At 70.3% G+C, this 115,343-nt stretch carries 94 protein-coding genes and 4 pseudogenes (2 of these 98 only partly in view); 61 read left to right on the forward strand and 37 right to left on the reverse strand.

What is annotated here, in order from left to right; all coding sequences use genetic code 11:
* Positions 1-1,419, forward strand: the 3' portion of a protein-coding gene (gene ilvD, locus KIF24_RS06860) for a dihydroxy-acid dehydratase (protein WP_221083311.1). 282 nt of this gene lie to the left of the window's left edge; the window shows 1,419 of its 1,701 coding nt (coding positions 283-1,701); its start codon lies off the left edge, out of view; its stop codon occupies positions 1,417-1,419.
* Positions 1,420-1,524: 105 nt separating this feature from the next.
* Here the strand turns inward: ilvD and KIF24_RS06865 are convergent, their stop codons facing one another.
* Positions 1,525-2,508 carry a carbohydrate kinase family protein gene (locus tag KIF24_RS06865; protein WP_221083312.1) on the reverse strand — a complete coding sequence of 328 codons (984 nt, stop codon included), beginning with the start codon at positions 2,506-2,508 and terminating at the stop codon, positions 1,525-1,527.
* A gap of 16 nt (positions 2,509-2,524) precedes the next feature.
* Positions 2,525-3,718 carry a methionine adenosyltransferase gene (gene metK / locus KIF24_RS06870; RefSeq protein ID WP_221083313.1) on the reverse strand — a complete coding sequence of 398 codons (1,194 nt, stop codon included), beginning with the start codon at positions 3,716-3,718 and terminating at the stop codon, positions 2,525-2,527.
* Between the two features lie 371 nt (positions 3,719-4,089).
* Between metK and KIF24_RS06875 the strand changes: the two genes are divergently transcribed.
* The 4 genes from KIF24_RS06875 to KIF24_RS06890 are packed head-to-tail and all read left to right on the forward strand — an operon-like array spanning position 4,090 to position 7,280.
* On the forward strand, positions 4,090-5,073 hold the full coding sequence (locus KIF24_RS06875; protein ID WP_221083314.1) for an SAM-dependent methyltransferase: 984 nt from the start codon (positions 4,090-4,092) through the stop codon (positions 5,071-5,073).
* On the forward strand, positions 5,070-5,633 hold the full coding sequence (locus tag KIF24_RS06880) for a hypothetical protein (RefSeq protein WP_221083315.1): 564 nt from the start codon (positions 5,070-5,072) through the stop codon (positions 5,631-5,633). The genes KIF24_RS06875 and KIF24_RS06880 overlap by 4 nt, the downstream gene beginning before the upstream one ends.
* Positions 5,630-6,478 (forward strand): 2-keto-4-pentenoate hydratase, encoded by an 849-nt coding sequence (locus KIF24_RS06885; protein WP_221083316.1) that lies wholly within the window; start codon positions 5,630-5,632, stop codon positions 6,476-6,478. Before KIF24_RS06880 ends, KIF24_RS06885 begins: the two co-directional genes overlap by 4 nt.
* Positions 6,479-6,500: 22 nt before the next feature.
* The gene (locus KIF24_RS06890; protein WP_221087218.1) at positions 6,501-7,280 is read left to right on the forward strand and encodes an SDR family NAD(P)-dependent oxidoreductase; all 780 of its coding nucleotides are present in this window, start codon (positions 6,501-6,503) and stop codon (positions 7,278-7,280) included.
* 120 nt (positions 7,281-7,400) lie between these two features.
* Here the strand turns inward: KIF24_RS06890 and KIF24_RS32295 are convergent.
* Positions 7,401-8,270: pseudogene (locus KIF24_RS32295) on the reverse strand (HpcH/HpaI aldolase family protein); the annotation flags it as partial.
* Positions 8,271-8,290: 20 nt separating this feature from the next.
* Positions 8,291-9,730: an adenosylhomocysteinase gene (ahcY, locus tag KIF24_RS06895; protein WP_221083317.1), complete on the reverse strand. Its 1,440-nt coding sequence runs from the start codon at positions 9,728-9,730 to the stop codon at positions 8,291-8,293.
* A gap of 243 nt (positions 9,731-9,973) precedes the next feature.
* Between ahcY and mtnP the strand changes: the two genes are divergently transcribed.
* The 7 genes from mtnP to KIF24_RS06930 all read left to right on the forward strand — a co-directional run bounded on the left by mtnP (position 9,974) and on the right by KIF24_RS06930 (position 18,646).
* The gene (gene mtnP, locus KIF24_RS06900; RefSeq protein WP_221083318.1) at positions 9,974-10,867 is read left to right on the forward strand and encodes an S-methyl-5'-thioadenosine phosphorylase; all 894 of its coding nucleotides are present in this window, start codon (positions 9,974-9,976) and stop codon (positions 10,865-10,867) included.
* Between the two features lie 158 nt (positions 10,868-11,025).
* Complete coding sequence (locus KIF24_RS06905) at positions 11,026-12,021, forward strand: DMT family transporter (protein WP_221083319.1); 996 nt, start codon at positions 11,026-11,028, stop codon at positions 12,019-12,021.
* Positions 12,022-12,052: 31 nt separating this feature from the next.
* Entirely contained in the window at positions 12,053-15,283 is a 3,231-nt protein-coding gene (gene ileS, locus KIF24_RS06910) for an isoleucine--tRNA ligase (protein WP_221083320.1), read from the forward strand.
* 31 nt (positions 15,284-15,314) lie between these two features.
* Entirely contained in the window at positions 15,315-15,698 is a 384-nt protein-coding gene (locus tag KIF24_RS06915) for a cupin domain-containing protein (protein ID WP_221083321.1), read from the forward strand.
* Positions 15,695-16,645, forward strand: coding sequence for a zinc-binding dehydrogenase (locus KIF24_RS06920; RefSeq protein ID WP_221083322.1), 951 nt, complete (start codon positions 15,695-15,697; stop codon positions 16,643-16,645). The genes KIF24_RS06915 and KIF24_RS06920 overlap by 4 nt, the downstream gene beginning before the upstream one ends.
* A complete protein-coding gene (locus KIF24_RS06925; RefSeq protein ID WP_221083323.1) occupies positions 16,638-17,783 on the forward strand; it encodes an acyl-CoA dehydrogenase family protein in 1,146 nt (381 codons plus the stop codon). Before KIF24_RS06920 ends, KIF24_RS06925 begins: the two co-directional genes overlap by 8 nt.
* A 41-nt stretch (positions 17,784-17,824) precedes the next feature.
* Positions 17,825-18,646 carry an AraC family transcriptional regulator gene (locus KIF24_RS06930; protein WP_221083324.1) on the forward strand — a complete coding sequence of 274 codons (822 nt, stop codon included), beginning with the start codon at positions 17,825-17,827 and terminating at the stop codon, positions 18,644-18,646.
* A gap of 116 nt (positions 18,647-18,762) precedes the next feature.
* Here the strand turns inward: KIF24_RS06930 and KIF24_RS06935 are convergent, their stop codons facing one another.
* Positions 18,763-19,242: a thioesterase family protein gene (locus KIF24_RS06935; protein ID WP_221083325.1), complete on the reverse strand. Its 480-nt coding sequence runs from the start codon at positions 19,240-19,242 to the stop codon at positions 18,763-18,765.
* A 92-nt stretch (positions 19,243-19,334) separates the two neighbouring features.
* Here KIF24_RS06935 and KIF24_RS06940 point away from each other — a divergent pair, with 92 nt between their 5' ends.
* Complete coding sequence (locus KIF24_RS06940) at positions 19,335-19,952, forward strand: TetR/AcrR family transcriptional regulator (protein ID WP_221083326.1); 618 nt, start codon at positions 19,335-19,337, stop codon at positions 19,950-19,952.
* On the opposite strand, the gene KIF24_RS06945 is transcribed toward KIF24_RS06940, so the two are convergent.
* From KIF24_RS06945 to KIF24_RS06965, 5 genes are all read right to left on the reverse strand, one after another.
* Positions 19,946-21,298: a M20/M25/M40 family metallo-hydrolase gene (locus KIF24_RS06945; RefSeq protein ID WP_221083327.1), complete on the reverse strand. Its 1,353-nt coding sequence runs from the start codon at positions 21,296-21,298 to the stop codon at positions 19,946-19,948. The genes KIF24_RS06940 and KIF24_RS06945 overlap by 7 nt on opposite strands.
* 58 nt (positions 21,299-21,356) lie before the next feature.
* Positions 21,357-22,394, reverse strand: coding sequence for an ABC transporter substrate-binding protein (locus KIF24_RS06950; protein WP_221083328.1), 1,038 nt, complete (start codon positions 22,392-22,394; stop codon positions 21,357-21,359).
* A gap of 137 nt (positions 22,395-22,531) precedes the next feature.
* Complete coding sequence (locus tag KIF24_RS06955; protein ID WP_221083329.1) at positions 22,532-23,335, reverse strand: ABC transporter ATP-binding protein; 804 nt, start codon at positions 23,333-23,335, stop codon at positions 22,532-22,534.
* A complete protein-coding gene (locus KIF24_RS06960) occupies positions 23,319-24,281 on the reverse strand; it encodes an ABC transporter permease (RefSeq protein WP_221083330.1) in 963 nt (320 codons plus the stop codon). Before KIF24_RS06960 ends, KIF24_RS06955 begins: the two co-directional genes overlap by 17 nt.
* A 137-nt stretch (positions 24,282-24,418) precedes the next feature.
* Entirely contained in the window at positions 24,419-25,444 is a 1,026-nt protein-coding gene (locus tag KIF24_RS06965) for a LysR family transcriptional regulator (protein WP_331461024.1), read from the reverse strand.
* A gap of 105 nt (positions 25,445-25,549) precedes the next feature.
* Between KIF24_RS06965 and KIF24_RS06970 the strand changes: the two genes are divergently transcribed.
* From KIF24_RS06970 to KIF24_RS06990, 5 genes are read left to right on the forward strand one after another with little or no spacing between them, the layout of a single operon-like run.
* Positions 25,550-29,128 carry a non-ribosomal peptide synthetase gene (locus KIF24_RS06970; RefSeq protein WP_230415340.1) on the forward strand — a complete coding sequence of 1,193 codons (3,579 nt, stop codon included), beginning with the start codon at positions 25,550-25,552 and terminating at the stop codon, positions 29,126-29,128.
* A gap of 11 nt (positions 29,129-29,139) precedes the next feature.
* Positions 29,140-30,558 carry a condensation domain-containing protein gene (locus tag KIF24_RS06975; RefSeq protein WP_221083333.1) on the forward strand — a complete coding sequence of 473 codons (1,419 nt, stop codon included), beginning with the start codon at positions 29,140-29,142 and terminating at the stop codon, positions 30,556-30,558.
* Positions 30,559-30,581: 23 nt separating this feature from the next.
* Positions 30,582-32,036 carry an MFS transporter gene (locus KIF24_RS06980; protein WP_269440652.1) on the forward strand — a complete coding sequence of 485 codons (1,455 nt, stop codon included), beginning with the start codon at positions 30,582-30,584 and terminating at the stop codon, positions 32,034-32,036.
* Entirely contained in the window at positions 32,033-32,218 is a 186-nt protein-coding gene (locus KIF24_RS06985) for an MbtH family protein (protein WP_221083335.1), read from the forward strand. The genes KIF24_RS06980 and KIF24_RS06985 overlap by 4 nt, the downstream gene beginning before the upstream one ends.
* Positions 32,219-32,253: 35 nt before the next feature.
* Entirely contained in the window at positions 32,254-33,027 is a 774-nt protein-coding gene (locus KIF24_RS06990; protein ID WP_221083336.1) for a thioesterase domain-containing protein, read from the forward strand.
* A gap of 173 nt (positions 33,028-33,200) precedes the next feature.
* Here KIF24_RS06990 and KIF24_RS06995 read toward each other — a convergent pair whose 3' ends face one another.
* Positions 33,201-33,398, reverse strand: a complete 198-nt coding sequence (locus tag KIF24_RS06995; RefSeq protein ID WP_230415342.1) for a hypothetical protein — start codon at positions 33,396-33,398, stop codon at positions 33,201-33,203.
* A 536-nt stretch (positions 33,399-33,934) separates the two neighbouring features.
* On the opposite strand from KIF24_RS06995, the gene KIF24_RS07000 reads away from it, so the two are divergent.
* Entirely contained in the window at positions 33,935-34,399 is a 465-nt protein-coding gene (locus KIF24_RS07000; protein WP_221083337.1) for a hypothetical protein, read from the forward strand.
* A gap of 507 nt (positions 34,400-34,906) precedes the next feature.
* Here KIF24_RS07000 and KIF24_RS07005 read toward each other — a convergent pair.
* From KIF24_RS07005 to KIF24_RS07015, 3 genes are all read right to left on the reverse strand, one after another.
* Positions 34,907-35,254, reverse strand: a complete 348-nt coding sequence (locus tag KIF24_RS07005) for a nuclear transport factor 2 family protein (protein WP_221083338.1) — start codon at positions 35,252-35,254, stop codon at positions 34,907-34,909.
* 58 nt (positions 35,255-35,312) lie between these two features.
* The gene (locus tag KIF24_RS07010; protein WP_221083339.1) at positions 35,313-36,020 is read right to left on the reverse strand and encodes a LuxR C-terminal-related transcriptional regulator; all 708 of its coding nucleotides are present in this window, start codon (positions 36,018-36,020) and stop codon (positions 35,313-35,315) included.
* Positions 36,021-36,756: 736 nt separating this feature from the next.
* Positions 36,757-36,951 carry a hypothetical protein gene (locus tag KIF24_RS07015; RefSeq protein WP_331461025.1) on the reverse strand — a complete coding sequence of 65 codons (195 nt, stop codon included), beginning with the start codon at positions 36,949-36,951 and terminating at the stop codon, positions 36,757-36,759.
* On the opposite strand from KIF24_RS07015, the gene KIF24_RS07020 reads away from it, so the two are divergent.
* On the forward strand, positions 36,935-37,744 hold the full coding sequence (locus KIF24_RS07020) for an acyclic terpene utilization AtuA family protein (protein ID WP_221083341.1): 810 nt from the start codon (positions 36,935-36,937) through the stop codon (positions 37,742-37,744). The genes KIF24_RS07015 and KIF24_RS07020 overlap by 17 nt on opposite strands.
* Positions 37,741-38,058 (forward strand): DUF4387 family protein, encoded by a 318-nt coding sequence (locus KIF24_RS07025; protein ID WP_221083342.1) that lies wholly within the window; start codon positions 37,741-37,743, stop codon positions 38,056-38,058. The genes KIF24_RS07020 and KIF24_RS07025 overlap by 4 nt, the downstream gene beginning before the upstream one ends.
* Positions 38,059-38,233: 175 nt before the next feature.
* Here the strand turns inward: KIF24_RS07025 and KIF24_RS07030 are convergent, their stop codons facing one another.
* A complete protein-coding gene (locus KIF24_RS07030) occupies positions 38,234-39,412 on the reverse strand; it encodes an acyl-CoA dehydrogenase family protein (protein ID WP_221083343.1) in 1,179 nt (392 codons plus the stop codon).
* Positions 39,413-39,573: 161 nt separating this feature from the next.
* Here KIF24_RS07030 and KIF24_RS07035 point away from each other — a divergent pair, with 161 nt between their 5' ends.
* From KIF24_RS07035 to KIF24_RS07080, 10 genes are all read left to right on the forward strand, one after another.
* Positions 39,574-41,367, forward strand: a complete 1,794-nt coding sequence (locus KIF24_RS07035; protein ID WP_221083344.1) for a flavin-containing monooxygenase — start codon at positions 39,574-39,576, stop codon at positions 41,365-41,367.
* 112 nt (positions 41,368-41,479) lie between these two features.
* A complete protein-coding gene (locus KIF24_RS07040; RefSeq protein ID WP_221083345.1) occupies positions 41,480-42,625 on the forward strand; it encodes a substrate-binding domain-containing protein in 1,146 nt (381 codons plus the stop codon).
* A 57-nt stretch (positions 42,626-42,682) separates the two neighbouring features.
* Positions 42,683-43,489, forward strand: coding sequence for an ATP-binding cassette domain-containing protein (locus KIF24_RS07045; protein ID WP_221083346.1), 807 nt, complete (start codon positions 42,683-42,685; stop codon positions 43,487-43,489).
* Positions 43,490-43,502: 13 nt separating this feature from the next.
* Positions 43,503-44,708 (forward strand): sugar ABC transporter permease, encoded by a 1,206-nt coding sequence (locus tag KIF24_RS07050; protein ID WP_221083347.1) that lies wholly within the window; start codon positions 43,503-43,505, stop codon positions 44,706-44,708.
* Between the two features lie 48 nt (positions 44,709-44,756).
* Positions 44,757-46,730, forward strand: a complete 1,974-nt coding sequence (locus tag KIF24_RS07055; RefSeq protein ID WP_221083348.1) for an acetoacetate--CoA ligase — start codon at positions 44,757-44,759, stop codon at positions 46,728-46,730.
* Between the two features lie 59 nt (positions 46,731-46,789).
* Positions 46,790-47,419 carry a TetR/AcrR family transcriptional regulator gene (locus KIF24_RS07060; RefSeq protein ID WP_221083349.1) on the forward strand — a complete coding sequence of 210 codons (630 nt, stop codon included), beginning with the start codon at positions 46,790-46,792 and terminating at the stop codon, positions 47,417-47,419.
* A 64-nt stretch (positions 47,420-47,483) separates the two neighbouring features.
* A complete protein-coding gene (locus tag KIF24_RS07065; protein WP_221087219.1) occupies positions 47,484-48,206 on the forward strand; it encodes an SDR family NAD(P)-dependent oxidoreductase in 723 nt (240 codons plus the stop codon).
* A complete protein-coding gene (locus tag KIF24_RS07070) occupies positions 48,203-49,228 on the forward strand; it encodes a phosphotransferase family protein (protein ID WP_221083350.1) in 1,026 nt (341 codons plus the stop codon). Before KIF24_RS07065 ends, KIF24_RS07070 begins: the two co-directional genes overlap by 4 nt.
* Positions 49,229-49,253: 25 nt before the next feature.
* A complete protein-coding gene (locus KIF24_RS07075) occupies positions 49,254-50,162 on the forward strand; it encodes an aminoglycoside phosphotransferase family protein (RefSeq protein WP_221083351.1) in 909 nt (302 codons plus the stop codon).
* 162 nt (positions 50,163-50,324) lie between these two features.
* Entirely contained in the window at positions 50,325-51,446 is a 1,122-nt protein-coding gene (locus KIF24_RS07080; RefSeq protein ID WP_221083352.1) for an acyl-CoA thioesterase/bile acid-CoA:amino acid N-acyltransferase family protein, read from the forward strand.
* 77 nt (positions 51,447-51,523) lie between these two features.
* Here KIF24_RS07080 and KIF24_RS07085 read toward each other — a convergent pair whose 3' ends face one another.
* The 4 genes from KIF24_RS07085 to KIF24_RS07100 form a co-directional block, all read right to left on the reverse strand.
* The gene (locus tag KIF24_RS07085) at positions 51,524-52,450 is read right to left on the reverse strand and encodes a DUF4153 domain-containing protein (protein WP_221083353.1); all 927 of its coding nucleotides are present in this window, start codon (positions 52,448-52,450) and stop codon (positions 51,524-51,526) included.
* Between the two features lie 482 nt (positions 52,451-52,932).
* Positions 52,933-53,631, reverse strand: a complete 699-nt coding sequence (locus tag KIF24_RS07090) for a dihydrofolate reductase family protein (protein WP_221083354.1) — start codon at positions 53,629-53,631, stop codon at positions 52,933-52,935.
* Positions 53,632-53,707: 76 nt separating this feature from the next.
* On the reverse strand, positions 53,708-54,964 hold the full coding sequence (locus KIF24_RS07095) for an RNA polymerase sigma factor (RefSeq protein ID WP_221087220.1): 1,257 nt from the start codon (positions 54,962-54,964) through the stop codon (positions 53,708-53,710).
* Entirely contained in the window at positions 54,961-55,329 is a 369-nt protein-coding gene (locus tag KIF24_RS07100) for a YciI family protein (protein ID WP_331461351.1), read from the reverse strand. The genes KIF24_RS07095 and KIF24_RS07100 overlap by 4 nt, the downstream gene beginning before the upstream one ends.
* Before the next feature lie 333 nt (positions 55,330-55,662).
* Between KIF24_RS07100 and KIF24_RS07105 the strand changes: the two genes are divergently transcribed.
* From KIF24_RS07105 to KIF24_RS07140, 8 genes are all read left to right on the forward strand, one after another.
* Positions 55,663-55,932 (forward strand): hypothetical protein, encoded by a 270-nt coding sequence (locus KIF24_RS07105; RefSeq protein ID WP_221083355.1) that lies wholly within the window; start codon positions 55,663-55,665, stop codon positions 55,930-55,932.
* A complete protein-coding gene (locus tag KIF24_RS07110; protein WP_221083356.1) occupies positions 55,932-56,972 on the forward strand; it encodes a hypothetical protein in 1,041 nt (346 codons plus the stop codon). Before KIF24_RS07105 ends, KIF24_RS07110 begins: the two co-directional genes overlap by 1 nt.
* Positions 56,973-57,055: 83 nt before the next feature.
* A complete protein-coding gene (locus KIF24_RS07115) occupies positions 57,056-57,415 on the forward strand; it encodes a GntR family transcriptional regulator (protein WP_221087222.1) in 360 nt (119 codons plus the stop codon).
* Entirely contained in the window at positions 57,412-58,329 is a 918-nt protein-coding gene (locus KIF24_RS07120; protein ID WP_221083357.1) for an ABC transporter ATP-binding protein, read from the forward strand. Before KIF24_RS07115 ends, KIF24_RS07120 begins: the two co-directional genes overlap by 4 nt.
* The gene (locus KIF24_RS07125; RefSeq protein ID WP_221083358.1) at positions 58,326-59,021 is read left to right on the forward strand and encodes an ABC transporter permease; all 696 of its coding nucleotides are present in this window, start codon (positions 58,326-58,328) and stop codon (positions 59,019-59,021) included. Before KIF24_RS07120 ends, KIF24_RS07125 begins: the two co-directional genes overlap by 4 nt.
* A gap of 100 nt (positions 59,022-59,121) precedes the next feature.
* Positions 59,122-60,051, forward strand: a complete 930-nt coding sequence (locus tag KIF24_RS07130) for an LLM class F420-dependent oxidoreductase (RefSeq protein ID WP_221083359.1) — start codon at positions 59,122-59,124, stop codon at positions 60,049-60,051.
* 16 nt (positions 60,052-60,067) lie between these two features.
* Positions 60,068-60,382, forward strand: a complete 315-nt coding sequence (locus KIF24_RS07135; protein ID WP_221083360.1) for a hypothetical protein — start codon at positions 60,068-60,070, stop codon at positions 60,380-60,382.
* Positions 60,383-60,449: 67 nt separating this feature from the next.
* Positions 60,450-61,685, forward strand: coding sequence for an FAD-binding protein (locus KIF24_RS07140; RefSeq protein WP_221083361.1), 1,236 nt, complete (start codon positions 60,450-60,452; stop codon positions 61,683-61,685).
* 23 nt (positions 61,686-61,708) lie between these two features.
* On the opposite strand, the gene KIF24_RS07145 is transcribed toward KIF24_RS07140, so the two are convergent.
* Positions 61,709-62,848: a site-2 protease family protein gene (locus tag KIF24_RS07145; RefSeq protein WP_221083362.1), complete on the reverse strand. Its 1,140-nt coding sequence runs from the start codon at positions 62,846-62,848 to the stop codon at positions 61,709-61,711.
* Between the two features lie 193 nt (positions 62,849-63,041).
* Here KIF24_RS07145 and pglW point away from each other — a divergent pair, with 193 nt between their 5' ends.
* The 7 genes from pglW (at position 63,042) to pglX (ending at position 78,037) form a co-directional block, all read left to right on the forward strand.
* Positions 63,042-65,438 carry a BREX system serine/threonine kinase PglW gene (pglW, locus tag KIF24_RS32300; protein WP_230415344.1) on the forward strand — a complete coding sequence of 799 codons (2,397 nt, stop codon included), beginning with the start codon at positions 63,042-63,044 and terminating at the stop codon, positions 65,436-65,438.
* Positions 65,439-65,512: 74 nt separating this feature from the next.
* Positions 65,513-67,195 carry a hypothetical protein gene (locus tag KIF24_RS32305; protein ID WP_230415346.1) on the forward strand — a complete coding sequence of 561 codons (1,683 nt, stop codon included), beginning with the start codon at positions 65,513-65,515 and terminating at the stop codon, positions 67,193-67,195.
* A gap of 115 nt (positions 67,196-67,310) precedes the next feature.
* A complete protein-coding gene (locus tag KIF24_RS34340) occupies positions 67,311-70,577 on the forward strand; it encodes a DEAD/DEAH box helicase (protein WP_221083363.1) in 3,267 nt (1,088 codons plus the stop codon).
* 105 nt (positions 70,578-70,682) lie between these two features.
* Positions 70,683-71,936 carry a DUF3696 domain-containing protein gene (locus KIF24_RS07160; RefSeq protein WP_221083364.1) on the forward strand — a complete coding sequence of 418 codons (1,254 nt, stop codon included), beginning with the start codon at positions 70,683-70,685 and terminating at the stop codon, positions 71,934-71,936.
* Positions 71,926-72,765, forward strand: coding sequence for a hypothetical protein (locus tag KIF24_RS07165; RefSeq protein ID WP_221083365.1), 840 nt, complete (start codon positions 71,926-71,928; stop codon positions 72,763-72,765). Before KIF24_RS07160 ends, KIF24_RS07165 begins: the two co-directional genes overlap by 11 nt.
* A 12-nt stretch (positions 72,766-72,777) precedes the next feature.
* On the forward strand, positions 72,778-74,499 hold the full coding sequence (locus KIF24_RS07170) for a DUF262 domain-containing protein (protein ID WP_221083366.1): 1,722 nt from the start codon (positions 72,778-72,780) through the stop codon (positions 74,497-74,499).
* Positions 74,500-74,533: 34 nt separating this feature from the next.
* Complete coding sequence (pglX, locus tag KIF24_RS07175; RefSeq protein WP_221083367.1) at positions 74,534-78,037, forward strand: BREX-2 system adenine-specific DNA-methyltransferase PglX; 3,504 nt, start codon at positions 74,534-74,536, stop codon at positions 78,035-78,037.
* Positions 78,038-78,053: 16 nt separating this feature from the next.
* Here the strand turns inward: pglX and KIF24_RS34345 are convergent, their stop codons facing one another.
* From KIF24_RS34345 to KIF24_RS07205, 6 genes are all read right to left on the reverse strand, one after another.
* Positions 78,054-79,382, reverse strand: coding sequence for a helicase-associated domain-containing protein (locus tag KIF24_RS34345; protein ID WP_221083368.1), 1,329 nt, complete (start codon positions 79,380-79,382; stop codon positions 78,054-78,056).
* Positions 79,383-79,404: 22 nt separating this feature from the next.
* A complete protein-coding gene (locus KIF24_RS07185; protein WP_221083369.1) occupies positions 79,405-80,121 on the reverse strand; it encodes a hypothetical protein in 717 nt (238 codons plus the stop codon).
* 53 nt (positions 80,122-80,174) lie between these two features.
* Positions 80,175-80,579 (reverse strand): hypothetical protein, encoded by a 405-nt coding sequence (locus KIF24_RS07190; protein ID WP_230415347.1) that lies wholly within the window; start codon positions 80,577-80,579, stop codon positions 80,175-80,177.
* A gap of 117 nt (positions 80,580-80,696) precedes the next feature.
* Positions 80,697-81,344: a hypothetical protein gene (locus KIF24_RS07195; RefSeq protein WP_221083371.1), complete on the reverse strand. Its 648-nt coding sequence runs from the start codon at positions 81,342-81,344 to the stop codon at positions 80,697-80,699.
* Positions 81,344-81,979, reverse strand: coding sequence for a hypothetical protein (locus KIF24_RS07200; protein WP_221083372.1), 636 nt, complete (start codon positions 81,977-81,979; stop codon positions 81,344-81,346). Before KIF24_RS07200 ends, KIF24_RS07195 begins: the two co-directional genes overlap by 1 nt.
* Before the next feature lie 16 nt (positions 81,980-81,995).
* Positions 81,996-82,256 (reverse strand): hypothetical protein, encoded by a 261-nt coding sequence (locus KIF24_RS07205; RefSeq protein ID WP_221083373.1) that lies wholly within the window; start codon positions 82,254-82,256, stop codon positions 81,996-81,998.
* 261 nt (positions 82,257-82,517) lie between these two features.
* Here KIF24_RS07205 and KIF24_RS07210 point away from each other — a divergent pair, with 261 nt between their 5' ends.
* Positions 82,518-82,958 carry a DUF7718 family protein gene (locus KIF24_RS07210; protein WP_221083374.1) on the forward strand — a complete coding sequence of 147 codons (441 nt, stop codon included), beginning with the start codon at positions 82,518-82,520 and terminating at the stop codon, positions 82,956-82,958.
* A 10-nt stretch (positions 82,959-82,968) separates the two neighbouring features.
* Positions 82,969-83,388 (forward strand): hypothetical protein, encoded by a 420-nt coding sequence (locus KIF24_RS07215; RefSeq protein ID WP_221083375.1) that lies wholly within the window; start codon positions 82,969-82,971, stop codon positions 83,386-83,388.
* Between the two features lie 187 nt (positions 83,389-83,575).
* On the opposite strand, the gene KIF24_RS07220 is transcribed toward KIF24_RS07215, so the two are convergent.
* Together KIF24_RS07220 and KIF24_RS07225 are read right to left on the reverse strand one after the other, a co-directional pair.
* Positions 83,576-83,788: a DUF397 domain-containing protein gene (locus KIF24_RS07220; protein WP_221083376.1), complete on the reverse strand. Its 213-nt coding sequence runs from the start codon at positions 83,786-83,788 to the stop codon at positions 83,576-83,578.
* Positions 83,781-84,659, reverse strand: coding sequence for a helix-turn-helix domain-containing protein (locus KIF24_RS07225; RefSeq protein WP_221087223.1), 879 nt, complete (start codon positions 84,657-84,659; stop codon positions 83,781-83,783). The genes KIF24_RS07220 and KIF24_RS07225 overlap by 8 nt, the downstream gene beginning before the upstream one ends.
* 354 nt (positions 84,660-85,013) lie before the next feature.
* Between KIF24_RS07225 and KIF24_RS07230 the strand changes: the two are divergent.
* The 8 genes and pseudogenes from KIF24_RS07230 to KIF24_RS07265 all read left to right on the forward strand — a co-directional run.
* Positions 85,014-85,295: pseudogene (locus KIF24_RS07230) on the forward strand (DivIVA domain-containing protein); the annotation flags it as partial.
* A 122-nt stretch (positions 85,296-85,417) separates the two neighbouring features.
* A complete protein-coding gene (locus KIF24_RS07235) occupies positions 85,418-85,678 on the forward strand; it encodes a hypothetical protein (protein ID WP_221083378.1) in 261 nt (86 codons plus the stop codon).
* Positions 85,675-87,683, forward strand: a pseudogene (locus KIF24_RS07240) (hypothetical protein). The gene KIF24_RS07235 and the pseudogene KIF24_RS07240 overlap by 4 nt, the downstream one beginning before the upstream one ends.
* A 243-nt stretch (positions 87,684-87,926) precedes the next feature.
* Positions 87,927-88,799 carry a type IV toxin-antitoxin system AbiEi family antitoxin domain-containing protein gene (locus KIF24_RS07245; protein WP_331461026.1) on the forward strand — a complete coding sequence of 291 codons (873 nt, stop codon included), beginning with the start codon at positions 87,927-87,929 and terminating at the stop codon, positions 88,797-88,799.
* Between the two features lie 142 nt (positions 88,800-88,941).
* Entirely contained in the window at positions 88,942-92,934 is a 3,993-nt protein-coding gene (locus KIF24_RS07250) for a phage resistance protein (protein ID WP_230415349.1), read from the forward strand.
* Positions 92,934-95,633, forward strand: coding sequence for a BREX-2 system phosphatase PglZ (gene pglZ / locus KIF24_RS07255; RefSeq protein ID WP_221083379.1), 2,700 nt, complete (start codon positions 92,934-92,936; stop codon positions 95,631-95,633). Before KIF24_RS07250 ends, pglZ begins: the two co-directional genes overlap by 1 nt.
* A complete protein-coding gene (gene brxD / locus KIF24_RS07260) occupies positions 95,630-96,934 on the forward strand; it encodes a BREX system ATP-binding protein BrxD (protein ID WP_221083380.1) in 1,305 nt (434 codons plus the stop codon). The genes pglZ and brxD overlap by 4 nt, the downstream gene beginning before the upstream one ends.
* A 1-nt stretch (position 96,935) precedes the next feature.
* On the forward strand, positions 96,936-99,035 hold the full coding sequence (locus KIF24_RS07265; RefSeq protein ID WP_221083381.1) for a DEAD/DEAH box helicase: 2,100 nt from the start codon (positions 96,936-96,938) through the stop codon (positions 99,033-99,035).
* A 54-nt stretch (positions 99,036-99,089) separates the two neighbouring features.
* On the opposite strand, the gene KIF24_RS07270 is transcribed toward KIF24_RS07265, so the two are convergent.
* Complete coding sequence (locus KIF24_RS07270; RefSeq protein ID WP_331461027.1) at positions 99,090-100,007, reverse strand: L,D-transpeptidase; 918 nt, start codon at positions 100,005-100,007, stop codon at positions 99,090-99,092.
* A 204-nt stretch (positions 100,008-100,211) separates the two neighbouring features.
* Complete coding sequence (locus KIF24_RS07275) at positions 100,212-101,660, reverse strand: alpha-amylase (protein ID WP_221083382.1); 1,449 nt, start codon at positions 101,658-101,660, stop codon at positions 100,212-100,214.
* 384 nt (positions 101,661-102,044) lie between these two features.
* Here KIF24_RS07275 and KIF24_RS07280 point away from each other — a divergent pair, with 384 nt between their 5' ends.
* The 3 genes from KIF24_RS07280 to KIF24_RS07290 are packed head-to-tail and all read left to right on the forward strand — an operon-like array spanning position 102,045 to position 105,612.
* Positions 102,045-103,526, forward strand: a complete 1,482-nt coding sequence (locus KIF24_RS07280) for a hypothetical protein (protein ID WP_230415350.1) — start codon at positions 102,045-102,047, stop codon at positions 103,524-103,526.
* A 2-nt stretch (positions 103,527-103,528) separates the two neighbouring features.
* On the forward strand, positions 103,529-104,989 hold the full coding sequence (locus tag KIF24_RS07285; protein WP_221087227.1) for an NADH-quinone oxidoreductase subunit NuoF family protein: 1,461 nt from the start codon (positions 103,529-103,531) through the stop codon (positions 104,987-104,989).
* Positions 104,990-105,003: 14 nt separating this feature from the next.
* Complete coding sequence (locus KIF24_RS07290; RefSeq protein ID WP_221083383.1) at positions 105,004-105,612, forward strand: TlpA family protein disulfide reductase; 609 nt, start codon at positions 105,004-105,006, stop codon at positions 105,610-105,612.
* Here KIF24_RS07290 and serS read toward each other — a convergent pair.
* From serS to KIF24_RS07305, 3 genes are all read right to left on the reverse strand, one after another.
* A complete protein-coding gene (gene serS / locus KIF24_RS07295) occupies positions 105,598-106,878 on the reverse strand; it encodes a serine--tRNA ligase (protein ID WP_221083384.1) in 1,281 nt (426 codons plus the stop codon). The two genes, KIF24_RS07290 and serS, sit on opposite strands and share 15 nt — an antisense overlap.
* 114 nt (positions 106,879-106,992) lie before the next feature.
* Entirely contained in the window at positions 106,993-108,078 is a 1,086-nt protein-coding gene (locus KIF24_RS07300) for a DNA polymerase III subunit beta family protein (protein WP_221087228.1), read from the reverse strand.
* A gap of 45 nt (positions 108,079-108,123) precedes the next feature.
* The gene (locus KIF24_RS07305) at positions 108,124-109,311 is read right to left on the reverse strand and encodes a saccharopine dehydrogenase family protein (protein WP_221083385.1); all 1,188 of its coding nucleotides are present in this window, start codon (positions 109,309-109,311) and stop codon (positions 108,124-108,126) included.
* A 123-nt stretch (positions 109,312-109,434) separates the two neighbouring features.
* On the opposite strand from KIF24_RS07305, the pseudogene KIF24_RS07310 reads away from it, so the two are divergent.
* A pseudogene (locus KIF24_RS07310) lies at positions 109,435-112,318 on the forward strand (LuxR C-terminal-related transcriptional regulator).
* Positions 112,319-112,370: 52 nt separating this feature from the next.
* On the opposite strand, the gene KIF24_RS07315 reads toward KIF24_RS07310, so the two are convergent.
* The 4 genes from KIF24_RS07315 to KIF24_RS07330 all read right to left on the reverse strand — a co-directional run bounded on the left by KIF24_RS07315 (position 112,371) and on the right by KIF24_RS07330 (position 114,664).
* Positions 112,371-112,919, reverse strand: coding sequence for a DsbA family protein (locus KIF24_RS07315; RefSeq protein WP_221087229.1), 549 nt, complete (start codon positions 112,917-112,919; stop codon positions 112,371-112,373).
* Positions 112,920-113,009: 90 nt separating this feature from the next.
* Entirely contained in the window at positions 113,010-113,699 is a 690-nt protein-coding gene (locus KIF24_RS07320; RefSeq protein ID WP_221083386.1) for a BON domain-containing protein, read from the reverse strand.
* Between the two features lie 255 nt (positions 113,700-113,954).
* A complete protein-coding gene (locus KIF24_RS07325) occupies positions 113,955-114,368 on the reverse strand; it encodes a hypothetical protein (protein WP_221083387.1) in 414 nt (137 codons plus the stop codon).
* A gap of 149 nt (positions 114,369-114,517) precedes the next feature.
* Positions 114,518-114,664, reverse strand: coding sequence for a hypothetical protein (locus KIF24_RS07330; protein WP_221083388.1), 147 nt, complete (start codon positions 114,662-114,664; stop codon positions 114,518-114,520).
* A 335-nt stretch (positions 114,665-114,999) separates the two neighbouring features.
* On the opposite strand from KIF24_RS07330, the gene KIF24_RS07335 reads away from it, so the two are divergent.
* Positions 115,000-115,343: the 5' portion of an STAS domain-containing protein gene (locus KIF24_RS07335; protein WP_221083389.1), read on the forward strand. It continues 22 nt past the right edge of the window; 344 of the gene's 366 nt are visible here — the first part of the coding sequence; its start codon is at positions 115,000-115,002; its stop codon lies off the right edge, out of view.

The following is a 115,343-nucleotide window of genomic DNA, read 5'->3' on the forward strand; positions in this document are numbered from 1 at the left end:
TTGGTCAGCCGCGAGGTCATCGCCGATTCGATCGAACTGGTCGCCCGTGGCCACATGTTCGACGCGATCGTGTCGATCGTCGGGTGCGACAAGACCATCCCGGCCGCGGCGATGGCAAACGCTCGACTTGATCTACCCAGCGTGATCGTCTACTCGGGATCCATCCAGCCGGGGTGGTTCCGTGGCACGCCGGTGACCATCGCGGACGTCTTCGAGGCGGTCGGTGCGACCGCGTCCGGCCGTATGAGCGACGCCGACCTGGCCGAGCTGGAGTCCGTCGCCTGCCCCGGTGCGGGCTCGTGCGGGGGGCAGTACACGGCCAACACGATGGCCATGATGATGGAGTTCCTCGGCCTGTCGCCGCTGGGCTCCGCCGGGCCGCCGGCGCTGAGTGACCGGCGGGCGGAGGTCTGCTTCGACGCCGGGAGACTCGTCATGCGGGCCCTGGCGGAAGGGCTGGTGCCGAGCCGAATCCTGACGCCGGCCGCCTTCGCCAACGCGATCGTCGTCGGCGCCGCCACCGCCGGCTCCACCAATCTCGTCCTGCACCTGCTGGCGATAGCCCGAGAAGCGGGAGTGCCGCTGAGCCTCGCCGACTTCGACCGGATCAGCGGGCGGGTCCCGGTGATCACCGACCTGAAGCCGTACGGGCGATTCACGGCCGTGGACCTCGACGCGGCCGGCGGCAGCAGACTGGTAGCCGACCGGTTGCTGCGGGCCGGCCTGCTCGACGGCGACGCGCTGACCGCCACCGGTCGTCGGCTCGGCGACGAGGCCGAGCTCGCCGAGGAGACACCGGGACAGGTCGTCGTGAAAACGGTGACGGAACCGCTGCAGCCGACGGGCGGACTGGTGGTCCTCCACGGCAACCTCGCCCCCGACGGTTGCGTGGTCAAAGTCACCGGCTACCAGGCTCTCGAACACACCGGCCCGGCCCGGGTCTTCGAGACCGAGGAGCAGGCGATGGCGGCCGTGCAGCAGGGCGAGGTGGTGGCGGGTGACGTGGTCGTGATCAGGTACGAGGGGCCGCGCGGTGGGCCGGGCATGCGCGAGATGTTGGGGGTCACGGCCGCGCTGGTCGGCCGCGACCTCGGTGCGAGCGTCGCGCTGGTGACCGACGGGCGGTTCTCCGGTGCGACCCGCGGGATGATGGCGGGGCACGTGGTGCCCGAGGCTGCGGTCGGCGGTCCCATCGCGGCCGTTCGCGACGGCGATCTGGTGACGCTCGACGTACCTGCCCGCACCATCACCCTGCACATCGACGACGCGGAGTTGACCGCCCGGTTGGCCGGTTGGAAGGAGCCCACCGCTCGCTACCGAACCGGGGTGCTGGCGAAGTACCGAGCGCTGGTCTCGTCCGCGGCGCATGGCGCGGTCATGGGCACCATGCCGGCACCGGGCCCGCTCGGGTTGGACTGAGACCGCTCTGGGTGGAGGATCCTGCCGTCGCCCGGCGTCACGTCCCCACACCCGTCGGGTGCCGTCCCTCCGGACGGCACCCGACGTCGGTCTTGCGTCAGCGGGTCATCTGGCCCATGGCAACCGCTGCCCGATCTCGGACGCCGCGGTCCGACCGTAGGTGCTGGCGAGCCCGTTCGCGAATGCCGTCGGGTGGATGTCGTACTCCTGTGGACCGACCGTGCGCAGCACCAGTGCGGCCAACGCGCAGCCGAGCTGTGCGGCTCTGACATCCGGCAGGCCCCAGTTCACGCCGGCGAGGAACCCGGCCCGGAACGCGTCTCCCACGCCGGTCGGTTCGATCTCGGCGTCGACCGCCACGGCGGAGACCTCCTCCGCCGGGTGGTCCAGGCTCTCGATCCGGGCACCCTTGGCGGCGAGGGTGGTTACCCAGGTGCCGACACGGGCGAGGATCTCTCGCTGGGTCCACCCCGTCTTCTGCAGCACCAGAGCGTGTTCGTACTCGTTGGTGAACAGGTAGCGGGCACCGTCGACGAGGCGACAGATGTCCGCCGGGCGCATGAAGGCCAACTGTTGGGAGGGGTCGGCGGCGAACGGGTATTCGTTGGCCCGGCACTCGTCGGTGTGCCGAAGCATCGCGGCTGGATCGTTGGGGCTGATGATCACCAGGTTTGTGCCACCCACCTGCTCGACGGTTGGGCGCAGCTCCAGCTTCTGAGCCTCGGTCATCGCACCGGGATAGAACGACGCGATCTGGTTGCCGTCCTGGTCGGTGGTGCAGAGAAAACGCGCGGTGTGCAGCTCCTCGGACACAGCGATGAACGACACGTCCAGGCCGTTGCGTTCCAGCCACGACCGGTAGTCGGCGAAGTCGACGCCGGCGGCGGCGACGATCACCGGCCGCAGGCCCAGTCGGGCCAGGCCGAGGCCGATGTTGGCGGCGACCCCACCGCGGCGTACGTCGAGCGAATCGACCAGGAACGACAGCGACACCCGGTCGAGGGAGTCCGGTACGAACTGGTCGACGAAGCGGCCTCGGAAGGACGTGAGGTGGTCGACGGCGATCGACCCGGTGACGATGATGGTCACGACAGCTCCCTATCGTTCACAGGCTGGCCGCAGCCCGCAGAGCCGGTACCCGGTCGGTCCGCTCCCACGTGAAGGTGTCTTCGGCACGGCCGAAATGGCCGTACGCGGCCGTATGCACGTAGATCGGGCGTAGCAGTTCAAGATCGCGGATGATCGCTGCGGGGCGCAGGTCGAAGACGCTGGTGAGCGCGGCGTGGATACGGTCGACGGGAATCTTCTCGGTGCCGAAGCACTCCACGAACAGACCCACCGGCTCCGCCTTGCCGATGGCGTACGCAACCTGGATCTCGCAGTGTGTCGCCATTTCGGCGGCGACCACGTGCTTGGCGAGCCACCGCATCGCATAGGCGGCGGAGCGGTCCACCTTCGACGGGTCCTTGCCGGAGAAAGCCCCTCCGCCATGCCGCGAGATGCCGCCGTACGAGTCGATGATGATTTTGCGTCCGGTCAGGCCGGTGTCGCCCATCGGCCCCCCGATCTCGAACCGACCGGTGGGGTTCACCAGTAGCCGGTACTCGTCCGCGCGCAGCGTCAGCTCGGCCAGGGCCGGCTCCACCACGTGCTTGCGGATGTCCTCGGTCAGCAGCCCCTCGACGTCGATGTCGGCCGCGTGCTGGCTGGAGACGACGATGGTCTCCACCGCGACCGGGCGCACCCCGTCGTAGGCGATGGTGACCTGGGTCTTGCCGTCTGGACGGAGATACGGCATCGCGCCCTCGCGCCGAACGGTGGACAGCCGGCGGGAGAGGCGGTGAGCCAACGTGATCGGCAGCGGCATCAACTCGGGAGTGTCGGTGCACGCGTAGCCGAACATCATGCCCTGGTCGCCGGCGCCCTGCTGGTCCACCGCGTGGGGATCATCGCCACTGCGGGACTCGTACGCCCGGGTCACGCCTTGGGCGATGTCTGGCGACTGCCGTCCGATCGCGACGTTGACACCGCAGGTACGGGCGTCGAAGCCCTTTGCCGACGAGTCATACCCGATTCGCAGTACCTGTGCCCGGGCCACCTCCGCGGCATCGACACTGGCATGTGAGGTGACCTCGCCGGCGATGTGGATTTGCCCGGTTGTGATCAGTGTTTCCACGGCCACTCGGCTGTGCGGGTCTTCGAGGAGAAAGGCATCGAGAAGTGCATCGCTGATCTGGTCGGCGATTTTGTCCGGGTGCCCTTCTGTAACCGATTCCGAGGTAAAAAGACGGTAAGGCACAATAGACCTCCACGGATGTCACAGAGGCGCCGCGGCGACGCCGTCATCGCGCTGGGCGCTGCCGTCATGAACGGGATCTCGGATGCGAGACCTGCCGTCAAGTGTTGCCTTCGCCTCGAATCGGAGCATCGGAGGGAAGTAGCAGACACGGTGGCACGTTCCTCGTAGCGGACTGTTCCCTTCGGAGGTTCACTGAGCCCTCGGTAATGCCGCAAAATTGGGCGGGACCGGGCCGCCGGACCGCAGGCGCCGTGTCACTGACGACCGTGCTCAGCCGTCACCATTCGCCCGGCTGAGGCACGACCCGGATTCGGAGTTTCCTGGAGGGGACTGTGTCGACGCACCGTATACCCGCGCCATCCTCGTCACCGTTGACCGATCGGCGGCCGGCCTTCGACCTGTTCGAGGGTTACGCGCTCAGCAACGTGCTCGCCGGGCTGGAGATCGGCGGTCTGCTCGCCACCCTGGAGCGGGACGGCCTCTCCGATGAGATCGTGCTGGATCGGGCACCCGAGGCCGCCAAACTGCTCGTAGCCAGCCTGCGGTACCTGGTGGACCGGGGCGTGGTGCACGCAGGTGAGGGCGGGTATGCCCTCACCGAGTATGGCCGGGAGATCTGTGCGGACAAGGGCTACCTGGTGTGGCTGGTGGGCGGCTACGGCCGGCCATTGTCCAAACTGGACAGGTTCGTCACCGGTGCCGCCCGGTACGGCCTCGACTACACCCGCGACGGTGAGTGGGTTGCCGGCGGTGCCGCCATGCTCGGCCGGGCCGATGTCGTGCCCTACGCGGTGGGCCTGCTCAAGGGGATCGACTTCACCCGGATGGTGGACATCGGCTGCGGCAACGCCCGGTTCCTGCTGCTCGCGTGCCAACAGTTCGGCGCCTCCGGGGTCGGTGTCGATCTGAGCCCTGAGGCGTGCCAACTCGCCGAGGTGGCGGTAGACCGGGCCGGAATGCGGGAGCGGGTGCAGATCGTCCTGGGCGACGCCGAGGACCTCGATCGCATCCCGGGACTCGCCGAGACCGACCTGGTCGTCACCTTCTTCCTGCTGCACGAGGTCCTCGGAAAGGGCCGCGAGGCGCTTGTCGGTTACCTGCGCGAGCTGTCCGACCGGCTGCCCCCCGGCGCGCACCTGCTGGTGGCCGAGGTCGAGCCGCCGGACGGCGGAGTCTCGTCTCGGCAGTGGTTCACCCCCGAGTTCGCCTATGTGCACGCCGTCATGTCGCAGATTCTCTACACAGCGCAGCAGTGGACCGAGGCGTTGACCGACGGGGGGTTCGAGGTGGCCGAGGTGTTGCGTGACGGGATGCCGGGCGGCCTGATCATCCTCGGCCGGAAGCCGGCATCGTGAAGCCCGTCGGTCTCGCGACCGAAGCCCGATCATGCCTCGGCTACCAGATGATCGCGGGCAGACCGTCCGGGGCGGCGAAGCCTGTCGGCTTCCGGTCGATCAGCCGCACCGGTCATCTCGCGGGTCCGCTCGCGGAGGCCGCCCTGCGCGGGCGGTATCTGCGGCCCCAACTCGCCGCGGTGCTGGCCGACGAGATTCGGCCCGGTGCCGGGCCCGGTGCCGTGGCCCTCGCGATCGCCGGTCGCTGCGTCGCCATCCTGGTGGTGAACGATCGGGAGGCCGCCACAGGGGTCCTGCTCGGCGATCGGCTGCTGGAACCGGAGGCCGAGGATTCCGTGTCGCTGTGGCACGGCACCTCACGATCGGTCCTGCGTCCCGCGGAACACGCCGACCTGATCGTTCAACTGCAGTGGCTCGCCGCGACGGCCGGTGGACTGCACGCCGGACAACTCCTCTTCCCAGTTCCCCGCGAACCCGGCGACCGGCTCCCGGTCGTACCCGGCACGTGGACGGCGCAAGGCCCCGACGCAGCGACCCTGATCGTGAGGATCACCCCATGAGCGAACTGCGCCGGGACGCCGGCACTGTCGGCGCCGACGATGTCCTCGACGGCGTCGCGCCGCTCAACATCGACGCGGTCGCCCGTCGGTTGGACCAGGCATGGGAGAGCGGCACGACGATCGCGCCGCTGAGCGAGAGCGAGGGGCTCACCTCGGCGCAGACCGCGTACGCGATCCAGGCCCGGTGGAGTGAGCTGCGGGTCGAGCGCGGCGACCAGATCATCGGTCGCAAGATCGGCTTGACCAGCCGCGCGATGCAGGAGCAGATGGGGGTCTCCGAGCCCGACTACGGCAGCGTCTGGTCGTCGCGGTTCTACCCGGCGCGCGACGGCCGCACCGAGATTCCTGCGGACGTGTTCATCCAACCGCTGGCCGAGGCGGAACTGGCGTTCCTGATCGGTCGCCCCGTCCGTGGTACCGAGGTGACGCCGATCGAGGTGCTGGCCGCCACCGAGGCCGTGGCTGTCTCGGTCGAGATCATCGACAGCCGGATCAACGATTGGAAAATCAAGCTGGCGGACACCATCGCCGACAACGCCTCGTATGGAGGCATGACGGTGGGGCCGTGGCAGCGGGCCCTGCGCTACGCCGATCTCGGCACGCTCGGCATGGTCGTCCACCACAACGGAGAGCCAACGATCGAGGCGGTGGGCGCCGCGGCCCTTGGGCATCCGGCCCGCTCCGTGGCGTGGTTGGTGAACAAGCTCGGCTCCTTCGGCGTGGGGCTGGCGGCGGGGGACATCGTGTTGTCCGGCTCACTGGGCCGCTCGCTGCGGGTCAGGGCCGGTGACGTCTTCCGCGTCGAGTCCTTCGGCCAGCCCGGGCTGGCCGTGACCCTGTGCTGACAGCAACGGGACGGAGCTGATGATGGTGTCTGGAGAACGCTCTGCGGCTGGCCGGTTCGCCGGCCGGTCAGTGTTGGTCACCGGCGCGGCGAAGGGTATCGGCCGGGCCGCTGTGGCGGGGTTCGCCCGCGCGGGTGCCCGTATCGTCGCGGGCGACATCGACGGTGAGGCACTGCGGGAACTGCCCGCAGTGATTCCGGTGGCGGAGATCGAACTGGTCACCGCCGACGTGTCCGACCCGGATGGTGCCCGCTCCATGGTCGAGGCGGCGGTACGCAGGTACGGCGGGTTGGATGTGGCGATCGCGAATGCGGGGATCATCCCGTTGGCGGGGATCCTGGACACCTCGGTCCAGGACTGGAACGACGTGATGGCGGTTGACGGCAGGGGAATGTTCCTGACCTGCAAGTACGCCATCGAGCAGATGAGCGGTGCCGGCGGGGGCGCGATCGTCTGCGTTTCGTCGATCTCCGGATTGGCCGGGCAGAAGGGCCAGGCGGCGTACGGCCCGGCAAAGTTCGTCGCCACCGGTCTGGTCATGCATCTGGCAGTGGAGTGGGCCGCCGCTGGCATCCGGGTCAACGGGGTCGCTCCGGGTACGATCCGCACCGACCGGGTTCAGGCGTTGGCTGACGAACCAGGCGGACCGGAGTACCTGGAGTCCATCGCGCGGATGCACCCGATGGGTCGCTTCGGTGAGCCCGACGAGGTGGCCGACGCCATGCTCTTCCTGGCCTCGGACGAGGCAGCCTTCATCACCGGCACGGTGCTGCCGGTGGACGGCGGATATCTCGCGCAGTAGCGCCCGGGGAAGAGACCGTCGAGCGGCGCCGGCGGCCCCTCTCCGAAGCGCGGCGCCGCGCTGCTCAGGGTGTGCCGCGCGGCGCACCTCGCTCAGCCCGTCCAGGATCATCCGGCTGTCGACCGCGCAGGCGACCAGCCCCAGACCGCGCTCCCACCAGTCGCGGGCCCGCAGTGCCGCTGGCGCGAACACCGCGGTGGCCATACCCACGGAGTTGGCCTTGGCCGCGACGGCGGTCAGTGTCTCCAGGACCAGGGGATGGTCCGGTTGGCCGGGGAGACCAAGCGCGTGTGAGGTGTCGACCGGGCCGAGGAAGACGGCGTCCAGTCCGTCGACCGCCATGATGTCGTCGATGCTACGGATGGCCTCGACGCCCTCGACCATCACCATGACCAGGGTCTCCTCGTTGCTGCGGGCGAGCCACCCGGGGTCGCCCCTGAACCGTGCGGCGCGAACCCAGGGGTTGCTGCCGCGGCTACCGTGCGGCGCGAACCGTGCCGCCGCGACCACCGCTTTCGTGGTCGCGGCGGAGCCCACCTGTGGCACCAGTACGCCGTCCGCACCCAGGTCGAGTACCGAAGCGATGGCCGCCGCGCTGTTGTCGGTGACGCGGACGACGGCCGGGAGTTGGTGTGCGGCGGCGGCCAGCAGCGCTTGGCGCACCAGATCCAACGTGTACGGCCCGTGCTCCATGTCCAGAATGACGAAATCGAAACCGGCGAGAGCGATGAGCTCGACGATCTCGGTGGAGGGAATCACGCTGAAGGTGCCCAGGAGTTTCTCGCCGGTCCGCACCCGGTTGCGCAGCCCGTGACGACCGACCGGCGCGGTGGCGGCCGGTCGGTCGGGGGCTGCGCCATGTCGTCCGGCGGTGGAGCCGGGCAGCTCGGCGGTGGGATCGGGATCCCGTGTCGGTTCCGGGCCCGTCATGTTGTCCCTCCGGTCGAGCGCCAACTGGAGGGCGTGGCGAACTGGTGGTTGACCGGACATCCGTGCCTCCGCCCGCTGAGTCAGTAGCGGTAGTGTTCGGGCTTGTAAGGACCCTCCTGCGGCACCCCGAGATACTCGGCCTGCGCCTTCGTCAACGTGGTCAGGTGGATGCCGAGAGCGTCCAGGTGCAGCCGGGCCACCTTCTCGTCCAGTTGCTTGGACAGGCGGTAGACGTCGACCGGGTACTGCTCGGTCTTCGTGAACAGTTCGATCTGCGCGATCACCTGGTTCGCGAAGGAGTTGGACATCACGAACGACGGGTGACCGGTGGCGTTGCCGAGGTTGAGCAGGCGGCCCTCGGACAGCACGATGATCGAGTGCCCGTCGGGGAAGACCCACTCATCGACCTGCGGCTTGATGTTGATCCGCTGGATTCCCGGCAGCTTCGTCAGACCGGCCATGTCGATCTCGTTGTCGAAGTGGCCGATGTTGCCCACGATGGCCTGATGCTTCATCCGCGCCATGTGGGCGGCGGTGATCACCCCCAGGCAGCCGGTCGCGGTGACGAAGATGTCGGCGTCCTCGACGACATCGTCGAGTGTGCTGACCTGGTAGCCGTCCATCGCGGCCTGGAGGGCACAGATCGGGTCGACCTCAGTGACGATCACCCGAGCGCCCTGACCCCGTAGTGACTCCGAACAGCCCTTGCCCACGTCGCCGTAGCCGTTCACCACCGCGACCTTGCCGCCGATCAGAACATCGGTCGCCCGGTTGATGCCGTCGATCAGCGAGTGGCGACAGCCGTACCTGTTGTCGAACTTGCTCTTCGTGACCGAGTCGTTGACGTTGATTGCGGGGAACAGCAGGGAACCACGTAGCTGCATCTCGTACAGACGGTGCACCCCGGTGGTGGTCTCCTCGGTGACGCCGCGGATCCCGTTGGCGATCCGGGTCCACCGCTGCGGCTCAGTGGCCAGCGACGCGCGAAGCAGGTCGAGAATTACCGCCTCCTCCTGACTGTCCAGTTCGGTGGTGGCGGGCACGGCGCCGGCCCGTTCGAACTCCGCGCCGCGGTGCACCAGCAACGTCGCGTCCCCGCCGTCGTCGAGGATCATGTTGGGCCCTTCGCCGTCGGGCCAGACGAGCGCACGCTCGGTGCACTGCCAGTACTCCGGCAGGGTCTCGCCCTTCCAGGCGAACACCGGTACACCCCTCGGGTCCTCGACCGTGCCGTCCGGGCCGACGGCGACCGCGGCGGCCGCGTGGTCCTGGGTCGAGAAGACATTGCAACTGGCCCACCGGACCTTGGCGCCCAGCGCGGTCAGCGTCTCGATGAGTACCGCGGTCTGTACCGTCATGTGCAGTGAGCCGGTGATCCGAGCCCCCCGTAGCGGAACGGCGTCGGCGAACTCGGATCGAAGCGCCATCAGACCGGGCATCTCGTGTTCGGCGAGGCGGATCTCCTTGCGGCCGAACTCGGCCAGGGAGATGTCGGCAACCTTGAAGTCATCGAATGGCATCGGCTCTCCCAAAAAATTTGGCATCAACGACCAGCGGGGCAACCACACGTTAGGCGATGTGGAGTGGCGCGGCCTAGGAGAATCTTTCGGTGAGGCGAATTATGCGACCCACATCGTAGTACCCGTGGCCGGAAGGTGTAGGGCCCGATACCCGCTTCGATCATCGGTTCAGGCACGCGGAGAGGTTAGTGTTCGGGATATTGCGTTCGCGTCGTGATCTTCCTCCAAGAATGGAGAAAAAGCGTGGCCGCGTCACAGGATTCAACGGCGGAGATCGGCATTATCGGGGGAAGTGGCCTCTACCAGCTGGACATGCTCGACGATCCGGAACTGATCATGCCGACCACTCCCTTCGGAGAGCCGAGTGGTCCGATCACGGTCGGTGCCCTCGCGGGTCGCCGGGTCGCCTTCCTGCCCCGGCACGGCGTCGGCCACCGGCTGATGCCGTCGGAGATTCCGGTGCTGGCCAACCTGTACGCACTGCGTGCGCTCGGCGTGCGGCAGGTCTTCGCGGTGAGCGCGGTCGGCAGCCTGTCGGAGAAATACGCGCCCGGTGATCTCGTCGTGCCCGACCAGATCGTCGACCGGACTCGGGGAAAGCGCCCGACCTCGTTCTTCGGCTCCGGGCTGGTGGCGCACGTGGCGATGGCCGATCCGTTCTGCGACCGCCTGCGCGGCGACCTGCTGGCCGCCGCGGCGGCGGTGGGCCAGGTGAATGTCGCCGACGGCGGCACCTACTGCTGCATCGAAGGACCACGCTTCTCCACCCGCGCCGAGTCGGAACTGTACCGCTCGTGGGGCATGGGCATCATCGGCATGACTGCGGTTCCCGAGGCTGGCCTGGCCCGTGAGGCGACGCTCTGCTATGCCAACCTCTGCCTGGTCACCGACTACGACTGCTGGCACGAGAGTGAGGACAGCGTCACCGCCGAATTGGTGGCCGACACCATGCGACGCAACGTGGAGGCCGCCGGCCGGGTGCTGCGCGAGGCGCTGGCGATCGTCGAAGTGGCCGCCGACTGCGACTGCCGGCACGCCTTGGCCGGTGCCGTGCTCACCGACCCCGCACAGGTGATGCCGGAGCTACGAGCGCGCCTCGGACTCCTGCTGGGCGACCACCCGGAGTTGGGGTCGTAGTCCGAGTCGCGACCGGAGCCGAGATGCGGGATCAGGACAAGGAAGTTCAAGCGGTGTCGAAGCTCCGCACCATACGCTCGTCCCGGCCGACGAGGGTGCTCCGGCGCCGGTGAGGGGACTCTCCCTCGTCGTGGGGCGGCGGGGGACGGAGGCACAGCGTGGTTGTCCTGTTCTATGTCGCGGTGGTCGTCATCTGGGGGAGTACCTGGGTTGCGATCGCGTACCAGGTGGGTGATGTGCCCGTCGCGGCGTCCATCTGCTACCGGTCGGCCGCAGCGGCCCTGCTGCTGTTCGGCTACCTGCTCGTGCGCAGAACGCCGTTGCGGTTCAGGTTCCGGCAGCACGTGCAGATGGCGCTGATCGGAACGCTCATGTTCTCCGGCAACTATCTCTTCCTCTACACGGCGGAGGAGAAGATCGCCTCGGGCCTGGTGGCGCTCTTGTTCTCCATGACGTTGCCGCTCAATGTCATAAACACCTCCATTTTCCTGCGAAAGCGGATCAGCCCGATCGTGCTGGTCGCCACCGTACTGGGTATCGCCGGCGCCACGATCATGTTCTGGCCTGATCTTGTAGGCATGCGCGCCAATGCGGAAAGCCTCTTGGGTGTGGGCATGGCGTTGGCCGGTACCATGTGTTTTTCGCTGGGTAACATGGTCTCGGTGAGTAGCCAGGAAGCGGGTGTTCCAGTGGTGCAGAGCGAAGCCTTCGGCCTGCTCTACGGCGCGCTGATCCTGGTTCCTGTTGTCCTGGTCACCGGCGGTTTCCGAGTCTCACTCGAACCCACGTACATCATCTCGCTGGCCTATCTCGTGATCTTCGGTTCGATAATCGGCTTTGCGTTCTACCTCACGCTCCTCGGTCGTGGCGGGGCGGCCCGGGCGGGTTACATCACCGTCCTGTTCCCGATCGTCGCCCTCGTCTGGTCCACGCTCCTGGAGAGCTACGTCTGGACGCTGCAGGCCCTGTGCGGAGGCGTACTGATCCTGCTCGGCAGCGCGATCGCGATCACCCCACCGGATCGGTTGCGCTGCATGACCCGGTCGGCATTTCGCCGCACTCGGCCCGAAGCCGCCCGACATGCCGCGGTCCCCGGGCCACCCGTGCTCGACGACAGGCCGGACGAAGAGTCACGAACGGCAATCCCACGCTAAATGGAGGAAGAACACTGTGCAGTATGACGCCGTGGACAAGCAACCGGACTTCCCCGCGTTGGAGCGTCGCATCATCGAGCGCTGGCGGGCACGTGACGTCGTCCGCGCCTCGATGCGGGAGAAGCCGGGTGCGCCACTGCTGAGTTGCTACGACGGGCCGCCAACGGCGAACGGACGGCCGGGCGTGCACCACGTCGAGGCCCGCGTCTTCAAGGACGTCATGCCGCGGTACTTCACCATGAAGGGCTACCACGTACCGCGCCGGGCGGGGTGGGACTGCCATGGCATCCCGGTCGAGCTTGAGGTGGAGAAGCAGCTCGGCTTCACCGGCAAACCCCAGATTGAGCAGTACGGCGTCGCTGAGTTCAACGCCCGGTGCAGGGAATCGGTGACCCGCTACGTGGAGGACTGGAAAAAGCTGACCGAGCGCATCGCCTACTGGTGCGACATGGAGGACGCTTACTGGACGATGTCTCCGGCCTATGTGGAGAGCGTCTGGTGGTCGATCAAAAACATGTACGACCGCGGTCTGCTCTACGAGGACTTCCGGGTGGTGCCGTACTGCCCGCGCTGCGGCACGACGCTCTCCGATCACGAGGTGGCGCAGGGCTACGCACAGACTGAGGACCTGAGCATCTACTTCGTGCTGCCACTGCTGACTGGCCCACTGGCCCCGGGCGGCTCAGGCGTGGGCGGCGATCCGGCGGGCGCCTCGCTGCTGGCCTGGACCACGCTGCCGTGGACCGTCGTTTTCAGCACACTCGCGGTGATCGGCAACGACATCCGGTACGTGCTCGCCCGCGGCGGCCGGGCCGGCAACCGCCTGGTCGTGCTGGCTGCCGACCTGGTGGAGGCTGTGTTGGGGGCAGAGGCGGTGGTGGTGCGCGAGGTCGACAACGGCGAACTGCTCGGCGCCCGCTACCGAGCCCCGTTCGAGTACGTCGGCCCGGGGTCACCGGACGATCCCGACGGCGATCCGGCGTCGACCCGGTTCGTGGTGGCCGGTGACTTCGTCACCACCGGTCAGGGCACCGGCATCGTGAGCACGGCCCCCGCGTACGGCGAGGACGACATGCGAGTCGCCAAGGAGAACCACCTGCCGGTGGTCAATTACGTCGACACCGCCGGCTGCTTCGACCAGCGGGTCGGGCCCTACGCCGGAATGTACGTGCGTGACGTCAACGTCCAGGTGGTCCAGGACATGGAGGCGTCCGACTATCTGCTCTTCAGTGAGCTCTACTCGCACACGTTCCCGTTCTGCTGGCGCTGCTCCACTCCGCTGCTCTACTATGCAAAGCCGTCCTGGTACATCGCCACCACCCGGTACCGCGACCGGCTGCTGGAGGAGAATGCCACGGTCGACTGGCGCCCTGAGCACATCCGCTCAGGCCGCTACGGTGACTGGCTCACCAACAACGTCGACTGGGCTCTGTCCAGGGAACGTTACTGGGGCACGCCGATGCCGCTCTGGCGATGCCAGGCGTGCCGGCACACCAAGGCGGTCGGCTCCCTGGCCGAGCTTGGCGAGCTGACCGGTGGCGACATGTCGGCCATGGACCCGCACCGGCCGTTCGTCGACGATGTGACGATCGCCTGTGCCGCCTGCGGGGACGGTGAGATGCGCCGCGTACCGGAGGTGATCGATGCCTGGTACGACTCGGGTGCGATGCCGTTCGCGCAGTTCGGATATCCGCACAAGCCGGGAAGTAGCGAGAGTTTCGAGCGGTTCTTCCCGAGCGACTACACTGCCGAGGCTATCGACCAGACGCGTGGCTGGTGGTATTCGCTGCACGCGATCTCGACCATCCTGTTTGACCGGAACAGCTACCGGCGTGCTCTGTGCCTTGGTCATATCGTCGACGTCAACGGACGTAAGATGTCCAAGTCACTGGGAAATGTCCTAGATCCGTGGAGTCTGATCGACAGTCACGGTGCCGACGGCCTGCGTTGGCTGATGCTGGTAGAGGGTAACCCGTGGCAGCCCCGCCGGATCGGTGACGAGAGCGTCCGGCAGGTCACCCGCAAGCTGTTGTTGACCATCTGGAACACCTACTACTTCTTCGTGACCCACGCGGAGCTTGCCGGCTGGAACCCGCGGACGGCTCGGCCGGTCACCGGGCCGGTGCCGGTGATGGACCGCTACGGGCTCGCCGAGGTCGCCGACGTGGTGACCGAGGTCGACCGGGCTTTCGCCGAGTTCGACATCACCCGAGCCGGGCGTCGGGTGGCTACCTTCGTCGACGATCTGTCGAACTGGTACCTCCGCCGTAACCGGGACCGGTTCTGGGACGCCAGTGCAACGGAGTTGTCCGATGATGCCAACTCGGCCTTCTCCACGCTCTACACCTGCCTGCGAACGCTTGCCGGAATGTTGGCGCCGCTGACGCCCTTCCTCGCCGACGAGATGTACGAGAACCTGGTGCGCCGATTCGACCCGGAGGCGCCGGATTCGGTACACCTGAGCCGGTTCCCGCAGGCGCGGACCGGCACCACAGACCCGGATCTACGTAAGGCGATGACACTGACCCGACGGGTGGTCGCGCTGGGCCGCGATGCCCGGGTGGGAGTCGGGGTGCCGGTGCGCTGTCCGTTGCAGCGGGCCGTGGTGACGGTGCCCGCCGACGAACGTGACTGGCTGGAACCGATGCGGGACATCATCGCCGCCGAGCTGAACCTCAAACAGGTGACGCTCGCGACGAGCGAGTCCGCCGAGATGGTGAAGTACACGACCAAACCGAACTTCCGGGTGCTGGGACCGCTGTTCGGCGCGCGTACCCCTGCGGTCGTCGCAGCGATCCAACAGGCCGACGCCGACACGGTGGTGGCCGCGCTGCGCGCCCACGGACAATTCGAGGTATGCGTCAACGACGAGACGGTCACCATCGCCGCCGAGGCAGTGCAGGTCATCGAGGAGCCGGTGACCGGTTGGCAGATCTCGACCGAGGGTGGATACAGCATCGCGATCGATCGGGCGATCACCACCGAGCTGAGGCTGGAATGGCTCGCCCGGGATCTGGTGCGAATGCTCAACGAGCTGCGCAAACGACGTGATCTGCACATCACCGACCGGGTGCGGCTCTCACTGCGGATCGAGGATGACCCGCACAAGGAGATCGATTCGGCCTTGCGTGCCCATGAGGCGGCGCTGCGCCGGGACGTCCTGGCAGTTCAGATTGACCGGACCGAGACGCCGCCGGAGACCGGGGAGCGGATCCGTCTGGGCGACGGTACCGTCGTGGTCGATCTGGAGGTAGTCCGGTGACCTGTGTGACCACCACCAGATGGAGGAACCAATGCCCGACCTTTACGAGTCGGATGCGCTCACTCCGAAGCAGGCCTGGGACGGCGTTTCCGTGCGCCTCCTCTCCGGGCAACGAATGACGATGGCGATCGCGGAACTTGGGCCCAACGTCCGGGTCCCCAGGCATCGGCACGACAACGAGCAGATCGGTACGGTGATCCAGGGCTCAGCCCGGTTCGTGACCGACACGGAGTCGTGCGAGCTGCACGCCGGTGGCACGTACCGGTTGCCGGGTGGGATCCCGCACGAAGTCACGGCGGGGACCGAGGGTGCGGTCATCGTGGAGTGCTTCAGCCCGCCGCGTGACGACTGGGACTCGCTGCCCGAGGCCCCCAGCGGTTCCCTCCGTTGGCCTACGCGACCGGATTGGCGATGAAGGCGCTGGTGTGCGTCGGCCCACCGAATCTGGTGGAGCTGCGTGAGGTGAAGCCCCCCTTCGCCGAACATGGCGACGCGGTTGTGCGGGTTGAGGCGGTCTCGGTCAACCGGGGGGAACTGCACCGGCTGATGTCGTCGTCACACTTCGGCTGGCAGCCGGGATGGGATTTCGCGGGGGTCGTGGTGCGTGCACCTGGAGGCACGATTCCCGCGGGCGGCCGGGTCTGCGGATTGGTCGTCGAGGGGAGTTGGGCGGAGCAGCTGACGGTTCCCACCGGGCAACTCGCCCGGATTCCGGACAACGTGAGCAGTGAGGCGGCGGCGGCCCTGCCCGTGGCGGGGCTGACCGCCCTCCGGGTGCTGCGCCTCCGTGGCGACCTAGCCGGACAGTCGGTGCTGGTGCAAGGGGCGGCGGGCGGCGTCGGGCGGTTCGCGGTGCAGCTCGCGCGGCGTGCCGGAGCCCACGTGATCGCCGTGGTGGGCAGCCCCGATCGCGCTCGCGGTGTCCTGCAACTCGGGGCGCACGAGGTGGTGCACAGCCTTCAGGGCCTGCGCCGGAGGTACGACCTGATCCTTGAGTCGGTCGGCGGCAGCGTCCTGTGCCAGAGCATCGATCTGCTGGCCCCCGGCGGCCTGATGGTCTGTTTCGGCAGTTCCTCCCAGGCCGAGACCACTCTGTCGATCGCCGACTTCTACTCCAAACAGGCCACCATCCGGGGTTTCTACCTGCTGTACGACATCGTGCGGGAAGCCCCGGCCGCTGACCTGGAATATCTGCTCAGGCTCAGCGCCGACGGCGAGTTGGTGACGGATGTGGCCGCCGTCGCGGACTGGACCGACGCGGCGACCGTCCTCGGTCGGCTACGAGCCCGTCAAATAGCGGGTAAGGCCGTGCTGCGCACCTGCCCGCCCAGCCCGCGGACGCCGGGGGCGACCGATGAGTGAAGGGTCCTGGTCGCCACTCTCCGCGGCCCATGAGCAGGTTCGTGCGGAGGTCCGGACGATCGTGGAGGAGGTGGTGGCACCGCAGGCCGCGGAGCTGGACCGCAGCGGCGAGTACCCCTGGGCGTCCCATCGGGCACTGGTGGATGCCGGGCTCTATGCCCCGCACGTTCCCGCCGCCTACGGCGGCCGCGGTGCTGATGCGCTCACCTCGTGCCTGATCATCGAGGAGGTGGCCCGGGCGTGTGCCTCGTCGTCGCTGACCCCCAACGTGACCCGGCTGGTCAGCCTGGTGCTGCTGGCGGCTGGCGCCGATCAGGTCAGGGAGCGCTACCTGCCAGCGGTGATCCGGGACGGTGCGATCCTCTCGTTCGCTCTCTCCGAGACTGATGCCGGCAGCGACGTCTCGGCGATCTCGACGCGCGCCGTCCGCGACGGTGACTCCTACGTGCTGACCGGTGCCAAGCGCTGGATCACGAACGGTAACGTGGCCGATTACCACCTCGTGGTCGCGGCCACGGACCCTGGGCCAGCTTCGTGCTTCATGGTGCACGCGGATGATCCAGGGGTCCGGGTCGGTACGGCCGAGGACAAGCTCGGGGTCCGCGCGTCACCGACCTGCCCGCTGTACTTCGAAGACACGCGAATTCCGGCAGACCGGTTGGTCGGACGCGAAGGGGAGGGGCTGCGCCTGGCGCTGTCCGCATTGGACCATAGCCGGATCACGATCGGTGCGCAGGCGGTCGGTGTCGCACAGGGGGCGCTGGACTATGCGGTCCGGTACATCGAGGGGCGGCGGCAGTTCGGTCGGGCCATCGCCGAGTTCCAGGGTGTCAAGTTCACGATCGCAAACATGGCGATGAAGCTGGCTGCGGCCCGTGAACTCACCTACGCGGCGGCGGCCAGGTGTGAGGCGGGCGCCGAGGACCTGCGCTTCTACGCGGCGGCAGCGAAGTGTTTCGCCTCGGACGTCGCGATGGAGGTCACCATCAGCGCCGTACAGCTTCTCGGCGGCAACGGCTACACCCGGACGCACCCCGTCGAGCGGATGATGCGCGACGCGAAGGTGACCCAGATATATGAGGGCTCGAATGAGATCCAGCGGCTCGTCATGGCTCGAACACTGTTGGCCGACGCGTGATGTCGAACCTCCCCGGTGTTGATCAGAGATAGGATGGCCCGATGCGGTCTGTGATGCGTCTGGTCGACTGTGGCGAATTTAGTGTGGACGACGTGCGGATCCGTGCCGACCGCAGGGCATGGTTTCCGCCCGAGGTGCACACGGATTACCGGTTGGTGTTCGTCCGTAGCGGTCTGTTTCGGCTGCGCGTGGGTGACTGGGATCTCGTGGCCGATCCCATGCTGGCTTACATCGCGCGACCCGGCGACGAGCAGCAGATAGCGCACCGGGTGGACGTCACCGACATGTGCACCAGCATCACCTTCTCCGCACCGTTGCTCCGCGATGTCGTTGGCACGGATGGGCTCGGTACCACTCGGCCGATGGTCACCACCGGCCGCATCGATCTGCTTCACCGACTGCTGGTCTCCCGGGCGCGGGCGGGCACGGACGAGTTCGAGCTGCACGAGCGGGTGTCCCAGTTGCTCTACGCGATGCTGGACCCGTCACGGCAGCCGAGTCCGCCAGCGACGGTGCCGAGTACGATAACCGTCCGTCGGCTGGTGGACGGCGCACGGGAACTGCTGACCGATGACCCGGTCTCGCTCAGCCTGCGGGATCTGGCGCGTGAGCTGCATTCGTCCCCGCCCTACCTCAGCAGGGTGTTCCACCGTAACGTGGGCATGTCACTGACCCGTTTCCGTAACCGCATCCGGGTGTGTCGCGTGCTTGAGCAGATCGAAGCCGGCGAGCAAGGGCTGGCCAAGATCGCCATCGAGCTAGGCTTCGCTGATCACGCCCATATGACCCGGACCGTCCGCGCCGAGTGCGGGCACCCACCCGCCGCCTTCCGTCGAATGCTGACATCGGCGGCGGCGAGTTGAACCGATCCGGCGTCGAGGCGGTGACGCGATCGCGGTTCCGCGACACGTACCAGAGCCGCCCCCCTGCACGCCGGACGCGGGCTCGTGGAGGACCCGGGACGCTGTCGAGCGGAGAGTCAGCTTGATTCGTCGTTGCCCGACGCCGCTGCCTTCGTTATCACCCGATCGTTGAACTTCGCCAGGTCAATGACGTGGCGCTCGTGATGGCCGCGGCAAATCAGATCGGTGTCGTCGTGGCAGGTGACTCGGAAGCGTAGCCGCCTTCCGGCGACCTCGATGAGCTCGACCTCGGCCGAGACGGTCATGCCGATCGGCGTTGCGGCGACATGGCTCAGGTCGACATGGGTGCCGACGCTGTGCTGGCCAGCCGGAAGGACAGGTGCGATCGCCTCGATGCAGGTCGCCTCGACGAACGCGACCAGATACGCCGTCGCGAACACCCGGGGCATGTCGGCGAAGGCGCTGAGCGCGTGGTGCACGGAGGGAACGGTGAGGCCGTCGACGATCTTCAGCCGTCCAGCCCCGGCGAGGCCGGGGCGAAGTGTCGTTTGCATGAGCCCTCCTTTCTCGCCGGTCGGGTCACTGCGAACGACCACGGACCCGTGCGCACTGCTCCGCGGATCATATTAGCGGCTGTGGGTGGCAAACTGGAATTGTGGAGTCGGATACCGAAGACAGCGACCGGGGCGTGACATCGGGCACCGACAGCGAGCGACGCGAGGAACTCATCGCCCGGGTCCTGGAATACTCGGCCACCCACGGGTTGTCCGACATGTCGCTACGGCCGCTGGCCACGGCCGTGGGTTCGAGCCCACGCGTCCTCCTCTACTATTTCGGATCCAAGGAGGGCCTGATTCGTGAGGTTTTGGCCCGATCCCGTGCCCGGCAGCTCGATGCCGTCGAGCAGGCCGCCAACTCCGGCAGCGATCCCATCGAGACACTGTGGCGCTGGCTAACCGACCCCGGACAAGCAGAAATCGAGAGGCTGTTCTTCGAAGGGTGTGTCCGTTCGTTGCACAACCAGGACGGAGCCTGGCGTGACTTCGGCGCGGCGAGCGTCCAGGAGTGGCTGACGCCGATGCGCCAGGTGGTGACTCGCACCGGTGCTGCCGGCAACACGCCCTACGCGCCGACGCTGGTACTAGCGGCAATCCGGGGTCTCCTGCTCGACCTGCTGGCCACCCGCGACCAGGAACGGATCGAGGGAGCCTTTGCGGACCTGATCCGACTCCTCCGGACCGCACCGGAGGAGTCGGCCGGGTTGCCACCCCGTCCAGGAGTCACCTCGCCGGACGCAGCTCAGTAGGCGTCGAGAAAGGCTTTCAGCACACGTGCTCCGAACCGCAACGCGTCGATCGGCACCCGTTCGTCGTCGGCGTGGAACTGTGCGCTGAAGTCGAAGTCCGGGGGCAGCCGCAGCGGTGTGAAGCCATAGCAGGCCATGCCCAGCTTGGCGAAGGACTTGGCATCGGTGCCGGCGGAGAGGGTGTACGGCGTGGACACAGCTGTCGGATCCTCGGTGCGCAACGCCCGCTCGATCGCGGTGAACACCGGATCCTTGAGCGCCCGGCTGGTGTTCGCCATGGCCACTGCCGGCAGCCATCGCTCAAATTCCCACTGGACGCCGCTGCCGTCGAGTAGCCGTTCCACCTCCTGGCGGAAGTCCTGTTCCAATCCCGGTAGGAAGCGTGCGTCTATCAGGGCATCAGCGGTGGAGGGTACGACGTTCTCCTTGAATCCGGCGTTGACGATGGTGGCGTTGTAGGTGTGGCGCAGCGAGGCGTGCAGCATGCGCGACACCGGCCCGAGTGAATCCAGCAGATGGCGTACCGCCTCGGCGTCGCGGACATCGGTGGGAGTCTCCCGCGCCTCGGCGATCACGTCCAGGAAACGTTCCGTGCCGGTGGTCAGCTGGAACCGGCCGCCGTCCTCCAGCCTGCGGATCGCGTGGGCGATCCGCGTGATCGGATTGTCGCCATGGATCATGCTGGCATGCCCACCCGCGCCGGCCGCGGTCAGTCGGATCCACGCCACACCCTTCTCCGCAGTCTCCACCAGGTAGATCCGGCGCCCGTCACCGACCGGGACGCTGAAGCCGCCCACCTCACCGATGGCGACCGTGCAGCCGCCTATGAGCGACGGGTGTGACCGCACCAGGTGGCCGGCGCCGAGATTGCCGCCCATCTCCTCGTCGGCCAGGAACGCCATGACCACGTCCCGGGCCGGGGAGTCCCCGGTACGGCCGTAATGCCGGGCGGAGGCCAGCATCATCGCGGCCATGTCCTTCATATCTACAGCACCGCGGCCCCACAGGCAGCCGTCGCGCTCCTCGCCGCCGAACGGGTCGACTGTCCACCGTCGCTCGTCCACCGGCACCACGTCGAGGTGGCAGTGCACCAGCAGCGGGTCGAGCTTGGGCTGCCGACCCGGGATGCACACCACCACGTTGGTGCGTCCCTCTTCCGCCGCGAGCACGGTCACCGGCCAGCCAGCCTCGGTCAGCAGGTCGGCCACGTACTCGGCGGCTGGACGTTCCAACCGGCCCGGATTGGAGGTGTCCATTCGTAGCAGACCTCGACAGATTCCGACTACCTCGTCGAGATCGGTCGCGTCGGGCACCGGTCCGCCCTCAGGGGTGGCCTGTCCTGACATCACTTCCTCCGCACAATGCTCGTGGCACCCACGACGACCTGGCCGGCCGGGGAGTCGGCTACCGAGAGGAAGTCGGGGCCGGCTCGGCGGATCCGGCGGGTGTGGCGCTCTGCTCCTCGAAGGCGACGGACGGCAGGGTGACGGAAAGTGCCGACAACGTCGTCTGGTTCACCTCCCAGGTTGCGCCGGTGGGTCGGATGAAGGGGATCGTCGCCGGGTCCTCACCCCGTACGGCGCGGGCCGCGGTACCGGCGGCGAGGCTGCCGAGTTGCGCGTAGTCGGGTCCGACAGAGGCCAGCACCCCGGCCGTGGACGCGTCACCGGCGGTGATGATCAGAGGCACCTTTGCCTGTATCGCTGTGCCACCGACTGCGGGCATGCCAGCGATCATCGTGGTGTCGGGTGGGATGATCCACAGGTCGCTTCGGCCCACCAACGAACGAGCCGCCGCCGTGATGTCGCCGGATGAGGCGATCGTGGCCTCCACCAGAGTGATGTCAGGCCCGCTGTGCAGCGCTTGCTTGAAGCTCTCCGTCCAGATCCGAGAGGCCTCGTTGCTGGGATCGTAGATTGTTCCGATCCGACGTGGCATCGGAGTGATCTGCACCAGTTGCGCGAGGATCTCCGGTGGCTCGATGAAGCCCAGGCTGCCGGTGACATTGCTCTGCGAGGCATCGAGACTCTTGGCGACCTTGGCCTTGACCGGGTCGGTCATGGCCAGGCCGATGATCGGCTTTGTCGTCTCCATCTGGGCCAGTGCGATGATGCCCGGGGTGCCGGCGACCGCGAACAGGTCGTTGTCGGAGGACGCGAACTGCTGGGCGATGTTCTGGATGAGGCTGTGGTCGCCCTGTGCGTTCTTGAGATCAAAAATGATCTCGCGTGGGGCGAGTTCATCGGTCAACTGGCTCCTGAACCCGCCAATGATCTCATCGAGAAGTTCGGCCTGGCTGAGCTGGAACAGGCCGACCTTGAGGGGCGGCTGCCCCTGGCGGTCTCTCGAATCGGAGTCGGAGGCACAGCCAGCCACCATCAGCAGTGCGACGACGGCAACGACAGTTGACATGCGGAAGCGGCGGCTACGGCGTCTGTGCATGGCGCGGCTCCTTTACACGGTGGTTCAGCGACTTCGTGGTCGAGTGGCTTCGGGTGGTCGGGCCGGGCTGACGGTCTGCCTGCGTGTCTCGTCGTGCGGGCGCAGCGGGCCGGCCGGGCGGCCGGGTCGTTGTCGGCTCAGCCCTGCCCCCGAACGGCGAGTGCCGACCGGTCGGAGAGCACCGCACCCTTGGCGGCGATATCCGCGATCAGGGACTGCACGCTGAGGTTGGCCTTGGCGGAGCCCACGTAATCGCAGACGATGCGCCCGCCCGACATGACGATCAGCCGGTCACCGAGGGAGATGGCGTGCTCCATGTTGTGCGTCACCATGATGGATTTGCATCCCATCGTCGCGATGAGCTGAACCGTCAGTTGGAGCACTCGCTCCTGGGTCACCGGATCGAGGGCCGAGAGGTGCTCGTCCAGCAGGAGGATCTGCGGATCACAGAGGCTGGCCATCACAAGGGTCAGGCTCTGTCGCTGGCCGGCCGAGAGCAGCCCCACCGGCTCACGCAACCGGTCTTCGAGGCCGAGTTGCACCTGTGCCAACCGATCGCGCATCGTGACCCGACGCCGGTTCGTTACGGCCCACCGCAGGCTCCGGCGCCGACCTCGGTCCATGGCCAACGCCATGTTGTCCTCGATGCTGAGTTCTGCCATGGTGCCGGCGTGCGGGTTGTCGAAGACCCGTGCTATCCGGCCGCTACGCCGATAGTCCGGCAACTCGGTTATATCCACACCATCGGTGAGGATGCGCCCTCCGGTCGGACGGATCTCCCCTGACACCACGCCGACCAGCGAGCTCTTACCCGCACCATTCGAGCCGACCACGGTGATGAACTGCCCGTCTGGCATCCGCAGTGACAGATCGTCGAGGGCGATCGTCTCGGTCGCCGTGCCCCGGTTGTACGACAGTGAAATGTCAATGAGCTCCAGCACCGGCTGTCTCCTTGGTCCGGCCGCGTCGGGTAGATCCGCTCCAACGGCGGAAGGACGACGTCGATCCCGGGCTACGCAGCACCGTGCGCAGGCCACGCTCGGCTGCGAGCGCGGCTACCAGGATGATCGCTGTGACGCCCTTCAGATCGGTCGCTGGCACACCGAGTTGGAGCGCCAGGATCAGGATGAAACGGTAGGCCAGTGCGCCGACCAGCACGGCGATCACCACGCGCAGGACCTTGGAGCCGGCCGGTCGCACGATCAGATCGCCCAGCAGCACCGCGCCGATCCCCGCGATCAGGGTGCCGGCACCCATGTTGACGTCCGCGAAGTTCTGGCCTTGCACTACCAGGGCACCGCTGAGCCCGGCCAGCGCATTGGCGAGGAATAATGATAGAGCGAGCATTGCCCGGTCGTTGACCCCGCAGCTGCGGGCCATCCGGGCATTGACTCCGGTGGCTCGTAGTGCGAGCCCGATCCGGGTACGGAGCAGGAGCCCGACGGCCGCCAGCACGAACAGGACGACACTGCCGAAAATGGCCACCTTGATGAGGTCGCTGGTTACCGGATCCGCGACGTCGGACGCAGCGAGGATGTTCGGCGCACCGACCAGGCTCACCGATGGCCGTTCTAGGCCGCGCAGAGCCACGCTGTAGAAGCCGATCGACATGATCAGACCAGCCAGAATGACCGGTATTCGTAGCGCCAGGTGCAGCGCGGTGGTGATCAGGCCGAGACAGCCTGCAGCCATTGTGGCGACCATCAGACCCGCCGGAGCCGGTAGATCTCGCAGGACGAGACCGGTCAGCACGGTGGCGCCAATGGTGAAACTCACGTCGATCGTCAGATCAAAATCCGCGCGCAGCCGAAACACGAGGTAAATGCCGAGCACCGCGGGGACAAGGGGAAGGCCGGTGACCAAGGTGCCGAACATGAGATCGGACATCTGGCTCCTCGGGTTGGCGGCAACCGCCGAGGTCTGGTCGATTGATGATCTCGTTGAAACGACTGTTTCAGTAGAAACATAGTGGCGGTGCCAGATCAATGTCAAGAAAGTTGGTGCGGGGCCCGACGATCGGCCAATCAGCTAACCGGCGGCAGGTCGTGCCGCAGTCTCTGGTCGGCAACCTTGATCAGATCTGCGCAGACGAGCCGGAGAATCTCGACCATTGCCAACGCCGCCGGCGAGCGGTACCCGGTCGCCGGTATCGCCGCTCGTACCCGACGGAACAACCCGGAGGCATCCAGCGGTCGTACGGCGATGCCCCGGCGTACCGCCGGTAGCGTGAGTCGTGGTACCAGGGCCACCCCCACGCCGGCAGCGACCAGACCTTCGAGCGTCATCCGGTCGTCGGTGCGCAGCACGACGGCGGGTTCGAAGCCGGCCAACCGGCACGCCCGGGGTAGGACGTCCAGTGTCGCGCCGTGCCACACGCCCTGGATCCACCGTGCCTCCGCCAGGTCGGCCAGGCGTACCCGGGGGTGCTTGGCCAGCGGGTGACTCTCCGGCAGACCGATGTGGAGCGGGTCGTCGATGAGATCGACCTGGTGCAGGTCGTCGCGCTCGGGCCGCTCCGGCTCGAACTCGTAGACCAGGGCCAGTTCGATCTCCCGGGTGAGCAGTTTGGGGATGCACTCGTCCGGGTCACCCTGAGAAAGTTCAAGCCGAATTCCGGGATGGCGTCGCCGGAATTCGGCGATTGCCTGCGGTACGAGATACGCCCCGGCGGTGGCGAACCAGCCGATCCGCAGCAGGCCGGAGTCGATCGCGGCCAGCGATTGCAGTGCCGCCTCGGCGATCGCCATCCGGGTAAGGATCTCCTCAGACTCCCGTACCAGCAGGCGCCCCGGCTCGGTCAGGGTAGCGCCCCGCGCCCCGCGCTCCACCAGCGTCGTGTTCACCTCGCGTTCGAGTATGGCGACCTGTTGGGAGACCGCCGAGGGGGTATAGGCCAGCGCGCGTGCGGCGCCGGTAAAGGATCCGTGGCGTGCGACCTCGCAAAGAATCCTCAAACGACGTACGTCGAGCATGAAGCGATCCTTAAAGCTACCTATAGTGAGTGGAGCTTGTCTAAATGCTAGCGAGGTGGCTAGCATCGGGCGAGCCATCCTGGTAACGGACTTTCTGTCCCCGGTGGGTGTCCATCCCCAGGGCTGCCGATCTCCGGGAGCTGGCGTCGGCGCCCTACGCTCGCCTCATGCATGGGGGATTTGATGATCAGCAACTCCGTGTCGTCTACACGGCAGCCGCCAATCACGCCGCACCCCGCGGACGACGCCGTGCCTGCCACGTCCGCGCAGGAGCAGCTCTGGCTGTTGCAGCAACTGAAGCCCAACGCGACGGTGAATCATCTTTCCCTGATGGTGGACATTCAAGGTCCACTGGAGATTGACGCCCTGCGCAGAGCTTTGCAGGCGGTGGTCACGCGGCATGATGCGCTGCGGGCCGTTTTTCGACGGTCCGCGGGAACGCTCATCCAGGAAGTTCTGGCTGACAATCCGCACTTCACGATCTGTGACCTGGAGTCGGTCAGCCCCGGCGAGCGGGATCGGCAGCTGGCGAATGTCCGGGCCGATCACCTGCGCAGACCATTCGACCTGGCGGATGGGCCGCTCATTCGATTCGTCCTGGTCGTCTTGGACTTGGACAGATACCAGCTGCTCCTGGTCGGGCACCGGATCGTCATGGACGAGGCGTCACTCGACATCCTCACCCGCGAGCTGCTGGACTGCTACCGCAGCTTCGCGCAGCGCCGCCGACCCGAACTGCCCCCGTTACCGTTCCGTTTCATCGACTTCGCCCACCAGGCTGCCCGGCGTGGACCGGGTGCGGACCTCGATTACTGGCGTCGGGCGCTGGCCGACCTGCCCGATCCTCTGGAGCTGCCGTTCACCCGGGCCCGTGGCACCGAGCTCTGTCTCGATGCCGAGGTGCTGCCGTTCCGGATGACCGATCGGGTCGTGGGCGGCGTGCGGCAGCTCGCCGAACAGGAGGGCACCACGCCGTACGCCGTCCTGCTGACCGCGTTCGTGGTGCTCTTGCACCGGTACACCCGGAGCCGGGACATCGTCCTGGGCGCGATGCGCGAGGGGCGTTCGGCGCCGGGTGCGACGGAAGTGATCGGTGCGTTCGCCGATCTCGCAGTTCTGCGGATCGGCCTGCCGCCGGACCCGACCTGGCGCGAAGCGGTGCGGCTGGTCCGCGACGAACTGGCGGCGGCGCAGGCGCACCCGGACGTGTCCTTCCAGCAGCTGGTGCAGGCGGTCCGCCCGGAGCGTCACCTCAACCTGCACCCGTTGTTCCAGGTCATGGTCGCCCCGGCCCCCGATGCCGGCCGACATGGCGTCGAGGAGGTGGTCTTCGACATCGATGCCGGCCACGGAGAGCAGATACTCTACGATGTCGAACTGCGTATCGACACCGACGGTGGTTTGCTCAAGGTGTCCCGCGAACTGTTCGGCCGTGAGCATGCCGAGGAGATCCTGCACCACTACACCGGGCAGCTGGCGCAGTTGATCGAGGAGCCGGACACCCACCTGTCGAACCTGTCCCTGCTGACCGGTGTGGAACGAGCGGTGATCGTCCGGGACTGGAACCAGACCGGGACCGACTTTCCTGCCGGTAGCACCATTCAGTCACTCTTCGACACGTGGGCCGAGCGAACGCCGGACGCGCCTGCCCTGCACTGGCCCACCGTCGACCTGACCTACGCGGAACTGGAGATCCGCGCAAACCAACTCGCGCACCACCTTCGCGGCCTGGGGGTGGGGGTGGAGACCCGGGTGGGCCTCTACTTCGGGCACACCGCGTCCTGGGTGGTCGGCGCGCTGGCCACACTGAAGGCCGGCGGCCTCTACGTACCCCTCGACCCGGCATACCCGAGCGACCGGCTGACCGCCATGTGCGAGGACGCGGACGTCAAGGTGCTTCTGCTGCACAGCGCCGCGCAGGACGGGCTGGACTTCCCGGCGGCGAAGCGGGTCTTCCTGGACACCGACGAGGCTGTGATAGCACGCGAGTCAAGCCATCCACCAAAGGTGGAGGTGGGCCCGGACAATCTCGCGTACATCATGTTCACCTCAGGGTCGACCGGCCGCGCCAAGGCGATCGGGGTCACCCACCGCAACGTGGTACGAACCGTGTGTGAAACTCCGTACGTGGATTTCCGGCCGACCGACACGGTGGGGCAGGCATCCAACATCTCCTTCGACGCGGCCACCTTCGAGGTGTGGGGCGCGCTGCTCAACGGCGCGCGTCTGGTCGGCCTGCGCAAGGAGGACGTGCTGGACCCGCACCGCCTCAAGGCGCAGTTGCTGGCGCACCAGATCACGATCTTCTTCCTGCCCGCCGCGTTAATGAAGCACATCGTCAGCGAACAGCCGGACACGTTCGGTTCGCTGCGATACTTCTTCTCCGGTGGAGAGCAGGCGGATCTACACACGATCCGCCGGATGCTGCGGCACGGCCCGCCAGAAAATCTGATCAACCCGTACGGGCCAACCGAGACCACCGTCTTCGCCATCGTCTACCGGTGCAACGACATGCCCGACACCGAGACGTACGTGCCCATCGGTTACCCGATCGGTAACACCACGAGCTACGTGCTCGACGAGTACCTCCAGCCGGTGCCCGTCGGTGTCGTGGGAGAACTTTTCGTCGGTGGTGACGGTGTGGCTCGCGGGTATATCGGCCAGAGCGATCTCACCGCGGACAAGTTCATCGCCGACCCGTTCAGCGATCAACCAGGTGCCCGCCTCTACCGCACCGGTGACCTGGCACGCTACCGCCAGGAGGGGATGATCGACTTTCTCGGCCGGATGGACCGCCAAGTCAAGATCCGCGGTTTCCGGGTCGAGCCCGCCGAGATCGAGAACTGTCTGCTCGGCACCGGCCTGGTGCGCGAGGCGTCGGTCCAGGTCGGCGTCGACCGCAGTGGCGACGAGGTGCTCGTGGGGTACGTGACGCCCATCGGCACCGAGGTCGACACCGAGCAACTGCGGGAACAGGTCCGCGCCCGGCTCCCGATCTACATGGTTCCCGGTGTTTTCGTCACGCTCTCCGCGTTTCCGCTCAACGCAAACGGCAAGTTGGACATCCCCGCGCTCAAGCGCGTCCAGCCCAGCGAGGCGACGGGTGAAACGGCCGAGGCGCCGACGCCCACCGAAGCCCGCTTGCTGAAGCTGTGGCAACAGGTTCTCGGGGAGCGGATCGCGGTCTCCGACGACATGTTCACGGCGGGGGGCGACTCGCTGTCCCTGGTTCGGTTCATCGAGCAGGTTGGCGCCGAGTTCGTTATCGAGGTGCCCTACCGGGCCGCCTTCGATTGTCGGACCGTGGCTGCCCTGGCCGTCGAGATCGATCTGATACTGCCCGCAGGGCATGCGACGGAGACGGCGTACGGCGCATCGGCACCGTCGTCGGCCGAGGTCACGGGCAACGACCAACAGCAGTTGCTCGACATCTGGCGCGAGGTACTTGAGGTTCCCACCCTCGGCCCCGACGACAACTTTTTCGACAACGGCGGGCACTCGCTGAAGGTCACCCGGGTGGTGTCCCGGGTACGCACGGTCTTCGGCTGGGACGTGCCGGTCAGCCTACTGTTCGAGAATCCGACCGTAGCCACCTTCGCCGCGGCCTTGGCGGCGGTGATGGCCGAAGGGCCCGAGTCGCCCGTGTCAACGGCGATCAACCCGATGGCCACGGGTTCGCAGGACAGCATCGACTCCCTGCTCGACGAGATCGAGCGGCTATCTGAGGGCGACGTGGATCGCCTCCTCAATCCCGAAAGCTGAGCGGCCAGCCGATGCTGGACTTCGTCAAGCGGATCGACGCGATGACTCCGGAGCAGCGCCGCGCGCTGCGCACCACGCTGGACACGCGGGGAGAGCAGCTGAATGTCTTCCCACTCTCCCCGGCACAGCAACGGATGTGGTTCCTCAACCAGATCTACGGCGATCTGCCGCTCTACACCGTGCCGTACGCATTCTGGCTCGTGGGGCGTCTTGACACCGGTGCCCTCGGCGAGGCGCTGCTCGGGCTGGCTCGCCGGCACGACGCGCTACGCACGGCGTTCTTCGACGTCGACGGAGTGCCGTACCAGACGGTGCTTCCGGACAGCGACTTCCGCCTGGCGGTGCGGCACTGGCGGCCGCAGGACGCGGCCCGGCGCGACCTGGTGGACCGCCTCCTCGACGCCGAGGCAAGGCGCACATTCGACCTCACCCGCGGCTCGTTGGTCTCCGGCACGGTACTGACCAGCGGAGATCAGGACGACCGACACCTGTTGCTGCTGACCATGCATCACATCATCTGCGACGGCTGGAGCATGGGCATCATCTTCCGTGAGATCGAGGAGGGTTACACCGCCGTGATCGAAGGGAGAGAGCCGAATTTCGAGCCGCTGTCCGTCCGTTACGTTGACTTCGCCCGTTGGCAGGCCACCGATGTCAATGGCGAGAGATGCCAGAGACAGTTGCGGTACTGGCAGGACGAGTTGGCCGATCCGCCGGCGGCGCTGACGTTTCCGGACCGACCGCCTCCGTCGACGGCCGGCCTGTCCGTTGGCGAGTTGGAGTTGGCGCTCTGGCCCGCGTCTCTTGCCAGATCGGTGGAAGCCCTCAGCCGAGCTGAAGGAGCGACGCCGTTCATCACGATGCTGGCCATCTTTGCCGATCTGCTGCGTCGACGGACCGGGACCACCGATTTCATCGTAGGGACACCGGTGGCAAACCGGACCAGGCTGGAGGTCGAAGGGCTGGTCGGCCTCTTCGTCAACACGCTGCCGCTGCGGCTACGGCCATCCGGCGAGGAAAGCCTGCGCGAGTCGCTGCGGAAGGTGCGCTCGGTGACTTTGCGTGCGCAGACGCACCAGGACGTCCCGTTCGGAACGATCGTCGAGTCGCTCGGGGTGCACCGTACGAGTGGCCGCAATCCCCTGTTCGAGGTCTCCTTCATCGTCCAGGACCGGGAGACAGAACTCCTTCGCCTCCCCGGGCTGGAGGTGTCGATCGCACACGGCCACAGTGGCACGGCAAAGTTCGATCTGGCTGTGGGTTTGGTGTTCCTGACCGACGGGCTCAAGTGTTCCATCGAATACCGCCGGTCGGTGTTCGACCGGGAGTACGTGCGTGGACTACTCGACGAGATGCGAGAGCATCTGGAGGCCGCGCTCGCCGACCCGGATCAACCGATGGGATCGTTGAACGGCCGGGTGCCCCGGTGATGAGGATCGAGCGTCCACGGGGAATGGCGGCCTTCGTCGTCATCTGGCTGGGCCAGCTGTTGTCGGCCGCCGGCACACGAATGATCAACTTCGCGCTGGCCATCTGGGTCTGGCAACAGACCGGACGTGCCTCCGATCTCGCCCTGCTCACACTCATGGCGTTCGCCGCCACCGTGGTGGTCAGCCCGATGGTGGGCAGCCTGGTCGACCGGATCGGTCAGCGGACGTCAATCATCGTGAGCGACGTGGGCTCGGTGCTGACGACCGTCGCGGCCCTGGTCCTGTTCGCGACCGGCGCCGCCTCGTTCTGGCCGCTCGTCGCGGTGAACACGATCAGCGGAGCGTTCCTGGCATTCCAGTACCCCGCCTACGCCAAGCTCATCACGCTGCTGCTGGTCAAGGAGCAGTACACCCGCGCCAACGGGATGCTCTCGCTGGTGCGTTCGGTTCCCGCGATTTTCGCTCCCGGCATCGCCGGGCTGCTCATCGCCTACTCCGGCATCTGGAGTGTGCTGCTGGTGGCCCTGGCGTCCTTCGGGATCGCGATCGTGACGGTCCTGCTGATCGCGCTGCCGAAGCGCCCCGAGATCCAAGCTGATCCGGGCGGGAGCAGGTTCTGGAAGGACTCGATCCTCGGCTTCCGCTACCTGTTCCGCCGCGCTGGCTTTCTCGGTATGCAGGCGATCCTGTTCGTGGTGGGCCTGGTGTCCGCGATGGGTTTCATCGTGCTGACACCTCTGGTCCTGATCAAGGCTGACAACAACGAGGCACTTCTCGGTGCCATCAATTCGATCGGCGCGGTGGGCGGTGCGTTGGGTGCGTTGCTGGTCAGCGTGCTCAGGCCACCGTCACGCAAAATCTGGTGGATCCTGGGCGCGAGCATCGTCTTCAGCCTGTTCGGCAGGGTCCTCATGGGGTTCGGCGACGGCCTCGTCCTCTGGGCGATCGCCTGGTTCGTCTCCTGGATGAGTGTGCCGTTCGTCGAGGCGTACTCACTGACGATCTGGCAGCAGAAGATCCCGCCCGCGGTGCAGGGTCGGGTCTTCGCCGCCATGCAGTTCATCAGTCAACTCGCGCTACTCATCGGCTTCTCGGTGACCGGCGCGTTGATCGACCGCGTTTTCGAACCGCAGGCTCGGGAGGGGTACGGCCTCGTCGCGCTGTTCGAGCCGGTGGTGGGCACGGGCCCCGGGGCGGGGATGAAGCTGGTGTTCCTGCTGTCCGGCCTGATCGGCATCGCCGCAGCTCTCTACGGCATCTTCGCCCGGAGCGTTCGCGACCTGGAGATTCTCGTGCCCGACCACGGCGCTGCCGATCCCAGCTCCCCCGAAGGGGACGCCGCCTCGGACCCCGGCACCCAGGAGAAGGTCAGCCCGATCGTGGGGGCGTCCCTGGCGGGTGCCGAGCACGAGCCGGCGAGCTTGACTGACGTGCCGTCAACCGCTTCCACAGTAAATGAAAGGCGCGAGGACCGGTGAGCATCGACGAGCCGTACTACCGGGTCGTGGTCAATGACGAAGAGCAGTACTCGCTCTGGCCACTCCACAAGGAACCAGCAGTCGGCTGGCGGGACGTCGGAACGTCCGGCAGCCGTAGCGAATGCTTGGCTGAGATCAAACGGATCTGGACGGATCTCCGCCCGAAGAGCCTGCGCGTCTAGTCGTGGCGAGAGCGGGAGTCATGTACGGATACTCGTTGAACGGGGTCGGCGGCCTGCACGTCCTGCGATCCGGCGGCTCACCCCATCTACACCTGGTGCATCCGGGTGGCGGTGGCATCACCGCTTATCAGGGCCTGGCCGCCGCATTACCACAGGGGTGGACCGTCACTGCATCCGATGACATGGGCCAGGGCGATTCGGTGGAATTGTTGGCCGGTACCTACCTCCGCGAGCTACTCGGCCGTTCGTACCTGCCTGACCTGCTGGGGGGATGGTCACTGGGCGGCCTGGTCGCGTTCCAGGTAGCACGACTCCTGGTCGCCGCCCGCCGTCCACCGCCACCGCTGGTGCTGTTGGACACTCCACCTCCAGGCACCAGTGGTGCGATGCCCGACCGGCCGCGCATGAATCTCGAGTTCGTCGGGATGTTGTGGTCCTCGCTCGGGCTGCCGGTCGATCGCGCTCCGCAGCGGCTCGACGGCGATGACGAGCCGGCGATGCGGGTGTTGGCGGAGGCGTTGCAAAGCGTCGGCGAGTCGTTGGAGCTGGAGTTTCTGCTGACCCGGCTCAACATTTTCCGGCGTCACCGACGAGCCTTGGTCAGCTATGCTCCGGCTAAGCCGATCGCCACGCCCAGTCTCATCATCCGTGGTGCCCTGGGCGAAGATGTGGTCCTCGGCTGGCGCAGGTTGTTGGACGTGGATCCGACCGTGGTGGCGATTCCCGGCGGCCACTACAGCATCCTTGCGCCCCCCAACCTTTCTCTGGTCGCCGGCTTGATCTGCGAACTGTCGGCCCGCGAACGCTGATCCGGGCCGAAATGAATGACGGGTGAGCCGGCCTCGCCGGTTCAGATCGGAATTGATGTATCGAGGGTGATTAGCGAGGGATGCGCCCGAGCTGCAAGGATGCGAGTGGTTGACGCCTGCGCACACTGCGAATTGACGCAACCCGAGTTTGTGATGGGCGACCTCATCCGCGTTCACCGCCCGAGAGGGCGGTAGCGGAGGTGTACGACGCCGTTTCGGAATCGGCGCTCATCGGCCGTGAGGTCGGACTGCGCGGCCAGAGCGGCGTCGGTCTCCCAGACGGCCATCGCCTCGTACCGTCGCCGCCCGTACAGGAACGTGCCCACGGACCGCAGGAGATCGGTGTAGAGCGCGAATACCTCGTCGTCCATTGGCAACCAGCCGAGCCACCGGCACATCGAGCGCCCGGAGCCCGGCATACAGCGCCCGGCCCCCCTCGGCGTGCTGACCGAGGCCCGGGTGGCAAGGTCGGCCACCCAACCCGGAGGGTGCATCGGCCATCATCTCCTGTGACTGCTACAGCACCCTCATGGGCTGTCCCTTACCCTGACTACGAACGACCCTGCCCGAATCCGACACCTCCGGTCGACATCAACCCAGACAAGTTCAGACCGATTTTCAGCCCGGAACGGGCCTCGCCAGAGGCGACAAGGACTAACCCCACACCGCGACAAGATCAGTGACGGGTCCGGTGAGACCTACAAAGGCCCACAAGCCGACGGATCGACGGGCCGGAGGCCGCTATAGGAGTTCCCTACAGGGGTAGCGGAAGCTGCAGTCACGGCGGACGCACGACATCGCCCGCTCACAGCGGGATGAATAATTTCGGGACGGGACAGCGCCGCGAGGACGACCGCGAGACCATTCAACAGCACGAGGGAGGAGCAACATCATGAGAACCCGACGGATGCTCCCCGGCGCGTTCGCGGTGTGCCTGATCGTGCTGGCCCAGCTCGCTGGCATGGCCGCGCTTCTCACGGCGGCGGCCAGTACGGAGGTGGAGCTCAACCACGGCCAGGGCCTGAGCTGCCACTACGTTGACATGCCCGACCAGGTTCCGCTCGACGGCATCGAGTCCCGGCGGTTCGACCAATCCTGGACGTGGTTCCCTCCGGGCCTAACCTGCCGGACGGAGGTCGCCGACCGCACCGTCACCGTTCGGGAGCCAACGTGGAAAAACATGGCCGGGCCGCTGTCCGCCCTTCTCGCCTGCATCCTGGTCACCGCCGTCGCGACCGCGCTCGCCGCGCCCATAGGGAAATCCGCATGGTGGCGCCACCATCGGATCCTCGTCGCGGCGCTGATGACCGCCGTACAGCCCCTCACCGCCGCAACGGCCCTGGCCGCCGCTGCCCTCCGAGCCGGAGTATGAACGGCCTGGCCTACTGCGTACTGCGCCATCAGCCCTAACAGTGGCTTACGTAGGCAGCTGCGACATCGGACCGCGCGGCCCCGACCAGAGTGCGGCAGCCATCTGCGCCGGCTCGCCCTAGATAACGTCCATAGATAGCGTTCAGGTGAGTGGCGTCAGCGGCTGAGCGGGGACCGAACGCACTCAATTCGACAGATCCGGAAGCTAGCGGCTCGTGGCGGTGCCGGTCACGGCCGTCCTCCGCGGAGTTCATCTCATCCAGCATGGTCGCCCGTCACAAGATCAGCGACAGAGCCACTGGCGTACCCGACTCTGCACCGGAACCCGTACGCCGACACCGGCCACGATCGTGGCAACGCTACCGGCGCGTCATGGCGTGATCTCACCTGCGAGGTGCCCCTCTCGAACGGCGGAATAAAAGCCTGAAGAACTCCTATCCTTCCGGTTCAGAGGGCACTCTCTATCTCCGGGGTCCCATCGATCCATCCTTTATCGGTGGATCGAGGCTCAGACGGCGGGCGTGAAGAAATATGAGCGGCGACCCGCGACAAGCCCGTCGGTGAAGCGGTAGACCTCGGCGAACTGGAGATCGAAGGCGACACCGGTGACGAGCCTACCGACCACCTGACCCCACGCCGCACCGCTTTCCGCTTGCCGCAGGACCTCGTCGAGCGTGTGGTGGGATTCAACGATGGCGCGTTCGTCCCGGTAGAACCGCATGAGCCGGTCCAGGCCGACCAGTGGCTCATAACCTGGCCGCTCGTAGACCACCTCCGGATGGAAACACGTGGCCAGTTCCGCCCAGTCGGCTCGGTCGATCTGATGGAACATCCGTGATATCAGCAGATCTGTCATGTGTACCTCGCACCTCGTTTTGTCATTTCAGATCGAGGACCTCGGGGTGGCCTGGATGTCAGGCGAGGCCGGCCTTGGAGGCGCGACGAACCGCGTCCGTGCGCGACGTGGCACCCAACTTGGCGTATATGTTGGTCAGGTGGCGCTTGACGGTGCCCTCGGCGATGAACAGCTTGCTGGCAATCTCCGAGTTACGCAATCCGTCGGAGACGAGGGTCAGGACCTCGATCTCGCGGTCGGAGAGCATGGGATCACTTCCTGCCCTCAAGCGGTTCATGGTTTGCCGCGAAACTGATAGGACAATTCGGTCGCGATTTCGGTCGATCACTCTTATGGTGGTCACCAGTTCTTCAAGGGTGGTGCTTTTGAGTATGTAGGCATCCGCACCCGAGGATAGTAGATGCTTGACTCTGCGAGGATCGTCGCGGGTGGCAAGTATGATTATTTTCGACAACGGTGCGGCGCTCAGGAGGGCGCGGAGATCCTCGACAGCGGTCGGGCTGGCCGCGTCGGTGCCCACGAGGAGCACGTCGGGTCTGTAGTGCCGCACTATTCCCACGGCTTCATTTCCCACAGATGCCTTGGCGAGCACTCGTATGTCGGGCTCTGCCTCGAGCAGGTTCGCCAGTCCTTCCCGGAACAGCCCTTGCTCATCCACGATCACGACGCCTATCGGTGCACCTGCGCTTGAAACTCCCTCGGTCAGGTCCGGCTCGATGGCCATCTCACGGCCGAGCGGGATCGTCTTTGTGCCTTTCTGGATCACAGGTTCTCCGTCCCCGTCTAGATCAACATGCGGAGCGGCTTTCCGCTCCCTTCTGGCTGCGCAGGTGCGGGATGAGTCACGCATACCGGGCAGCGGTAAGCTGGTCCGGTCTATCTGAGAAGCGGAGGAGCTGACTGGGTGCGCCGGTGCCGACCGTCAACAGTGTTCACGACCAATCCTGTCTCGAATCCGCCACGCGATCTCCAGAAGGGCAGGCGGGGGGTGCAGCCCGCAGGCGTGGACAATCGGAGCCTCGCCCCAAAAGCATAATGCGGCGAGCGCAACAGAAAGTAAAGGCTCTTCCCAGTGGTTGCCGATGGGGGTTATGCGTAGCTACACGGAAAGTCGTAGCGGCCAATGTCTACCGTAGTGCCAGAATTGGACTTCTGATCATTGTGTCGGTGCTGCTACGATCCTCATCCCGGTGTGTCCGTGCACGCGATCCACATCGTCCCAGCCCGATGTCGTTTTGCGCCCATGCTGCGATGGCGGCGATCGGATTGAGATGTTTTGCAGGATTGCGACCAGGCTTGGGGTTGCAGAGCCGTGAGCAGACGACGAAGGTGCCTACCGGCAACGCCGCCGCCCTACTCACCCACGTCAGGACCCACTGGTGGATCGAGAACAGATTCACTGGGTCCGTGACGTACTGTGCCGCCCGCGCGGCATGCTCGCCGAGCGGTTCGCGCCGCCCCCCGAATTACCTCGCCCAGCAGCACCGCCGCCACCGGCGAGCTCAGCGTTCCCGGACGCGCTCGGCGATCGCGCGGCCCTCGCGGACCGCCAGGAAGTCGATGTCGCCGGGCTCGCGGTCGGCGAGTGGGCTGCGGACGCCGGGCATGAGCCGGCACGGGCGTAGGTTCACGAACTGGTCGAAGGTGCGCCGGAACTGGAGCAGGCTGCCCCAGAGCGAGATGTGGTCGGGCACCACGGCGGGCCAGCCGACCGCGCCGAACGGTTCGTGCGGCACCAGCGGCACCGACGCCGGTGTCGACTGGGTCGCCGGCATCACCCGGGAGATCCTGGCCGGGGAGGGCCTGGACCTGCGGCTGGCCACGATCTACAGCTCGCAGCGGGCCGCCGACCTCGATCTGGACCGGATCCGGCCGCTCCCGCCGGCCGGCGACCTCGACCGGGCGACCCTGGAGAGCTGCGCCAACATCGTCGGGATGATGGGCCACGAACCGATCGCCGCGGCCCTGACCGACGGCGCCGACGTGGTCCTCGCCGGGCGGGCCACCGACACTGCCGTGGCCGCCGCCTATCCGCTGCTCAGGGGCATGCCGGCCGGGCCTGTGTGGCACGCCGCGAAGATCGTCGAGTGTGGCGGGCAGTGCACCACGAACCCGCGTGCCGGCGGGGTGCTGGCCACCGTCGACGCCACCGGGTTCACCATCGAGCCGCTCGATCCGGCCAATGCGTGCACGCCCACCTCGGTCGCGGCGCACATGCTCTACGAGACGGTCGACCCGTTCACGATGCGCGAGCCGGCCGGCACCATCGAGGTCGGCGACGCGGTCTACCGGGCGCTGGACGAGCGGCGCGTCCGCGTGGAGGGCTCCCGGTTCGAGCCCGCCGCGCAGCACACCATCAAGCTGGAGGGCGCCCGGATCACCGGGTACGAGACCGAGCGGGGCGCGGTCTACGAGTTCGTGCTCAACCACGTCGTCGAGGTGCCGTCGCCGACCAGCCTGTTCCGCGTCTACCTGGAGGACAACCGATGACCGTGGTCGCTGATCTCGCACTGGAGGTCCGGTCGAAGAACGCCGGGCCGTTCTGGGTGACGATGGAGGTGTTCGCGCGGGACGCCGCCGCCTACGCGCTCCTCGCCGATCCGTCGTTCCTGGACGCCTCGGTGATCGCCCGCCTCTACGGCGTCGCCGCGGAGGGCGTCCAGTTCTTCCGGATCCCCGCGCTGAACGTCGTGAAGATCTCGTTCCCGCGGCCGGTCGTGCAGGGCAGCCTGCACGACCGCGACATCCACGCCGGCCAACACCACGTGCCACTGGCCATGCTGGCCGTCCCTCCCGCCACCTGACCGCGCCGGCCGGAGAGCCGGACCATCCGGCGGTGACCGCAATGCGTCGCGGCACTGCGGGCCGCCGCCGCGAACACGCCCGACGAACCGGTCGAGTAGCACCCGGCACTGCCCGAGCCGCCGACGCCGCCGACGCTCGACGCTCGCCGCATCCTGTGCGAGCAGTCGAGGGACGTTACTCCGGCGGGCCGTACCTGCGCACGGCGCGTCGGGCCAGTGACATGCGGTGGACCTCCGAGGGGCCGTCGTAGATCCGGAAGGGCCTGATCTCCCGGGCGATCCGGGCGGTCGGCAGGTCGGCGGAGACGCCGGCACCGCCGCACATCTGGACCGCGCGGTCGGCGACGCGATGCGCGGCCTCGGCTCCGAAGACCTTGGCCAGCGAGGTCTCCTCGCGGCCGGCGTGGCCGGCGTCGAGGACCCGGCACGCGGTGAGCAGCAGGGAGCGGGTCGCGGCAAGGTCGATCTCGTTGTCGGCGATCATGAGTTCGACCATTCCGTGCCGGGCCAGCGGGCGACCGAAGGCGGAGCGCTCACTGACGTAGGCGACCGCCGTCTCGTGGGCCCGCTGGGCCGCGCCGAGCCAGCGCATCACGTGGGTCAGGCGCGCCGGGCCGAGCCGGACCTGCGCGTGGTCGAACCCCTGGTCGACCGCGCCGAGCACGTCCTCCGGGCCGACCCGGACGTCGGTCAGGTCGAGTTCACAGTGGCCGCCGAGCATCGACCTGTCCATCGTGTTCACATGCCGGATCACCCGGATCCCGGTGCGGTCGGCGGGCACGAGGAACATCGTCGCGCCGCCGGTGGAGTCCGGCTCCCCGCTGGTGCGGGCCATCACGATGAAGAAGCCGGCACCGTCGGCACCGGTGATGAACTTCTTCCGGCCGTTGATCAGCCATCCGTCGCCGTCGGGGCGGGCGAGCGTCCGCAGTGCGCCCGGGTCCGACCCGGCACCGGGCGGCGGCTCGGTCATCGCGAAGGCCGACCGCTGTTCGCCCCGGGCCAGCGGCGCGAGGTAGCGCTCCCGCTGTGCGCCGGTCGCGACCCGTTCGAGCAGGTGGAGGTTGCCTTCGTCGGGCGCGTTGATGTTGAGCGCCAGCGGGCCGAAGAGGGAGCGTCCGGCGGCCTCGAAGACCGGGGCGCGTTCCTCCATCCCGAGGCCGAGACCGCCGTACTCCCGGGGCGCGTGCGGGGCGAAGACGCCCGCCGTACGCGCCTGCTGTTGCAGTCCGGCGCGCAGCTTGGCACCGCCGGCGGCGGCGACGTCCCCGTCGAACTCGTCCTCGACGGGGATCACGTGTGTATCGATGAAGGCCCGCGTACGGGCGACGAGATCATCGATTTGGCTGGTCATGAGGCACCTCGCTGACGGAGGACGGTGGCTGGTCCCGTGACAATCTTGTTGCGAGAAAGTTTCGCGAGAGTGTTGCTCGTCACGTGTTCGAGGTCCAGACTCTTGGCTACCGAGCGAGCGCTCGGACTGTACCAGGGTGATACGGACGGAAGGGCGCGTCAATGGCGACGGAGACAACCCAGGCCACCGCGGCCGAGGTCACGGCGGAGACCACCTTCGCCGCCTGGCTGGACCGACTCACGCCGGCACTCCAGGCCGCCGACGTGCCGACAACCACGATGCTGCTGGCCGCCGACTGCTGGTGGCGCGACCTGCTCGCGCTCACCGGAGCCCTCGGCACCTACCACGGCCGGGACCGGGTCGCGGCGATGCTGGGCGAGCACCTCCGGCCCGGCTCCCTCGCCAACATCCGGATGACCACCGAGTTCGGGCCGCGCTACCAGGGTGCCGACGACGAGCTGATCGAGGGGTTCATCACCTTCGAGACCCCACTCGGGTTCGGGCGGGGCGCCGTCCGGCTGCGCCACCAGGACGGCGACTGGGTCGCCTGGACCGTGCTGACCGAGCTGGACGACCTGCGCGGCCACGAGCGGGCGATCGGCCACCATCGCTCCAAGGGGCCCCGGCACACCCCGGCCGTACGTGGCCGCAACTGGCGTGACGAACGGCAGGAGAAGGCGCGCTACGTCGACCGGGACCCGGACGTGGTCGTCGTCGGTGCCGGGCAGGGCGGTCTGTCGGTCGCCGCGAACCTCGGGCTGATGGGTGTCGACACGTTGATCCTGGAGCGGAGCGAGCGGATCGGCGACGGGTGGCGCAAGCGCTACCACTCGCTGGTCCTGCACGACCCGGTGTGGGCCGACCACCTTCCCTACCTGCCCTATCCCGAGTCGTGGCCGGTCTACTGCCCCAAGGACAAGATCGCCGACTGGTTCGAGTCGTACGCCTCGGCGATGGAGCTCAACGTCTGGACGTCGGCCGAGATGACCTCCTCCAGCTACGACGAGGCGCGCGGGCGGTGGACGCTGCGGGTCCGTACGCCCGACGGTGAGCGGGAGTTGCACCCGCGCGACGTCATCCTCGCCACCGGCGCCGCGGGCGAACCGAACGTACCCGACGTGCCGGGGCGCGAGCTGTTCGCGGGCACCAGCTACCACTCCAGCCAGCACGCCTCCGCCACCGACTGGGCCGGGAAGAAGGCGGTCGTGGTCGGCGCCTGCAACAGCGGCCACGACATCGCGCAGGACCTCCACGAGGCAGGGGCGGACGTCACGCTCGTCCAGCGCTCGTCGACCCACATCATCAGCCAGGAGCACGGCATCCCGGCGATCTTCGGCAGCAACTTCGTCGAGGGCGGCCCACCGACCGCGTACGCCGACCTGCTGGCCAGCGGCACCCCGTGGCCCCTCGTGCTCGAACTGGCCAAGGAGGGGGTGCAGGAGACGGCCAGGAAGGACGCCGAACTGCTCGCGGCGCTCGACGCGGTCGGCTTCAAGCGCAACGACGGGCCCGACGGCACCGGGCTGATGGGCTACGCGCTGGCGTACGGCGGCGGCTACTACATCGACGTGGGCGCCTCGCGGCTGATCGCCGACGGGAAGATCAAACTCGCGCAGGGATCCGGGCTCGCGGAGTTCACCCCCGAGGGCATCCGCCTGGCGGACGGCCGGACCCTCCAGGCCGACGTGGTGGTGCTGGCGACCGGGTACCGGAACATGCGCGAGACGGCTCGCCGGCTCTTCGGCGACGAGGTCGCCGACCGGCTGCCGCTGGTCCTCGGCATCGGCGAGGACGGCGAGATCGGCGGGCTCTACCGGCGTACCGGACACCCGGGGTTCTGGTACATGGGCGGCCCACTCGCCTGGGTCCGCATCTACGCCAAGCACCTGGCGCTACAGCTCACCGCGAAGCACGCGGGCATCCAGCTGCCCCGACCGGACGCGGCGGCGCAGTAGCGGGACCCGTTCCGGAGCACTCCGCCCCCGCCCACCAGCCGTGGGCCCTGATGCACACCCGCAAGCGTTCTTGCCGCCATCCGGCGTGAAAGTTCAGCAGAGGAGTTGCCCAGTGAAACGTCAGTCCTATGGTCCCACCCTCCGGGCGGTCGTCGCCGCAGGCGCGTGCGCCAGCCTCCTTCTCGTCGCGGCCTGCGGCGGTGCCGACTCCGGCACCGGCGACGGCGGCGCCGACTCGAAGCTCGTCTACTTCATGGCGCCCAACACCACACCCACCCGCTACATCCAGCAGGACGGCCCGGCGTTCGAGAAGGCGATCAAGGCGTTGGACCCCGGCGTCGAGGTCAAGTTCGTCAACGCCGGCGGTGACTCCAACCAGCAACTCGCCCAGGCCAACGCCGCGATCGCCGCCGGCGCCAAGGCACTGGTCGTGGTCGCCGCCGACCCGAACACCAGCGCCGGTCTGCTACAGGCCGCCGAACAGGCCAAGGTGCCGGTCATCGGGTACGAGAACCCGCCGGTCAACGGCACCATGTACGCCCAGGTGGTCTTCGATCCGGAGAAGGTCGGCGCCCAGCAGGCGACCTACTTCGCCGCGCAGGTGACCGGTGGAGCGCTCGGCGCCACGCCGGTCAAGATCGCCCGCCAGTACGGCAACAAGGGCGACGTCTACACCACCCAGATGCTCGCCGGGCAGAACAGGATCCTCGATCCGCTCATCTCCAGCGGTGACATCGAGGTGGTCTGCGAGGACTACATCAAGGACTGGGCGCCGGACAACGCCACCAAGGCCGCCGAGCAGTGCCTGACCAGGACGCAGAACGGCGTCGCCGCGTTCCTCGGGTTCTACGACGGCATCACGGCGGGCATCATCGCGGCGCTCAAGGGCAAGAACCTCGACATCCCCGTGTACGGCGGCCAGAATCCCGAGCTGACCGGCCTGCAATACATGCTCACCGGCGACCAGCAGGACAACGTGCTCAAGGCGTTCTCGGTCGAGGCGGAGGCGGCGGCGAAGATCGCGATCGCCGCGATCGCCGGCCAGCAGCCCCCGGCCGACCTCGTCAAGGACACCATCGACAACGGGGCGATGCAGGTGCCCACGGCCAAGCTCGACGCGACGCTCATCCACCTCGAAGAGGGCAAGGATCCCGGCGACGCGGTACAGCAGGCCGTCGACCTCGGCATGTTCACCTGGGCGCAGATCTGCACGGGCCCCGCCGAGCAGACCGAGACCTGCAAGACCAGGAACAACTAGCCCAACCGATCGGCAGCGGGCGGTCGGCAGCCGCCGGCCGCCCGCGTGGAGGACACCATGACCGTGGACAGCGAACCGCAGCTTTCCGATCCACCCGACGGTGGGCCACTCCCGACTCCCTTGCTCCAGCTCACGAAGGTCTCGAAGCACTTCGGTGGGGTGCGGGCACTGCACGAGGTCGACATGTCCGTGCACCAGGGTGAGGTGGTCGCGCTCGTCGGCGACAACGGCGCCGGCAAGTCAACCCTGGTCAAGATCGTGTCGGGGGTGGCGTCGCCGGACACGGGGGAGATCAGGGTGCGTGGCGAGAGCGCCCGCCTGGAGTCGCCGCGGGCCGCGGCCGAGGCGGGTATCCGCACCGTCTTCCAGGACCTCTCGTTGTGCGACAACCTCGACGCGGTCCAGAACCTCTTCCTGGGGCAGGAGTGCCACGGCCCGGTCTGGTCCGGTCGGCGGATCCGGCGCCACGTCATGGAGGAGCAGGCTCGGCGGGTTCTGGAGTCGCTGTCGGTCAAGCTCCGCTCGCTCAACACCCCGGTCCTCGCGCTCTCGGGCGGCCAGCGTCAGGGCATCGCGATCTGCCGCGCGCTGATCAGCGACCCGGCGGTGGTGATCCTCGACGAGCCGACCGCGGCGCTCGGCGTGTCGCAACGCGCGGAGGTGCTGGATCTGATCCACCGCCTACGCGATCAGGGTCGGGGCGTGGTCGTGGTCTCGCACGACATGAGGGACGTCCGGCAGGTCGCCGACCGGGTCGTGGTCCTGCGGCTCGGCTCGAAGGTCGCCGAGTTCCGCCGCGGCGGTTACACGGCATCGGAGCTGGTCGGCGCGATGACCGGTGCGCACGAGTCAAGCGACGATTGAGGGCGGGATTCCTGTGAGCATTTCCACGTCACCCGCGGCCGGCGTGTCGGCGGCCCGCCGCACCCGGGTCAGCCGGGCGATCGAGACGGCCGCGGGCGGGCACCGGAGCATCCCGGTGCTGGTCGTGCTGGCGATCATCTGGGCTGTCTTCTACAGCCGGAGTTCGGCGTACCTCAGCTTCCAGAACATCACCAACCTCACGTTGCAGATCGTGACGACCGCGATCCTCGCCCTGGGCGTGGTCTTCGTCCTGCTCGTCGGCGAGATCGACCTGTCCTCGGCCGTGCTGTCCGGGGTGTGCGCGGCGGTGGCCGCGGGGCTGACCGTCAACAGCGGCCTGCCGTTGCCCGTCGGCGTCGCGGCGGCGGTCGTCGCGGGGATGGCCGTCATGTTCGTCCAGGCCCAGGCGGTCATGTTCGGCGTACCGTCGCTGATCGTGACGCTGGGCGGCATGGTGATCCTCCAGGGCCTGATCCTCGTCGTGCTTCCGCCCGAGTTCACCATCAGTGTGGCCGGCACACCGTTCGCCACGATCGCGAGCACGGCGATCCCGGCCGGCACGAGTTACGCGCTGGCCGCGGTGGCGACCCTGGCGTTCGCGGCGTACCGCCTGTTCCAGCACCGGGAGCGGTTGTCCACGGGCTCGCTCACCTCGCTGGCAACGGTCTTCGTGCCCGCCGCGGTCGCCGCCGCGGTGCTCTTCGGCGGAGTCTTCACGCTGACCCGGCAACGCGGCCTGCCGATGCCCGTGCTGATCGTCGCGGTCATGCTGCTGATCGCCTGGTACGTCACCACCCAGACCCGCTACGGCATCCACCTGTACGCGGTGGGCGGCGACCGCGAGGCGGCCCAGCGGGCCGGGATCCCGGTCCGGCGGATGGTGCTCTACTCCTTCCTCGTCCTGGGGGTGTGCGCCGCCGTCGCGGGCATGGTCGACGCGTCCCGCCAGCTCGGCGTCTCGGTCACCTCCGGTTCGGGCCCGCTGATGCTGAACGCGATCGCGGCGGCGGTGGTGGGCGGCACCAGCCTCTTCGGCGGACGCGGATCGATCTGGTCGGCGTTTCTGGGCGCTCTGGTCATCGGCTCGATCAGCAATGGCGTCCAACTGCTGGGCCTCTCGACGGAGGTGCAGTATTTCGCGACCGGGTCCGTACTCGTCATTGCCGTGGCCGTCGACGTGGTCCTCACCCGCGGATCGCTCCTGCCGGGGCGGCGCTGACCGAGCCCGTACCCGCCGAGACGCACTGATCGCGAAGAAAGGTCGACGATGACTGTCATCGAACCGAGCTGGCTTCCGGACCCCGCGCGGGTCCGGGATACCCGGATCGTGCGTTTCGCGACGTGGCTCGCCGCGCAGGGCCGCGCGACGCTCGACGACGTGACCGACTACCGCGAGCTCCACGCGTGGTCCGTGTCGTCGCCCGGGGACTTCTGGGCCGCGGTCGCCGACTTCTTCGACGTGGACTGGGAAACCCGGCCACGCGGTGCGCTCGCCGACCGCCGGATGCCCGGCGCGGTGTGGTTCCCGGGCGGCACCCTCAACTTCGGCGGGCATCTGCTGCGTGCCGGCGACGACGATCAGGACGCGGTGATCCTGGTCACGGAGACCGGTGAGCGGTCGTCGATCACGTTCGCTGAGCTGCGGGCCCAGGCCGCCGCCGTTGCCGGGCGACTGCGCGACCTCGGTGTCCGGCCCGGGCACCGGGTCGCGGCCTACCTGCCGAACTGCGTCGAAGGGGTGGTCGCGTTCGTGGCGAGCGCCATGGTCGGCGCGGTGTGGGCGCAGACCAGCCTCGACTACGCGGCGCCCTCGGCCGCGGAGCGGATGGCGCAGCTGTCGCCCCGGGTCCTGATCGTCGGCTCGGGCTACCGCTTCGGCGGTAAGGTGCACGACCGGCGCGACGACGCGCGGCGGCTGCGGGAGTTGCTTCCGGAACTGCGGCACACCATCACCGTCGAGACCGCGGGGCTGGCCAACCCCGTGGTCGGCGCGGACGCCAGCGCCTGGGCGGAGGCGCTCGCCGCCGCACCCGCGAACGGCGTCGCCGTGGGGTTCGACCACCCGCTCTGGGTCCTGTTCACCTCCGGTACGACCGGCCGGCCCAAGGGAGTCGTCCACGGGCACGGGGGCGCGTTGCTGGAGCAACTGGTGTCACCGGGCCTGCACATGGACCTGCGCGCCGGTGACGTCTTCTTCTGGTTCACCACGCCGAACTGGATGATGTGGAACGCCCAGGTCTGCGGGCTGCTGCACGGCGCGACCATCGTCCTCTACGACGGCCGGCCGACATCGCCGGGCCCGGATGCGCTGTGGCGGCTGGTCGCCGACCTCGGCGTGTCCGTGTTCGGCACGAGCCCGGGGTATCTCGAAGCCTCGCAGCGGGCGGGTCTGGCGCCGGGCAAGGAGCTGGACCTCTCGGCGCTACGGCTGGTCGGAGTGACCGGTTCGGTGCTGCCGCCGGCCGCCAACGAGTGGTTCCGGGAGCACGTCAGCGCACAGATCCAACTCGGATCGATGAGTGGCGGGACGGACATCGTGGGAATCTTCGTTGCCAGCGCTCCGACCACCCCGGTGTACGACGGTGAGATCAGTGCCCCCGCGCTGGGCGCGGCGGTCCAGGTGTGGGACGCCGAAGGCGGGCGGGCCCGGGCCGGCGTGCCGGGCGAGATGGTGGTCACCGAGCCGATGCCGTCGATGCCCCTGCGTTTCTGGGACGACCCCGACGACCGGAAGCTGCGAGACACCTACTTCGATATGTTTCCTGGTGTGTGGCGACACGGGGATCTGGCCGTGATGACGGAGCGTGGCACCGTCGTCATCCTCGGGCGCTCGGACGCGACCATCAACCGGCACGGGGTCCGGCTGGGCTCCGCGGAGATCTACGCGGCTATCAGCGGGCTGCCGCAGGTGGCGGACGCCCTCGTCGTGGGTGTCGAGGAGCCGGACGGCGGGTACTGGATGCCGCTGTTCGTCGTCGCGAACGGTGACGAGGAGCCGGCCGACCTCGCCGACCGGATCCGGCGGCGCATCGCCGAGCGGGCCTCGCCCAGACACGTACCCGACGAGGTGATCGTCGTGCCGCGGCTGCCGCACACGAAGACCGGCAAGCGCCTGGAGGTTCCGGTCAAACGCATCCTTCAGGGCGCCGACCCCGAGCGCGTGCTCGACCGCGGAGCCGTCGACGACCCGGCGGCTCTCGACACGCTGATCACCGCGGCACGCGCGAGGCGTGCGCCGTGAGCCGGCCCACCGCGAACGAGGCCCCCGGGTCCACGACGAGAGAGGCGACGACCGAGCCGATGTCTGCCCAGTTCGACTGGCGGGAGTACCGGCCGCTCGAGTTGTCCCGCATTCTCGACGCCGCCCTCCAGGCCTTCTACGAGCACGGCTATCACGGCACGACCACCCGCGACCTGGCGCGCCGGGCCGGCCTCTCCGTGCCGGGCGTCTATCACTACTACCCGTCCAAGCAGGACATCCTCTTCGACCTGATGACGGTGATCATCGACGAGTTGCTGATCCACAGCCGGCAGGCGCTGGCGACCGCGCCCGCCGATCCCCGCTCGCAGTTCGACGCGCTGGTCGAGTCGCTGCTGCGGTTCCACATGTACCGTCGCACCGGCGCCATGGTGTCCACGGCGGAACTGCGCAGCCTGGAGCCGGACAACCGGGCGCGCTACGTCGCCAAACGCGACGAGCAGCAACGCATGCTCGACGGGGTGATCCTCGACGGCGTGCGGGACGGCGTCTGCACGACGCCCTATCCGAAGGACGCGAGCCGGGCCATCGCCTCGCTCTGCGTGGGCGTCGCGTCCTGGTACCGGCCGGACGGAACACTCCCGGTCGACGCGCTGCTCGACCGCTACCTCCTGATCGCGCGTTCGATCGTCGGCATCGGCGAAGCGACGGTCCCGGGACGGCCGCGATGACCACGATGCCCGCAGTCCCGCCCGGGCCGTCGGGGCGACCGGCCCCGAGCCGGTCCGGTCCGCGCTGGTCACCGGCGCATCCCGCGGCATCGGGCGGGGCATCGCGCTCGCGCTCGCCGAGCGGGGCTGGTGCCTGACCCTGGCCGCCCGCGACCCGGCCCGGCTGGCCGCCGCGGCGGCCGAGGCGACGGCGGCCGGTGCGGCGCGGGTGGACTGCGTCGAGGTCGACCTCGCCGCACCTGACGCGCCGGCGGCGCTCGTCGCCGCGCACGCGGCACGGCACGACGGCCTGGACGCTCTCGTCCTCGCGGCCGGCGTGGGCTCGGCCGGGCCGCTCGACGGATATCCGATCGCGCGGTACGACAAGCAGTTCGCGCTGAACACCCGGGCACCGTTCGTCCTGGTCAGCCAGGCACTGCCGCTCCTTCGGGCGGCGGCGCGGCGGCGCCCGTCCTCCGGGGCGCGGATCGTCGCCCTGGCGTCGATCGGCGGGGTCTACGCCGAGCCGTCTCTCACCGTCTACGGGGCCACCAAGGCCGCGCTGCTGGCCCTGTGCCGCGGGCTCAACGCCGAGGAGTCGGCCGGCGGCGTCACCGCGACGGCGATCGCTCCCGGCTATGTCGACACCGACATGAGCGCGTGGGTCCACGACACGGTGCCGCCCGAGACGATGATCCCGGTCGACGACGTCGTCACGGCGGTGACCGCACTGCTCGACCTGTCACCCCGCAGTGTGATCAACGAGATCGTGATCAGCCGCGCCGGGACCGGGGGATACCAGGCATGAACACCGACCCACCGATCCTCGACGTGCGGGGCGTGCGAGCGTTCCTCGAAAGCCGGCGCGTCCCGGTGACCGGGCCGCTGACCAGCGAGCTGGTCAGCGGCGGAAGGTCCAACCTCACCTACGTCGTCACCGACGGCACCCACCGCTGGGTCCTCCGGCGCCCACCACTGTCCGGCCTCACCCCGTCGGCGCACGACGTGGTGCGGGAGTGGCGGGTCACGCAGGCGCTCCAGTACAGCGCCGTACCCGTGCCTCCCGCGGTCGCCCTCTGCGAGGACCCGGCCGTCATCGGCGCGCCGTTCGCGGTGACCGCCTTCATCGCCGGTCAGGTGGTGCGCACCCGCGCGCAACTCGACGGCTACACCACACCCGAACTCATGTCCTGCGTCACCGAACTGGTCCGGATCCTGGCTGATCTGCACACCGTCGACGTCGACGAGGTCGGCCTGCACGGCATGGGTCGGCCGGTCGGCTTCCTGGAGCGCCAGGTCCGCCTGTGGTGGCGGCAGTGGCACGAGGTCAGGAGCCGGGACCTCGCCGATGCGACGAACCTGCACTCACGCCTGGTCACCGCCCTGCCGCCCAGTTCGGCGCAGATCGGTGTGGTCCACGGGGACTACCGGATCGACAACACGTTGCTCGACCGTGCCGACATCGGCAAGGTGCTCGCCGTGGTCGACTGGGAGCTGGCAACCGTCGGCGACGTACTCACCGACATCGCGCTCATGTGCGTCTACCGCCAACCGCAGCTCGACCCGATCCTCGGCCTCGACGCGGCCTGGGCGAGCGATCGGCTGCCGGACGGCGACGCGATCGCCGAGGCGTACGCCCGCCGGCGCGGTGTCGACCTCGCGCACTGGCCCTTCTACCTGGGGCTGGCCAACTTCAAACTCGCCGTCATCGCGCAGGGGATCAGCTATCGCGCGCGGCAGGGCGCCGCGGCCGACCCGACCTCGGCGGTTGCCGAACAGGCTGTCCCGGCGCTGCTCGCCGCCGGCCTCAGGGCGTTGGGGCCGGTGTGACCGGGGCGTGCGGAAGGATACCGGCGTGACACTGCACCAGGGTGAGGTCCCGGTCGACGACCGGATCGTCAGGTCGTTGGTGACGGAGCAGTGCCCCCGGTGGGCGCGCCGGTCGCTGTCGCCGGCGGGTGCCGGGACCGACAACACCATGTACCGGTTGGGCGACGACCTGCTCGTGCGGCTACCGCGCACCGCCGACAAGGCACGGTCGCTGCGTAAGGAACTGCAATGGCTTCCGCGGCTGGCGCCCCTGCTCGCGTGCCGGATCCCGGAGCCGCTGCATGCCGGCGTTCCCACCGGCGCGTTCCCGCTGCCCTGGGCGGTGTACCGGTGGATCGACGGCGACGAGACCCGGCCGGACACCGTAACGGACTGGGCGGCGTTCGGCACCGATCTGGCGGCCTTCGTGCGGGATCTGCACGGCCTGGACCTGATGGGAGCGGCCCGCACCGGTGACCTGAGCTGGTACCGCGGGGGAGACCTGCGGGCCTGCGACGGGTGGGTCGGCAGGGCTCTCGGGGACTGCCGGGCCGTCGTCGGTGGCGAGATCGACGTCGAGACGCTGGAACGGTGGTGGCGTGCGGCGCTCGCCCTGCCCGAACCCGCCGGACCACACGTGTGGCTGCACGGCGATCTCAAGCCCACCAATCTGCTGGTACGACACGGCAGGCTGCACGCGGTCATCGACTTCGGCGGCCTGTCGATCGGCCTGCCCGACGCCGAGCACGCCACCGTGTGGGACCTACCGCCCGAGGCGCGCCGGGCCTACCGCGATGCCGCCGGCGTCGACGACGCGACCTGGCGGCGTGCCCGCGCCTGGGCGATCGCCGTCGGCGCCACCGGCATCTCGTACTACTGGCACACCTTTCCGGCCTTCGTCGCCGAGTGTCGAAGCCGCCTTGAGGCGATCCTCGCCGACGACGGCACGCGGTGACGGCGCGGAGCGGGTGGACAGCCGGCGGTACGGTTTCTCATCGATGCGACCCGAGTGGATGCGGACGTCCCGGATACTGCCCGCCGTCGTGGCCGGGCTGCTGGTGGCGACCGCGCTCGGCGGCGACCGGGGGATCGGTGGCGCCCTCGGCTGAGCCTGGCGGTGACGCCGGCCGCCGCACTCGCGGACGAGCCGGTGCGGGTCCGCGTCGGCGGCCTGGCCGCGGGGGAGCGGGTCGTCGTCTCCGCCGAGGCCGAGGAGTACTCGGGGCGGTCGTGGCGCTCGGAGGCGATCTTCGTGGCCGACGCGAACGGCACCGTGGACGTGTCCCGGGACGCCCCCGTCGAGGGCTCGTACTCCGGCGTCGACCCGATGGGCCTGTTCTGGTCGATGGACCCGCTCGACGGTGACGCGTCCTACTTCCAGCCGGTCTGGCCGCACGTGCGAGGTGAGTTCACGGTGCGGCTGTCGGCCACCGGTGGCGAGCGCGAGCCGGCCACCGCCACCGTACGCCGGGACTGGACGGCCGGCGCGGTGTCCTTCACCGAGCTGACGACGAAGACCGACGGGGTGCGGGGGATGCTCGTGCTGCCCCCGCCGGGGGTGCCGCGACGGGCCGGCGTGCTGCGGTTCGGCGGCTCCGAGGGTGGCGTCGATGGGCTGTACGACGCACCGCTGCTCGCCTCCCGCGGGCATCCGGTGTTGTGCCTGGGCTATTTCGGCGTTGCGGGCCTGCCGGACAGCCTGCACGACATCCCGCTGGAGTACTTCGCCACCGCCGCCGGCCTGCTCGCCCGGCACGCCGGTGACGAGGTGGCGGTAGTGGGCTACTCGCGCGGCACCGAGGCCGCGTTGCTGCTGGCGCAGTTGCGTCCCGAACTGGTGCGCGCCGTCGTCGTCTACGCGCCGAGCAACGTGGTCCATTCGGGATACCCGTACACCGGTGCCGCCGCCTGGACCATGGCCGGCCGGCCCTTCCCGACCGGCCCGATACCGGTCGACCGGATCGACGCTCCGGTGCTGGCGATCGCCGGAGCGGACGACCAACTCTGGGACGCGGCCACCCACAGCGCCGAGCTGATGCTGGCCCTCGGCGGCCCGCCCCACCGCGCGCTGTTCTATCCCGACGCGGGTCACGGCGTCGGCACCGTCCCGTACCTGCCGTCGAAGACGGTGCACCAGGGGCGGACCGGTGTGCAGACGCACGGCGGCACCCGCGCGGGCGACGCCGCCGCCCGGCAGGACGGGTGGTCGCAGGTCCGCGCCTTCCTCGCCGCGGTCTGAGCACCGCCCGGCCGGTGCGTCCCGTCGCGGTCAGGTCCGCCGTGCCGCTGTGGCCCCTCGGCAGCAGCCCGGCCCGGTCAACGCGTCGCTCGGGGGTTCTTCGGCAGGTCGAACTGGTCTGCGCGACGACAGTCACGCTGGTTGCCGATCGCGTCCGGCCCCAGCCGGTCGAGCACCGCCCGGGCCCGCTGCCGGCCCAGGTTCCAGGCGTACCACGGGTCCGGCTCGGCCAGGTCGTCGACGATCCAGCTGAGCGTGCAGCGGCGTACCGGATCCGGCAGCCTGGACAGGGCGGCGCCGAAGAGCACGGTGAACTGCACGGCGACGAAGCCGCCGAACAGGGCGGTCAGGGTGGCGATCGGCGGCGCCCACTCGACCAGGCCGACACTGCGCGCGGTCGGCCGGTCCACCGACGTCAGGTCCGGCGGGGCGGCGATCGTGTAGACCGCGGCCACCGCGATCAGCGCGCCCACGGCGGCCAGGAACAGCCACCGGAACACCCCGCCCACGCTGATCTCCGGGATGAGTGCGCCCAACACCTGGGAGAAGGCGGCGTCGGCCGAGGAGAGCAGCGCTCCGAAGACCACCAGGACCACCACCGTGGCGGTGACCGAGCCGACGACCCGGCGCGCGTCACCGGCCTCGCCGGGTGCCCGGATGTGGCCACGCACCCAGGGCAGCCCGCGTACCGCCGCGATCGGGGCGGCCACCAGGCTGAACAGGATCGAGCGGACCCCCCGTCCGCCGACGATCGCCAGTGCCGCGCAGCCCAGCGCTCCCAGCACACAGAATGTCACCAACCACCAGGCGTTGCGGAAGCCGAGCACGGCGAGCACGGCGAGCAGGGCCAGGGCGGCAGCGGCCCAGCCCGCCCGGACCCAGCGCTGCGGGCGGGGCAGCTCGGCGGCGTGACGCCGCACCGCGACGACGACGCCGGCGGTGAGGACCAGCCAGCCGAGGAACCAGCCGATGCCGGTGCGGCCCAACGGCACGAAGGCGGCCACGCCCAGCGCCCCGGCCAGGACGGCCAGCGGGGTGACCCGGTCCCGGGTCGAGCCGGGCCGGGCCAGGCCCGGTCGAGGAACGACGGTTGCGGCGGTGGCGGCCGGAAGGCGTACGCCGGACCGGGCCGTGGGTAGCCAGCCGGGCCGGCGGGTGCCGGCGACGGTACGACGGAGGTGCCGGCGGCGGGCCGAGCCGGGCCACCCGCGCCGGCCGGCGTGGTCGCGGTCCCTGCCGGAACGCCGCCCGGTGCCGTGACGGCCGTCGCCGCGTCCTTCGGTGTGCTGACGGTCGCGGCCGGGGCGTTGTCCGGTGTGCTGACGGTCGCGTCCGGCTCGGCCGGGGCGGCGCCGGATGCGACGGTGACCTCGTCGGGTTCCCCGGTGCCCGGGAGGCCCTCGACGGGTGGCGGCTCGGACACCGCGCCCTCCTAGATCGACAAGTTGCCGCCACTCTAGGGCCGACCGCCCGTTCGCGTTGTCCCTCAGTCGGTGGGCGTGCCGGCGCCGCTGCCGCGGTCGTCCAGGACCAGCGGGGCGCGGCCGTGCACGGCGTACCGGAGGTGGGTGACGTGTGGGGTCGGGACCACGCGGGTCGGGGTCAACTCGATCGCCTCGAAGTCGTCGAGGCCCAGGTCCCCGTCGAGCAGGCGCAGCCCGCTGCCGAGCACGACCGGCACGACGTGCAGTTCCAGTTCGTCGAGCAGACCGGCCCGCAGCACCTGCCGGACCAGGCTGCCACCGCCGGCCACCGCCACGTTCTTCCCGCCCGCCGCGGCCCGGGCCTGCGCGACGGCGCTGGCCACCCCGTCGGTGACGTAGGTGAAGCTGGTGCCGCCCCGGCGCAACAGCTTCGGACGGGGCCGGTGGGTCACCACGAAGACGGGGGCGCGGAAGGGTGGTTCGTCGCCCCACGGCACCTCACCGCCGTCGGCCATCCGGCGACCCATCACGTACGCGCCGGCACTGCCGAACGACTCGGCGATGATCTCCGAGTCGACGTCCTGGTTGCCGCCGCTGAAGCCCTGCCGCTCGCGCCAGGCCATCGCGTCGGTGGCCCACCGGGTGACCCGGAAGAAGCCGTGGCTCTCCGCCGAGCGCATCCAGTCGCCGTCTCCGTCGTGCCGTGGGCCGGCGTAGCAGCCGTCCAGCGACACCGACAGCTGCGCGGTCACCTTGGTCATGTCCGTTCCTCCCGGATCCGGCGGCACCCACCCCGGGTGCCCGCTCGGTTGGGGATCGGAGCCGGCCCGGCCGCCGCTACCTGCGCTGACTGTGATCCGGGTCACCTGTTGTGGCCGATCGGCGCAGCAGGTGCCGCCGTTCGGGCTCGCTGCCGGCGTGGTCCGCCGCCGTCCGCCAGGCCAGCGCTGCGGTGGCCCGGTCGCCGGCCAGCTCCAGCAGGTGGGCGCGGACGGCGTGCAGCCGGTGGTGCCCGGCGAGCAGCCCCGACTCCACCTCGGACAGCAGGGCCAGCCCGGCGGCCGGCCCGTGCACCATGCCCACCGCGACCGCCCGGTTGAGCGTCGCCACCGGGTTGGGCGCGAGGCGGTCCAGCAGCTCGTAGAGGGCCAGCACCTGCGGCCAGTCGGTGTCCGCCGCGCTCGGCGCCTCGGTATGCACCGCGGCGATGGCGGCCTGGATCCGGTACGGGCCCGGTGGCGCGACGGCCAGGCTCCACTCGACCAGCCGGCGCCCCTCGTCGATCGCCGCCCGGTCCCACCGGGCACGATCCTGTTCCGCCAGCGGCACCAGCTCGCCGTCCGGCCCGACCCGGGCCGCGGCCCGCGCCTCGGTGAGCAGCATCAGCGCCAGCAGTCCCGCCGTCTCCGCGTCGCCGGGCAGCCGGTCGTGCAACCGCCGGGTCAGCCGCAGCGCCTGCCGGGTCAACTCGGCGCGGCGCAGGTCGGGGCCACTGCTGGCGCTGTAGCCCTCGTTGAACATCAGGTACAGCACCTGGCGGACGACGGCCAGGCGTGGTCGCTGCTCGGCCGCCGTCGGCAGCGCGAACCGGGCGCCCGCCTCCCGCAGCCGCTGCTTGGCCCGCGAGATCCGTTGCCGGGTGGTCTTCTCCGGCAGCAGGAAGGCCGCCGCGACCTCCGCGGTGGTCAGCCCGCCCACCGCGCGCAGGGTGAGCGCCAGCTGCGCGGGCGCCGGCAGCGCCGGATGGCAGCAGAGCAGGAACAGCTCCAGCAGGTCGTCGCGGGGCGGCTCGGCGTCGGACGGTGGGGCGACGAGTGCGTCGCGCGGTGTGGTGTCGAGCACCACCCGCTCCCGGCGGGCCCGGGCGACCTCGCCGCGCACCTGGTCGACGTAGCGACGGGCGGCCACGGTGTGCAGCCAGCCCGCCGGATGCTCCGGAACGCCGCCGCGCGGCCACGTCTCGACGGCGGCGACCAGCGCCTCCTGCGCCGCGTCCTCGGCGCGGGCGAAGTCGCCGTAGCGGCGTACCAGCGTGGCCACCAGCTGCGGCGTGAGCCGGCGGAGCAACTCGACGGTGGCCTCGTCGAGGTTCAGCGGTCGTCCCCGGCCGAGGCCATCAGCGGCCAGATCTCGATGCCGCCGGAGGAGGCGCCGAACCGCAGGCCCGGATAGCTGCGGGCGATCTCCAGCGCGCGCTGTTCGCCGGCGACGTCGACCACGAAGTACGAGCCGACGTACTCCTTGGCCTCCAGGTACGGCCCGTCCGTCACGACCGGGACGTCGTCCGTGATCCGCACCGCCCGGGGTCGGGACACCAGCCCCTGCACGTCCACCAGCTCGCCGGTGGCGCGCAGCGCCTCGTTGAAGGCGTCGACCTCGCCGATCAGCGTGGCCAGCTCGGTGTCCGGAAGGCCGCCCCAGATCTCGTCGTTTCCATAGATCAACATCAGATACTTCACGTGTCGCCTCCATCAGGGTCAATGTGTCTGTAAACGGACAAGACGCCGAGCCCTGCCCCGACGCACTGTTGTAGCAGGTACAGAGGCTGCGGATGGCGGGCCACATCCGACCCTCCGGCCGGGCCGGGGCGGCAGCGTCCCCGCCGGGCCGCCAGCCCGGAGCCCGGCCTCGGGACGGGTGTCACCGCGCCCGACAGCGACGTCGCCGCACCGCACCGGACCTACCCGGGGCGCGCCGCAGCGCCACCCGGCTCCGGACCCGCCGTCGCATACCCGCCGCACCACGGGGAGTAGACCCGCTGGTCGCGGCGACCGAGCCAGGAAGGAGCTGCCATGGCCGCTCCCACCGCTTCCGCCTCACTCAACGCGACCAGCTACGTCCCGGGCGCCCAGATGTTGCTCACCGTCACCTACGGCGACCCGGACAACAAGACCCTCACCGTCAGCATCGTGGTCACCGATGCCCAGGGCAACAGCAGCGCGCCGGTCAAGGTCAGTCCCGTCATCGATCCCCTCACCGTCGCCGTCACCGACGACTCGGGCCGCACCTGGACCCGGGTGTCGGACAACGGTTCGGTGGCCGTGTACCGGGCGGTGGCGTGATGGCCCGGGTGACCGTCACGGTGCGGGACTCCGCCGGGCGGACCGCCACCGCCGCGGCCAACTACACGATCACGCCGCGGGTGCTGGGCGGCTACTACCTCTCCGGCGGCGCGGACCCGACGGCCGACATGGCCGGCGGCAACTTCCAATCGCTGACCCAGTACCGCAGCTTCGCCGACGGCTATGTCTTCCCCGGCTACCACCGGCCCTGGCTGGTCACCCTCGGCCGGTCCGGTGTGCGGCTCAACATGGTGCTGGAGTTGAAGCACTACGGCGCATCCGGCACCGGGCCGCAGACCTTCACGGTGGATGGCGTGACGTACACCGTGCCGGCGCCGGCGATGACCATCCAGCAGCGCCCGGGCACGATCTGGCCGAAGGCGTACGGCTACGGCCAGGTCCTCGCCGGGCAGTGCGACGGGTTGTTCGCCCGGGCGCTGTCGCAGTACCGGACGATGGGTTTCGGGGTGAACATCCAGCTCGCCTCCGAGTTGGACACCGACCACGAGTTCGGCACCACCGAGTCCGGCAAGGCGTACGCCTGGGCCGAGTCGGACGTGCGGGCCGTGCAGGCGGTGACGTACATCGTCAACTGGTTCCGGGCCAAGGAACTGCCCCAGGGCACCACCTTCTCGGTCGGCGTCGGCGGCTTCGACCGCGCCTGCTTCCAGCGCACCCACCCGGAGGCGCTGATGACGCGGCTGGACCACCTCCAGTGGAACGTCTACGCGACCAGCCCCACCCACACCGCGCTGGAGCGGTTCCGGCGAACCAAGGACTGGGCGGTGGCCGATCTCGGGCCGGTCGCCCTGTCCCGTCCGGTGCTCGTCGCCGAATGGGGCGTACGGGTCGCCGAGATACCCGACCAGGCGGGTTGGATCGCCACCGTGCCCCCGGCGATCGTCCGGCTCAACACCGAGCGGGGGCCGTTCATCGTCCGGACGAACTACTTCAACTCCGGCTGGGGCACCCTCAGCCCGAAGGCGACCGGTCTGGCCGCGTTGCGGGCCGCGTACGCCCGACCGCCGTACGCGCCTTGACAGCGGGGCCACTCTGGTTGCATGGTTAGTTACATGAGTAGTGAACCGGCCAACCAGGGCGGCGAGTCGGGGTGGTCGACGTGATGGAGGACGGTCGGCCGATCTTCCTCCAGGTCGCCGAGCTGCTGGAGAACTCGATCCTGGACGGCACGCTGCCCGAGGAGAGCCAGGTGCCCTCGACCAACGAGTTGGCGGCCTTCCACCGGATCAACCCGGCGACCGCCGCCAAGGGGGTCAGCAAGCTGGTCGACGACGGAACCCTCTACAAGAAACGAGGAATCGGCATGTTCGTCTCTCCCGGCGCCCGCGTGAAGCTGCGCGGCCGGCGCCGCGACGAGTTCGCCCGCCAGTACGTCCGGCCGCTGCTGGCCGAGGCCCGCAAGCTCGGCATCGACCCGGCCGAACTCAAGAACATGATCGACCACTGGGAGGGAGACCGATGAGCCCGGTCGTCACCGTCACCGACCTGACGAAGCGTTATCGGGGCGTCACCGCGCTGGACCGGGTCAGCTTCTCGCTCACCGGGAACCGGATCTACGGCCTGCTCGGGCGCAACGGCGCCGGCAAGACCACCCTGATGCAGATCCTCACCGCACAGAACTTCGCCACCAGCGGGCAGGTCGCCGTCTTCGGCCAGCACCCGTACGAGAACGAGTCGGTCCTCGCCCGGACCTCCTTCATCAAGGAGAGCCAGACCTATCCATCGCACCTGCGGGTGGCGCACGTCCTGCGGGCGGCCGGCCTGGCCTACCCGGGCTGGGACGAGGAGTTCGCCCAGCGGCTGGTCGACGTGTTCCAACTGCCGCGGCAGCGCAACGTCCGCAAGCTCTCCCGGGGCATGCTCTCCGCGCTCGGCATCGTCGTCGGGCTCGCCTCGCGGGCCCCGCTGACCTTCTTCGACGAGCCCTACCTCGGCCTGGACGCCGTCGCCCGGCAACTCTTCTACGACCACCTGCTGGCCGACTACACCGCACACCCCCGCACGATCGTGCTGTCCACCCACCTCATCGACGAGGTGAGCGACCTGATCGAGCATGTCCTGCTGATCGACCGGGGTCGGTTGCTGCTCGACGTCGAGGCGGAGGTCCTGCGCGGCCAGGTGGTCACCGTCTCCGGCCCCGTCGCGGCGGTGGACGAGTTCGCCGGCACCGGTGCCGAACTGCACCGGGTGCTGCTCGCCGGCACGGCCCGGGCCACCGTACGCGGCGACTTCGGCCCGGCCGCGCACGACCGCGCCCGATCCCTGGGCCTCGGCCTCGAGGCCTCCTCACTCCAGGACATCGTCGTCCGCCTGACCACGTCGCACACCGGGCACCCGGCGAGCGACGGCGCGACCAGCAAGGAGGCTGTCCGATGAACCGTGCCCTGATGGTCGCCCGGCTACAGTTCGTGGCCTGGCGCAGTGTGGTCGGCTGGCCGTGGGGAATCCTGGCGCTCAGCTTCTTCGTGAACTTCGGGCTCTTCACCGCCATGAACGAGAGTGACGACTTCGAGCCCACCACCGGCGGCCTGATGAGCATCTACGTGGTGATGTTCATCGCCAGCATCAGCGCGATCACCCAGGAGTTCCCGTTCGCGATCGGGCTGGGCATCTCCCGCCGGAGCTTCTACCTCGGCAACGTGCTCCAGTACGTCGGCCAGGCGATCAGTTACGCGGCGGTGCTCTACCTGCTGGCGCTGGTCGAGGAGACCACCGACGGTTGGGGCATCGACCTGCGCTTCTTCGGCCTGCCGTTCCTCTGGGTGGAGAACCCGGTGCTGCGGTTCCTCGGTTTCGCGATCCCGTTCCTGCTGCTCGGCTTCCTCGGCTTTGCGATCGCCCTGGTCTTCAAGCGCTGGGGCGTCAACGGCCTGCTCACCGTGAGCACCGCCGCGCTGGTCGGGATCGGCGGGCTGGTCGTGCTCGCCACCTGGCGGGGCTGGTGGCCGGCGATCGGCGGCTGGTTCGCCGACCAATCCGGGGCGGCCCTGCTGGTGGGCTGGCCGGCGCTGCTCACCCTGCCGCTCGCCGGGCTCAGCTACCTCGCCATCCGGCGCGCGACGCCCTGACGGGGCGGCCCCTCCCGACCGGGTGTCGGGAGGGCCGCGGGGGCCGCCGACCAGCCGATCGGCCCGGAGTCCCGCCCGGCGGCCTGCCTATGCTCGACCCATGGAATTGCGGATCTTCACCGAACCCCAGCAGGGTGCCAGCTACGACGACCTGCTCGGCGTGGCCCGCCGCGCCGAGGAGACCGGCTTTGGCGCCTTCTTTCGCTCGGACCACTATCTGAAGATGGGGTCGGGCAGCGGCGAACCCGGCCCCACCGACGCGTGGACGACCCTGGCCGGGCTGGCCCGCGACACCCGCTCCATCCGGCTCGGCACGCTGATGAGCGCCGCGACGTTCCGACTGCCCGGCCCGCTGGCGATCACGGTCGCCCAGGTCGACCAGATGAGCGGCGGCCGGGTCGAGCTGGGCATCGGCACCGGCTGGTACGACGCCGAACACCGCGCGTACGGGATCCCGTTCCCGGGGCTGGGGGAGCGGTTCGACCGGCTGGACGAGCAGCTGGCGGTGATCACCGGGCTGTGGCACACCCCGTCGGGCGGGACGTTCGACTTCACCGGCCACCACTACCAGATCAGCGACTCACCCGCGCTGCCCAAGCCGGTGCAGCACCCCCACCCACCGATCCTGATCGGTGGGATGGGCGCGAGGCGTACGCCGCAGCTGGCCGCCCGCTATGCCGACGAGTTCAACCTGCCGTTCGTCTCGCTGGACGACACGGTCGCCCAGTTCGAGCGCGTCCGGGCCGCCTGCACGGCGATCGGCCGGGATCCGGCGGAGCTGACCTGGTCCAACGCGCTGGTGCTGTGCTGCGGGCGGGACGACGCCGAGGTGGCCCGGCGGGCCGCCGTGATCGGCCGCGAACCGGACGAGCTGCGCGCCAACGGGCTCGCCGGCACGCCCGCCGAGCTGGTCGACCGGATCGGCCGGTACGCGGCGGTCGGCAGCCAGCGGCTCTACCTCCAGGTGCTCGACCTGGCCGACCTGGACCACCTGGACCTGGTCGCCACCGAGGTGATGCGCCAGCTCTGAGGTGCCGCTCCGGCAGGTGCGGCCGGCACCGGCAGCGGGATCAGACCCGCTGGCCCGGCTCGTCGCGCAGCACCGTGTCCCGCCGGCCGCCGGCCTCGACCCGCGGCGGCGGGCCGGGGTGGGCGGCGGCGACGGGGCCGGACCGGGTGCGGGCGCCGGTTGCGGGCCGGGCTGGCTCGTCACCGGCCCGCCGTACGCCGAGGCCGCGGTGGCGGCGGCCGAGTCGGCGACGGCGCCGGCCGGGCCGGCGGCCTGTGTCACGCCGCTGCCGGCCGGGTCGATCTCCTCCTCGGAGGGGTACACGTCGCCGCGAGGGGCGGGATCACGGTAGCTGCTCATCGGCGTAGGGTTCCCCGACGGGACCGGCGGTAACCGCCGACACGGAAAAGGGGGGCGCAGTGCCGACGCACCGTAACTGGGCCGGCAACGTCGAGTACGCCGCCCGGGCGTACCACCGGCCGTCGTCCGTGGACGAGCTGCGCGGGCTGGTCGCCGGCAGCGACCGGATCCGTGCGGTGGGCAGCGGGCACTCCTTCAACCGGCTCGGCGACACGACCGGCGACCTGGTGACCCTGGCCGGGCTGCCGGCCGCCGTGCGCCTCGACGAGCGGCGCCGGACGGTCGACGTGCCGGCCGCGCTGCGCTACGGGGACCTGGCGACCTGGCTGCACCAGCGCGGGTACGCGCTGGGCAACCTCGCCTCGCTGCCGCACATCTCGGTGGCCGGCGCGGTCGCCACCGGCACCCACGGCTCCGGCGAGACCGTCGGCAACCTGGCCACCGCGGTCGCCCGGCTGGAACTGGTCACCGCCGACGGCGAGCTGCTCACCGTGGCACGCGGCGACCCCGACTTCCCCGGGATGGTGGTCTCCCTCGGCGCGCTGGGCATCGTCACCCGCCTGACCCTGGACGTGGTGCCCACCTTCGACGTCCGCCAGTACGTCCGACTGGACCTGCCCCGCGAGGCCCTGGGCGAGGCGTTCTCCTCGGCGTACAGCGTCAGCGTCTTCACCGACTGGCGCTCCACCCGCGGCACCCAGGTCTGGCGCAAGCAGCTCGCGGACCAGCCCCCGCCGCCGGCGGACTGGCTCGGCACCACGGCGGCCGACCGGCCCTGGCATCCGGTGCCCGGCATGCCGGTGGTCAACTGCACCGAGCAACTCGGCGTGGCCGGCCCCTGGCACGAGCGGCTGCCGCACTTCCGGCTCGGCTTCACCCCCAGCAACGGCGACGAGTTGCAGTCCGAATACCACCTGCCCCGGGCGGTGGCCGCCGACGCGCTGGCCGCGCTGGACCGGGTGGCACATCTGATGGCGCCGGTCGCGCAGACCAGCGAGCTGCGCACGATCGCCGCCGACGACCTCTGGCTCAGCCCGCAGCACGGCCGGGACAGCCTCGCGGTGCACTTCACCTGGATCGCCGACGTGGCGGCGGTGCTGCCGGTGGTCGCCGAGGTCGAGCGGGCACTGGCTCCGTTCGCCCCCCGCCCGCACTGGGGCAAGGTCTTCACCCTCACCCGGGCCGAGATCGCCCCCACCTACCCCCGCTGGCCCGACTTCGCCGCCCTGGTGGCCCGCCTGGACCCGGCCGGGAAGTTCCACACCGGAGAACTGGACCGTCTCTTCCCCCGCTGACCCGCCCTCGGCCTCGACCCCGGTCAGCGGCCGGCGGTGAGCTGGTCGCGCATGCTGCCGCGTTGGACGGCGCGGCTGATGTCGCTGGGCGAGACGATGCCGACCAGGCGACCGTCGGCGACCACCAGCGCCCGGCCGTCGGCGCAGTCGCTGAGCCGGGGCAGCAGGTCGGTGAGCGGCTCGTCGGGGGAGGCGAGCACCAGGTCGTCGGCCCGGCAGGCCACCGCCTCCAGGGTGGTGCTGCCCCGTGCGTCGGACGGCACGCCGCGTACCCGGTCGAGGGTGACCAGGCCCACGGGCCGGCCGTCCTCGGTCAGCGGCAGCGCCGTGTGCCGGTAGGCGAAGAGGTAGTTGTCCACGAAGTCGGCCACCGTCATCTCGCCCGAGGCGGTCTGCGGCTGTGGGGTCATCACGTCGGCGACCCGGATTCCGCGCAGCGCACTGCCCATCCTGGCCTGGCGCTCCTCCATGCTGGCCGCGCCGATCAGGAACCAGCCGATCAACGCCAGCCACAGCCCGCCGACGCCGGCACCGGTGAGGAACCGCCACAGCCCGAACCCGATCAGCACCACGCCGAGGATCCAGCCGGCGCGGGCCGCCACCACCGAGGCGCGGGTGCGGTCCCCGGTGGCCTTCCACACCGCCGCGCGCAGCAGCCGCCCGCCGTCCAGCGGTGCCGCCGGCAGGATGTTGAACAGCGCCAGCAGCAGGTTGATGCCGCCCAACCAGGCCAACACGCCGAGCAGCAGCCCCTGCACCCCGGCGAGGGCGAGCACCGTCGCGATCGCCCCGAAGAAGGCACCGATGATCAGGCTGACCAGCGGCCCGACCCCGGCGATGCGCAGCTCCGCACCCGGGCTGCGGGCCTCACCGCGCAGCTCGGCGACCCCGCCGAAGAGCCACAGCGTGATTCCCTCGACGCCCAGCCCGTTGCGTCGCGCCACCACCGCGTGGGACACCTCGTGGGCGAGCAGGCCCAGGAAGAAGACCACCGCCGCCGCCAGACCCGCCAGCAGGTACGCGACCACCGGCCGATCCGGGTACGACTGGGGAAACAGGTTGGCCGACAGCCCCCACCAGATCAGCGCGAAGATGACCAGGACACTCCAGTTGACACCGACAGGTACGCCCACGATCCGGCCGAGCCGGAAACTCGCCCTCATGTTCCGGTCATACCCCCGCAGCGTGATCCCATGCCAGAGGCGAAGGTCACCTGATCGGCCCGCCTGACCGTTTTCGTCGTCCCGGCCGAAACAGGCCCTCCGTCCGGTCCGGCTCCCCGCCGCTCTCGCCGCGGACGGGTAAGGTGCGGAGGCTGAGCCGGGCCGTTGCCGGCCAGGGTGGAGGAGTCGGCGCATGCGTGAGGATTCGCCGCGCTGGGAGCAGATCAACGCCAGTTCCCACGTCCACGAGCAGGACGGGCTGCGCGAGCTGGCCAGCTACCTGCCGGATGCCGATCCGTACCACGTCTGGGCGAACGTCGAGTTCGTGGGTACCGACGGCTCGATCAACGAGGTCGACGCCCTGGTGCTCACCCCCAGCGGCCTCTGCGTGCTGGAACTCAAGCACTGGCAGGGTGACATCCGCGGTGACGGTACGCAGTGGGTGCGGCGGGTCGGCAACCACCGGCTCACCCCGGAGGACAACCCGTACATCCTGGCGAACCGCAAGGCCAAGCGGCTGGCCAGCCTGATCCGCTACTACGCTCGGCAACAGGGCCGCGAGTCCCAGGCGCCCTACATCGGCGCGGCCGTGTTCCTGCACGCACCGAACATGAGCGCCCGAGGTCTGGACGCCATCGGCAGGCAGCACGTCTACGGACTCGAAGGGCACGACCGCGGGGTGCCCGGGCTCAAGCAGCTCCTGCTTGCGCCGCCGCGCAACCCGGCGCACCGGGTCGACGGGCTCCGTGGCCGGCAGATCGTCGAGCTGGTCCGGGGCGCCAAGATCCGGCCGTCGGTGGCGGACCGAAAGGTCGGTCAGCTGCTGCTGCATCCGAAGCCGTTCGCCGAGGGGCTCGGCTGGCAGGACTTCCTCGGCGGGCACGTCATGAACACCTCGCTGGTGCGGCGGGTCCGCTTCTACCTGACCAGCCGGGCCGCCGAGCACGAGGTGCCGGCGATCCGTAAGGCGGCCGAGCGGGAGTTCCGCCTGCTCCAGGGCATCCACCACCCCGGGGTGGCGCGGGCCCATGACCTGGTCGAGCATGCCTGGGGGCCGGCGGTCGTCTTCGAACACCAGCAGGACTGGGTGCGCTTCGACCAGTGGCTGCTGCAACGCGGGAACTCCTTGACGCTCGCCCAGCGGCTGCAACTGGTGCAGGACCTGGCCGAGATCATCGACTACGCGCACTCCCGCCGGCTGGCCCACCGGGCTCTCTCACCCCGGGCGATCTACGTCGGCGGCGCGGATGGTCCACGCCCCACGTTGGTGGTGACCGACTGGCAGACCGGTGGCCGGTTGAAGGGCACGACCGAATTGACCCGGCTCGGGCCGTCGAGCGACCCGGCCAGCCTGGAGATGTTCTTCGACGACGAGGTCCGCTGCTACCAGGCACCGGAGGCGGAGAATGCCGCCAGGCTGCCCGGGCACCAGCTGGACGTGTTCTCGGTCGGTGCGACGGCGTACCGGATCCTCGCCGGCACGGCACCGGCGGCGAGCCCGGAGGAACTGGTCGGCGCGGTCCGGGACAGCGGCCTGCATCTGGACGCCGTCGTCGACGGAATGCCGCACTCGCTGGTGACGCTGGTCTACGACGCGACCCGCGGCGACCCGGCGCAGCGGCTGCGCAGCGTCGCGGCGATCCGCGACGGCCTGGAGAAGGTGTGGGAGGAGCTGACCGCCCCGGAGCCCGAGCCGGTGACCGATCCGCTCTCGGCGCATCGGGGCGACATCCTGGACGGTGGCCTGGAGGTCAAGGACCGGCTCGGCGCCGGCGCCACCGCCGTGGCCCTGCTGGTGCGTCGCCCGGAGGACTCCGACGACCTGGTGCTGAAGGTCGCCCGCGACGAGCAGCACGAGGAACGGCTGACCGCGGAGGCGGGTACCCTCGCGGGTTTGAAACACCCCCAGGTGGCCGCGTTGGTCGACGGCCCGGTGCGGGTCGGTGGCCGGACCGCCCTGCTGCTGGAGAGCGCCGGGCGGCAGACCCTCGCCGAGGAGCTGCGTGGCGGCCGGCTCGCGCTGGACCTGCTGGAGCGGTACGGACGGGACCTGCTCGACATCGTCAACTACCTCGACGGCCAGGGTGTCTGGCACCGTGACCTGAAACCGGCGAACCTGGCCGCCCGACCCCGGCCGAAGGACAAGCAGCCGCACCTGTGCGTCTTCGACTTCTCGCTGGCCGCCACGCCCGCCGATCGGATCAACGCGGGTACGGTCGGCTACCTGGATCCGTTCCTGGGCCCGCCGCGGCGGCTGCGCTACGACGCGGCGGCGGAACGCTTCGCCGCAGCCGTGGTGCTCTACGAGATGGCGACGGGCACGCTGCCCCGGTGGGGCGACAACGCCAACCCGGTCACGATCCGCGACGAGGTGGCCCTGGAAGCCGCGGCGTTCGACGCCGCCGCGGCGGACCGGCTGGTGGAGTTCTTCCGTCGGGCGCTGGCCCGCGACGCCGCGGCTCGCTTCGACACCGTCGACGAGATGACCGACGCCTGGCGGGCCATCTTCAAACAGATCCCGAAGGCGGCACCGGGCGGCCCGGCCGCGCCGGGGCTGCCCCGGAGTCACCGCTGGCCGCCGCGGAGCTGACCGACCGTGCCCGGTCGGCGCTGGAGCGGCTCGGCCTGGTCACCGTCGGGGATCTGCTGGACGCGGAACCGTCGGTGCTGACCCGGGCCAGGGGGGTGCCCGACGCCACCCGCAAGGAAATCCTCGCCAAGGCGCGAGCACTGCGCCCGGTGGTGCCGGCCGGCACCGAGCCCGCCACCACCGAGGACCGGCCGCTGGCGCAGGGGGTGGAGGCGCTCTGCGCCACCCTGCTGCCCGGACCCACGTCGCGCAACCATCGTTCGCTGGCCGTGCTGCTGGGACAGGCACCGACCGACGAGGGGACGTTCCTGCCCTGGCCGGCACAGACCGAGGTGGCCCGGACCATCGGGCGCGGCCAGCCGCAGATCTCCAGGATGCTGGCCGCACAGGCGAAGGTGTGGCTGGCAGAGCCGGCGCTGACGGCGGTCCGCAACGAGCTGGTCGCGTTGCTCGACCTCCGTGGCGGGGTGATGTCCGCCGAGGAACTGGCCCAGGCGTTGATGGCCGCGCGCGGCTCCTACACCGCCGGCCCGAAGCGGTTTCCGCAGGCGATCGGCCTGGTCCGCGCGGCCGTCGAGGCCGAGCTGAGCATGGGCGGTGACGCCCGGGTGGCGATTGCGCGCCTGCGGGCGACCGGGCTCGTCCTGGTCGGCCGGGAGCCCGACGATCCGGCGTCCGACGTCACCGCCGCCGACTTTCTTGAGTACGTGGTGACACTGGGCAACCGGGCGGCTGAGCTGACCGGCGCTGACGAGCCGCCTGACCGGCGCCACCGGGCCGGCGAACCGCTGCCGACCCGGCAACGGGCCGTCGAGGAACTGCGCCGGCTGCCCGTACCGGCGGGCATGCCGTCGGCGACCGACCCGCGGTTGCTGCAACTGGCGGCGATCGGCAGCAACGACCGGGTGGACGTCAACGCGCAGGGGCAGCTCTACCCGGTCGGCATGCCGGCGGAGGCGGCGCTACGGCTGTCCACGGGCACCCTCGTCGGCCAGCGGCTCAGCGATCGGCAGCTCCGTGACCGGGTGCAGAGCCGCTTCCCGCGTGCCGAGCAGCTCCCTGGCCGCCCGACGCTCACCAACCTGCTGGCCGCGGCGGAGGTGCCGCTGACCTGGCATGCACAGGATCGGGTCTACGGTCCGGTGAGTGTGCCGACATCGGTCACCGGCACCCGTACCGTGACCGGCCATGCCCCGTTGCTCACGCTCACCGCTGTCGACGAGGTGGGCGACCGGCTCGCCGCGGCGATGAAACGGCACGCCTTCCTGGCGGTGCTGGCACCCTGGCGCCGGCTCGGCCCCGCCCGGCAGGCCCTGCTGACCAGGCTGTCGTTGGTCGAGGTGGACGTCACGGCGATCCTGCTGGAACGGCTGCGGTCGTTGGGCTTTCCGTGGGAGGCGATCGTGGCGGCCGACAACGGTTCACCGCAGGACGCGGACTTCCGCAGCCTGGTCGATCTGGTCCGGCACCAGGTGATGCCGGCACTACGCGCCGCGATCACCGCCGCAGACGGTCCGGTGCTGATCACCGAGGCAGCGCCGCTGGCCCGGTACGGGCAGCTCGGGCTGTTCCAGGAGCTGGCCGATCCGACCCGGCCCCGACCGGCGGCCCGGCTGCTGCTGCTGCCGACCCGGCGCGCCGAGTCGGCGACGCTCGACGGCGTGCAACTCCCGCTGACCTCCCCGACCAGCCAGACGCTCTACCTGGCGCAGGACTGGATCGCCGCGGCCGACGACGCCCGCCCGCGGGTCGGTTGATCAATGGGCGTTCCGGCACGTGTGGTGCCGGTGGGACAGCCGGTGCGGCGCGAGCGGATCGTGAGCGGCTACTGTGTCCCGCGGACCGGACGTCGAGTCGGCGGGAGGAACGGACGTGGCGAAGCTCGCGCTGACGCCGGCCGAGGCGGCACTCTACGACCTCGTCGGTCCCCGGGTTTTCCTGCGAGCCCGCCGGCACCTCGACGACGGGGAACTGGTCGACGTGCAGTGGGACGCGACGGCCGGCCGTGGGCGTGCCCGGCTCGCCGGCAGCGATCCGGGCCTGGTGGTCGCCGCGACGACGACCGTCGACGGAGCCATCGCGACGGCGGACGGCTCGTGCAGCTGCGGGCAGGCCGGCTGCGCCCACCCGACGGCACTGGTCCTGGCGACGCTGCCGACGACCGCGGCACCCGCGCCGCGCCCGGCACCCCGCACGATGGGCTGGGAGAAGGCCCTCAGCAAGCTGGTCCGCGACGTCACCGTGCCACGGCCGGCCGCCGCGCCCGAGCAGGCGGGTCTCGGGTTGCAGTTCGACGTCGTGCCGGCCACACCGGGCACCGACGGTTTCCGCGTCGCCCTGCGCCCGGTGGTGCCGGGCCGCACCGGTTGGGTCCGGACCGGGATCAGCTGGTCCAGCTTGAGCTACGCCAACGTCGGCAGGTCCAAGCAGATCGAGCGGCAGCGCCGGCTGCTCGGCGAGATCGTGCGGTTGGCCACCGCGGGCCACGACCCGTACGGCTACTACTACGGCGGCCAGCGGCAGAACGTCTTCCTGGACGAGTTCGAGACCCGCCGGATCTGGGACCTGCTGGCCGAGGCCGACGAGGCCGGTCTGCCGTTCGTGCAGACCGGCAAGCACGTGGCTCCGGTCGTGGTCGGCCGCAACCCGGCCCGGCTGTCGGTCCGGGTCGACCGGGCCGACGGGGAGTTGCTGCTGGAGCCCGCACTGGCGGCCGACGGCACCCTGATCCGGGCGGCGCAGCTGGCCCTGATCGGCGACCCGGCGCACGGCATCGCCTGGTTGCGGGATCCAGCCGCGGGCGAGGCCCGGCCGGCCAAGCCGGCACTGTGGCTGGCGCCGCTGGCCGGGACGATGTCGCCGCCGATCCTGCGGGCGTTGTCCGGCCCGGCGATCCGGATCCCGGCAGCGGACGAGGAGCGCTTCTTCGACCAGTTCTATCCGGAGCTGCTGCGGCAGGTGCAGGTGCACGCGGCCGATCCGGCGGTCCGCCTGCCGGCGGTCGGCCCGGTCACGTTGGTGGTGACGATGACGCCCGAGCCCGGTCAGCGCCTCGCGCTGCGCTGGGAGTGGCATCGCCCCGTTGGTGGCCGGCGCCACCCCGAACCGCTGCGAGCGCTGCCCAACGGGGTCGACGACCGGCGGGCGGAGGTGCTCCGCCGGGTCGTCGAACTGGTCGCCAAACCCGTACCGGAGCTGCTGGAGCCGTCACCGGTCGGGCCTTCGCTGGCCGAGTCGGCCACCGTCGGCGGTGACGCCCTGGTCCGCCTGCTCGGCGACGTGGTGCCGCGGCTCGCCGAGATGGATGACGTCGAGGTGGTCACCCCGTCGGGCGGGGAGCTGCCCGACTACCAGGAGACGTACGAGGCGCCGACGATCACGTTCGCGGGCGGCGATGCCGGTGAGCACGACTGGTTCGACCTGTCGGTGCAGGTCAGCGTCGGCGGCGAGGCGGTCGGCTTCGCCGAGCTGTTCGCCGCGCTCGCGCAGGACCAGCAGTACCTCATCCTGCCCAGCGGCAGCTACTTCGCCCTGGACCGCCCCGAGTTCGGCCAGCTCCGGGAGCTGATCGCCGAGTCACGGGCGCTCGCCGACGCCCCGCCCGGGACGCTGCGGGTCGGCCGGTTCCAGGCCGGGCTCTGGGACGAGCTGGCAGACCTGGGTGAGATCACCGGCCAGGCCGCCGGCTGGCAACGGTCGGTGCGCGCGCTCAGCGAGGCGGACCCGGCCGCCGACCAGCCGGTCCCACCGGAGGTACGGGCGCAGCTGCGCCCGTACCAGCAGGATGGCTTCCGGTGGCTCGCGACCCTGCACGGCCACGGCCTCGGCGGCGTCCTCGCCGACGACATGGGGCTCGGCAAGACGTTGCAGACGTTGGCGTTGATCTGCCACGCCCGCGCCGACCGACCGTTCCTGGTGGTGTGCCCGGCCAGCGTCGTGGACAACTGGGCGCGGGAGGCCGCCCGCTTCACCCCCGAACTGGATGTCCGGACCATCACCCAGACGGCGGCGCGGCGCGGTGCCGGGCTGGCCGATGCGGTGGGCGGGGCCGAGGTCGTCGTCACCTCGTACACCCTGTTCCGGCTGGAGTACGACGACTACCGCGCGCACGACTGGGCCGGCCTGATCCTGGACGAGGCGCAGTTCGTCAAGAACTCCCAGTCCCAGGCACACCGGTGCGCGAAGCTGCTGCCGGCGCCGTTCAAGCTGGCGATCACCGGCACCCCGATGGAGAACAACCTCGGCGAACTGTGGGCGCTGTGCTCGATCACGGCACCCGGGCTGCTGCCGCGTGCCGACCGGTTCACCGAGTACTACCGCAAGCCGATCGAGAAGGACCGCGACACGGAACGGCTCGCGCAGCTGCGCCGCCGGATCCGGCCGCTGATGCTGCGCCGCCGCAAGGCGGACGTGGCCGCCGACCTGCCACCCAAGCAGGAGCAGATCCTTGAGATCGAGTTGGACCGCAAGCATCGGCGGGTCTACCAGGCATACCTGCAACGGGAGCGGCAGAAGGTGCTCGGCCTGCTCGGTGACCTGGAGAAGAACCGGTTCGAGATCTTCCGGTCGCTGACCCTGCTGCGGCAGGCGAGCCTCGACGTCACGCTGGTCGATTCGGCGCAGCACGCCGTGCCGTCGACCAAGCTGGACGTGCTCACCGAGCGGGTCGCCGACCTGGTCGCCGAGGGCCACCGCAGCCTGGTGTTCAGCCAGTTCACCCGGTTCCTGGGCCAGGCCCGGCAACGCCTGACCGCGGCCGGCATCGGATGCAGCTATCTGGACGGCACCACCCGCGACCGGGCCGCCGTGATCGACGAGTTCAAGCGTGGCACCAACCCGGTCTTCCTGATCAGCCTCAAGGCCGGCGGGTTCGGCCTCAACCTCACCGAGGCCGACTACTGCCTGCTGCTCGACCCGTGGTGGAACCCGGCCGCCGAGAACCAGGCCGTCGACCGGGTGCACCGCATCGGCCAGACCCGCAACGTCATGGTGTACCGGCTGGTTGCCAAGGACACCATCGAGGAGAAGGTGATGGCCCTCAAGGCGCGCAAGGCGGAGCTGTTCGACAGCGTCCTCGACGGCGGCGAGTTCGCCTCCGCCCAGCTCACCGCCGGCGACATCCGGAGCCTGCTGGAGTAGGCGCAGACTCCGCTCCAGCAAGGAGTGGCCGGCGACGATCGGTCCGTCCGGCGTGGCCAACCGCAGGGCACCGGAGCCGTCACGGATTGTGGTAGGAATCTAGGAATGCCGCTGCGCAGGATCGTGTTGGAGAATTACCGCTGCTTCCGGGACCGGCAGGAGATCGAGCTGGCCCCGGTGACCGTGGTGCTCGGCAAGAACAACTCCGGCAAGAGCGTGCTGACCCGCGCCCCACTGGTCATCGCCACCGGCTTCGACACCACCAGCACCGCACCGCTCGACCTGGACCGGCTGCATCCGTTGCCGGTGGACGGTTTCCCCGACCTGATCTTCGAGCAGAGCACCCACGGCCGCTTCACGCTGGGCGTGGAGGTCGAGGGTCGGGGTGCCTTCGCGATGGAGGCGAGCATCCGCTACGTCGACGAGGACCGCTCGGCGTACGTCTCCGGTCTTCGCGTCACGGCCGAGGGTGAGTCCGTCGAGTACCGGTTGCAGCCGACCATCGAGGTGACCGCCAAGGGACTGATCTACGACATCCAGCGTGGCCAGGACTCGACCACCAAGCCGGTCACCTTCGCGGGACTGCTGCCACACTATTTCGAGTTTCAGCGCTACTGGCCGGGAAAGCGCCCATGGCTGCCGTCCCTGGGGCCGATCCGTTTCCTCAGTGCCTACCGCGACCGTCCGGAGCGACAGCACCGGCTGCCGTTCGGGACGGCACGCGAGGTGGGGGAGCAGGGCCAGGGGGTGTACGGCATCCTCGCCGACGACCGGGCCCGGCGCAGCGGAGAGCTGATCGAGCGGGTCAACGTGCTGCTCGCCCACATCGTGCCCGACTGGCGGATCGAGGAGATCCCGGCCGGCCCACTGTGGTCGACGGTGCTCACCCGTCGGGGCAGCCAGGTGCGGGTGAATCTCGCCGACGCCGGCACTGGCCTGGCGCAGGTGCTGCCGATCCTGGTGCAGTGCGCTCTCGACGAACTGCGTGGCGGCACCGTCAAGCCGTTGCAGATCGTCGAGGAACCGGAGATGCACCTGCATCCCGGAGCCCATGCCGCGCTGGCGGATCTCTATCTCGACACCGCACGCGAGACCGGCACCCGATTTCTGATCGAAACCCACAGCGAAACCTTGTTGTTGCGGCTGCGACGCCGCATCGCGGAAGGCGCATGTCAGCCCGACACCGTGGCGGTCTACGTGGTGGAGCAGAAGGACGGTGTGTCGACCGTGCAGCGGGTGTCAATCGACGAGCTGGGCAATCTCGGTGTCGGCTGGCCGGACGGGTACTTCTCCCAGGACTACGAGGAGGCACGGGCGTTGGCGACCGCGCAGATGAGCCGGAGCGGCTATGGATCTTGATATCAAGCCCGAGGTGTTCATCCAGGGCGACAAGATTGCCGTGGTCAAGCTACTCGAACTGCTCATGCACGAGCGGCACGAGTGGCGACCGGACAAGACCACCGCCGACAGTGCCGCCCGCTTCGCCGACACCCTGCCGTTCGACGGGGTCAAGGTGTTCGTCGAGGAAGCCTTCATCAGAGCCACGAGCACGGTGTCCGCTCCACAGGGGCGGCGGGCACCGATCACCGCCGCCGAGCTGAAGGATCTGGTGGCGGATCTGAGCCGGCCGGCGGTGCTGGTGGTCGAGGACGAGATCTCCGAGGAGTGTTTCCTGCTCGCGCTCGCCGAGGCGTTCAACGAGAAGCGCATCGTGCAGGCCATCCGTGCGGATTGGCTGACCGTCGGGCACGCGGGCGGCAAGGACCGGATGCCACTGTTCGTCGAGCGTCGCCGTCGGCAGTTCGCCATCCTGGTACGGCTGGCGGCGCTGATGGACAGCGACCGCAAATATGCCGGGCACCGGACTCGTAACGACACCTACGCCGCGAAGATCCGGGCCATCGATGGTGTCGAGCTGCACCTGTGGGGCTGCCGGGAGATGGAGAACTACATACCCTGCCGGGCGTGGGAGGAGAGCCTGCCGACGCGGATGCCCAAGGTGGACGCCCTGCGCGGCAAAAGCGCCGAGGAGCGGCGCTATCTCGACGTCAAGGAGCACTTCGGCGCCATGCCTCGGCCGCTGATCGCCGAGCACACCTGCCTGACGGAGGAGGACTTCGCCGAGTTGGGGCCGGAGGTCGTGGCGGAGCTGCGCAGGTTGCTCGCGATGATCCACCGGATCCTGTAGGAGACTGGGGCCATGCGCACCGACCAGGCCGAGATCCGGCCCGACCCGACCATCGCGCTCGTCGATGATCTGCTGGGCGGCATCGGTCGGGGTGAGATCCGGGTGCCGGCGTTCCAGCGGCCCTTCGTCTGGCGACCCCACCAGATGCTGGAGCTGTTCGACAGCATCGAGCGCGGCTACCCGATCGGCAGCCTGCTGCTCTGGCAGACCGACGAGCGGGTGCCCTCGCTGGACGAGATCGGCGGCCTGGCGGTGCCGCCGCCACCGGACGGCCGCCAGGTCTCCTATCTGCTCGACGGGCACCAGCGGGTGTCCACACTGTTCGGGGTGCTGAACCGGCCGCTGCGCGACGGCCCGGCCGAGGGCGAGGGAGACTGGATCTGGCAGATCTACCGCGACCTGCGCCCCGACCCGCTCGGCTCGGACCGCTACCGGCACCACCGTTCCGGCAGGTTCTCCCCGCACCTGCTGCCACTGGCCGCGGTGATGCGCACCCGGGACTTCCTCCGGCACTTCCACCGGGTGGAGCTGACGGTCAAGGATCCCGCCCAGGCGGATGCGCTGATCCGGGAGGCCGAGGCGGTCGCGCAGCGGATCAAGGGCTACAAGCTGACCATGGTCAGGCTCCAGGGGGCCAGCATCGACCAGGCGGTCAACGTGTACGCCCGGCTCAACCGCACCGGCACCCGGATGGACCCGGACCAGATGGTCTCCGCGCTGACCTACCGCAAGGAGCAGCCGTCCCTGGCGAGCCGGATCGACGACATCGTGACCGCCATCGCCGACACCGGCTTCGGTGAGCTGCCCCGGCTGGCGGTGTTCCGCTCGTTGCTGGCCATCGCCGGGGAGACCGACATCATGTCGCCCCGCTGGAGCCTGGTCGCCGACTACGTGCAGAACCGCCTGCACGACGCCCTGCCGCAGACCGACCGCGCGGTACGCCTCGCCGCCCAGTTCCTGCGCACCGGCGTGAACCTGCCGCAGGCGAAGTTCCTTCCGTACTCACACCAGCTCGTGCTGCTGGCGATGTTCTTCCACGTCTGCCCGGAGCCGAGCGGCCGGCAGTACGACCGGCTGCGCCGCTGGTTCTGGGTGACCTCCTGGTCGAGCGCGTTCGCCGGAGCGACCTCCACCGTGCTACGCAAGGCGCTGGCGGAGATGCGCACCTTCGCCAGCGGCGCGGGTGACCTCGACCCGGACGTCGGCGACGTCCGGCCGATGCCCGAGTCGTTCAACCTCAACAGCGCCCGCACCAAGGCGTACGTGGCCTGGGAGACGCTGGAGTTTCCCCGCCGGCTCGACATGCTGGGCCAGCCGTTCGACGTGGTGAAGGTGCTGGAGGCCGCGGACAGCCAGATCTTCCGGCACGTCGTGCCGAAGGACAGTCGCCCCGCCAACCGGCTGATCTTCCCCACCACGCCGAACACGGGCGTGCTGGCCGCGCTCAAGGGGCTCAGCCCGCCCCGAGGTCCGGGCCTGTTCGACGGCAACCCGGAGCTGAGTGGCCTGGTGGGCCGCTCGGTCACCGAGCAGATCCTGGACAGCCACGGCATCCCGATCAAGGCGTGGCGGCGGCTCTGCGAGGGCGGCAACGGCAACCAGATCTTCGTCGACGACCGGACCGACTTCCTGGCGGAACGGATCCGGGCCTTCGCCGACCATCTCGACGTGCCGATCTCCGGCCGCCTCGACGTGCCGCTCGCCGGGAGCATGGCCGACGACGACTGGGAGTAGTGGCCTGATGAGCGGCAGACCTTAGGATCTAGCGGTGATCGAGCTGAAGGCGTTGCAGGCGCAGGTCAAGACCCTGGTGGAGGATCTGCGCGGGCAGGTCGCGCAGACGCCGGGCCTGCGCGCCGAGCTGCGCCAGGAGTGGGCTGCGGCGCAGGCCGCCGAGCGGGTCGGTGCCAGCTTCGAGACCTGGCTGGAGGACATCCTCGACCAGGCGGCGGTGGCTTGGGTGCTCGGCTGCGTCTTCGTCCGCTTCTGCGAGGACAACCAGCTCGTCGACGGGCTGTGGATCGGCGGCGCCGACCCGGCCGCGCCGGCCGAGCAGGCGGTGCAGCGCCGGCAGGCGTACCTGATCGCCAACCCCCGCCACAACGACCGGCACTGGCTGCGCGAAGCCTTCGGCTACCTGGCCGAGCTGCGCGCCACCGGCAAGATCTTCGACCGGCACAACCCGGTCTGGCGCTTCGCCATCTCCGGCCCCGCCGCCGAGGATCTCAGCGACTTCTTCCGCCGCGGCGCCGCCGCCGCGACGCTGCGCCGCGACGACCTGAACACCCGCTTCCTTGGCGACCTCTACCAGGACCTCTCCGCCCACGCCAAGAAGACGTACGCCCTGTTGCAGACCCCCGAGTTCGTCGAGGAATTCATCCTCGACCGCACCTTCGAGCCGGCAGTCAAGGAATTCGGCCTGCCCGCCACCAGCGTCATCGACCCGACCTGCGGCTCCGGCCACTTCCTGCTCGGCGCCTTCCACCGGCTGTTCGACAAGTGGCGCGACCGCGAGCCGGCCACCGACCCCCGGGTGTTGGCGGAGCGGGCACTCGGCCAGGTCACCGGCGTCGACATCAACCCCTTCGCGGTGGCCATCGCCCGCTTCCGGCTGCTCATCGCCGCCATGAAAGCCTGCCAACTGACCACCCTGGAACGCACCCCCGCCTTCCCCGTCCGGGTAGCCACCGGCGACTCCCTGCTCCCCTGGGGCGCATTCAGCTCCCGCGCCCAGGGCGACCTGCTCGCCGAGCTGGAAGGCAAGGAAATCTTCGCGTACGAGAGCGAAGACGCCGACCTGCTCAAGGACTACCTGGCCGAGAACCAGTATTCAGTGGTGGTCGGCAACCCGCCCTACATCACGGTCTCCGACAGCGCCCGCAACAAGCTCTACCGAGGGCTCTACGAAACCTGCTCCGGCAAGTACGCCCTCACCGTGCCCTTCGCGGAACGCTTCTTCGCGCTGGCCAAGCGTGGCGACCACGACGGAGATGGTGCCGGCCACGTCGGTCAGATCACCGGCAACGCCTTCATGAAGCGCGAGTTCGGCAAGAAACTGATCAACGAATACTTTGCGAACAGCGTGGAGTTGGCCGAGGTGATCGACACCTCCGGTGCTTATATCCCTGGCCACGGCACTCCGACCGTGCTCTTGATCGGCCGTAACCGTTTCGTGAGTTCGCGCTATAGCGGCACGATTCGGACCGTGCTTGGTGTCCGCGGAGAACCATCCACCCCTGACGACCCCTCAGAAGGCAAGGTCTGGCTCGCGATCAAGGCGCAGGTAGATGCACCGGATTCTGAATCCGGATGGGTTAGTGTTGCCGACTTCGCTCGCGTTCAACTTGCCTCTCACCCATGGAGCCTCAGTGGTGGCGGCGCGCCCGGATTAATGGATGCGATTCAGGGACAAGTCGAAGCCAGAATCCGTGACCAAGCATCCATGATGGGGTTCGTCGCCATCACCGCAGAGGATGATGCATTTTTCTTGACTAAATCAGCAACTCGACGCCTGGGTGTTGAGACCACCAGGCCAATGGTTACCGGCGACGTCGTCCGCGACTTTAGAATTGCCGCCGATATTGCCGCGATTTTCCCCTACGAGGGCGATCTCGACGTGGCTGTGCCAGCCAAACTTCCGCAGATCATGAAGGTGCTGTGGCCAAACCGGCGGGTTCTTCAACGCCGCAAGCGGTTTGGTGTGCTAATCGAAGACATTCCTTCTCTGCGATGGTATGAGTTCGGTGAGCTTTACCGGGAGAAGTTGCAGACGCCGCTGTCGATTGCGTTTGCGTTTGTGGCTACGCATAACCATTTTGTGTTGGATCGGGGTGGGAAGGTCTTCAAGCAGTCGGCACCGGTGATCAAGTTGCCGGAGGGGGCGTCGGAGGACGATCACCTGCGGCTGCTCGGGGTGCTGAACAGCTCGACCGCCTGCTTCTGGCTCAAGCAGGTCAGCCAGAGCAAGGCAGGTAGCGGGATCGGTCGGGGCATCCAGCCTGAGGCTTGGATGGATCGGTGGGAGTTCACCGGTACCAAGCTTGAAGAGTTTCCGTTGCCTTCGGCGTACCCGCTTGGGCGGGCGCGGGAGTTGGATGGGCTGGCGCAGCGGCTCGGTAGCTTGACTCCGGCGGCGGTGGCCGCGTCGGGGGTGCCGAGTCGGCAGCGGCTTGCGGAGGCTGAGGCGGAGTACCACTCGGTGCGGGCGCGGATGATCGCGGTGCAGGAGGAGTTGGACTGGGAGGTCTACCGGCTCTACGGGCTGATCGACGAGGATCTGACCTGCGCCGACCCGCCGGAGTTGAAGCTGGGGGAGCGGGCCTTCGAGATCGTGTTGCACACCAGCGGGGCGCAGACCGAGTGGTTCAACCGGCACGGGTCCAAGCCGATCGACCGGCCGAAGGCCGACTGGCCGGCGGAGTACCGGTCGCTGGTGGAGCGGCGGATCGCGGTGATCGGGTCCAACCGGCACATCGGGTTGATCGAGCGGCCGGAGTGCAAGCGGCGTTGGTCGACCGACGGATGGGAGAAGATGCAGTCGGTCGCGCTGCGGGACTGGCTGCTGGATCGGTTGGAGGCTCCGGAGTTGTGGGGTGGTCAGCCGGGGCCGCTGTCGGTGGCGCAGCTCGCCGACCGGGTCGGTGGTGACCAGGATTTCCGGGCGGTGCTGGAGCTGTGGGTCGGGCACGACAACTACGAGCTGACGCGGGCGCTCGGCGAGTTGGTCGCGGACGAGCATGTGCCGTACCTCCCCGCGCAGCGTTACAAGCCGGCCGGGCTGCGCAAGCGGGCGCAGTGGGAGCGGACGTGGGCGTTGCAGCGCCGGGAGGACGCGGGGGAGCAGGTCACCATCGAGGTGCCGCCGAAGTACAGCTCGGCGGACTTCGTCCGGCCGTCGTACTGGCGGGCGCGCGGCAAGCTGGACGTGCCGAAGGAACGCTTCATCTCGTACCCGGGAGCGGGCCGGGACAGCGACGGCAGTGAGCTGCTCGGCTGGGCCGGGTGGGACCACCTGGCGCAGGCCCAGGCGCTGGCCACCGTCTATCTGGACCGCAAGACCCAGGAGGCGTGGCCGGCGCACCGGCTGTTGCCGCTGCTCGCCGGGCTGGCCGAGACCGAGCCGTGGCTGCACCAGTGGCACTCCGGCGAGCAACCCGGCTTCCCCGGGTCACCCGCCGAGTTCTTCACCGACTTCATCAACGCCGAGTTGGCCGCCCTCAGCTCCGACCGCTCGGCCCTGACCCTGCTGCGGGGTGTGCCCGAGTTGCCGTGAGCCTGACTGCGGAGAGCTACCCAGGCCGACGGGACACGTTCGCCGGCAGGGCATAGCCGAGGCTGGTCAGCGCCCGCCGGAAATCCTGCTCCCGGTCGAGGAGTACGGCCAGGTGCTGGTCACCGATCAGCCGGCACAGCGACCGTAGCTTCCGGTCGTGGCTGATCAGCATGGCCAGCGCCGGATCCGCACAGGTGATGAGGCGCACCGGCCCCAGGTCGGTGAGCCGCCCGGCCCGCTCGGTGATCTCATCCAACAACGTCAGCAGCGAACCGGGCAGGTCAGGCTGCGCGGCCCGGGCCCGCAGAAACCCGGCGAGGTCGGCCGGCTGCCGCCCGGCATCGACGGCGCCGAGCAGACTCTCCCGGCTGACGGTCCAGACGTGGTCACCGGTACGACGGGCGTAGCTCTCCAGCACGAGCGACTCGGCCGGGGAAAGGCGGCCGACGGCCACGACATCAAGGTTGGGCAGAACCTTCACGGTACGCACCGGCGCCTCTGGCTCAGGCGGAGTGTACGACTTGCGTACGCCGAGCACGTAGGCGCCGAGGTCGTTGAGGCGGATCGCCCGCAGCCCGTCGTACCGGCTGAGTGCGTCGAAGGAGTCGGCACCCCAGTTTTCGTGGTAGTCGTCGCGGGCGCCGCCCGGCTCGTCGTAGGCGACGTCGATCAGGCCCAGCGTCGCGGCGTACTCGAAGAGCACCGCCAGGGTGTACCGGCCCTCCAGCAGTTCCCATTCGCCGAATCCGGCATAGCCGAGGCTGCCGTACTGCGGATCCTCCAGGTACAGCTTCCACAGTGCCCGCTCGCTGCGCGCGACCCGCGGCGACCAGGCGGTCTGCTTCATCTGCGCGAAGAGATCGTCCACGCCGACCCACTCGCCGAGAGGCTGGGCGGCGAGTGCCTCGGACACCTTCTGTCGCCGTGCCTTCGGCGCGGTCAGCACATTGGCGGCGCGCTGCCCCTTGATGTTCTCGACCCGACTGAACTCGTCGATCAGACCCTTGGTCAGCCACGACCGCCACAGCGTCTGCACGACTCCAGCGGCCGGCTTGCCGAGGGCGGCCCGGCCCTTCGCGGTCAGTTGCAGCTTCCCGCCGGTGATCTCGGCGAGGCCGCCCGCCTGCACCAGCAGCGGCCAGGCGAACGCGGCGATCGGCTCGTCCGGATAGAAGTCACCCGAGGACAAGGTCTTCGCCACCTCGACCACGGTGGCCGCCGCTGGCCGCCGCGTCTTCTCGCTGCACCGCAGCCGCCCGGAATCACACAACCGCAGCACGGCGTGCACGTCGTCGGCCGCGTACCGCTCGGTCCGGCGTACGAGCCCTGCCACCTGCCCGGCCACGAGCGTTCCTCCCCAGTTGTCGTCAGAACAGAGTTGGGACGACAGTGAAGTGGTAGTTGTCACGGCCGACCGTCCGGTCGAGGGTACGCATGATCCGATCGGGGTTGTCGTGTGGACCCTGCTGGAAGTAGGGCGTGCCGTTCAGGCCGAAGGTGATCCGGCTCGGCGGCTCCCAGGTGCCGAGGAGCGGTGCGGCGCTGTAGAAGTCACGATGCGGGTCGAAGCCGAGGCCGCGTGCGTAGTCGACAGCACCGAAGACCAGGTGCCGGGCGAGGTCGATGGGAGCCTCGACCGGCGGTGTGTCGTAGGCGGCGAAGAACTCGGCCACAAAATGCGGCACCTCGTCGGGATCGGAGGTGGTCGGTGGCAGCGCATTCTTGACGCCGAGACAATAGGTGTCGACCAGGAAGCCGCAGGTGCTCGCCGCATCGCCGTCCGCACGGGCGACCGCGACGCTGACCAGGCCGGCGCCCATCGCCATCGGCGGCAACTCGGCGTCGTCAACCCAGTCCGCCGGTCGGTCGGCCACGCTCAGGCCGTTGCTCCACTGCCGGCTGATCCAGCAGCCCAGCAGCGGCAGCTCCGCCGGGTGCACCCGCCCCGGACGTACGACATCGACGCCCCGCACCAGCCGGGTGACCACGGCACGGGTGACCCCGAGGTCGCGGGCGATCTGCTTGGGCGTCTTACCGGCGGCCCGCAGCGCCTGCGCCCGCTCCTTCAACTCCTTCGATTCCACCCGCGCCATCCTGCTGTCGCCCCGCCCCACCGTCAACGCCGCCACGCTGGGCGTCAGGACGGCTGGTCCGGCGAGTCGGCGGCACGCTGTTGTGCCACGACCGGGCGGTCCGGTAGCACCAGCAGGATGGCCAGCGCCAGGTTGCCACCCAGCGCGATCACGTTGCCGACCTGGTCTGCTGGTGGATAGACCCGCAAGTGCAGTGAGTGCCAGAGGAAGTGCACCGCGGTGAAGATCAGCCAAGCGCCGCCGGCCATCCGCAGCGCGGACGGCGTCGGTCGCCGCCAGGCCATCACGCTGAGCACGAGCAACGCCAGGTAGAGGGCACCGACGTCGTGGGTCAAATGCTCGTTGTACGGCCCGAGCGCGGAGACCCAGTTGCGCCCCGGCCAGGGAAAATCGGTGTAGAACGACTGAGGATAGGCAGCGGCCCAGACGCCGACGACCGCAGCCGTCACAGCGAGAAGCCCGACGATCGCACGTTTACTCTTGATGCTCACACCTGCATGACGAGTCGGACCGCCACTTCGTGACGAACGCCGAAGTGCAATGAGTCACGCTCCGACCGTGGCGCGTCAAATGCTGGCGCGATAGCCGCCGACGATGTTGGCGGAGCCGGTGAGCATCCCGGACGAGTCGTGCACGAGGCCGCGGGCCTCGGACAGCGTGGCGTCCACGGCCCGAACCACCTCTGGTCGTCCGCCGGCCAGAACCGCGTTGAGGGCGTTCTGGCTGGCCCACATGGTCCGGTGAATCTCGGCGAGCTGCCGCGAGGCTCGGTCGAGCTGCCCTACCACGTTGTCGAGGCCGCCGATCACCTGCCCTGCGATGCTGGCCGAGCCTCCTCGCGGCCGTGGCGTGGAAAGGCTTCCGGCTACGCCATTGCTGCCGCTTCTTCGGAGCCATTCTCGATGAGATGCAGCCGCTGCCGTGGCAGCCCTCCTCTGGTCGCGCCGCTCACGAAGGTGGTCGATGCCAGCCACCACGATCGCCTTGCCCTGCGAGCCGACCATGCCGCCGATGATCGCTCCGCCGGTCGAGGCGACGGCGGGGGACACCGGCATCCCGTACTTGGCGCCCGCGAGACCGGCCAGCATCCCGACGCCGGCCCCGCCCCACTCGACCAGCCTGCCGAGGGCCTCCTTGGCGCTTTCGTACTTCAACCGCCGCGCGAACGGCCGCTCGACTTGCTTTCTACGGCGATTGTCCTTACGCCAGCTCATCAGGCTGAGGTTGGATCCAGGTAACCGCAGCTTACGGCGATGAGCAGCGGCAGATGAGCGGCGATGTCGTGGGCGACCTCGGCCGGCGCCGTGCCTGACGGCTCGTCACCCTCCGCAACGTTCTCGGAGTCGTCCGCGTAAAGGACGCACGCCTGCCATAGATCGGGATCGCGCCATGAGAACGACCAGAGCCCGTAGACGTCCACCGGCACGGCGACCTTGGTTTGGGCAGCGTGGCCGATGCGGTGGAGGTGGGGCTCCTCGGGAGTGGAGCCGAGCCCTTCTCCGAGGGGGAGGAGTTTGTGGCGGCGGAAGACTGGTTCGAGGTCGCCGTCGGTGTCGAACTCCACGAGTAGGCCACGGGCGATCAGGCTGTCGACCAGGCGGGTGGCCTGGGGCTCCGGGTTCGGAGCGGTCTCCAACAGCCGGATCAGTGACTCCCGGTTGACTTCGAGCTTGGCGTGTCTTTCGGCATCCATGAAGGCTGCTGCCCAGACTGCCGCCTCGGTCTCGGTCAGCTCGATCAGGTCGTCGCCGAGGTGAATCTCGTAGCACTCGGGGATCGGGTCCGGCGGGCGGACATAGCGGTAGCGGGGGCCCATGGACAGGCCAACGGGGACGATGACGCGTGGCATGTGGACCTCTTGGGTGTCAGAAGCCGGCGGCGTATCGCTTGGTCGTGTCGACCGCGCCCATCGCGAGCTGTGAAGCCTCGTTGAGCTTGGCCTTGACCTGCTCGATCTGGCTGATCGCCTGGCCGACCGCAGGGTGACTTGTGCCGGCGGTGACGGCCTGTAGCAGCGCGAGGCTCTGCTCCAGCGAGTCGTGCACCGCGCGGAGCTGGGTAACACTCTGCTGCGTTTGCTGCCCGAACCGGTTGATGCCGGCCTTGATCTCCTCAATCGACGCCACCGCGACGACTCCTCCCCCGTAAACATCGAGCGTGATCGTAGCGACCGTACCGGATCATGTGCTGTGCGTCAGCCCTCGGTCACTCATCTGTCAAGGACGAGTCTCGGCTGGCGGCAAGCTGTGGCTACAGCGCCAGCGCCACTTCGATGGGCATTGAAACGATCAGATATGTCGGGGTGTCACGAGTTGCAAGCACTCGGAAGTCTGTTGCGATCCCAGTCGTCCGGTCGCATCCGCTGACGCATGATCGGAACCCCATCGATGGCGAAGAGTAAGGGACGCCCGCAGAAGGGGCGGCTCGCCGACATGACGATCCGTCCGGCCGGCGATGACTGTTACGAGCCGCCGCCGGACGAGGACTGCGAAGAATTTCCGACGGTCATCGACCTTGCGCCGAACGTTCGCATGGGGGTGCGCACGACGTACCTGCGTGGTACCAGCCGGATGGTCTACTTCGCCATCTGGCAGGCGATCAAGGTTGACGGCAAGTGGGAGAACGTGGCGCGCGTGGACTGCCACCACGGGACGATCCACCGGCATGACTTCACCCGCCAGGGGGACAACCATGTGGTGGTCCTTGACGTAATACCGGTAGCCGGTGGCGCAAGCGAGGTTCTCGACTCGTGGTGTACGCAGGTCGAGTTGATCATGCAGAATGAATGGGAAGACAACCTACGGAGGTGGCGTGGTGACAGGGAGTGAGGTAAAGCCCGTGACGCTGGCCAGTGGCTTCGACTTCGCGCGTCGCCAGCGTGACCCAAGGTTCCGGGAGTATCTGCATCGCATCGGCTGGACCTCGGAGCATCACGTCGTCGTTGCCGGTGACGACGAGCCTGTGTCGGCCGTCGTTGCAAGGATCATCAACAACGACACGCCTTCGCCCTGCTTGATCGCCATCCCGCACAGTGGCGAGCCGTTCGGCTTTGGTCTGATGTTCCTGGAGGTTACGCACGCGGCCACGCGGCGCAGCCGCCTCTGGCACCGCAGTCGCACGAAGGCACCAGGCGGGATCGTGATCAGCCCTGGCACCAGCATCGGCATGCTCTACTCGTCGGGCCGGCGCTGCGCCGAATACATCCCCAATGAGTGGACGCGTCCGGTGGTCTTCACACACGTGCCATCGGCGGTCTGACCGAACGCGCCGCGACAGGCTCGCCCTCGCAGGAGGGCGGGCCTGTCGCCTCCGTGTAGATCGCCGCGCTGAGCGCCGCAGGGGCGTGTGCCTGTCCGAGCTTGATTTCACACAGACGTAAATATTTCTGTGTGAAATCAAGCTCCGGTGACCATGGGTCGCCCCAGGGTCACGTGCCGTGCGCCGGCTACTGGCCAGGTCGGCTGCCGGGCATCTCCTGCTTCACACCGGAGACGAAGGCGGCCCACGCCGCCGGGTGGAACGCGAGGACCGGACCGCTCGGATCCTTGCTGTCTCGTAGCCCGACAACGCCGATCAGGCCGTCGGCGACCTCCACGCAATCGCCGCCGTTGTTGCTCCGGGTGGACTTACGCCAGGTAGCGCCGGTCAGGTCAGACACTGGAGTACTCCTCTGCGACTTGCTGGATCAGGCTCTTGGATTCGGGCTCGTTCAGAGCGCGGCTCGACATGTCGGCCCATGTGGTGTTGTAGGCGGCCGTTTCGTGGGGCTTGTCGAGATAAATCGCGCCGGTCGCTGACTCCAGGTACGCCACGGGTGGCTCTACCTCCTTGCCGCTGCTGTCTTCAGGAAACTCCAGGATGGAGAAGGCTCCGGACATCGCCCCTGCGTGTAAGCCGGCCGAAAAAGCTAGCACCTGCACCGTCACGTTCGGTAGTTCTGCGGCCTTCAAAATCTGGTCCAGCTGTTCACGCATGATCGTGGCGTTGCCGACTGGGCGGCGCAACACTGCTTCGTTGAGGATCACGCTCAGTTGCGGCGCGGCGAATCGGGTCAGCAGGGCTTGTCGCTCGATCCGGAGTTGGATGGCCTGCTCTTGCTCCTCGCTGTCCTCGACGTCGATGGCGCCGCCCGGAACCTGAAAGACCTGCGTGGCGTAGGCGCGTGTCTGGAGCAAGCCTGGGACCAACTCGGGTTGGTACTTGCGGACCTTTGTGGCCGCGGCTTCGAGTCCGATGTAGAGCTGGAACCAGCGGGGTAGGCCGGAGCCGATGTAGTCGTGCCACCAGTTCTTGTTCTCGCGGGTCGCGGCGGTCATCGCCAGCAGCAACTCGGCATCCTCAGCGGACGCGCCGTAGAGGTTCAGCATCTCCTTGACGTCGGCGGCCCGGAAGCGGACGTTCTCCGCGCCGCTTTCGATCCGGTGCAGGGTCGCTCGCGCTCGATCCAGATCCTCGGCGGCCTGTTCCATGGTGAGGCCGGCCGCTCTGCGGAGGGCTTCGAGCTTCCGGCCGATCTGGCGTCGCAGCATCGTCGTTCCGGTTACCGCCTGTGACACTCGCACCTCCGCTGTCGTGGCCATTGTCGACGTGCCTCTGTGTGATTAAACAGCCACGATGTATCAAAAACAATAGACATTTCACTGCGCGTGTCCGGGGAAAGTCATAGCTGATCAGTCGTCGTTTGTTAGACGTTGCATTTCTATCGAGCCGGTGCTTCACTCTCTCCACGGCCACTGTGGAACCGCTGCTCAGCGGCCATGTCTGCCCTGTTGCCGTACTGCCGATGAGGGCTGCGGTGGCAGGTGCCGGGCGGGTCCGTCGGTGCGCGGCGGGCCGACGGACCCGCCGTCCACATCGCCAAAGCGAACGAGAGCGAGGCCTGCATGCGCATCCCATTCCGGCGGCGCGCCGGCCGGCACGGCAACCAGCGTGACGAGCGGCACCCCACCGGCACCTGCTGTCGCTCGACCAGCTATCGCCCGTTGCGGCCGTGGCAGGTGCGCGAGCGGCGGTTCCGGCTGGGCCGGCGCGGCTACCACCCGGCTGAGGTCGCCGAGTTCCTCGACCGGGTGGCCGGCGACCTGGAGGCCGCGTACCGACAGCTGGCCGAGTCCCACCAAGAGGCGGCTCGGGTCCGAAACGCGCTGCGCCGCTGGCAGGCCCAACCTCTTGCCGATCATGGTGTTGTGGTGCCAGAAAAGTCAGTAAATGCTCGACTTTGTGAGGTGCCACAAGTCCATGATCGACGCGTAGTGGGCCGGGGGCCGGTGGGGCAGGGGCGGCAGCGGTGAGCGGGCGGTGGGTCGTGCATCTGCCGGGGGCCGCGTCGGACCTGCTTGGGGCGCAGCGGCTGGCGCGGGTGGTGGCCCGGTGGGCGTCGGTGCTGCCGCAGGCCGACCCGGGGGACACCACCGTGTCGGCCGAGGACCAGCAGGGCGTACGCCATCGGGTTTTCTGTGACCTGCGGCTGTCGACCGGCGGGCGGTGCCTGCTGCGGGCCGATCACGACGGCGCGTGCGCCCGCCGGCTGGGTGGTGGTCGCCGATGAGCGTGGTCGACTGTGCCGAGTGCTCGGGGCTGGGCTTCGTGGCGCGGCGGTGCTCCTGCACGGACGGCGGTGACCGGCTCGTGGTGGAGGGAGGCGAGTACCGCGACGAGGCGTACGCCGGGTGCCGGCTCTGTGGTGGGGACGGCAGCGTGGTCGACGGCTGTCACCGGTGCGGGCGAGGTGGGCGGCGGCGGGCACAGCTCGTGGTGACCGTGGTCAACCTGGACACCGGGGCGGCGGCGTCGCGGCGGGTGGTGCCCGGCGGGGTGGTGCCGCCGGTCGACGCGGAACGGGTGTGGCGGGCGCAGCCCGTGCTCGCCGAGCTGAGTGAGGCGGTGGGGGTGCGGGGACTGCGCACACGGTGGGGCCGGCGGGATCCGGACGACACGCTGGGCTGGTTTCCGAAGTCGTGGCGGCCCGACCTGCCGGAGCGGCAGCGGTGGGCGATGGAGGCGGCGGCCCTGGTCAGGCAGGACTTCGACCCGTGGCGGGTCTACGTGGGACGTGGCACCGAGCTGCCGCCACCGCCCGAACCGGGGCGCGAGCTGGCCCGGTTCTGTGGGCTGGCCGACCTGCTGCACCTCGATCTGGTGGTGGAGGTCCGCCGCCTGCGCGGCTGGCAGATCCGCTACGAGCTGCCCGGCTCGGCGGTGCCGGGCGACGAGCGGGTGGGCGGCTCCGCCGACCTGATGACGGCGGTCGCCGGCACCACGGTGGCCAGCGCCATGCTGCTGCTCGACGAGCGGGGGCGGCACGCACCCGCGTACACGGTGCGGGCGGTGCCGGCTGCCGGCGTACCCCCGGCGGTGGACCTTGACCGGCTCTCCCGGAAGGTTCTCGCGGACCTGGCCGGGGACGCGCCCGGGGCGCAGGCGATCTGGCGTGACGGCCGCTGGTGGCACACCCCGCTCTGCCCGGCCGGCCGCGTCGAGGAGCTGCACGAGCGGGACACCGGCCAGATCGCCCGGTACGTGCGGGAGACGGTGCGTCGCGTTACCGAACCACCCGACCCGGCGTGGTGGGGCGAGCCGATCGGGCACCGGCCCTGCCCGGACTGCCGGCCCGGCACCCGGCTGTGCCGCTGTGACTGTCGGCGCGGCGCTCGGGAGGCCGACCCGCACTGCCCGGACTGCTCCGGTGCCGGCTTCGCCCCGTCGGCCATGCGGTGCGCGACCTGCAAGGGCAGCCACCGGCTTCCGGCGGCGCTCGCGGTGACGGTGACCGACCTGCGCCAGGTGAGCCACGAAACCTGGCGGCCCGTCGCGGGGAGCCCGCGCCGGTCGTCGGGCACCAGCCCAACGGCACGCCGGTGCACCAGTTGGGCGTGCACTGGCGGCTGGCCCGGCGGGCCAGCTCCTTCGGGGTACGCCCGGCCGACCTGACCCTTCTCGACGAGGAGCGGCCGGTCGACCAGGACCTGCTCGACGGCACGGTGACCGTCTTCGACCCCGCCGTCGAGCCGGCCCGCCGGCACGTCGAGCGGATCGGCGGCGGGCTGCCCGGGGCGCGGCTGTTCGTGCTGGCCGCCGCGCCGGACGCGCCGCCGCTGACCGACCTGCTGCGGCTCGCCCACGCGCTCGACCTGACCGCCGTGCTGACCTACTGCGACCACCGGCTCGACGCGGGCGACCCGACGAAGATCCAGGGTGAGCGGTGGGACCTGCGGCTGCTGGCGCCCGACGCCGAGGTGGCGGTGGAGTTCCCCTTCTGCGCCAGCGTCGAGCTGGCCGTGGCCCGTTGCGTCGAGTACCTCGACAGTCACCTGCTCGCCGCCGTGCCCCGCGACCCGGAGCGGCCGATACCCGCACCGCAGGCGGCACCGTCGCCGCCGATGGTGGACCCGACCGTCCTGCTGCGCCGCGTCGGTCGGCACTACGCCGGCCAGCCGGTGGTGGCCTCGTTCGACCGGACGGGCTGCGGGCTCTGGCTGGCCGAGGGCAGCCTCGTCCAGCCGCTCGCCCGGGCCGCCACCCTCGACGACGCCGTGTCCGCCCTGCGCCTGTAACCCGGCCGCCGCGCGCCCGCCGAGCGGCGTCGATCATGGAGTTGTGGCATGGGATAAGTCGCTTGTGCGGCTTTCGTGAACGGCCACGGCTCCATGATCGGCCGGGGTGGGGTGGGGGTGGGGTGGGGTGGGGGTGGGTAGCAGGTAGGAGCTTGATCGGGGGTTTTGCACAGGGGGATTGGTTGTCCACAGGGGAGGGCTTGCGGGTGGGGGTGGGGGTGGAGGGCGGCAGCATCGGGGAGCGTGGCCGAAAAACTGTTTCGCTACCCCGAACTTCTGCGTGCCGGCAGTTCGCGCGGTGCCGTTCGTCATGCGGTCGAGGTCGGTCGGCTCCGGCGGGTGGGCCGTGGGATCTATGCAGCCGCGGCGCCTGATTTCGGCGAGGATCTGCGGGCGACGCTCCTGCGGCTGCCGCCCGAGGCGGTGTTCGGGTTTCACACCGGAGCCCGGCTGCACGGGTTCGGTGACGTGCCGCAGGCTTCGCTGCACGTCATCGTTCCGGCCAGCTCGGTCGTACCGAAGATCAGTGGCTTGATCGCCCATGAGTCGGTGCTGCCGGTGCGCGACCAGGTGCTGCTCGCCGATGTGCCGGTTGCCTCGGCCGCGCGGTGCGCCGTCGACCTGGCCCGCACCCTGCCCCGGATGGATGCCCTTCCGCTGCTCGACCTGGCCCTGCGATGCGGTGCGTGTCAGCCGGCCGACCTGCGCCGCGAGACGGCGCGACACGCCGGGCTACGTGGGGTGTGCCAGGCCCGCCAGTTGGTGCGACTGGCGGATGCCCGGTCGGAGTGCCGCCAGGAAAGCCAACTGCGTCTGGTCCTCGTCGACGGTGGTCTGCCCCCGCCCGAGCCACAGATCTGGGTTCACGACGAGTGGGGAAATGCGGTCGTCCGGCTCGACCTGGGCTACCAGGAGAGCAAGGTCGGCATCGAGTACGACGGCAGGTCCCACCTGACCAGGGAGCGCCTCCGCACGGACCGAGCAAGGATGAACTGGCTCTCCGCCCAAGGCTGGACCATGCGCCACTTCACCGCCCGCGACCTATACCACCGCCCCCGGTACGTGGTCGACCAAACCCGCCAAGCCCTCTCCTCCCGCCGCCCCGAGCGGCGTTGATCATGGAGTTATGGCGCCCAGTTTGTCGGCTACACGCCTTTTGTCAAGCGCCACAACTCCATGATCGACGGCAGGGGGTGGGGGACGGCCTAGGATCGGCGGGGTGGTGGGGGCGGCGGGGTGAGGAGGGTGAGGAGGGGTGATGGGTCTGCTGCGGGACGTGATCGAGATTCCGACCTCGGTTGGGGACGGCGATTTTGTCGTCCGGGCGGCGGAGGGTGCCGACCTGCGGCGGTACGTGGTCACCGAGCAACTGCGGGAGAACTTCGCCGAGGCGCTGCGGCGGATCGGGCACGCCGTCACCACCGGGCGTTCCCAGGCGATGTTCCTGCACGGCTCGTTCGGCTCCGGCAAGTCGCACTTCATGGCGGTGCTGCGGGAGATCCTCCAGCACAACCCGGACGCGCGGCAGATCCGGGGGCTGGCCGAGCCGGTGCTCGCCGCCGACCCGTGGCTACGCGACCGCAAGCTGCTCACCCTCACCTTCCACATGCTCGACGCGCGCTCCGTCGAGCAGGCCGTCCTGGAGGGTTACCTCAACCAGATCACCGCCCTGCATCCCGAGGCGCCGGTGCCCGCCGTACACCGGTCGGACGCGCTGCTGGACGACGCGGCCCGGCTGCGCGGGCGGATGGGCGACGAGGCGTTCTTCGCCGCGCTGCACGACGGCGGCAGCGCGCCGGTGGCCAGCGGCGCCGGGCTGGCCGCACACGTCACCAGGGCGGCCGGCTGGACGGCGGAGCGTTACGCCGCCGCTGCCGCCGAAGCCCCCGGCACCGAGCAGCGGGACCTGCTGGTCAGCGCCCTGACCAGCACGTTCTTCACCGGGGCGGTACGCAGCGGGGAATACCTCGACCTGGACACCGGCCTCGCGGTGATCACCCGGCATGCCAAGGCCCTCGGCTATGACGCCCTGGTGCTCTTTCTCGACGAGCTGATCCTCTGGCTCTCCACCAAGCTCAGCGACCACGTCTTCGTCAACACCGAGGGCGCCAAGCTCAACAAGCTCGTGGAGTCCGCCGACGCCACCCGGCCGCTGCCGCTGATCTCCCTCGTCGCCCGGCAGCGCAACCTGGAGGACTTCCTCGGCCCGCAGGTCGGCGGCACCGAGCGGGAGGCCCTCGCCCACGTCATGCGCAGCGTGCAGGGCCGCTTCGGCGAGATCGCCCTCGCCGACACCAACCTGCCCGAGATCACCGAGAAGCGGCTGCTCAAGCCGCTCACCGACGAGGGGAGGGCGGTGCTCGACAACGCCTTCGCCGCGGTCAGGGGCAACCGGGAGGTGTGGGACACCCTGCTGCTCGGCGCACAGTACGGCGACGCCGGCATCGGCTCCGACGCCGCCGCCTTCCGCAAGCTGTACCCGTTCTCGCCGGCCCTGGTCGCCACGCTGGTGGCGCTGTCACAGGCGTTGCAGCGGGAGCGGACCGCGCTCAAGGTGATGACCGAGCTGCTGGTGGCCCGCCGGGACACCCTGAAGGTCAACGACCTGATCGGCGTGGCCGCCCTCTTCGACCCGCTGGTGCTGCACGGCGAGTTGCCCGACCGGCTCAAGCTCAAGCAGCTGTTCCAGTCCGCCCGGGTGCTGTACACGCAGAAGCTGCGCCCGATCCTGCTCAACCTCAACAACATCACCGAGGAGCAGGCGGCCGGGCACCAGCAGTTCCAGCTCGACGACAAGCTGATCAAGACGGTGCTGCTCGGCGCGCTGGTGCCCGAGGTGCCGGCCCTGCACAACCTCACCGCCGCCAAGCTGCACGCGCTCAACTTCGGCTCGATCACCTCGCCGATCCCCGGCTACGAGCGGCAGATCGTGCTCAACCGGCTCAACCGGGTGGCCGACAGCGCCGGGGAACTGCACCTCACCAAGGCGCCCGACCCGGTCGTCTCGCTCAAGCTGCACGCCGTCGACTACGACAGGTTGCTCGACCTGGTGCCCGACGAGGAAACCACCACCACCGGGGTACGGCAGCAGCTCATCCGCGAGATGGTCACCGCCGAGATGGGCATCACCGGCGCCGACGGCCAGCTCGGTGAGCTGCTGCACCCGCGTGACTGGCGCGGCCGGCGGCACACCGTCCAGGTCAAGTTCGGCAACGTACGCGACCCCGACACCATGCCGGTCTCGGCGCTGCTCGCCACCGGGGAAGCCTGGCGGGTGGTCGTCGACTATCCGTTCGACCTCCAGGGCTACGAGCGCACCGCCGACCGGGCCCGGATCGAGAGCCTGGAACGCGGTTCCCGAACGGTCTTCTGGCTGCCGTTCTTCCTGACCGACGAGATGATGGCGAAGGTCGGGCAGCTCGCGAAGATCAATTATTTGCTCGGCAACGGCACCGGCGACCGCCTCAACTCGCTTGCCGCCGACTGGTCCCTCGCCGACCGGCAGCAGGGCCGCGTCTACCTCCAGCAACGGCAGTCGCAGCTACGCAGCACCCTGCTCGGCGCGCTGATGCAGGCGTACGGGTCGGCCACCTCGCGCGGCTCGGACGTGCGGGACGACAGCGTCGGGGTGTTCCACACCCTCGCCGAGGGCCTGCACCTCGGCGACCCGCGCGGCGGCACCCTCGCGGAGGCGTTCCACCACCTCACCGGTGAACTCCTCGGCTGGTCCTACCCGGGCCGCCCGGCCATGCCCGACGAGGAGAAGCCGGTCAGCCGTGCAGAGCTGGCCAAGATCCTGGAGTACGCCACCCGCGCCGCCGCCGACCCGGCCCGGGGCGTCAGCGTGGCCAACCCGGCCGACCAGCGCACCCTGCGTCGCGTCTGCAACAACCTCGGCCTCGGCGAGCTGGTCGACGGCCGGTACGTGCTCACCACCTCCACCTGCCGGTGGAGCCGCCATCTGCTCCAGGCCGCCGCCGACCAGGGCTACACCGACCACTTCCCGGTGGACCTGCTGCGCCGGCTCGTCGACGTGCCGGCACCGTTCGGTTTCGACCGGGAACTCCAGAACCTGATCATCCTCGTGTTCGGGCTGGAGCAGCAACTCGCCTGGTATCAGCACAGCGGCAAGATCGACGTGGGCAGCGTGCTCGCCGTGCGGGACGACCTGGAGTTACGGCATCCGCCGATGCCCGACGAACAGGCATGGTCGGACGCGGTGCACCGGGGCGCCAGGCTCTTCGGCAGGGTGCTGCCCGGCTGGCGTACCCCGGCCAATCTGGGCACCCTCGCCGGCACGCTGCGCGAGGCGGCGGCGCAGCGCCATCCGGCCGCCGCCGACCTGGTGGACGCGCTGACCGCGCACGCCGAGCTGCTGGGGCTGGACGCCGCAGCGCCGGTCGGACGGCTCGCGACCGCCCGACGGGCGGCCCGATTCGTCGCCGACATCGCGGGTGAGCGGGACGACGTCGTGCTCGTCGAATCCGTCGCCGCCGTCGACTTCGGCGACATCGACGACGAGGCTGTCAGCGAGGTGCTCAGCCGGGCCGGTGGGCTCAGCCGGGCGCTCCAGCAGGACAACCAGTGGCCGCTGCTCAGCGCCGTCTCGGCCCGCGCCGCCCACGACGAGCAGGCGCGTCAGATCATCGGTGAGCTGCGTGGCGTCGTCCAGCACGAGCAGCACGGACAGGACCTTCTCGACGCCATCCGGACAGCGGTCCGCCGGTCCACCGCGCTGCTCGCCGGCACTGCCCCGGCCCAGCCCGGCGTGGTCGGCACTGCCCCGGCCCAGCCCGGCGTGGTCGGCACTGCCCCGGCCCAGCCCGGCGTGGCCGGCACGGATTCGCCGCGGCAACGGCCGAACGACGGCGGGCCGGCGACGGGCGGCGAGGTCGTGGCCGGCGGCAGTGCCGCGGTGGCGGGCAGCGGCATCGCGCTGCCCGGTCACCGGCGGCCCGGTGAGGACCGTCCGGTCGAGGGCGGCAGCCTCGTCGAGGCGGCTGGAACCGCGATGTCGCCGGAGGGTGCCGGACCCCCGGGCCGGCGGCACCGGCACCGGAGTCGGCACCGGCACCGGAGTCGGCGTCGGGCGGCGGCACGAGGTCACGGACGTGGCCACCTGGAAGGAGGTCGCCGCCGAGATCGAGGCGGCGGTCGCCGCCGGCCGGCGGGTCACCATCAGCTGGGAGACCCGGTGACGGCGAGTCCGCGCGCAGCGGCTGGGGCGGTCGCGGTGGGTGTGGTGCCGTGATGAGACACCCGGTGAGCGCCGCGACGCCCGATGCGGTCCGGCGCAAGGTCGAGGCGTGGCTGGGCGAGAACGACCCGGCGTACGCCATCGCGCTGGCCGCCCGCCCGGAGTGGCCCGCCGATCCGGTGCTCAGCGTGGGCGAAGCCCGGATCCGGGTGGTGCCCTGCCCGACACCCCTGGCCGCCCGCGCCGCCCTGCACGACCGGGTCGCCGGTGAACGGCTGGTCCTGCTCACCGAGTTGGGCGAGAGCGACCTGGGCGACGGACTGCTCGCCCACCTCAGCAAGCAGACCATCCGCAAGATCGACCGCTGGGAGCTGGTCCGGCAGTTGTTCCGCGGGGTGGCCGGCCTGGACCCGACCCTGGTCCGGACCGGACGGTGGGTCGCGGACGCGCTCAGCGACCACGCCCCGCCCGGGGGGTGGCCGGCGCCATCCGGCACGATCCTCACCCGCGACCACGCGCTGCGCAGCCTCACCGCCGAACTACTCGGCCTGCCGGCCGGTGAACTGGACGACAGTGGCCTGGTGCAGTGGACCACCGTGGCCGACAGGCAACAGCGGTTCATCGGCGCGTCGGAAGCCGTGGCGGAGGGCATCACCGCGTACCTGACCGGCATCGCCGGCCGGGCCGCCGCCGGCATCATGGCCGCGGTGCGGGCCGGGCACGGGGTCGACGTCATCCCGGTGGGACTGCTGGTCGGGCTGCTCTGGTCCGGTACGGGTAGCAGCGAGGTCGCCGCGGCGGTCGGCCGGACCCGGCTGGAGCCGAAGTTCGGCGGGCTGTCGTTGACCGCTGACCAGGCCGAGGCGTTGCACCAGGCCGCAGAGGCATGGGTCTACCGGACGGTTGACACCGGCGTCGACGGTCGCGCCGAGGCGATGCGGATGCTGCGCCGAGCCGAGGCGATCGCCGCGGAGATCGGCATCACCGAGCTGCTCGGCGCGTCGACCGTCCTGCCCAGCGGTTTCGTCCAGCGGCTGCGGGCCTTCGCCGACGCCGTGCGCCTCGCCCTGCCGGCCGGCGGCCCCGCGCTGCCGGCCGCTGTGAACCGGGCGCAGGCGGCGCTCGCGACCGTGGAAGCACACCGGGCACATGAGCCGCGCCGGCAAGAAGCGGCCAGGATGGCACTGCGCCTGCTGCGCTGGCTCAGCATCCCCGAGACCGGCGCACCGGCCACCCTGCTCGACGCGCTGCACCGGCAGGTCCGGCAGGACGGGTGGGTCGACCGCGCCCGGCTCGACATCTTCGCCGGCGACCCCGACCCGCAGGTCGGTGCGGCGTACCGGCTGCTGCACCAGGCGGTGGACGGCCGCCGATCCCGGCACGACCAGCAGTTTGCCGACCTGCTCGCCGCCACCACCGGTGCGGAGAGCGAACCCGGTGCCCTGCTGCGCGTGGAGGACGTCCTCGACCGGGTGGTCCAGCCGATCCTCGACCAGCGGCGGCGGGTGCTGCTGCTGGTGCTCGACGGGATGGGTGTCGCGGCGGCGACCGAGGTGGCCGAGTCGGTCACCCGTCGAGGTGCGTGGGTGGAACTCACCCCCGGCGGTGGAAACCGCACGGGCATCCTGGCGGCACTGCCCACCGTGACCGAGGTCAGCCGGTGCAGCCTGCTGAGCGGACGGATCACCACCGGCGGTCAGCAGGCGGAGCGGACGGCATTCCGGCAGCGGTTCCCCACCGGGCTGCTGCTGCACAAGGCGTCACTGCGTGCCGGTGCCGGGATGGCGCTCGACGTGGAGGTGCGGGCGGCCGTCGACGACCCCTCGGTCCCGGTGGTGGCCGCCGTGGTCAACACCATCGACGACGCGCTCGATCGCAGCGATCCGGGCACCACCGTCTGGGGGACGGACACCCTCACCGCCGTCGACGACCTGCTGGCGTCGGTGACCGACCGGGTGGTGGTGGTGGTGGTCTCCGATCACGGCCATGTCGTCGACCGCGGGCCGGAGGCGGTCGTCCTGCCCAGCCCCAGCAGCGAGAACCGGTGGCGGCCGGCCACCGTGCCAGCCGGAGACGGCGAGGTCAGGCTGGCCGGCAGCCGGGTGGCGCTCGCAGGTGGCGAGATCGTCGTGCCCTGGCGTGAGGAGGTGCGGTACGGGCCGCGCAAGGCCGGCTACCACGGCGGTGCCGCCGCGGCCGAGGCGGTGATCCCGCTGCTCGTGCTGGCCCCCGGTGACGATCTCACCGTGCCAGGTTGGGGCGGTGCTCCGGTGGCCAGCCCGGACTGGTGGCGCGAGCCGCTGCCCGAGACGTCCGATCCACCGGCCGAGCCGGCCCCGCCAGCCCGCCGCCGTCTCCGCCGCCCGGTCGAGCACCAGCCCGAAGGGCTTTTCGATCTGATGGCCGCCGCCCCGCCTGCCGCCGCCCCGGTGCCCGGTCCGGCGGCCGACCTGGTGACCGCGCTGTTGGCCAGCGACCGGTACGCCCAACGGCGTGACCCCCGGCTGCCGCTCGCCGACGAACGGGTCGCCGCGCTGCTGCGTACCCTGCTCGCCAACGGTGACCGGGCGACCCTCGACACCCTCGCCGCGCGGGCCCGGATCCCCGCGCACCGCATCACCGGCACGCTCACGGCGCTGCGCCGACTGCTCCAGGTCGAGGGCTATCCCGTGCTCAACGTCGATCCGGACGGGCGGACGGTGCACCTCAACCGCACCTTGTTGATCGAGCAGTTCGAGCTGGGGCCGCAGTGACCGCGGAGATCTCCGCCCGCCGCCGTCGGGACATCATCGACGCCCTGCGCCGTGGCGTGGTGCCGAGCAGCGGTCTGGACGCGCTCGCCGTCGGGTTGGACCGGTTCGCCGCCGCACTCGACGACGACCTCGACCGGGTCGCCGGCGGTGGCAGCGTCTTCAAGGCGGTACGTGGCGAGTACGGCGCCGGCAAGACCTTCTTCACCCGCTGGCTGGCCGAGCGAGCCAAGCGACGCGGCTTCGCCGCCGCCGAGGTGCAGATCTCGGAGCTGGAAACCCCGCTGCACCGGATGGAGACGGTCTACCGCCGCCTGGTCGAGCACCTCAGCACCGAGCAGTTCGCGCCCAGCGCCTTCCGCCCCGTCCTCGACGGTTGGATCTTCGCCCTGGAGGAGGACGTGCTGGCCGGCGGCGCTGTCGCCGAGGACGACGCGGACGCCCTCGACCGGGCGGTGAACGACCTGTTGGAGCGCCGGTTGGGGGACATCTCCCGGAACACCCCCGGTTTCGCGGCTGCGCTGCGCGGCTACCGGGCCGCCGGCGCGGGTGCCGACCACGCCACCGCGGACGGCCTCGCGGCCTGGCTGGGCGGCCAGCCACACGTCGCCGCGGCGGCGCGTCGGGCGGCCGGCGTCAAGGGCGACCTCGACCACTACGGCGCGTTGAGCTTCCTGCGCGGGTTGCTGACCGTGCTGCGAGACAGCGGGCACCCGGGGCTGCTGCTGGTGCTCGACGAGGTCGAGACCCTGCAACGGGTACGCTCCGATGCCCGCGACAAGGCCCTCAACTCACTGCGTCAACTCATCGACGAGGTCCACGCCGACCGCTTTCCGGGCCTGCTCGTGCTGATCACCGGCACGCCCGCGTTCTATGACGGCCCGCAGGGAGTGCAGCGGCTCGCGCCGCTCGCCCAGCGACTCGCCACCGACTTCGGCCCGGAGCCGCGCTGGGACAACCCGCGCGCCACCCAGCTGCGACTGCCGGGCTTCACCACCGACGCGCTCGTCGACCTGGGCCAACGGGTACGCGCGATCTACGCCAGCCCGGAGGTCGATTCCCGGGTCGACGACGAATACCTGGCTCTGCTGGCGGTGGCCGTCACCGGTGCGCTGGGTGGCCAGGTCGGCGTGGCACCCCGGATCTACCTGAAGAAACTGGTCGCGGACGTCTTCGACCGGGTCGACCAGTTCGCCGACTGGAATCCGCGCCGGCACTACCAGCTGACCCTGCGGGTCGACGAACTGACCGACGTGGAACGTAACGCCGCCGCGTCCGCCGACGACCTCGAACTGCCGATCTGAGATGCCGCTCGACCTCGATCCGGTCGTGGTGCACCACCTGGTCAACACCCTCGGCTGGCGGGACCTGCGGCCGATGCAGCGCGCCGCGATCGGGCCGGTGCGCGGCGGCGCGGACGTGCTGCTGCTGGCGCCCACCGCGGGCGGAAAGACGGAGGCCGTGCTGTTTCCGCTGCTGACCCGGATGGCGGAGCAGCGGTGGGCCGGCACCTCGGTGCTCTACCTGGCACCACTCAAGGCGCTGCTCAACAACCTGCAACCCCGCGTCGAGCAGTACGCCGGATGGCTCGGACGGCGGGCCGCCGTCTGGCACGGCGACGTCACTGCGTCCCGACGCCGGGCGGTGCTTCACGAACGACCCGACATCCTGCTCACCACGCCCGAATCGCTGGAATCCATGCTGGTCGGCACGAAGGTCGACCACGGGACCTTCTTCGCCGGACTGCGCGCCGTGGTGGTGGACGAGGTGCACGCCTTCGCCGGGGACGACCGCGGCTGGCATCTGCTGGCCGTGCTGGAACGGCTGACCCGGGTGGCCGGGCGCCCCCTGCAACGGGTCGGGCTCTCCGCCACCGTGGGCAATCCGGGCCAGTTGCTCACCTGGCTCCAGGGCGCGGGAGCGGGCGACCGGCCGGCGGAGGTCGTCGCTCCGGAGCTGGCCACAGTGCTCGACCGCCCGCCACCCGGCGACATCGAGCTGGACCATGTCGGCTCGCTGGTCAACGCCGCGACGGTGATCGCCGGCCTGCACCGGGGGGAGAAGCGGCTGGTCTTCTGCGAATCCCGGCAGGCCGTCGAGGAACTCGGCCAACTGCTGCGGGCGAAGGGGGTGACCACGTTCCTGTCGCATGCCTCGCTCTCCGTCGACGAGCGGCGTCGCGCCGAGCAGGCGTTCAGCGAGGCGCGGGACTGCGTCATCGTCTCCACCAGCACGCTGGAACTCGGCATCGACGTCGGTGACCTGGACCGGGTGATCCAGATCGACGCGCCAGCCACCGTCGCGTCGTTCCTCCAGCGGCTCGGCCGCACGGGTCGCCGGGCCGGCAGCAGTCGCAACTGCCTGTTCCTGACCCTCGACGGTGCGGCACTGACCGAGGCGGCCGCGCTGCTGCTGCTCTGGTCACGCGGCTGGGTCGAGCCGGTCGTCGCCCCGCCGGAGCCCCGGCACATCGTCGCCCAGCAACTGCTCGCCCTGTGCCTACAGGAACACCGGGTGGGTGACCAGCTGTGGGTGGACGCATGGAACGGGCTGTCTCCGTTCGGGGAAGCCGCCCGGCCCATCGTCCGTCACCTCGTCGAGCACGGTTACCTCGACCGGGACGCGGGAATGCTCTTCATCGGCCCGGCCGCCGAGGCGCGCTTCGGCCGGCGGCACTTCATGGACATGACGGCGGTCTTCACCGGGCCGCCGGAGTTCACCGTCCTGCTCGGGCGCACCGAGTTGGGGCGGATCGACCCCAGCCTGCTCACCGAGGAGGTCCGGGGCGAACGTCGGCTGCTGCTGACCGGCCGCAGCTGGCGGGTCACCTACATCGACTGGCGGCGGCGGCGTTGCTTCGTCGAGCCTGCCGACGGCGGCGGCCGTGCCCGCTGGTCCGGCACCGGTTGGGCATACCAGGGCTTTGCGTTGACCCGTGCGGTGCGTGAGGCCCTGCTCGGTGTGGATCCGCCGGTGCGGCTCACCCGTCGCGCGGTCGAGCGGCTCGCCCGGGAGCGGGAGGAGAGAGCGCACCTGGTGCATCCCGGCGGCACCGTGGTGCTTCGGGAGGACGGTGGGGACCTGCGTTGGTGGACCTGGGCCGGCGTACGGGCGAACGCGACGCTGGCCGCGACCCTCGGTGAGGTCGTCGACCCGGTGGCCCGGTTCGACGACCACAGCATCCGGCTGCGGGAGAACCTGACGCCGTCCGCGTGGCGGGCGCTGACCGCCGACGCCGGCCAGCGGCTCTGCCTGCCCGAGGTCGACGAGAAGGCGCTCGACGGCCTGAAGTTCAGCGTCGCGCTGCCGAAGCGGCTCGCCGCGGCGACCCTCTCCGCCCGCCTCGCCGATCTGGCGGCGGCAGCCACCGTGCTGGGCGAACCGGTCCGGTTCGTCGTGACCTGACGGTCCGGCCAACGAATCGGGTGGCCCGGCGGCCGGACCTGTCCCGGCTGCGGGTCAGGCGGTCGGGGGTGGGGCGGGCAGTTCGTCGACGACCACCACCGGGGTGCCCGGTCGGATCTCCTCCAGCAGCAGCCGCTGGCCGCTGGCGGTCAGCCGGATGCAGCCGTTGGTGGTCTGCTGGCCCAGCTCACCGTCGTGGTACCAGGTGTGCACCCCGATGTGTGCGCCGCGCAGGCCGGTCGGTACGGAGTCCGGGTCGTCGGGGATCGAGCCGAGGGCGAAGATGTCCACCCCGCCGTAGACGGACTCCGGTGGTGGCGTGCGGCCCAGCACGAAGGTGCGGCCGAGCGGGGTTTCCTGGCCGCGCTGGCCCAGGCTGATCCGCCAGGATCGCTGTGCGGTGCCGTCGCGGTACCAGGTGAGCCGGAACGGTGCCCGCTCCACCACGATCTGGTCGGGTAGGTCGACGGCGCGGAAGCCGCCGGGTGGCAGCCAGGCCAGCTTGCGGTTGGCCGAAGGGAGCAGCACGGCGGTCCAGCCGGCCTCGCGGCGGGCGATCGGCACGGTCAGTTCGACGCCGCTGATGGTTGGCATCAGAAAGGCCAGCGGGCGGCCGCCGGGTGCGTCGTAGGCGGCGATCCTGCGGGTCGGGTGCAGGCCGCGGGTCAGCGGCATGGTGTCGAGGGCGTCCGGGTCGTCGGGGAAGCCGGCCGGCGCCGGGTCGTAGTCGATCTCCGGCAGCCCGTCCGGTGCGGGCGCGGCCGGCGGCACCGGCTCGACCTCGGCGACGGACGGTGCCGGCATCCCCGCCGTCGGCGTCACCGCCCCGTCGCCCGGCCCGGCGACCGACGCCGGCCCGGGCGCGGGAGTCAGTGCCCAGCCGGTGTACGCGGCCCCGCCCATCAGCACGGCCACGCCCAGCGCGACGGCAACCCCTCGCCGCCCCCGCAACCCCACGATCCGGTCAGCCACCACCCCCACACTCTAACCCCCTAATCCCCCCAATCCCCCCATTCCCCCCACCCCCACCGCCCACCCCCACCCCCCACCCCCACCGCCCACCCCCACCCCCACCGCCCACCCCGGCTCCACGGTCGATCATGAGGTTGGCGGGGGTTTTGATCTCCAAATGTCCCGCTAACTTCATGATCAACCTGTGGGGGGTGGGGTGGAGGTTTAGGGGAGGCGGGCGGAGAGGTGGATGGCTATGGCGTCGTGGGCGGGGACGTTGGCGGCGAACCAGCCGTTGGCGTCGACGGTGATGACCGGGCCGGTGCAGGTGCCACCGGCGAACGTGCCGTGGATGACGTCGCAGTAGCGGCCGGCCGGCAGGCCGGTGTGGTAGGAGCGGCCGTTGACCGCGAAGTCCTCGTCGTTGATGGTGATGAAGCCCCGGCCGGTGCGGCTGAAGGCGATGTGCTGGTAGCCGTTGTCGTACCAGTTGCTGACCCCGGCGCCCTCGGTGGCGTTGCGGAAGCCCACCATGTTCGCGATCACCGGCCAGCGGTGCTCGCACTCCCAGCCGGAGTAGCAGGTGGTGCTGAGCGTCTTGTTGTTGCCGTCCGAGGGTGGGCCGGCGTCGCGCCCGCTGAAGGTGTAACTCGACATCACCGTGGGCGAGCCGTACGGCCAGGCCAGCATGAAGGCGTTGGCCAGCGCGTAGATTCCCCGGTCGCGGTAGGTGAGCACCCCGCCGTCGTCGCGCTGGGTGTCGTGGTTGTCCACGAAGACCGATGACACGTTGCTGGGCAGGTGCCCCCAGCCCTCGCCGAAGTTGCGCAGGTAGGCCAGGCGCTCGGAGCGGAACACCCGGGCCAGGTCCTTGCCGTAGCGGAACTCGTGCACGTCGCCGTTGCCGGTGTACTCGGTCGGCGTGATCGGCTCACCGGCGCCGTGGATGACCTCCTGCACGAGGTAGGCCGGGCGGGAGAGCCGAGCCCTGATCGCGGCGACGTCGGCGGCCGGCATGTGCTTGCTGGCGTCCAGCCGGAAGCCGTCCACGCCGAGCGACAGCAGGTCGTTGAGGTACGCGGCCAGCCGGGAGCGGACGTAGTCGGACTCCGTCCTCAGGTCGGCCAGGTTGACCAACTCGCAGTTCTGCACCTCGTAGCGGTCGTGGTAGTCGACGATGTCGTTGTTGCCGTTGCGTCCGCAGTAGTGGAAGTCCTGCCCCTGGTAGATGCCGGGATAGGCGTGGTGCTGGTAGGACGAGCCGGCCCAGCCGGTGCCGCCGTTTGCCTGGCCCGACATGTGGTTCACCACGGCGTCGACGATCACCTTCACGCCGGCCGCGTGGCAGCCGTCGACCATGGACTCGAACTGGGCGCGGGTCCCCTTGCGGGACTCGATCCGGTAGCTGACCGGCTGGTACGCCACCCACCACTGGTTGCCGCGTACGTGCTCCTGCGGCGGCGAGACCTGGACGTAGCCGTAGCCCTTCGGACCCAGCGTGCTGGCGCACTCGCTGGCGACCGAGGGCCAGTTCCACTCGAAGAGATTGGCGATGACCTTCTTGCCGCCCGCCGGCGCGGCGACGGCCGGGGGTGCCGTCACGGTGCCGGAGGCGAGCAGACTGGCGATCACGGCGAGGGTGAGGACCGCCGGGCGGAGTCGACGTCGATGCATCGGGTGCTCCTGGGGTGCCGGGGGAAGGGGTGGTGGTACGGCTGCCCGGATCTTGCAGTCCTGGCTGAAAATTTCGGCAAGATTACAAGTTCGTTTCATCGTCTGTCAATGGATGGGGTTGGATGGCTGCCGCCGGCCAGCCCGAACACCGTCATACGCGCCGGACGGCGGGGCGGTTCGACAACTCGCCGAGATTTTTTCTTACGACACTGATCCGACCGGAGCCGCGCTGCGTACTGAGATGGGGAACAGGGTCGGCCGGCGGTGCGCCGCCGCGAGACGATCGGGGAGCACATGGCCCGGGCTACGCAGCACGAGAAGGCGCCTGCCGTCCGCACCAGCACCAGCACTCGAGGGGTCCGGGTATGGTCCCGCGGCCAGATCATGGCGCTCTCCGCGTCCGGGCTCGCCGCCCTGTGGGCGTTGACCATGCTCACCGGCGTGGGCCAGCAGGCGTACGCGATGGGCTTCTTCTTCACCGAGTTCTTCGCCGGTGTGATCGCCCTGGTCGCGCTGAGCCTCACGGTGATGATGGGGCTGCTGGCCACCGACCGCCTGGTGCTGCTGATCCGGCACCGGGTGCTGTTGCAGTCCGCGCACCGGGCCACCGGCATCCTCGGCGTCGCCGGCCTGGTCTTCCACGTCATCACGAAGATCGCCAGCGGCCGGGCGGGGATCACCGACGCCGCCGTGCCGTTCGTCGGCGGCCGGGGCCTCTATGTCGGGCTGGGCACCGTCGCCGCGTTGCTGATGGTCAGCGTGCTCTGGACCGGCATCATCCGGGCCCGCTTCGCCGACGTCGGCCCGCGGTGGTTGTGGCGTGCCCTGCACTCCTTGGCGTATGTGGCCTGGCCCTTCGGCATCTTCCACGGTCTCGGCGCCGGCCGCCCACCCGCCACCTGGGTCAGCGTCAGCTACGTCGCCTGCGTCCTGCTCGTCGTGATGGCGCTGATGGTCCGTCTCTCGGTCACCCTCCAGCGGCGGTCCCGCGAGCAGCAGCAGGCCGCCGCCCTCAACGAGGCCATGACCGGCAGCAGGTCCACCGAGGAGACCCGGGGCAAGTCGCTTCTCGGCAACCTGACCGGCCGGCGTGGCGAGGCCGACGACGGCCGCGAGAAGCGCGTCCGCCGGGACACCAGCTGGGCCGACAGCACCTCCGGCACCTGGGCCAGCCCGACCATCCGGCGCAACGATCCGGAACGGTTCACCGTGCCGGTCGTTCCGGAGCCCGGCACGCTGCGCGAGCCCGTCCGGGCCGGCCGGGACCACCGCGACGAGGAGTTCGAGCCGGTGGTCCGGCGCTCGCGGCGCGAGGAGGAGCCGGCCCGGCGACGGTCCGAGTACCGCGAGTCCGACCGGGAGCCGGTCGGCCGTCGTTCGACCCGCCAGGACGAGGACCGGCTGGAATCCGACCGTGAGCCGTCCCGCCGGCGCCGCCGCGACGACGCGGAGATCGGCCGCTCCCGGCGGTCCCGGATGGACGACGACGCCGGCAGCCGTTACTCGTCCCCGCCGCAGCGGGTGGCGGCCGAGCCGGAGGAGCCCTGGGACAGCCCGCGCCGCTGGGAGCCGGACGCGCCGATCTCCGCCGGTCCGATCTCCGGTGCGCCGATCTCCGCGGATCCGCGCGGCAGCGGTGGGCGACACAGCGCCGCGGACGAGCTGCCGGCAGCCGAGGCCGACTACTGGCGCCCGCCGGCGCGCTACGCCCCGGAGGACGTGGCCGACGACGACACGCCGACGCTGGTCGACCTCGCCGCCCGACGCGCCCGCCGGGCGTCGGCCGACAGCCGGCGCCGCCGCCGGGCCGACCCGGACTCGGTCGACGGAGCATACTGGGCCGGGCTGCGGGGCGAGGCCAAGTGACGATGCGGACTACCGTTCCCCCGGTGGCCTGCGTCGGAGAGCCCCGGCTCACCGCCGGGTTCGCCGAGTTCGGCCGGCTCGACCTGCGCGCCCACGAGATGGTGCACGGCCCGATCAGCCCGCTGGAACCGTCCAACCTGCTGCGCCTCGCCGAGGGCATCCAGCTCAAGGGCAAGGGCGGCGCCGGCTTCCCGATCGCCAAGAAGCTGCGGGCGGTGCTGGAGTCCTGCGAACGCCAGGACCTGCCACCCGTGGTGGTGGTCAACGCCACCGAGGGGGAGCCGGCCAGCTGGAAGGACAAGGTGCTGCTCACCCGGGCACCGCACCTGATCCTCGACGGTGCCGCGCTGGCCGCGTTCGCCCTGGACGCCGAGGAGATCGTGGTCTGCGTGGCCGACGACCTGGTCGGCCGGGACTCCCTCATGGAGGCGCTGGACGAGCGCCGGATGCCGGTGCCGACCAGTGTCGTGACGGTGCCGCACCGGTTCATCAGCGGGGAGGGTGGTGCGCTGGTCAACGGGATCAACGGGCTGCCGCACATCCCGCCCGGCACCAAGAAGCGCTCCAGCGACTCCGGGGTCGGCGGGCTGCCCACCCTGCTCTCCAACGCCGAGACGTACGCCCAGCTCGCGGTGGCCGCCCGGCTCGGCCCGTACGAGTACGCGGCGCTCGGCACCGACGACGAGCCCGGCACCGTGCTGCTCAGCGTGACCGGCGCGGCGGAGCGTCACGCGGTGGTCGAGTGCGCGGCCGGCACTCCGCTGGCCGAGATCCTCGAACTCTGCGAGGTGCCCGACGGTCCGGGCATCCTGATGGGTGGCTATCACGGCAAGTGGATCACCAGGGAGGCGGCGGAGAGGGCCGAGGTCTCGCGCAAGGGCCTCGCCGCGGTCGGCGGCACACTCGGTGCCGGCATCATCGTCCCGCTCGCCGACGACACCTGCCCGCTGGGCGAGGCCGCCCAGGTGGTGCGCTACCTGTCCGGTGAGTCCGCCGGGCAGTGCGGCCCGTGCAAGCGAGGGCTGCCCGACCTGGCCCGCGCCGTCGACCTGGCGGTCTCCGGCAGCGCGCCGGTGGAGATCGTCCGGGCCGCCGCCGGCGATGTCAAGGGACGTGGCGCGTGCAGCCACCCGGACGGTACGTCCCGGTTCGCGCTGTCGGCGATGGAGGTCTTCGCCGACGACCTGAAGAGGCACACCACCGGCGAGGGTTGTGGCCGGCGGGTCAAGGGCATGATGGGCCTGCCCGGCGCGCCCGACCCCGACCCGCAGAAGCTGGTGCTGGACTGGTCCCGGTGCGACGGGCACGGCCTCTGCGCCCACGTGGTGCCGGACTTCATCCGGCTCGACCAGAACGGATACCCCGCGTTCCCGCCCACCCCCGTGCCGACCTGGCTGCGGGAGGGTGCGGCGAAGGCGGTCAAGGTGTGCCCGTCGCTCGCGCTGCGGCTGACGAGAGCCTGACGAAGGAGACGTGGATGGGGTCGGCCCGGGCGACGAGACGTTCCACCGGCACGCTGGCCGCCGCCCTGCTCGTCGCGGTGCTGCTCGGCTCGGGCTGCGGCACCGACCCGGACGCCGGGGCGACCCGGCCGGCCGGCACGTCGCCCACCGCGACCCCGGCGGTCGAGGCCACCGCGACCCCGTCGACCGGGCCGGCCGGCCCGGTGCCGGAGACCCTCCGGTTCACCGGCACGACGCTGGACGGTGCGAGGTTCGACGCGGCCACCCTCGCCGGCCGGCCGGTGGTGCTGTGGTTCTGGGCGCCCTGGTGCGCCACCTGCGCGAGTCAGGCGTGGACGATCGCCGAGATCGAGCCCGGGTTCCGGGAGACCGTGCCGATCGTCGGGATCGCGGGGCTCGGTGAGCACCAGGCGATGACCGACTTCGTCACCGAGTTCGAACTGGGCCCGATGCCGCAGATCGAGGACCGGGACGGGACGCTCTGGCGGCGCTTCGAGGTCGTCGAGCAGAGCACCTTCGTGATCATCGACCGGGACGGGCGCGTGATCCACCAGGGCTGGCTGGACGGCGAGGACCTCACCCGGCAACTCACCGCCCTGGCCGCCGGGTCAGCGGGGGGTTAGGCGGTCGGTGGCTAGGCGGTCGCGGAGGACCTCGGGCACCAGGACCGATCCGTCGGGCTGCTGGAACTGCTCCAGGATGGCCGGGAAGAGGCGGCTGGTGGCCAGGGCCGAGCCGTTGAGGGTGTGCACGAAACGGGTCTGCTTGCCGCCCGGCTCGCGGTAGCGGATCGCCGCCCGGCGGGCCTGGTAGTCACCGCCCCAGGAGACCGACGAGACCTCCTTGTACTTCCCGGTGCTCGGCATCCAGACCTCGATGTCGAGGGTCTTGCGCATCGACGCGCTGGCGTCGCCGGCCGCGAGCAGGCTGCGCTGGTAGTGCAGGCCCAGCGCCTCGACCAGGCTCTCCGCATGGCCGACCATCTGCTCCAGCGCGGCGTCGGCCTGCTCGGGCAGGGCGAACTGGAAGATCTCCACCTTGTTGAACTGGTGGCCGCGGACGGTGCCCCGCTCGTCGGAGTGCGAGCCGGCCGCCTCGCGCCGGTAGCACGGGGTGTACGCGAACACCCGCAGCGGCAGCTTCGCGGTCTCCAGGATCTCGTCCTGGTACGCCCCGAGGATCGCCGTCTCCGCCGTCGGCAACAGGAACTGCCCACGCGGCGCGGACTCCCTGTCCAGGTGGTAGACGTCGTCGTAGAACTTCGGGAACTGACCGGCGGCGAAGCCGGCGCTGTCCAGCAGCAGGTGCGGCGGGAGGAGGAATTCGTAGCCGGCCTCGACGTTGCGCTCGATCAACCAGTTGACCAGCGCCCACTCCAGCCGGGCACCCAGGCCGGTGTACATCCAGAAGCCGGAGCCGCCGAGCTTGACCCCGCGCTCGTGGTCGACCAGGCCCAGCATCCGGCTCAGCTCGACATGGTCGCGGACCTTCTCGATGGCCGGTGGCTCACCGAAGGTCTTCACCACCCGGTTGGCCTCCTTGCCCCCGGGGACCACGTCGTCGGCGGGCAGGTTGGGCAGCTCGCTCATGGTGGTGCGCAGCCGCGCCTGCACCTCGTCGAGCTCGGCCTCCAACTCGGCGATCTGCTTGCGGCCGGCCTCGGAACTCACCTCCGGCTCGACACCGGCCCGCTTCGCCTGCGCGTACGCCCGGGCCTCGGCCTTGCGACGCTGGCGCTCCCCGTCGATCTCAGTGATCAGCCGGCGACGCTCCCGATCGAGCTGCTGGATCTCGTCCAGCGCCCGGTCGACCTCGGCCGCGTCCAGCCGCTTGGCCAGCGCGATCGCCACCGCGTCGCGATCCTTCCGGATCAACTCCATGTCGAGCATGCTGCTCCGTATGCCTCCGTCCGGGCTCGGGTGGACCTCCAGATGCTACCGCCGCACCCGTACCGCCCCGCCGGGCGCATCGGCACCGCCCCGCCGGTCGCACCCCGCACCCGGTCAGAGGCGGATCGGCATCAGGATGGAGAAGGCGCCCTCGTCGTCCTGCCGGCGGATCGCCAGCGGCGTGATCGGGTCGTCCAGCTCCAGCACCAGGCGTGGCCCGCCGGCCGCGCCCAGCGCGTCGAGCAGGTACTCGCCGTTGACGCCGACGCGCAGCTCGGTGCCGCCGGGGTCGCCCGGGCAGCTGAGGTCGTCCGGGCCGAGCAGGCGCAGCGCGTCCCGGCCGCCCAGGCCGAGCACGGTCACCGGCAGGGCCCCGCCCCCGTACTCCCGGGTGAGGGTCGGCCTACCCGCCCGCAGCGCGCCGACCAACCACTCGGCGTCGACCGGAACCCGTCGCGCCGGCTGGTCGCCGCCCACGCCGGGCAGCAGGGCGTGGTAGTCCGGGAAGTCGTACGGCAGGGTCGTGGCCCGCAGCCGACGCCCGGCGACGTCGGCGACGACCTGCCGCCCCACCACGGTCAGCCGCACCTGGTGGCCGGCGGGGGCCGGGCCGGCCAGCAGCCGCCGCAGCCCGTCCGCCGCGGCCACCGGCAGCAGCGCCCGGACCGCCGGGCCGTGCACCGCGGCGTCGGCCGTCGCCACCGCCAGGCGGTGCCGGTCGGTCGCCACCAGCCGCACGCCGTCGCCGGCCACGTCGAGCAGGACGCCGGCCAGCGCCGGCAGGTCCGGGTCGGTGCCGACCGCGAACCGGACCGCGTCCACGGCTGCCGCCAGGTCCTTCCCGGCCAGCAGGAGCCGGGTGGCCACCGGTGGCTGGTCGGCCGGCAGCAGGGACCGGATCCGGGCGACCTCGCGGCGCGCGTCGGCCAGGCCGTCCGCCAGCCGCCGCAGGTGCTCGTCGAGCAGCCGGTGCACCACCGCGGGTTCCGCGCGCACCGCCCGGGCGATCTCGACCACCGGCAGGCCGACCCGGCGCAACCCGGCCACCAGCCGGGCCGGCGCCACCTGGTCGTCGGTGTACCGGCGGTACCCGGTGACCGGGTCGACCCGGGCGGGGACCAGCACCCCGGCGGTGTCGTAGAACCGCAGGGCGCTCACCGTCAGACCGCTGGCCCGGGCCAGCTCGCCGATGCTGCGCAGTTCGCTCTTCACGCCGTGATCCTGCCGCCTCGACCTGGTCGAGGGTCAAGCGGTCGCGGTCTCCTCCAGCACCCGGAAGGTGATGCCGGCGGCGGTGAGGCGGCCCAGCAGGGCGTCGCCCATCGCGGTGACCGGGGTGACCTGGCCCGAGGTCACCGGAAGGTCGTCCAGGGCCAGGCAGAGGCTCGACTCGGCGAGCATCTTGGCGGTCTCGTCGTACCCGGGGTCGCCGCCGGCGACCTCGGTCACCACCCGCCGGCCACCGCCCGAGCCGACGAACCGCACCGTGAACCACGACCTGGCTCGCCGCTCGGCGTCCGGCCCCTGCCCGGAGGAGAGCCGGCCGAGCAGCCAGCGCCGGGTCGGCGGCAGCTTCACCAGCCCGATCAGGGCGGCCAGCACCGCGCCGGCGGTCAGCACCGTCGGCAGCCGCCGCACGGACGCGAAGTGCCGGTAGCGGAAGTCCGGCCCGTACTCGGGTCGGGCCGCCGCCGAGCGGCGGACCACCTGCGGATCGATGGTCGGCAGCGGCACCGCCCAGCCGGGCAGGTCCCGCGAGCGGGCCAGCCGCCCCCGCTCGGCCCGGACCCGGCGGTCGGCCGGGCGGGGTTCGGCGGTGCGGCGCTCGCGGGCCGCCCGCGACGCCGCCTCGGTGCGCGAGAAGGAGATCAACGCCGAGTGGTACGTGCCGGCGGAGAACCGGCCCCCGGCTCGCACGTGTCCGTCCACCGTGATCGGCACGTCGGCGGGCAGTCGGTTGACGGTGAACCAGACGCCCAGGTCGTGCGGGATCGAGTCGAAGCCGCAGGCGTGCACCAACCGGGCACCGGTGCGGACCGCCTCGGCGTGGTGACGCAGGTACGTCAGGTCGACGAACTCCGGCTCGCCGGTGATGTCGAGGTAGTCGGTGCCGGCGGCGGCGCACGCGGCCACCAGCGGTTCCCCGTGACGGACGTACGGCCCGACGGTGCTGGCGATCACCCGGGTGCCCTCGGCCACCGCGCGCAACGAGGCGGGGTCGGTGACATCGGCGGTGAGCAGCGGCAGCCCGGCCAGCGCCGGATCGATCGCGGCGAGCCGGTCGCGGACCGCGGCCAGCTTGCCGGGATTGCGGCCGGCGATCGTCCAGCGCAGCCCCGGCGGGGCATGCCGGGCGAGGTACTCCGCGGTGAGCCCGCCGGTGAACCCGGTCGCCCCGAACAGCACGACGTCGTACGACCGTTGCACAGCCATCCCGTGATCATGCCACCGCCCGCGGTGAACCCGGCTCCCCCCGAAGGGGTGAACCGGCGTGGGCGGGGTAACCGCCGGCCGCAGGACCGGGGGAGGAGGTACGCGTCCGTGGGGGTGGACCGGATGCCGGATGACCGCAGCACCGTCCGGGTCGAGGCGGCGGTCCGTACGCCGGCCGGACCGCCCCTGCTGGCGTCCCGGCTGACGCCCGCGGTGCCGCCCGAACCGGTGGTGCTGCGGCCCCGGCTGGCCCGGTTGCTCGACGAGGGGTGGCCCGCCCGGTCACCCTGGTCCGGGCCCCCGCGGGGTGGGGCAAGACCACGCTGCTCGCCGCCTGGCGCCGGGCGGTGGGCGAGGCCGCCCCCGACGCCCCGGCACCGGCCTGGGTGTCGGTCGAGGTGGGCGACGACACCGACCGCCTCTGGTGGTACCTCACCGCCGCCCTGCGTTCGGTCACGGACCCGGCCGGGCCGCCGGTGCCCGACCGGGCGCCGCGCCCGGACGAACTGGAGGTGCTCGCCGCCACCCTGGCCGCCCGGGATCGGCCGGTGGTGCTGATCGTGGACGACCTGCACCGGATCACCGAACCGGCGGCGCTGGCCGGGCTGGAATTCCTGTTGCGTCACACCGAGCAGCGGCTGCGGCTGGTGGCGGCCGGTCGGACCGGCCTGCCGTTGGCGGTGCACCGGCTGCGGCTGGCCGGTGAACTCACCGAGATCGGCCCGGACGAGCTGGCGTTCACCGGCGACGAGACCGCCGATCTGCTCACCGCGCACGGGGTGGCGGTACCGGTCGCCGCGGTGCGCCGGCTGCGGCAGCGGACCGAGGGCTGGGCGGCGGCGCTGCGGATCGCCGCGCTCGCGCTGCGCAACCAGCCGGACCCGGACCGCTGGATCACCCGGCTCGGTGGCGACCAGCCGGAGATCGCCGGCTACCTGCGGGCGGAGGTCCTCGCCGGGCTGGCACCGCCGGAGATCGACCTGCTGCGCCGCACCGCCGTCGCCGACACCGTCTGCGCCGGTCTCGCGGGTGCGCTGACCGGCGACACGGATGCCGAGGGGCGCCTGAGTGGTCTCGCGCAGGACGCCGGCCTGCTCCGCCACGACGGTGGCCAGCCGGTCTGGTACCGGTGCCATCCACTCCTCGCCGACCTGCTGCACCGCGAGTTGGGTCGGCTGCCCGCCGACGAGCTGCACGACCTGCACCTGCGTGCGGCCGGGTGGTACGCCGGCAACGGCCGTCCCGCCGATGCGCTGCGGCACGCCCTGGCCGCTTCGGACTGGGTGCGGGCCGCCGACCTGTTCGTGGCCGGCTGGCCGGAACTCGTGCCGTACGAACCGGTCGCCGCTGGCGAGACCGCGCCGCCGCCGCCCGCGCCGGACCTGGTGGAGCGCGACCCGGAGCTCGGGTTGGCCTGCGCCGCGCAGCGCGCCCTGTGCGGCGACGCCGAGGGGGCGGGCGGCTACCTGCGGCTCGCCGCCGGGCACGCCGGCCGGCTGCCCGAGCCGCGCCGAACCCGGTTCGGGCGGCTGGTCGCCGCGGTCGAGCTCACGCTGGCCCGGCTGGCGGGCGAACCCGCCGCCGTCCGTTCCGCCGCCGTCCGCCTGCTCGCCACCGGCGGCGGGAACCGACCCGGCGTGCCCGACACGGACCCCACCGGAGCGCCCAGCACCGGCCGGGTGCCCGCCGGCCCGGATCCGGTGCCCGCGGGGACGGAGGGTCTGGTCGCCGGAGCGTCCGCGACCGGCTCTGCCGCGGGGCCGCGAGGGGACGCCGGTGGCGAGGCCGACGTGCGGGCGGTGGCCGGTACCGCGCTGGCGTCGCTCGCGCTGGACGCGGGAGACCTGGCCGTGGCGGCGACCGGGTTCGTGGCGGCGCTGGCCGCCGCCCGGGACGCGGGCCGGCCGCGCACGGAGCTGGTCTGCGCCAGCCGGTGGGCCCTGCTCGTGGCGCTGCGCGGCCAGCTGCGCACGGCCGAGGAGGCGGCCTGGGCGGCGCTGGCGCTGCCGCCCTGCCAGGGCTGGTCGGCGCAGCTCGACTGCGGGTACGCCCACCTGGCGTTGGCCGTCGTCGCGTTGCACCGGGACCAGCCGGCGGAGGCCGAGGCGAACCTGGCGCTGGCCGCACCGGCGGGCGGGGATCCGCCGGCCGCCGCGGTGGCGGCCTGGTGCCGGGCCCAGCTGCGCTCCGACGAGGGGAGCTGAGCACGGCCCACCGGCTGCTGGTGGAGGCCCGGACCGGGTGGGCCGGCCGCGCCGGCGAGTTGGGGTCGTTGCTGATCGCCGCCGAGGTCGCCCTGCACGGCGTCCGGGATGACGTGCGGACCGCCCGGGAGCTGGCCGGTGACCGCCCGGCCGGGCCGGTGTCGGAGGCGACGTCGGCGCCGGTGCCCGGGACGGCGGCCCCGCCGGCGGTCGCCGCCCCGCTGGCCGTCGCGGCGGCCCGGGTCGAACTGCGCGCCGGTGATCGGCGTGCCGCCGGGCACCTGCTGCCGGACTGGTCCGCGGGGCCGGCGGCCGACTGGGCGCTGCCGGTACGCCTCGACGCCGCGCTGCTCGCCGCGCTGCTCGCCGCGCGCGACGGCGACCACCGGCGGGCCGGCCGGACGCTGGAGCAGGCGCTCGAACTGGCCGCCCCGGACGGCTACCGCCGCCCGTTCACCCAAGCCGAGCCGGAGCTGCGGGACCTGCTCACCGCGCACCTCGACTCCGGTACGGCGCACTGGTCGCTGGTGAGCGACCTGGTCCGGACCGCCGACGCACCACCCGGGCCGGCGACCACCGCGACGCCGGGCGCACCGGTGGCGCCGCTCGACGAACCGCTGACCGAGCGGGAGCTGACCATCCTGCGGTACCTGCAGAGCATCCTGTCCAACGTGGAGATCGCCGCCGAACTGTCGGTCTCGGTCAACACGATCAAGACCCACGTCCGCAACATCTACCGCAAGCTCGACGCCACCCGCCGCCGCGACGCCGTCCGTCGCGCCCGCCAACTCCACCTGATCTGACCGCCGCCGCAGCGTGGGGCTGGCTGGGTGGGTGGTGGGGTTCGGGTTCGCGTCAGGGGGTGGCCGCGGCGTCGACGGCGGTCAGCAGGGTGGCCAGGTCGAAGTCACCGTCGTGGCGGACACCGTTGACGAACAGGGTGGGGGTGGCGTCCACCCCGCTGCGGATGGCGCCGACGAAGTCGTGCCGGATCCGGTCCCCGTGGGCGTGCCGTGCGATCTCCGCCTCCACCTCGTCCACCGGCAGGCCGAACTGCTCGACGCCGAGGGTCAGGTGCACCGGGTCGAGCTGGTCCTGGTGTTCGTAGAGCCAGTCGTGCATCTCCCAGAACCGGCCCCGCCGGCCGGCGGCCTCGGCGGCCTCGGCGGCGCGTTCCGCGTACGGGTGGAGGTTCGCGATCGGGAAGTGGCGATAGGCGAGGCGTACGGTCTCGGACCGCTGCCGCAGCACCTCCCGCAGATTGGCGTGCGCCAGACCGCAGAACGGGCACTGGAAGTCGCCGTACTGGACGAGCGTCACCGGGGCGTCCACCGGGCCCCGGAGGTGGTCGTGCTCCGTGACGGGTGTGCGCAGTCGCGCAGTGACCTGCAGTGGCGTGGTCAGCCGATCGGTCATACCCACCAGCCTCGTACCGGGCCGGGTGAACGCGGCTCACCCGGCCCGGGTGGTTCGCCCCCGGCCCGGCCTTGCCTCTCAGCGCAGCACCGGGGCGACCGCGATGTGGTTCTGCACCTCGCGGATGCCCGGGGCGGACCAGACGACCCGTTCCACCTCGGCACGTTCGGGCATCGAGTGCACCAGCCCGCTCAGCAGCACCGTGTCGCCGTGGATGCGTACCGTCACCTGCTCCGCGTCGGTGGCACGGTTGCGGGCGAGCGCGTCGACGATGCGCTGGGCCAGGACCGCGCCGTCCGGGCGTACCGGTGGCCGTACGGTGATGCCGTTGCTGACCCCGCGTACGCCGTTGAGCCGGCCGACCGCCTGTTCGGCGGCGCGGCGCTGGTACTCCCACTCGACCTCGCCGTGCAGGGTGACCCAGCCCTGTGAGACCGTCACGTCCAGCTCGTCCACCGGCACGAACGCCTGCCACTGCAGGGCGTGCTCGACCGCGGCGGCGATCTCCGGGTCGGTGCGTTCCGCGCCGCTGACCAGCCGAACCGCGAGGTCGTTGGCGACCGCCCGGACCCGGGCGACCCGGTGCGCGGCCCGCTCCGCCGCCCATTTCTTGGCGTAGCTGTCCACCCGCCCGGTCAGCGTCACCACGCCCTCGGCGACGGTCACCCCGATCTCGTGCGGCCGCAGCCGGGGCTCCCAGTCGAGTTCGTCGAGCACCGCGGACCGGATGTCCTGATCGGCGTGGTTGATCGTCGAGATGCTGGCCATCGGTCGCTCCCTTCTCGCCGGGTGGCGCGGACCGGGGCCGGGTCCGCAGCATGGTGGTCCGCCCGGCACGCACCGAGCCTGGCGGCCGTTCGGATGACTCGGCCCCACCTGGATCGGGTGAGACCCGCGCGTCCCCGGCGGTGGGCTCGGTATCGCCGCCTGCGGCCCCCGAGGCCCGGCCCAAGGCCAGCACGGCGGGGGCCCCGTCCGACCGCCATGGTCGGGCGGGGCCCGTCGAGGTGCCGCCGACCGTCGTCAGCTGGCGGGGTTGGTGGGGTCGGCGGGGGAGTCGGGCCGCTCCAGGTCGACGAACTCGATGTCGTCCGCAGCCCGGTCGCGGCTGCCGGCGGCCCGCGCGGCCGTGCCGGCGGCCCAGCCGACCGCGGCGCCGACCAGGGCCGCGCCGATCAGCAACGTCCAGGGCAGGGCGGGGCGGCGCCCGGCGAGGGCGTCGAGTGCGCGGGTGGCCCGGGTACGGGCCTCGTCGGCGGCCGATCCCACCACGTCGCCGGCCTCGTCGGCCAGGCCGGCTGAGCCGTGGCGGGCGGAGCGAGCGGTGTCGCGGATGCTGTCTCCGGCGGTGCTCACCGCTGAGACGAGGTGTTGCCATGCCTGATCCGCGATCCGTTCCGGCTTGCTGCGGTGCTCCAGCACTTTGATTCCGAACATGGTGGTTACCTCCTCGACGGTGCCGAAGCCGCTGCGCTGCTCAACGTCGGCGGCGTTGCCTGGCGTGTGGCGGTTCGCCATCGGGGGCTGTGCCCCGACCGATGGCGCCACAAACCACCTGGTAGCCGTTCTGCGACCAGGTGGTGTGATCAGTGGGAAACGACCGCGGCGACGGCCCCTCGGGCGAAGTCGTCGTCATCGTCGTCATCGTCGTCGCCCCCGCCGCCGAACCCGCAGGCCAGCATGAGGGCGAGCAGGGCACTGACGCCGGCCAGCGCAGCGAGTCTACGGAGCATTCGTGCCGTCCTCTCGTTGTACGGTCACCCGTGATGCTAGGCACACCGCGCCACCGGCGCCCGTCGAGCGGCGTCGGGAAGTTGTCGAACGGCACGCCGGGCGGGCGGGGATCTGGGCGGGCCGGCGTCGGCCCGGTACCCTGGTTCGGCGACGCCGGCCCGGCCGGGCGTCGAGCGATATGGCAGATAAAGTGCGGATAGGGGCGATTTGGCGCGCCAGTGTCCGTGAATTGCTCATCCCGAGGGGTGGCGACCGAGGCCGTCGGAGGAATACTCTCGGTCGCGGCCCGCGTACTGATGAGGCGCCCGTCGTACGGGCGAGTGGAGGTGCTCGCGTGAGCCTGACGATCCTGCAGACGGTTCGGCCCGGTGGTGTCATCGAGATCGCCCCGCGGGGCGAGATCGACGTCGACACCGCGTACGAGGTGAAAGAGGCCATTGCCGAAGTGCTGGCCAAGGGGCGTCCGGCCCGGATCGAGCTCAACATGCGGCTGGTCACCTTCATCGATTCGGTGGGCATCAGCGCGATGGTCGCCGGCTTCCAGACCGCCGAGGTCAGCGGCGTGAAACTGGTCGTCATCGAGCCGAGCCGGTTCGTGCACCGGCAGCTCTGGGTGACCGGCCTGCTCGGCCTCTTCGGTGCGCCCGAGCCGTACTACGCCGGTGCCGCCGCGGCTCG

This window comes from Micromonospora tarapacensis, from assembly GCF_019697375.1.
In the GTDB taxonomy this organism is placed as follows: Bacteria; Actinomycetota; Actinomycetes; order Mycobacteriales; family Micromonosporaceae; genus Micromonospora; species Micromonospora tarapacensis.

Coding starts and splice junctions, on each gene's coding strand:
- KIF24_RS06885 (WP_221083316.1), top strand. CDS start 5,630: ATGAGCGAACTGCGCCGGGACGCCGGCACTGTCGGCGCCGACGATGTC.
- KIF24_RS06890 (WP_221087218.1), top strand. CDS start 6,501: ATGGTGTCTGGAGAACGCTCTGCGGCTGGCCGGTTCGCCGGCCGGTCA.
- ahcY (WP_221083317.1), bottom strand. CDS start 9,730: ATGCCATTCGATGACTTCAAGGTTGCCGACATCTCCCTGGCCGAGTTC.
- KIF24_RS06915 (WP_221083321.1), top strand. CDS start 15,315: ATGCCCGACCTTTACGAGTCGGATGCGCTCACTCCGAAGCAGGCCTGG.
- KIF24_RS06920 (WP_221083322.1), top strand. CDS start 15,695: ATGAAGGCGCTGGTGTGCGTCGGCCCACCGAATCTGGTGGAGCTGCGT.
- KIF24_RS06925 (WP_221083323.1), top strand. CDS start 16,638: ATGAGTGAAGGGTCCTGGTCGCCACTCTCCGCGGCCCATGAGCAGGTT.
- KIF24_RS06930 (WP_221083324.1), top strand. CDS start 17,825: ATGCGGTCTGTGATGCGTCTGGTCGACTGTGGCGAATTTAGTGTGGAC.
- KIF24_RS06945 (WP_221083327.1), bottom strand. CDS start 21,298: ATGTCAGGACAGGCCACCCCTGAGGGCGGACCGGTGCCCGACGCGACC.
- KIF24_RS06950 (WP_221083328.1), bottom strand. CDS start 22,394: ATGCACAGACGCCGTAGCCGCCGCTTCCGCATGTCAACTGTCGTTGCC.
- KIF24_RS06960 (WP_221083330.1), bottom strand. CDS start 24,281: ATGTCCGATCTCATGTTCGGCACCTTGGTCACCGGCCTTCCCCTTGTC.
- KIF24_RS06965 (WP_331461024.1), bottom strand. CDS start 25,444: ATGGCTCGCCCGATGCTAGCCACCTCGCTAGCATTTAGACAAGCTCCA.
- KIF24_RS06970 (WP_230415340.1), top strand. CDS start 25,550: ATGATCAGCAACTCCGTGTCGTCTACACGGCAGCCGCCAATCACGCCG.
- KIF24_RS06975 (WP_221083333.1), top strand. CDS start 29,140: ATGCTGGACTTCGTCAAGCGGATCGACGCGATGACTCCGGAGCAGCGC.
- KIF24_RS06980 (WP_269440652.1), top strand. CDS start 30,582: ATGGCGGCCTTCGTCGTCATCTGGCTGGGCCAGCTGTTGTCGGCCGCC.
- KIF24_RS06995 (WP_230415342.1), bottom strand. CDS start 33,398: ATGGACGACGAGGTATTCGCGCTCTACACCGATCTCCTGCGGTCCGTG.
- KIF24_RS07000 (WP_221083337.1), top strand. CDS start 33,935: ATGCTCCCCGGCGCGTTCGCGGTGTGCCTGATCGTGCTGGCCCAGCTC.
- KIF24_RS07005 (WP_221083338.1), bottom strand. CDS start 35,254: ATGACAGATCTGCTGATATCACGGATGTTCCATCAGATCGACCGAGCC.
- KIF24_RS07020 (WP_221083341.1), top strand. CDS start 36,935: ATGTGGTCGGGCACCACGGCGGGCCAGCCGACCGCGCCGAACGGTTCG.
- KIF24_RS07025 (WP_221083342.1), top strand. CDS start 37,741: ATGACCGTGGTCGCTGATCTCGCACTGGAGGTCCGGTCGAAGAACGCC.
- KIF24_RS07030 (WP_221083343.1), bottom strand. CDS start 39,412: ATGACCAGCCAAATCGATGATCTCGTCGCCCGTACGCGGGCCTTCATC.
- KIF24_RS07035 (WP_221083344.1), top strand. CDS start 39,574: ATGGCGACGGAGACAACCCAGGCCACCGCGGCCGAGGTCACGGCGGAG.
- KIF24_RS07045 (WP_221083346.1), top strand. CDS start 42,683: ATGACCGTGGACAGCGAACCGCAGCTTTCCGATCCACCCGACGGTGGG.
- KIF24_RS07055 (WP_221083348.1), top strand. CDS start 44,757: ATGACTGTCATCGAACCGAGCTGGCTTCCGGACCCCGCGCGGGTCCGG.
- KIF24_RS07060 (WP_221083349.1), top strand. CDS start 46,790: ATGTCTGCCCAGTTCGACTGGCGGGAGTACCGGCCGCTCGAGTTGTCC.
- KIF24_RS07070 (WP_221083350.1), top strand. CDS start 48,203: ATGAACACCGACCCACCGATCCTCGACGTGCGGGGCGTGCGAGCGTTC.
- KIF24_RS07090 (WP_221083354.1), bottom strand. CDS start 53,631: ATGACCAAGGTGACCGCGCAGCTGTCGGTGTCGCTGGACGGCTGCTAC.
- KIF24_RS07105 (WP_221083355.1), top strand. CDS start 55,663: ATGGCCGCTCCCACCGCTTCCGCCTCACTCAACGCGACCAGCTACGTC.
- KIF24_RS07110 (WP_221083356.1), top strand. CDS start 55,932: ATGGCCCGGGTGACCGTCACGGTGCGGGACTCCGCCGGGCGGACCGCC.
- KIF24_RS07115 (WP_221087222.1), top strand. CDS start 57,056: ATGGAGGACGGTCGGCCGATCTTCCTCCAGGTCGCCGAGCTGCTGGAG.
- KIF24_RS07120 (WP_221083357.1), top strand. CDS start 57,412: ATGAGCCCGGTCGTCACCGTCACCGACCTGACGAAGCGTTATCGGGGC.
- KIF24_RS07125 (WP_221083358.1), top strand. CDS start 58,326: ATGAACCGTGCCCTGATGGTCGCCCGGCTACAGTTCGTGGCCTGGCGC.
- KIF24_RS07130 (WP_221083359.1), top strand. CDS start 59,122: ATGGAATTGCGGATCTTCACCGAACCCCAGCAGGGTGCCAGCTACGAC.
- KIF24_RS07145 (WP_221083362.1), bottom strand. CDS start 62,848: ATGAGGGCGAGTTTCCGGCTCGGCCGGATCGTGGGCGTACCTGTCGGT.
- pglW (WP_230415344.1), top strand. CDS start 63,042: ATGCGTGAGGATTCGCCGCGCTGGGAGCAGATCAACGCCAGTTCCCAC.
- KIF24_RS07160 (WP_221083364.1), top strand. CDS start 70,683: ATGCCGCTGCGCAGGATCGTGTTGGAGAATTACCGCTGCTTCCGGGAC.
- KIF24_RS07165 (WP_221083365.1), top strand. CDS start 71,926: ATGGATCTTGATATCAAGCCCGAGGTGTTCATCCAGGGCGACAAGATT.
- KIF24_RS07170 (WP_221083366.1), top strand. CDS start 72,778: ATGCGCACCGACCAGGCCGAGATCCGGCCCGACCCGACCATCGCGCTC.
- KIF24_RS07195 (WP_221083371.1), bottom strand. CDS start 81,344: ATGAGCTGGCGTAAGGACAATCGCCGTAGAAAGCAAGTCGAGCGGCCG.
- KIF24_RS07200 (WP_221083372.1), bottom strand. CDS start 81,979: ATGCCACGCGTCATCGTCCCCGTTGGCCTGTCCATGGGCCCCCGCTAC.
- KIF24_RS07210 (WP_221083374.1), top strand. CDS start 82,518: ATGGCGAAGAGTAAGGGACGCCCGCAGAAGGGGCGGCTCGCCGACATG.
- KIF24_RS07225 (WP_221087223.1), bottom strand. CDS start 84,659: ATGCTGCGACGCCAGATCGGCCGGAAGCTCGAAGCCCTCCGCAGAGCG.
- KIF24_RS07250 (WP_230415349.1), top strand. CDS start 88,942: ATGGGTCTGCTGCGGGACGTGATCGAGATTCCGACCTCGGTTGGGGAC.
- pglZ (WP_221083379.1), top strand. CDS start 92,934: ATGAGACACCCGGTGAGCGCCGCGACGCCCGATGCGGTCCGGCGCAAG.
- KIF24_RS07265 (WP_221083381.1), top strand. CDS start 96,936: ATGCCGCTCGACCTCGATCCGGTCGTGGTGCACCACCTGGTCAACACC.
- KIF24_RS07275 (WP_221083382.1), bottom strand. CDS start 101,660: ATGCATCGACGTCGACTCCGCCCGGCGGTCCTCACCCTCGCCGTGATC.
- KIF24_RS07280 (WP_230415350.1), top strand. CDS start 102,045: ATGGCGCTCTCCGCGTCCGGGCTCGCCGCCCTGTGGGCGTTGACCATG.
- KIF24_RS07285 (WP_221087227.1), top strand. CDS start 103,529: ATGCGGACTACCGTTCCCCCGGTGGCCTGCGTCGGAGAGCCCCGGCTC.
- KIF24_RS07290 (WP_221083383.1), top strand. CDS start 105,004: ATGGGGTCGGCCCGGGCGACGAGACGTTCCACCGGCACGCTGGCCGCC.
- serS (WP_221083384.1), bottom strand. CDS start 106,878: ATGCTCGACATGGAGTTGATCCGGAAGGATCGCGACGCGGTGGCGATC.
- KIF24_RS07305 (WP_221083385.1), bottom strand. CDS start 109,311: ATGGCTGTGCAACGGTCGTACGACGTCGTGCTGTTCGGGGCGACCGGG.
- KIF24_RS07320 (WP_221083386.1), bottom strand. CDS start 113,699: ATGGCCAGCATCTCGACGATCAACCACGCCGATCAGGACATCCGGTCC.
- KIF24_RS07325 (WP_221083387.1), bottom strand. CDS start 114,368: ATGTTCGGAATCAAAGTGCTGGAGCACCGCAGCAAGCCGGAACGGATC.
- KIF24_RS07330 (WP_221083388.1), bottom strand. CDS start 114,664: ATGCTCCGTAGACTCGCTGCGCTGGCCGGCGTCAGTGCCCTGCTCGCC.